This is a genomic window from Aliagarivorans taiwanensis DSM 22990 (genome assembly GCF_000429505.1).
GTDB lineage: Bacteria > Pseudomonadota > Gammaproteobacteria > Enterobacterales > Celerinatantimonadaceae > Aliagarivorans > Aliagarivorans taiwanensis.
Genome location: NZ_AUBZ01000008.1, coordinates 1 through 113,399, shown reverse-complemented (window position 1 = coordinate 113,399; position 113,399 = coordinate 1). Strand labels below are relative to the sequence as shown.

The window sequence follows — 113,399 nt, the reverse complement described above, 5'->3', positions numbered from 1 at the left end:
GATGGCGATGCGGATCTGGCTCGACCCGGTTAAGTTGGCGAACTACGGCCTAACCGCCGCCGAGGTGGTGGATGCGCTGCGCCAGAACAACTACCGCGCTGCGCCGGGGCAGGCCGAGAGCCGCTTTATGGTGTACGACGTGGAAGTGGACACCGACCTGAAAACTCAGGCGCAGTTTGAGCAGCTGATTATCTCGCGCAGCGATGCCGGCTTGGTGCGGCTGCGGGATGTGGCCGAGATGGAGCTGGCGGCGGCGCGGGAAACCGTGATTGCCAAAGCCAGCGGTGACGATTCGATTACCATTGCCATTGACCCGACCCCAACCGCCAACCCGATCAACGTGGCCAAAGGCGTCAAGCAACTGCTGCCGGGCATTGCCGATAACCTGCCGGAAGGGATGACCTTGGAGCCGCTGTACGATGCCACCGAATACATCGAGGCATCGATTAAAGAGGTGTTGATGACCATCGCCGAAGCGGCGGTTATCGTGGTGGTGGTGATCTTCCTGTTTATGGGCAACCTGCGGGCAGTGATTATCCCGGTGATTGCGATTCCGTTGTCGCTGATTGGTGTCTGTCTGGCGATGCAAATGCTGGGGTTCTCGCTCAATCTGCTCACGCTACTGGCGATGGTATTAGCCATCGGGTTAGTGGTTGATGATGCCATTGTGGTGGTGGAAAACGTCGACCGACATATCCGCCAAGGCATGAGCCCGTTTGAAGCGGCCATTGTCGGTACTCGCGAGATTGCCATGCCAGTGATCGCCATGACCATTACGCTGGCGGCGGTGTACGCGCCGATTGCCATGGTGGAGGGGATGACTGGGGTGCTGTTCTCAGAATTTGCCCTAACGTTGGCGGGGGCGGTGTTTGTCTCTGGCTTTGTGGCGCTGACCCTGTCGCCGATGATGTGCTCCAAGCTGCTCAAGAAAAGCGAGCAACCGAAGGGCTTTGAAGAGGCGGTGCACCGCTTCCTAGATAAACTGGATTCGGGCTACGACTACCTGCTGGGCGGTGCTCTCAAGCTACGTGGGGTGATCCTCAGCTTTGGTTTTATCGTGCTGGCGATGCTGCTGCCGCTCAACATGCTGATCCCCAGCGAGCTGGCGCCCACCGAAGAGAAAGGCGCGGTGATGCTGATCGCCAATGGCCCGGCCGGGGCCAACCTAGATTACATGGATCAGCACACTACCGAGATCGGCCGGCGTAGCCTGGAGGTAGAAGATATCGCTCGGGCCTTTACCCTGGCCGGTATCCCCAGCTCAACCCAAGGCCTGGGTTTTATTAGCTCGGTGCCGTGGGAGGAGCAATCCACCAATCAGGCCGAGCAGATCGAAAATCTAACCGCGGCGATCAGCGATATTGCTGGAGTCAGTGCATCCATCTTCCCGCTGCCGGCCTTGCCCGGCTCCGACGGCTTCCCGATGCAGTTTGTGCTGCAGAGTCAGGCCGACTATCGCAGCATGGCCCAGCTCGCCGATCAGCTGATGCAGCGCGCCTGGCAAAGCGGCCTGTTTGTGTTTGTCGACAGCGATACCAAGTTTGAAAGCCCTCGGCTGAACATTCGCGTTAACCGCGATAAAGCCGGTGCTTACGGGGTGAGAATGGCCGATATTGCCACTACTCTGTCGACGCTGATGGGCGATGGCTACGTCAATCACATCAACTACGATGGGCGGGCCTATGAGGTGATCCCGCAGGTACAGCGCAGCTATCGCCTTAGCCCCGAATCGATTGGTCAGTACTATGTAAAAGCCGTCGATGGCAAGCTGGTGCCGCTGGAGAATCTGGTGGATTGGCACCTCGATGCCCAGCCGGCGGCGCTGCTACAGATGAACCAAATCAACGCCATCACCATCAATGCGGTGATTATGCCGGGCCGTTCCTTGGGCGATGCGATTGCCTATATGGAACAGCAAGCGGCGGAACTGTTGCCGGTGGGTTATAGCTTCGACTTCAAAGGCGAGGCGCGTCAGTTCAAGCAAGAAGGGGCGGCGCTCTACACTACCTTTGTGTTGGCGATGGCGATCATCTTTTTGGTACTGGCGGCGCAGTTTGAGAGCCTACGCGACCCCTTGGTGATTATGTTCACGGTCCCCTTGGCGATTTGCGGCGCCTTGCTGATGATGGCCTGGGGCTTTTCCAGCATGAACATTTATACCCAGATCGGTTTGATTACCCTGGTGGGGCTGATTGCCAAACACGGCATCTTGATGTGCGAGGTGGCCAAAGAGCGGCAGATGAATCAAGGTGAAGATCGGCTCACTGCGATCCGTCATGCGGCGCGGGTTCGCTTGCGGGCAGTGCTGATGACTACCATTTCGATGGTGGCGGGTTTGGTGCCGCTGCTGATGGCCAGCGGGCCGGGGGCGGCGGCGCGGTTTGATATCGGGCTGGTGATCTGTGCCGGGCTGTCGATTGGCACCCTATTTACCCTGTTTGTGCTGCCTGTGGTGTATAGCTATCTGGGCTCTAAGCACAAGCCCTTGCCCGAGGTGGGCTACCTCGATGCATTAACGCCGAAAGCCTGATCCTGATGGCTTGGCCTAGGGGCAGTTTTCCCCTAGGCTATAGCCATAATTTCCCCACAATAAGGAACTGCCATGAGTGCGGCCCTTAGCGCAGAGCGCATCCAGCAAATTCTCGAGTTCGATAATGACCAACGCCTTCGCTACCTGGTTAAGCAGGTGGTCGAGCATCAAGAGATGTGGATCCTCTGCGATGAACACGGCTCGGTGATGCTAAACAGCGAAGACGAGGACTGTGTGCCAGTCTGGCCAAACCGCGAGTTTGCCGAGTCTTGGTGCGATGAAGAGTGGCAGGACTGCCATCCCAAGGCGATCCCGCTGAAACAGTGGATGAGCCGCTGGATCCCCGGTCTGGAAGAAGACCAACTGGCGGTGGCAGTGTTCCCCAGCGAGCAGGAAGACGGCGTGGTGCTCTACCCGGAAGAGCTGGAGTACGAACTGCGTCAGCAACAGAAGAAGATGCGCTAAACCGTGTTAAAGATCTCCAATACCGTAGAGCTGGCAGACGACGAAATCGAGCTGCAGGCGATCCGCGCCCAAGGTGCCGGCGGCCAGAACGTTAATAAGGTGAGTTCGGCGATTCATCTGCGTTTTGACGTGGCGGCCTCCTCCTTGCCGGAGTTCTACAAGGAGCGACTGCTGGCATTGAAAGACAAGCGGATGACCAAGGATGGGGTGTTGGTGATCAAGGCGCAGCAATTTCGCACCCAAGAGACGAATCGGGAAGATGCACTTAATCGGCTGCGCGAGCTGATCCAATCGGTGGCGGTGGTGCAGAAAACCCGCAGGGCAACCCGTCCAACCCGCGCTTCCCAGAAACGGCGCCTAGAAGGCAAAACCAAGCGCAGCCAAGTGAAAGCGCTGCGCGGTAAGGTTTACTAGCCACCTAGCGTGAGGCTACTCGGTCTGAAAGTTCTTCAGCTTGGAGTTAAACTCATCCGCCAGCATATGTAGCTGTGAGCTTAGCTGGCTCGACTCTTCCACCTGCTCGGCATTTTGATTGGCCACCTCGGCGATCCGCTCCACCAAGTTAGCAATCTCTCCGGCGACGGTGGTTTGCTCCTTGGCGGCCGAGGCGATCTGTAGGTTCATATCATTGATGCTGCCGATGGCAGTGACAATCTCGCCCAGTAGCCCTTCGGCGGTGGAGACATGATCGACCACTTCGTCGGTCCGCTGTTGGCTTTGCTCCATAGCGCCCACCGCGTTGTTGGCGCCCTCTTGGATCTTCTCGAGGATGTTTTGGATCTCGGTGGTGCTCTGCTGGGTTTTTTGCGCCAGAGTGCGCACCTCGTCGGCCACCACCGCAAAGCCGCGCCCTTGATCGCCAGCGCGCGCTGCTTCAATGGCGGCGTTAAGCGCCAGCAGGTTGGTTTGCTCGGCAATCCCGCGGATCACATCCAATACCGCGCCCACATTGCTGGTATCGCCCGCCAGCTTTTTCACCACCTCACCAGCGCTGGCGATATCTTCCACCTGCTGCTGAATACTCTTGGTCACTTCCTGCATGGCAGCAGAGCCTTGGGCGGCGGTTTGGTCGGTATCGTTGGTGGTCTCGGCAGTGGTGGCGGCGTTTTGCGAGACTTCATCGGCCGAGTGCGACATCTGCTGAATGGCGGTGGCAACCAAGTCGCTGCTCTCGCGCTGCTGGTGGGTGCCGGTGGCGATATCTTCCGACATGCCTTTTAGGCTAGAGGAGGCATCATCCAATTGCGCGCTAGAGTTACGCAGGTCGCTGACTGTGGCTTGCAGGAACTGCTGCAGGGTTTGGGTGGCCTTAGCGAGGCGGCCTAGCTCGTCATCGCGCTTGGACTCCACCTGGATGTTGAGTCGCCCCTTGGCCAAGGTGCTGACATGGTCGATCAGCACATTGAGTGGGCTGATAAACTGGCGATCCATTAATAGCGGGCAGCCAATCAACATGATCAGTGCAACGATTGCGATTACCCAATAGGTGAGGGTGACCGCCGATTCAGCGCGGTTAATCACCGTCGTGACTTGTTCGGTGCTGAGGGCACTGAGCTCCTCACTCAGCTGGTCCATCGCCTTGGACGGAGCTCGGTCGATGCCTTTGACTGCCGCATCGCCGCGCTCGAAGTTAAAGTTGGCGTTCTCGTACTCTTGCTTACCCCGGGCATAGGCCTGGCCCATGGTGCGATGATCGTTGAGAAACTGCTTGGCAATCTGGGCTTGTTGGTTAAAACCGGCGGCGCTGAGGCCTGTCTCAAGCTCGCTGACCAACTGTTGCACCTTCTGTTGCTGGTCCTGGAAGCGCTGCCAGTACTTGCGGTTTTGCTCTGGGTCGTGGCCGCGAAGCAAGACATTCTTCCATTCCTGGACTTGCCGTTTGAACTCGATGTTGGCACGCAGCGCCAGCTGGTTGAGGGCAACCTCTTCCTCGCTCACTTCTTCAAAACGGGCGCTGGCAACATCCAGTTGCACGGCACTGTAAAGTGCGACGCCAGTTAGTGAGAGCAGAGCCAGAAAGAGTAGTAGTAAGACTTTGAAACGTAGGCTGGTAGTGTTTTTTAACATAACAAGGCTTCTTTCGGTTATGCAGTTGATTAACCATAGAAGCCTTATTGCATGACGGCCAGTGAAGGGGGGCCTGTGGCTTAGGATTGTTGGGCTTTTTGTGCCAGCTTACTCAACACTTTGGACACGGCGGCAAAGGCAAAGCTGGCGGTCACATGGGTGACGGCGCCAAAGCCGGAACTGCAGTCCATGCGCATGCTACCGCCGGCATCAGGCTTGGCCATGCAGGTTTCGCCTTCGTTGTCGGGGTAGATCAGCTGCTCGGTGGAGTAAACACAATCGATGCCGAACTTACGTTTGGGGTTTTTCGAGAAGTTATAGAAGCGGCGCAGCTCGTTGCGCACCTTGGCGGCCAGCGGGTCTTGGATGGTCTTGGCCAGGTCGCTGATCTGGATCTGGGTGGGATCGATCTGTCCGCCCGCGCCGCCTACTGTCACCAACTTAATCTTGTTGCGTTTACAGTGTGCAATTAGCGCCGCTTTGGCCTTGACGCTGTCGATGGCATCGATCACGTAGTCGAAGCGCGCGTCCAGATACTCGGCCATGTTGTCGCGGGTAACGAAGTCTTCGATCTCGAAGCACTCGCACTCTGGGTTGATCTGGGCGATCCGCTCGCGCATCACCTCGGTCTTACTCTCGCCCACTGTGTCAGTGAGGGCGTGGATCTGACGGTTGGTGTTGGTGGTACAGATATCGTCTAAATCAATCAGGGTGATCTTACCAATGCCGCTGCGCGCCAGTGCCTCGGCCGCCCACGAGCCCACGCCACCAATACCCACCACACAAACGTGGGCCTGGCTAAAGGCTGCCAATGCTTTATTGCCGTACAAGCGGCCAATGCCACCGAAGCGCTGCTGATAAGAACTCATACTGCCACCGAAGATAAAAAGGGCCGCGATTATAGCAAAGCTGCGCAGCTTTTGAACTGTTCCAGCAATCCCGGGTCTATTGAACGTGTTTACCAACTCTCTCCCCCTGTCACTAGATTCAGAGCGGTGTAATTTAGCGGCGATTGTTGGTATTTTATCCGCAATGCTGCACGTAGCGTGAGTTATTCCGTTTTATCCGGTCTGTATAGAGCGCGCCCGTGTGTTGGTCGATGCCCGGTTAAGCGAAATACGTTTAGCCTTCGTTGTTAAGGTATCGATCACTGTTTTTGCCTCCCTGCTAGATGAAGGATCAACCTGTAGGCGCTGCAACGTTTCTGCGAGGAGACCCTTATGAAGATTTGGATTAGTGCTTTTATGGTGTTGTTGCTGGCCGGTTGTACCGTTAAACCCGCCACCGACTTCGACGCCACTCAAGATTTCAGTCAATACCGAAGCTTTGACTTCTTACCCTTCCCGGAAGGTCAGCCGAAAGGGCTGGATGACCGCCGCCTGGAGAATGCCTTAGGCCAACAACTGCAGTTAAATGGCCTGACCCGAGATGAGCAAGCGCCAGATCTGCTGGTGGCTTACCGCATCGATGAGGCCTTTATCTTGGAAGAGCAAGGGGGCGCTAGCGTTTCCTATGGTGTGGGTTTTGGTTCGCGCCGCAGTGGCGTGGGCATGGTGATGAGCAGCCCGGTGCGCTTGCAAGAGCGCCGCTATGGCAAGCTGGTGGTAGAGCTTATCGACCCGGGCGCCGAGAGCGTGGTGTGGTCATCAATCTCGCAGAGCCAGCTGCGTGAAACCATGAAGCCTGAGGCGCGCGAGCAGTTTATCCAGCGCCAACTGGAGTTGATGTTCGAAGCCTTCCCGCCGCAGTAAGCGGGTTACTCGGGTATATCTACAAAGCAGTGCTTAAGCGCTGCTTTTTTATGCCCTAAACCGTACAATACCTAAAAACCGTTTAGCGAGAGACCTATGTCCCGGCCGGCTAACACCCCCTTGTTTTTCATCGAGTTACTGCGCTGTATTGCGGCCATCGCCGTGGTGGGCATTCATGTGCTGGGCCCTTATCGCCATCAAGTCGGGCTCACCGATTTCCACTACTGGGCCTTTCCGGTGGGGCTGAATGCCATCAGCCGCTGGGCAGTGCCGGTGTTTATATTGATCTCTGGGGCGCTGCTTCTCTCAGACGCCCGCCCGTTTAACTGTCGCCACTATCTGACACGTCGCCTCGGCAAGGTGGTGGTGCCCTTTGTGACCTGGACGCTGATCTACGCCTTTGCCGCCAGCCTGCTGGGCGGACACTGGGATGTAAGCGGCATGCTGAAACTTATCGAGCTCAGCCCCAATCAGCCGGTCTGGTATCACCTATGGTTCTTCTACGATTTTATTCCGCTGTACTTTGTGATCCCGCTGTTAGCGCCACTTTTGAACAAGATGGACGAGCAGCGAGTGCGACTGTTGCTGGCCGCTTGGCTGTGCCTAACGCTGATGCACTGGCTAAAAGTTGATACCCCGCTGCGGCAGAATCTGATTCTCTACTCCGGCTATCTGGTAGCGGGCTGGTATCTGTTTAACCGCGACCAGAAGGACCAGTTGAATCTGTGGAAGATGCTGCTGGGCTTTAGCTTGGGCTGCAACCTGCTGGTGACGCTTTGGCTAGATTGGCGGATGAGCGAATATCAGACGGTGATGATGAGCTACAAGACTCTGAATACCGCGCTGATCGCCTGTTCGCTGTTTGTCTTGGCCAAGTACTATGCCGAGCAGATCCCGCAAGGCTGGCGCAAACCGATTCAGCTGATTTCTAAGTACTCTTTTGGCATCTACCTGTGCCATCCCTTGCTACTAATCCCGGCGCGCGAGCTGGATTTGGGGATCTATCAGTGGTTTGCTCACCCGGCCTTGGCGCTGCTAGTGATGATCCCACTGCTGCTGGCCATCGCGATGCTAGTTAGCGCTTTGCTCAGCCGCAGTCGCTTTACCGCTTGGATGGTGCCTTAAGCTCTGTCACAGAGTTGAATAATCGTTGGTGTAAGTTGTTGATCTAAATCAGCCTAGCTGCCGACTTGTTGGCTACAAACTTGTGTAAATCACGCGCTTGCCTAGCTTTATAGGGAGACTTCGAGCCTTTAAGGAGGGTCTTCGATGTTTAACCCTGCTCAAGTGTTCAGTAGTGATGCCTTGAACACTCCGCTGGCGAGCTGGTGGCAGGCGATCCCAGCCCTGCTCAGCGCCGATGAAAGTGACTATCTGGCCAAGCTCCAGCCCTTTGCGCGCGCCAATCTCTCTGAAAAACCGCTGATAGATAGCGTCGCCCGCCATCTGGTGGAAGCGGTGCGTGCCGACAAACATGCCTTGCACATCCTCGATCAGCTGCTGTTGGAATACAGCCTCGACACCGAGGAAGGGGTGCTGCTGATGTGTCTGGCGGAGTCCTTGTTGCGTATTCCCGACCGGGCCACCGCCGACGCCTTGATCCGCGATAAGCTCAGCAGCGCCAACTGGCAAAGCCATCTTAAACGCGATAAATCGATACTGGTGAACGCCTCCACCTGGGGTCTGATGCTCAGCGGCAAGATTATCGAGTTTGACCACAGTCTATCAGCGGATTCGCGACTGCAACGGTTGCTGGCTTCCACCTCGGAGTCTTTGCTGCGCGGCGCGATCAATCAATCCATGAAGGTGATAGGCCGCCAGTTTGTGCTAGGGGAAACACTGGACCAAGCCATTGCCAATGGCGCGGAGCTGCGCATGCAGGGCTACTGCTTCTCCTACGATATGCTTGGCGAAGCCGCCCTGACCATGGATGATGCCGAGCGTTACCTCAAGTCCTATTTTCGCGCCATTGAGCAGGTGGCCGACACCCAACAAGGCAGTGTATCGATCAAGTTATCGGCACTGTTTCCCCGCTATGAACAGGCCCAGCGCGAGCGGGTGCTGGGGGAGATGTTTGAGCGCATCCTGCCGCTGTGCCAAAAGGCCAAGCTGTTGGAGGTGCCGCTGACCATCGATGCCGAAGAGGTGGACCGGCTGATGCTCTCCATGGAGCTGTTCGAAAAACTCTATCGCCATCTGTCGCTGCAAGGCTGGGGGCAGCTTGGTATGGTGGTGCAGAGCTACCATAAGGCGGCATTGGCGGTACTAGCTTGGTTGGCCGGCTTGGCCCATCAGCAGGGCGATAAGATCCCGGTGCGGCTGGTCAAAGGCGCCTACTGGGATGCCGAGTTAAAACTGGCCCAGCAGCGTGGCCAAGCCTGTTATCCGCTGTTTACCCGCAAGGCGGGCACTGATAGCGCGTATCTGGCTTGTGCGCGGCTGTTGTTATCGCCCCATATCAAGGGGCTACTCTATCCGCAGTTTGCCACCCACAATGCCCACACCATCGCGGCAATCAGCGCCATGGCGCAGCACGACCACTACGAGTACCAACGCCTACATGGCATGGGCGAAGCGCTCTATCGCGCCACCTCAGAGCTGATCGGCAAAACCGTGCGCATCTATGGCCCGGTCGGTAGCCATCGCGAACTATTGCCCTATCTGGTGCGGCGACTGTTGGAAAATGGCGCCAACAGCTCCTTTGTTCATCGCTTGTTCGACAAGCGCTGCCCGGTGGAGCAACTGATTGCCCACCCTTGTACCGTGCTAGAGGCAATGAGCCCGCTGGCTAACCCACATATTCCGCTACCGCCAGATATCTATCAGGGCTATCGACAAAACTCCCAAGGCAGCAACCTAGATGACTCCGCCCAGCTATCGGAGCTGCAGCTGGCGATGGCGCCCTATCTGCGCGATGACTGCCACTGGCAGGGCATATCGCAGCTGGCGGGGGATGAGAGCGAGCATACCTATCTGGAGAACCGGCTGGCCGTGTTCAGCCCCTACCATGTGGAGAAGCAGGTCGGCCAGCTTGGCTTTGCCGATAGCGGCCAAGTTGATGAGGCCCTGTTGCAGGCTGAGCGCTGCCTGCCCGAGTGGCAACAGCTCGACCTGAGCAAGCGGGTTAGCATCTTAAACCGCTTTGCTGAGCTGCTAGAGGCTCACCGCCCTGAGCTGTTAGCACTGTGCCAACGAGAGGCGGGTAAAACCCTGCAAGATAGCATCGATGAGCTGCGTGAGGCGGTGGACTTTCTGCATTACTACGGCAGCTGCGCCCAGCGCGAGCTGATTGGCTACAGCTTTAGCGATCACCTCGGCCTACAGCAAGTGGCCCGCTATCAAGGGCGCGGGGTGTTCGTTTGCATCAGCCCGTGGAACTTCCCGCTGGCCATCTTTGTGGGCCAGATTGCGGCGGCCTTGGTGGCGGGTAATACGGTGATTGCGAAACCGGCTGAGAGTACCAGCTTGTTGGCTGTGCGCGCCGTCGAGCTTTGGTATCAAGCGGGCCTGCCGCGCGCCGCTTTACAGCTGTTGCTGGGGGCGGGTAGCGAGCTTGGACCGCAACTTTGCCGGGCGAACTGTGTGGCAGGGGTGGCCTTTACCGGCTCCACTGCCACGGCCAAGCATCTACAACGCTACCTGGCAGAGCGAGAGGGCCCGCCGCCGGTACTGATTGCCGAGACCGGTGGGATTAACGCGATGATCGTCGATAGCAGCGCGCTGCTTGAGCAGGTGGTGCGCGATGTGCTGCGCTCCGCCTTTGTCTCGGCCGGTCAGCGCTGCTCAGCCCTGCGGGTGGTGGCGGTACAGCAAGAGGTGTTTGAGCCCTTCTGCTTGCTGCTCAGCGGAGCGATGCAGGAGCTGAAGATGGCTAGCCCACTGGAGTATCGCTGTGATGTTGCGCCAGTGATTAGCCAAAGTGCTCAGCAAAAGCTGCTGGATTATATCGACAGCTACCATAGCCAAGGCAAGGTGTTGGCACAGAGCCCTTATTCCAAACAGGCGGAGCTGGGGCACTATGTGGCGGCAACCGCGCTATTGGTGGAGAGCTTCACCGAGGTCAGCGAGGAGCAGTTTGGCCCTATTTTGCACGTACTGCCTTATGAGCGGGATCAGTTAGGCGAGTTAGTGGCGCAGATCAACGACAGCGGTTACGGCCTGACCCTTGGGCTGCATAGCCGCAACATCAGCCACTATCTGGCGCTGGAGCAACAGCTGCATGTGGGCAACTGCTATATCAACCGCGATCAGGTGGGTGCAGTGGTTGGGGTGCAGCCGTTCGGTGGTCATGGCTTGTCGGGCACCGGCCCCAAGGCTGGCGGGCCGCTGTATCTCAAGCGATTCTGCCACTGCGTGGTAAACCCACTGGATGAGGAGGGCTAGCATGGAGCAATTACAATCGCCGATCTGGCTACAGTGGCAACAGCTCGGTGCGCAGCAACGGGTGGCTGCATTGTTGGAGTGGCAGCAGGCGCTGGACTTAGTGCCTGCCCAGTGGCGGCAGTTAGCCGCTTTTCAGTGTCGCCAGATGCTGCGCCTAAGTGCGCTTGAGCAGAGCCTGCCCAGCCCCAGTGGTGAGAGTAACGAGTACTACCTCTCGGGACGGGGCTTGGTGTTCGTATACTCCCCGCAAGACGATGATGATTATCGTTGGTATGTGGCGACCATCGCCGCACTCGCTGCAGGCAATGCGGTGCTGCTAGCGAGTGATTTCTCTGAACTTGATTCGATGCTCGCATCTTTTAGCGAGACCCTGTACCTGCGCCAGCTGCCCGCCGATGGGCTGTTAACCGGCTGTGAATGTATCGACCTGCAGCATCAGTTGGCCTCGCATCAATACGCGGCGCTGTGCTATTACGGCGAGGCAGAGCTGGCGCAAGCGATCCGCTTACAGCTAGCGGAAGGTGATGGCCCGATAATTCCGTTTATCTGCGAGGTACTAGGTGACCCTCAGGCCTCGCTGACCCATCCTGATTTTTTGCTGCAGCTGGTTTGCGAGCGCACCCGCACCACCAATCTCACTGCGATAGGGGGAAATACCGAGTTACTTACGCTGGGCAGCAAGGCTTAATCGAGCTGTAGCTGCTCGTCGATTAAGTCCTGATAGCTGCTATGCAGATTATCCGGCAGCCATTGATATTGCAGCTCGTAGTACTCCGGTGAGCGGCTCAGTTGCTGCAACTCTTGTTGCGCGGCCTGCATAAAGCTGTCGTTCCACTCTCCCTTGCTGCAGGCCAGGTGGCCACTGGTGGGATAGCGCGAGCCCTGAACTTCTAGGTAGGCGATGCGATCTTCCGGGTCTTGAACTTGATTGTGATAGAACACTTCAGAGGGGTAGCCGATCAGCCCAAGCAGGTTGGGGTGTCGGAGTAGTTGGATCTTACTTTCCAGCTGGTATTGCTTTGAGTAGGTGGTCACTCGGCCGCGCGTGTTGGAGGCTTCCGCCAGCAGTTGATCAATGACCGGCGAGTAGATCCGCCCACGCTCGACAAACAGCTTTAAGCCGCCCTGCTCCATGGCTTGTCCAAGGTCAATCTGCCCATTGTCGTTGAGATAAGGGCTAAGTGCTGCCAACTTGCCCTCGCTGACAATCAAGCCGTTACCGAAGGAATAGGTATGGGCCGGGCTGAAATCGAGAAACTGCTCGCGCTCTGGGGTTCGGCGCAGGGTGAAATGGCAGATCGCCTTGCCCGCTCGGGCATCGTTGAAAAAGCGCGAAAACGGCGCTTCGCGCAGTTGAAACTGGAAGCTGTCGGCAAGTGCGTCTCTCACTTGTTGGATGGCAACGTCTATCTGCCCGCTTCCCCGAGTCTCCCCATAGAGAATATTAAACGGGGGGATGTGACTGACATACACCGTCACCTGCTCTTTGGCACTTCCCGGCCAACAGATTAGTAGGCTCACTAACAAACCAAGGCTTTGTAACTTCATAGCGATCTAACATGCTTTAGTTTTCACTCAAGTGTTGCACAGAACATGCATTGCTGCTGTTGGAGGGACGCCCGAGCGTTGACTCTGTGACCTGCCGCATTATTGAGCAGTCTTTCGGTAGCACTTGAGTTTGTGCTATCTTGGCACTTTCCTTTTGTACTTCAGAGGCTTGCTTAAGTTTACTAGCGGCGACCCTGAGGCGAATCGGAAAACACTGCTGCGCCAAAGCCGATAGAGCGCCAAGGCAGCAAACTTAGGTGCAAATGGTCAACAGGCCTTAAAACAGTAGCGGCTAGCTATGCTCAGGGCCTCGTCATCCCCATGCCGGCAGACGCAGGAGTCTTACTCTGCGCCATGCTGCAACAACTGCGATTTCGCGAATGGATGCATCCAATAACAACCGGGCAGGGTGGTAATTGGCCAAGCAAAGCCAGCCAAAGGAGCGGCTAGCACTCAGAGCAATACAACACACAACATAGCAAGTCCCGGCAGGTCAACGCTGGGCATTAGAGGGAATTATGATCGAGAATAGCGGTGCGATCAGCGCCACCTTTATCGCGTACCTGGCCATGATGCTGAGCATCGGGGTTGTCGCGTACCGACGAACCAAATCATCCGCCGACTACTTCCTTGGCGGCCGTAGCCTCGGCCCATGGCCAACCGCGCTGTCTGCCGGCGCCTCCGATATGAGCGGCTGGCTGCTGCTGGGCTTGCCCGGTGCGGCTTTTGCCTCTGGCTTGAGCGCCAGCTGGATCGCCATCGGCCTGTTGGTGGGCACGTGGCTTAACTGGCTGCTTACTGCCAAGCGCCTGCGCACCTACTCCATCGTGGCCGATAATGCGCTGACCCTGCCGGAGTATCTGTCGCGCCGTTTCAACGATAACAGTAAGGCGATTCAGCTGATTTCTGCCTTCTTCATCCTGCTGTTCTTCTTGTTCTACACTAGCTCTGGCTTGGTTGCTGGCGGTAAGTTATTCGAGACCGTATTTGGCTTGAACTACACCACTGCGGTGGTTGTTGGTACCGTGTGCGTAGTGTCCTACACCCTGTTCGGTGGTTTTCTGGCAGTGAGCTGGACCGACTTAATCCAAGGCCTGCTAATGGCGGCTGCGCTGCTACTGGTGCCAATTGCGGCCACCATGATCAACGATTTCAATCTTGTGGCTGATGTAAACGCCACGAACCCCGCGCTAATGAACCTGTTTACCGATGTTGAAGGCACGCCACTTTCGGTAATGGCGACAATCTCGCTACTGGCTTGGGGTCTGGGCTACTTCGGTCAGCCGCATATTCTGGCGCGTTTTAAAGCGATTCGTTGTAATGCCGAGCTACCAACTGCGCGTCGTATCGCGGTGATCTGGACTGGCCTGTCGATGCTGGGCGCCATGGCGGTTGGCCTGGTGGGTATTTTGTATGTGAATGCCCATCATGGCGGCGCGCTAAAAGACGGCGAAACCATCTTTATGCTGCTGGTGAATGCGGTGTTCCATCCGGTGATTGCCGGTATTCTGCTGGCGGCTATCTTGGCGGCGATTATGAGCACCGCTGATTCACAGCTATTGGTATCCTCATCGGCCTTGGCGGAGGATTTCTACAAGCAGGTGATCCGCCCACAAGCCAGCACCAAGGAAGTGGTAATGGTAGGGCGCATTGGCGTGATCGTGATTGCGGTGATCGCCTGTGTACTGGCTCTCACGCCCGATAACACCGTGCTCGGCTTGGTGTCTTACGCCTGGGCAGGCTTTGGTGCCGCCTTTGGTCCTGCCGTTCTACTGAGTGTGTTCTGGAAGGATATGACTCGCAATGGCGCGCTGGCGGGTATCGTGGTTGGCGGTGCTACCGTCGTGATCTGGCCAACCTTGCGTGGCGCGGAAGCATCAATCTTCGACCTGTATGAAATTGTACCCGGGTTTGTGCTAGCCACCGCCGCGATTATCGGCGTGAGCAAGCTGGGCAAGCCAAGCGAAGAGACCACCAAGCAGTTTGCTGCGTTTGAGCAGGCGCTGGTGGATTTGGACTAACTACTTTGTAGTTAGCTTAAATAGTTAGCTAGAAAAACAAAGCCCCTCATTGAGGGGCTTTGTTGTATTCGAGCTCTTATTATCCAGCGTTTTGATCCAGCCATTGCTGGAACTGCGCGGGTGGCAATGCACCACTTAACTGAGCAACCACCTCACCTTGTTTAAACACCATCAAGGTGGGGATGCTGCGAATCGCAAATTGTGCAGCCAGTGCTTGCTGGTGCTCGGTGTTGATCTTTCCGAAGCGCAGCTTGCCTTGGTTTTGCTCGGCGGCCGCGCTGAACACTGGTGAGAACTGCTTACAGGGGCCGCACCATTCGGCCCAGAAATCGACCACAATCGGCTGTTCGCTCTCGGTGAGTGCGGCGAAATTATCCTGAGTGAGGGTAATTGGCGCACCGTCCATTAGCGGTCGCTTGCACTTGCCGCATACCGCATGTTCTTCACGTCGCTCGGTGGCGATTCGGTTTTGTGCTTGGCAGTGGGGGCAGCGGGTGATAAAACTCGTCATAGTTTGGCTCCTTCAATCTGCTTGTAGTGTAGGGAACTGCTTTTCTCAGGCCCAAGCGTTTAAAACAATCCGATTGATAGCTGTGACTAATCGATACCAAATAAGCCCCCGTTGCAAGGACGCGCTGCTGCGCGAAACATGTTGTTTATGGATACTAGCCAGGCCCTGTCTGCCACTTCGATTATCAATACTCTGGATCTTGATGCACTAAGCCCCGGCGGGCACTGCTTCGAGCTGCAGCTACAAACCAATGGCTTGGGGCTGCCGCGCCGTGTGCCGCTGCGGGTATTCAAAGCCCAAGCTGCCGGCCCGAAGCTGTTAATCAGCGCCGGCGTGCATGGCGACGAAACCAACGGGATGCTGACCGCCCACGGCATTGCTCAAGTGTTGAGCGGCAAGTTGCTAATGGGTACGGTGGTGGTGGCGCCTATCATCAACCAAAGCGGTGCGCTGCTGCATCGCCGAGAGAGCTATAGCAGTGACCCCGAGGCGGCCTATCACGATATCAATCGCCTGTTCCCCGGCAGCGCCGCCGGTTGTGGCAACCAACGCTTGGTGGCTGAGCTGTGGCAAAAGCTTTTCTCGCTGGGTTTCGATATGGCCATCGACCTGCACAGCCAAACCCGCAGCTGTAACTATCCACTGTTTGTCTTTGCCGATTACCGGGTGCCGGCCGCGCAGCAAATGGCCAAGCTGATGGGGCCGGATATGCTGCTGGACGATCCCGGCGAGAAAGGGGTGTTGGAAACCGAGATGAATCGCATCGGCGTGCCGTGTATCACCGTGGAGGTGGGCGAGGGCAAGCAGTATCAGCCGCTGCTGATCCAGCGCGCGGTAGAGGGCATTCGGAGGATCTTGGCGGAACACAACATGCAGGAAGGTTTTGACAGCCACGTGCCACCTTGTATCGAAGGCACCAAGCTGTCGACCCATCGCGCAGAGGGAGGCGGCTTTGTGATCCCTTCGGTGCAGCTGCTAGAGCAAGTGGAGGTCGGCCAAGAGCTGGCGGTGCACTATGACGCTTGGGGGCGAGAGCTGCGCCGCTATCAAGCTAAAGTACCGGGCTGGGTGGTGTCGCTCAATACCGATCCTATCCGCGATGCCGGGGCGCTGGTAGTGAAGCTGCTGTGTAAGTAAGAGAGCCAAGTTTTTAAGCTGAAAGTCTTTACTGGTATTATCAGGCTTAGCGTGGGGCCTTAGTCGGCTTGAGTGCAGAGCATAGTGCGTGAGGGTAGGGATGTTTGCAAAGGAAAGCGATCTTCAAGAGTTAGTCCATCAGAACCCCGATTTAATACTCTCAGGCATTCCTGAGATCAGCCCTACATTATGCTGCGATACACCTCAGTTAGTCTCGTTGGGCAGGGAGCTGCCTCTAGCCAGCGGGGCGGTAGATAACTTGTACGTTGATATCAATGGTGTGCTCACATTTGTTGAATGTAAACGCTATTGTGATGGCCGCCTAAAAAGAGAGGTTTATCCTCAGGCGTTAAACTATGCCTCTGATATGCAGAATCAATTTGTTCATTATCAGGGGCAAGAATTCATCTCTGCATTTACCGGGTATCTGCACAAGGCCGGGATTATCTGGGAGGATGTAGTCGGGCGCTTGGCAGACGATAAGTTGTTAAGCGGTAAGCGGCTTGACGATTGGAAACGCCAGTTTTACTCGCGCTTAGAATACAACATAAAAGCAGGCATCTGCCGGGTTGTGATTCTCTGCTCTCCTGCACCAAGCAATAACTTCAACGCCCAAGCAATCCGTAATCTAATGCAGCTAATGTCCTTTTCAGAGCGTACTGCGCGGCAATACGACTTTCTCCTTATGGACTTAAGACAATCAGCGGGGGAGATGATCAGCAAAATCATCTGGCGTAGCTATGCTTACTTACCGCAAATCCCCTTGATTGCTGAAGCAAGCCGAGATAGTTCTGCGTCCGTCGAAGCTATGCGCGCAAGGTTTGATGCATTGGAAGCAGAACAACGGGAGATGCTGGATAGTTTGTTTGAGGAACTGAGCAAAAGAGACATTACAGCGAGAGAGAACACGTTAGGTTTCGCTCTGTATAAGTCGACGTCAATGTATATCCAAATATTCATTAACCCGGATACATGGACGCTGGTCAGGCACCAAATTCACTCCTCGGAATCTACTTATCAGCATATTGAGAGTGGCAAGCTTGAGGGCTTGCTGGGAATACACGATAGCAAAAAAGTGAAAATAGAGAGTAAAAAGTCTTCCCTTTCACCAAAGATGTATCAGGTAACCATTTTCCCCTTTACCTTTGGGGCAGTCTCTAAGTTCGTGGAGGCCGTTGAAATGCTTTCTGTTGATGCAGATTAGTCTGGCAGTTTTGCCTATCAAAGGGCCATAAACTTAAAGCCCCGCAGGTGCGGGGCTTTAATATTCCAAAGATTCAGTTAGCGTTTAGCCACCAACAGCAATCTTCTTCATATCGGTCATGTAGCCACGAAGCTCTGCGCCTACCCACTCAACTGAGTGCTCACGGATGGCTTGGTTAACTTCGATAAGACGCATGTTGTCTACGCCGTTGTCAGCTTCCTCGAAGCCTTTACCGATGTACTCCAGGCTCATGTTGTTCACTTTGTCGCGCAGCAGTGGCACGGCAGCGTGTGAGAACAGGTAGCAGCCGTACTCGGCGGTGTCAGAGATAACCACGTTCATCTCGTACAGGCGCTTACGGGCGATGGTGTTGGCAATCAGCGGAGTCTCGTGCAGTGACTCGTAGTAGGCGCTCTCTTCGATGATGCCGGCAGCCACCATGGTCTCGAAGGCCAACTCTACGCCAGACTTAACCAGCGCTACCAACAGGATGCCTTTGTCGAAGTACTCTTGCTCGGTGATTTCTACGTCAGATACTGGCGCGTTCTCGAAGCCGCTTTGGCCAGTTTCTTCACGCCATTTCAGCAGGTTGGCGTCGCCAGCTGCCCAGTCGGCCATCATGGTGCGCGAGAACTCGCCTTCGATGATGTCGTCCATGTGCTTCTCGAACAGCGGACGCATGGTGTCTTTCAGCTCTTCAGCCAGGTCGAAACACTTGATTTTCGCTGGGTTAGACAGGCGATCCATCATGTTGGTGATACCACCGTGCTTAAGTGCTTCGGTGATGGTTTCCCAACCGAATTGAATCAGTTTTGAGGCGTAACCCGCGTCGATGCCTTCAGCTACCATCTTGTCGTAGGCCAAGATAGCACCGGTTTGCAGTACACCACACAGGATGGTTTGCTCACCCATTAGGTCAGATTTCACTTCGGCAACGAAGGAGCTTTCCAGTACGCCTGCGCGGTCACCGCCGGTGGCAGAGGCGTAAGCCTTAGCGATTTCAAGGCCATCGCCTTTAGGGTCGTTCTCTGGGTGAACCGCAATCAGGGTCGGTACACCAAAGCCACGCTTGTACTCTTCACGTACTTCAGTACCTGGGCACTTAGGTGCAACCATTACCACAGTGATGTCTGGGCGAACCTGCATGCCTTCTTCCACGATGTTGAAACCGTGTGAGTAAGCCAGAGTTGCGCCTTCTTTCATCAGCGGCATAACAGTTTCAACAACGTTGCTGTGCTGCTTGTCTGGAGTCAGGTTAAGAACCATGTCAGCTTCTGGGATTAGCTCTTCATAGGTACCCACTTTAAAGCCGTTGTCGGTCGCTTGAACAAAAGAAGCTCGCTTCTCTTTGATGGCCGCTTCGCGCAGGGCGTAAGAAATGTTCAGGCCAGAGTCACGCATGTTCAGGCCTTGGTTCAGACCTTGTGCGCCACAGCCGACCACGACAATGTTCCAGCCTTTGATGAACTCACAGCCGTTGGCAAATTCGCTGCGATCCATAAAACGGCAGCGACCAAGTTGATCAAGCTTCTGGCGAAGGCTAAGGGTGTTGAAATAGTTGGCCATCATTAACTCCGTGTTGATGCTAATCCAAAAAATGACAGGTTACGTGTTGTGTTTGCGATGTGGGCGGTGGTTGTTGTTAAAGCCCTGCTCTTTATCGAGTCTGTTTTCGCAGTGACCTCACTATACGAGGGGGATTGCATTGCGTAAAATGAATTATTTGCGATAGTGTATTGCAGAAAATGAAATACAACCCAGCTAACAGGGAGTTTTATGGACCAACGTAGCTGCGAACTGTTCTTACACCTAGCCGGCAGCCTGCACTTCAGCAAAACCAGTCAGGCGATGCATGTGAGCCCTTCAACCCTTAGTCGGGTGGTGCAACGCTTGGAAGAGGAATTAGGCGCTGAGCTGCTGTTTCGCGATAAACGCAGCGTAAAGCTGACTCCGGCCGGGCGACGTTTTCGCCGCTTTGCTGAGGACTGGCTGGAGCAGTGGCGGATGCTACAGAGCGATCTGGCCCTGCAAAGCAGCGAGTTGAGCGGCGAGCTTAAGCTGTATTGCTCGGTGACCGCCAGCTACAGCCATCTGCCGGATATTCTCGATAAGTACCGTTTGGTCTGCCCCAATGCTGACATCAAGTTGGTGACCGGCGATGTAGCACTCGCGGTGCAAAAGGTCGAGCAGGGCGAGGTGGATATTGCCTTGGCGGCCCGCCCAGATAGCCTGCCACTGAACATGGCTTTTGCCAGTATTAGCAAGGTGCCGCTGTCGATTATCGCCCCCACTGTAAGCTGCAATGTGCGCCGTTTGCTGGAACAGCGGCCGATCCCCTGGGAGAAGATCCCCTTTATTTTGCCGGAGCACGGCCCAGCCCGCTCGCGCATCGACAACTGGTTTACCCAGATGCGGGTGCAACCCAATGTCTATGCCAAGGTGGTGGGGCATGAGGCCATCGTCAGTATGGTAGCGTTGGGCAGTGGCGTGGGCATTGCCCCGGAAGTGGTGGTGGAGAATAGCCCGGTGCGCGAGCGCATCGAGAGCCTGCAACTGGGTATCGAGATCGTGCCCTTCGACCTTGGGATCTGTATGCTAAGCAAACGGCTGCACGAGCCATTGATGCAGCGTTTTTGGCAGATTGCTTCTCGTAGTTAGACAAGGATGAACCATGACCCCCGCAGTACAACTTCTCAAAAAAGCCAAGGCCGAGTTTGAGCTTCTCGAATATAAAGCCGATCCCAAGCTGGGTAACTTTGGCCAAGCCAGCGCCGAAAAGCTCGGCCTGCCCGAAGCGCAGGTGTTTAAAACCCTGCTCGCCAACGACGATAGCCAACCGCGCAATATGGTGGTGGCGGTAGTCCCGGTGAGCGCCCAGCTCGATCTAAAGAAGCTGGCCAAAGCCGCGGGCATCAAAAAGATGAGTATGTGCGAGCTTAATCTGGCCGAGCGTACCACCGGCTATGTGAAAGGCGGTATCAGCCCGCTTGGGCAAAAGCGACTGCTACCGACCTTTATCGATGACAGCGCCGAGCAGTTTGCTCAGATCTATGTGAGTGCCGGTAAGCGCGGATTGAGTGTTGGGCTTAACGCTCAGCTACTGGCTTCTATTACTAAAGGGCAATTTACTTCGCTAAGCACCAGCGCCTAGACTCAAGCTTATGCGTGTAGTTGTACTTGTTGTTTGCTTGTTCCAGTTTGCGGCGTTCGCTGAACAAGTGGTGTTTTCGACCAGCTCGGTAAAGCCTTGGGGCTACACCGATGAGCGTGGTCAGGCTCAAGGCTTGCTGGTGGACTTCAGTGAGCGAGTCTCTGAGCTTGCCGGTTATGAGCTGGTGAACTCCATCCGCCCCTATCCCCGTGTGATCCGCGATCTTACCGCTGGCTCTGTGGATTTTGCCGTGATGTTTGCCAGCCCCGGGGCCGAGCAGATTGGTGTCGATCTGGGTAAGATCCTTGATTTACAGGTGGTGGCGGTTGCGCTTAAAGGTGCGCTTCCCATTCAAGCGCCAGACGAGCTCAGAGGTAAGCGGGTCGGTGTTATCCGGGGCTCGCGTTATGGCCCGGCCATCGATGACAACCCCCACATCAGCAGGAAAACCTTCATCAGTACAGCACAAGGCCTGGAGATGCTCAAACTTGGTCGTATCGATGTGATGGTGGCCACCGACTACGCCATATTCCACTCGCTTGATGAGCTCGGTTGGGATGGCAGTGAGATTATGCCGGTGTACGTGCTCTCTCGCCCCAGTGCGCATTTGTACTGGTCGCGACAATCCCATCAACAGCAGCAAGCCGATGCGCTGGCTAAGGCCTTGCGACAAATGCGCAGCAGTGGAGAGCTGACTGAGCTGTTCTCACTGCAGCCGACTGTCGCAGTCATTGAGCCTTAGGAAATACTGAGCTGGAAACGCTGCCCTCAGCATGGCTTGAGGGGCATATACAGCTTGGCTACAATGGCGCAAAACAAGGAGACGTAGATGATCAACCCCAACAAAATAGAAGAGATTGCCAAGCAAGTCAGCGAGCTGGTGCCACCGGGCCTGAAAAGCGCGGGCGAAGAGTTCGAACGCAAAGTTAAGCAGGTCGTGCAGGCTAAACTAAGCCAACTAGATGTAGTCAACCGCGAAGACTTCGAAGTGCAAACCCAAGTGCTACTGCGCACGCGCACTAAGCTCGAAGAGCTGGAGAAAAAAGTCGAAGAGCTGGAAGCGCGCTTGGCGGAGAAAGAGTAACCCCGTCTGTCGCCGCTAAACCATTTGCCAGATACGGCTAATTTGTCTGGCAAATCCCCCCATCAACACACTACCCATTCCCCTTCAATTCCTGCTTTGACAGGCTTATCCGGGCTATTTTTCGCTTAATTTACGTTAAAGCTTTTCATCATTGTCAGAATGCCTATTATGTTAGGCCAATTAAAACAATGCGTGGACAACATAGATGAGTGAATGGAGCCCCTCGAGCTGGCGTAGTAAGCCAGTTAAGCAATTGCCCAGCTACCCTGATCAGGCAGCGCTGGAAGCCGTAGAAAAAGAACTTGCTGCACAGCCTCCGCTGGTGTTTGCCGGTGAAGCGCGTGCCCTGCGTGACGACCTGGCCAAGGTTGCCCGTGGCGAAGCCTTTTTGCTGCAAGGCGGTGACTGTGCCGAGAGCTTTGATGAGTTCCAGACCAGTCATATCCGCGACACCTTCAAAGCACTGATGCAGATGGCTGTGGTACTGACCTTTGGTGGTCAGAAGCCGGTAGTGAAAGTGGGCCGTATCGCCGGTCAGTTCGCTAAGCCACGTAGTGCCGATATGGAAGAAGTCGATGGTGTAAGCCTGCCTTCTTACCGTGGCGACATCATCAATGCGATCAACTTTGATGAGAAGAGCCGGGTGCCGGATCCAGAACGTATGCTCAAGGCTTACCATCAGTCCACCTCTACCCAAAACTTGCTGCGTGCTTTTGCTAACGGCGGTTTGGCCGACTTGAATCAGGTTCACAAATGGAACCTGGACTTCATCGCCAAGAGCCCGCTGGGCGAGCGCTATGAGAACATCTCCAACAGCATCGAAGAGGCGCTGGCCTTTATGGCGGCCTGTGGCATCAACACCCAGAATGCCCCGCAGCTGCGTGAGACCACCCTTTACACTTCGCACGAAGCCTTGCTGCTGCCTTACGAGCAGGCGCTGACTCGCAAAGACAGCCTGACTGGCCGTTGGTACGACTGTTCAGCCCACATGCTGTGGATTGGTGACCGTACTCGCCAGCCAGACCACGCTCACATCGAGTTCCTGCGTGGCGTAGAAAACGCGATTGGCCTGAAAGCCGGTCCTACCACCGATCCAGACGAGCTGCTACGTATCATCGACACCATCAACCCAGAGAACGAAGCGGGTCGCTTGAACCTGATTATTCGTATGGGCGCCGACAACGTGGCCGATCACCTGCCTCAGCTGGTGCGTGCGGTTGAGCGTGAAGGCAAGCAAGTGGTGTGGAGCTGTGACCCAATGCACGGCAACACCGTAAAAGCGCCAAACGGCTACAAGACTCGCCGAGTGGATGACATCCTGCGCGAAGTGCAGCAGTTCTTCCAGATCCACAAATCGGAAGGTACCTACGGCGGTGGTGTTCACTTCGAGATGACCGGTCGCAACGTGACCGAGTGTGTCGGTGGCGCCTTCCAGATCACTGAACATGACCTGGCGGCCCGTTACCACACCTACTGTGACCCGCGCCTGAATGCCGACCAAGCCTTGGAGCTGGCCTTCTTGATTGCTGATCACATCAAGGCTGCCCGTTAATCGCTAGTAGCGCCTGATACGAAAAAACCACATCCGAGGATGTGGTTTTTTTATGCCTGTGATTTACCGTAACACTCTCGTTATGCGTTAGCGCAGCCCGCGGCGACTAGTAATACTGGTCGTGGCGGCAATGGTACTGATCGTCGTCGGGGAATAGCTCATTCATGGAGCGGGTGTGAAACTCCCCGGTATGTTGGTCGCGGATAATCGCTAAGCGATTGATCTTGTCGATGCGATCGATCACCGCATAGCCATGGTCATAGATGCAACGCATGCCGGTACGCGCTTTAGTTTGGTCCATGATAGCTTCCTCGTAGACAGTGCCTCACAGACTCATTACGTGGCAGTCGCCAACAGCGATCTACGTCAGCCAGCCGATATAGAACTGAAGTACGATCAGGTTCACGATATCGATAAAGAAGGCCCCCACGATTGGCACCACCATAAAGGCTTGCGGCGACGGCCCATTACGCGCCACCAAGGCGCTCATATTCATTACCGCGGTCGGGGTAGCGCCCAAACCAAAGCCACAATGGCCGCCACTGATGATCGCCGCATCGTAGTTGCTGCCCATAAAACGGAAGGTGACGATGTAGGCAAACACCATCAGCGTGATGGTCTGCACAAACAGGATCAACAGCAGCGGCAGGGCCAAGTCGAAGATCTCCCAAAGCCGCAGGCTCATCAGCGCCATCGACAAAAACAGTGACAGGCTAAGGGTGCCCATGGCATCCAGGCTCTCGCTGTGCAGCTTGTACTTGCCACTGAGCTCCAGTGCATTGGCAATAAACACCCCAATAAACAGACCGTAAACGAAATCGGGCATGCGCAAGGCGCTGATCTGCAGCTGATTGATCGCCTCGCCCACTAACTTGGCCCCGGCCACACAAAACAGCATCACAAACAGGGTTTCACTGAGGCTGGTGGCGGTGACACGCTCCTCTTCTTTACGATCGAAGGTCACCAAGTCGGGATATTGCTCGTGGTGGCGGTGGTCGTTGCCATAGTCAGAGTTCAGCTCGCGTCGGCGCACCAAGCGCTGCCCCACCGGGCCACCAATGATCCCGCCCATCACCAGCCCAAAGGTAGCTGCAGCCATGGCGAGCTCGAGGGTTTGCAGGCCGTAGTCTTCAGCAAAGGTTTGTGCCCAGGCAGCTCCGGTGCCATGGCCGCCGGAGAGCGAGATGGAGCCGGCAATCAAGCCCAGCAGCGGCTCTAGCCCCAGTGCGCTGGCCATACTCACGCCAATGGCGTTCTGCACCACGATAAACAGCATCGCCACTCCGAGGAAGATAAACACCTTGGCACCGCCCTTGGCCAGTAGCTTGTAGTTGGCGGCCAGCCCCACAGTGCTAAAGAACATCAGCATCAGGGTGTCTTGCAGGGGCAGTTGGAAGTTAACCTCAATGCCGAACTGGCGCATCAGCACCACGGCAAAGGCGACCACCAGGCCGCCAATAATCGGTTCGGGGATGTTGTAGCGCTCTAACAGGCTGACCTTGGATGCGATAAATCGCCCCAGAAACAACACTGCAATGGCGACTAAAAACGATTCCAGTTCTGAGAAGGTGTAGCTGTTAGGCATAGGGAAGCTCCGACTAAAAGCGTTCCCTAAGCGTAGTCGGGTTACTCGGCTCTGACAGCGGTGCCGCTAACACTGACCATCAGCATGCCGCCTTGCGCACCCACCGTTTCATAGTCGATATCGATACCGACAATAGCGTTAGCGCCCATATCGGCGGCTTGCTGCTGCATCTCGGAAAAGGCAATCTCGCGCGCCTTAGCCAGTTCTTTCTCGTAGGCACCGGCGCGACCGCCCACGATATCGCGGATCCCGGCAAAGAAGTCTTTAAACACATTGGCACCGAGGATCGCCTCACCGGTGACCACGCCGAAGTGATGCACGATCTGTTTGCCATAAACCTGAGGGGTGGTTGAAAGCTGCATAGGGAACTCCATGTCCAAAGGGGCTTGTTGCTGATAGTAGTCCTGCTGGACACAGTGCTTCAAGACCTAGCTTTAAGCCTTAGTTAGCTTGATACTGATAATGACGAAGCTGCTGATACACCTTGTTGGAGAGATTGCAGGCTGCCAGCTTCATCGCCCAAGACAGGCCATCGGCATACAGCAGGGTGGAGAGCCGGGCCAGTAGCGTGTTAAGAGTTTCGAGCGCGTCATCATGGCGCTCCAGCGCACGTTGAGAATCAGAGATGTTTTGATGGCTCACCACATAGGCAAACAGCACCTCTTCGCTGGTTAGCCGGTCCAGCAGATGGCGCTCGGCCAGCCGGGCCGCCCAACTGTAGTAAGCAAAGGCCCCGCGGTAGATCCCCCGCTGGTAGTAGCCGTTGCCTTCATCGATCAGTGCTTTCCATTGTTCCATAACGGCCTCTGCTTAATTGACTTGTGTAAATGAGAATCGTTACCATTAAAGCGTGGGTTGCAGAAGATTACAAGCGGTTTTTAGGGGGCTGAATCGACCACTTTGATGCGTCAACTACCTCTAAGTGGCTATCAATAAATATTTGATAGATAAAGAAAATTAGATCAGTAAAAGACTGTCAGAGTTTTTACAGCTTTCTGGGATACAAACAGTGAGCGCATTAAAACTATATGATTTATTTATATATTTCATCTTGGAATGATTAATGCATTGCTACGCTTAATATAGAATGTGCTGCGAAAGGACAACAGAAAATGAAACGTTGGTTTATCGCGATAGTCTCAGTGTTGATGGCCTATAGCCAAATTGGCCACGCTAAAGTGATCGGATCCGATGGGTCCTGTGATTTGGGATCCGTCACCCTCGACTCCATCCGAGCGATCTCTTTTGTGGATGGTCTGCCAGCCGATCCTAGCCTTATCGCTCCCCGCAGTTACGACTCCAGTAGTTGCATCGGGAACGAAGGCAATGATGATGGCGCAGCTTATCAGCCGTTTGTCGAAGAGATCGATGGTATCGAGTACTACAACGTGGGTCTGGAAGGTAACGGCTTGTTGAATGGCGGTGGAACTGAGAAGAAGCCGGCATTCTTCGACGGCTCTGAGTTTATCGACCCTGAAGACTATCAAGATTTCGCAGATGACGGCACCTTTACCGACCCAGGCTGGATCCACCTCGCACACTTTAATGGGGCCCTCGAAGCCACCTATGACAGTGTATCGATAGAAGGTGTTGGTAGCCTAAACATCGGTGACCTGTTAACCATTACCATCGATCAATGTACCGATAAAGATGGTGAAACAGACGGTGAGAACGCGATTTGCAACTGGACGCTGACCACTAAGCTGGACATTATTCAAGACGTTCAGGCTATCCTCGGAGAAGCGACCTTCGACCACTTGGCTATCTCGATCAAGGCCGCAAATGGTTTCACCGTTTACGACTTTGACTTCAACGATATCTTTGCTCAAGAGCTGAGTGCCAATCCCGGCAGTACCCTAAACTTCCTGACTCCCTACGAGTTGTCCGGCACTCTATCGACGGCCGATTTAGGGAGAAACGGTTTTGCTGGTATCTCCCACATCAACTTTTGGGCGCGTGACCCCTCGGAGCCTGCTGATGTCAGTGAGCCACGTACCGTGTTGGTGTTCGCTTTGGTGCTATTAGCGCTTGCAGGTTTGAGCCGCCGCATGCAAGCCTAGGGTTAAGCCTCCTAAACTAACTCTAAAGCGGGCACTGCCCGCTTTTTTCTTGCCCGCGCTTTGGGTGGTAGGGGGTTGTAGGTATGGGTTTGTAGAATCTAGGCCCAGTCGATACACTGAGGCCCCAACTTCACAAGCGCCAGATTGATGTACACCCTTCGTCCCTACCAGCGAGATTGCGTTCGCGCCACCATCGACTATTTCCGCAAAAACGATGCGCCGGCCTTGCTCTGTTTGCCCACTGGGGCGGGTAAGAGCTTGGTGATTGCCGAGCTGGCGCGCATTGCGCGTGGGCGTGTGTTAGTGCTTACTCATGTTAAAGAGCTGGTGGAGCAAAACCATGCCAAATACGAGAGCTACGATCTTAGCGCGGGCATCTTCTCAGCAGGTTTAGGGCGCAAAGAGAGTGACGACAAGGTGGTGTTTGCCTCGGTGCAATCGATGGTGAAGAGCCTGGATCGCTTCGCCAAAGAGTTCTCGCTACTGGTGATCGACGAGTGCCACCGGGTGCCGGATGATAAAAACTCCAGCTATCGCCGGGCCATTAGCCATCTGCAGGAGGTCAATCCGCAGCTTAAAATCCTCGGGCTGACAGCCACGCCTTATCGCTTAGGGATGGGTTGGCTCTACCAATACCACACCCGCGGTTTGGTGCGCAGCGAAGACCCGCGCTTTTTTAAAGACTGCATCTTCGAGCTGCCGATTGCCTACCTGCTGGATGAGGGCTTTTTGTGCCCAGCCAAGATCATGGATATGGCGGTGCTGGGCTACGACTTCTCCAGCGTGCATCCCTCTAAAAACGGCTACTTCAAAGACAGCGAACTGAATCGGGTGATTGCCGAGCACAAGCGCGCTACCCCGCAGATTATTCAGCAGGTGGTGGATGTGGCTAGTGATCGCAAAGGGGTGATGATCTTCGCCGCCACCGTAGAACATGCCAAAGAGGTGCTCGGTTACCTGCCCGAAGGTGAAGCGGCGCTGATTATTGGTGATACCCCGTTGGCCGAGCGCGATGCGCTGATCCAATCCTTCAAGCAACAGCAGCTTAAGTACTTGGTGAATGTGTCGGTACTCACCACCGGCTTTGATGCGCCCCATGTGGACTTGATTGCAATCCTGCGCCCCACAGAATCGGTCAGCCTCTATCAGCAGATCGTCGGCCGCGGACTGCGCCTTAGTGACGGCAAGCACGATTGTTTGGTACTGGAGTACGCCGGCAACCACTACGACCTGCATCAGCCAGAGGTGGGCGAGCCCAAGCCCGATTCCAAGGCGGAGATTGTCACCGTTCCCTGCCCGGCCTGCGGCTTCAACAATAACTTTTGGGGCATTCTCGATGACGATGGCTTTTTGGTGGAGCACTACGGCCGCCGCTGTCAGGGCTATCTGGAAGATGATGAAGGTGAGCGCGAAGACTGCGGCTACCGCTTTCGCGCCAAGTTCTGCGATGAGTGCGGCACCGATAACGATATCGCCGCCCGCCGCTGTCACCTGTGCGATGCGGTGATGGTCGACCCAGATAAAAAGCTACGTGAAGCGCTCAAGCTAAAAGACGCGCTGATCTTCCAGTGCCAAGAGATGCGCTTAGAGGCCAGCAAAAACCAATACGGTAAGCCACAGTTACGGGTGACCTATATCGACGCTGGTGGCGCCGAGCTAAAAGAGCATTGGCAGCTCGCCACCAAGCGCCAAAAGCAGGATTTCTTAGCGCGCTTTGTGCCCGCCCATTTGGTGGATCGCCATCGCCCCTTCGATACCGCAGCCCCGAGCAAGGTGGCCAATAGCGCCCACCGTTTTCGCCCCCCGGCGATTATCATCGCCCGCAAGCAGGGGCGCTTTTGGAGTATCCGGCATAAGTTGTTCGAGTTGGATGGACTCAGTGAATCGACCGAACAAGCGCTGAGCGCCGCTGCGCAAGACTAACAAGGGCCGCGATTGCGGCCCTTTTGCGTTAGGTACTGTTCCAACGCAGATTATGCGCCAATCACCCCGCCATCATCACGAGTGACCACCACAATGGTGGAGCGCGGTTTGCTGTCGCCACCCGCAGGATAGTGGGAAGGTTTGCCCTTCTCACCAGGGTGTTGGATGCCAACAAACATGCTGCGTTGGTCATCGCTGAAGGCCAAGCCGGTGATCTCACAGGCAATCGGGCCGGTCATAAAGCGGCGCACTTCACCGGTCATCGGGTCGCCACACAGCATTTGGTTGTTGCCCTGGCCTGCGAAGTTACCCTCGTTGGAGTAGTTGCCGTCGGTTTGGATCCACAGGCGGCCAGCTTTATCGAAGCCGATACCGTCGGGGCTGTTAAACATGTTGTCTTTGTTGATGTTGTCGCTGCCCGCATAGAGGTTGCCTTGGTGCACGGTCGGGTTGCCGGCAATCAGGTAGAGATCCCAGTCAAACTCATGGCTGCTGTGGTCGCCACCGGCCGGTGACCAACGTACGATCTGGCCATAGTGGTTCTCGGAGCGTGGGTTCGGACCGCCCACCGGTTGATTGTCTTTAACGCCGCGGTTTTTGTTGTTAGTTAGGGTGCAAAATACGTACTGGTTGCCCGGATGCACTGCTACCCACTCAGGGCGGTCCATGGTGGTTCCGCCGACCACGGTGGCTGCGCGGCGAGCGTAGATCAGCACCTCGGCCTGATCATTGAAGCCGTTACTCGCATCCAGGCCATTCTTACCAAAGCTCAGCTCGATCCACTCGCCTTTGCCTTTCAGGGCATCGGGCTGCATGGAGAACTTGGCTACATACAGGGTGCCTTCTTCCAGCAAGCTGCGGTTGTTGGCGTTGTCGCCCTCTATGTACTTGCCCTTGGAGACGAACTTGTAGAGGTGTTCGCCACGCTCGTCATCGCCTAAGTAGACCACCGCATGGCCGTCGCCATTGATGGTCATCGCGGCATTTTCATGCTTAAAGCGACCTAACGCGGTGCGCTTGAGCGGGGTAGAGCTTGGGTCCATCGGGTCGATTTCCACCACCCAGCCATGGCGGTGCGGCTCGTTGGGGTGCTTGGCCACATCAAAGCGCTCATCGTGGCTGTGCCACAGGTATTTGCTAGGCTTGGCTTTGATGCCATAGCGGCCGTAATCGTCGTTAAGCTCAACCGCTTGCTCGGTGCCAAAATAGCCGTGGAAGTTCTCTTCGCAGGTCAGGTAGGTACCCCACGGTGTTTGGCCGTTGGCACAGTTGTTAAAGGTGCCCAGTACTTGGGTTCCGCTGGCATCGGCTGCGGTTTTGAGCAGCTCATGGCCGGCGGCCGGGCCAGTGAGCTCCATCTCGGTAAAGGCGGTGATGCGGCGGTTGAGCTTGCCGCCCTTGTCGATTTGCCAGCCATTGCCAGTCCTCGCTAGCTCAACGATGGTGACGCCGTGGGCGGCTTGGGATTTGCGCACTTCGTCGGCGCTCAGTTTCTTGCCATCGTGGGCGAACATCAGGTCGATGTTGATGTACTCGTTGTTCACCGCCAGCACTGCGCGCTCATCGCTAAGCTGGAAGAAGCTCATGCCATCGGTGTTATCACCAAATTGCTGGGCTTGTGCATCTGAGCTCTGGTTGCCGCTCGGGTCAAACTCTGGCGCGCCGTTAAAAATCGGGTCACCCCAAGACATCAGCACTTCAGCCTGGTAGCCCTTTGGCACCACCACCTTATCAGCTGTGGATGCGGGCACTGCGTCGAAACCAATCAGCGGGCTACTGGCGGCTGCAATCGCCTTGGCGACGGGGTTGAGGCTTAGGAAGGCACCAGCACTTAATGCGGCGGTCGCGCCCAGAAAACCACGACGTGATAGTTGGCGATTAATCATCTGGGTAAATTGTGCGTCCTGCTTGTCTTGTTCTGACATTTCTCTCTCCTTGGATCTGATTATTTGCCAGACAAAGCTAACCAGAGTTTATTGCAATTATGTTGCAAAGATGTAGGTGATGAGTGATTTAGACTAATTGCCTATAAGAGGGACTACAGGCGAGGCTTGAGTTAAATATCTGAGCTAACTCGAACAATTGCTGAGTTGCACCCATAATTTCTACGGGAGCATTGATGGAGTGAGTAGTGAAGCAAACCCGAATCTTGGTGGGCATTGGCCTGCTGTTTAATATCATCGCTGCGCTGATTACCAACTTCTATATCGATGAGGCTGGGGCCGAGGCGAATGTCTTGTCTCAGCGACAGCAGCAAAACGACAACCTGATCCGCCAGGTGTGGCTGCAGCTCGACTCGCTGGAACGCAAACGCGAGTTAATTCTTGGCTTGGTCTCGCAGGACTCGCCTCCCCCGGCGTCGGTTGGCCAGCTGATCGAGCAAGACCTGCGCTATTGGACGCCCGATATGCCTGCCGCGGAGATCAAGCTTAGTAACTTATCGGTGTTGAATCAGCATATTCAGGGGATCCAGCTAGAGCTGCGTGAGCGCATCGACAATTACTATCTGGAAAACCTCGACCTGAATGAGCAGATTAACGCACAAATGCTCCATACCTCACGCATCCGTAACTTAGCTTTATTTTTACAGATCATTGGCTTAGCCTTGATTCTGGCACGCGACCTGAGCCGGTCGTAGTGCACCTCTCAATTGAGCCCAAGGACCAAAGACTAAGGAGTAGTTATGGCCGATCCCCACCATCGCCCGCAGATGGATGCCTTCGATAGCCTGAGTGTGTTGCTCTACCGCGGCGCATGGCTCGGTTTGGCGGCCATCTTGCTATATGGATGCTGGCCATTGTTTACGGATGGCCATGCGGTAGTGCCGCTGTGGCTGTTGGTCGCATCGGTGGCGATGCTCGGCGCGCAGTTGCATATCTATCTCAAGCCGGTGCGAGCCGTTTTGCAACTGGCGGCTTGGGGCGCGCTCGCTCTGGCGCTGATCTACTACCGCTGGCATTGGCCCTTGGCGGCCAGTTTAAGTTTGGGGGCCTGTTATGTGGTTGCCGCAGGGCTTAGCTATAAAGAGAGCTTCTGCTTTCAGTTCGGGCCGCTGCGGCTACTGCCGATTGTCTTTGTGGCGGATTGGCTAGCTGCGCAACTCGCCGTGGGAAGGGTTGTCACCCTGCCTGTGTTGGCGCTTGGGGTGAGCTATATCGCCATCGCCAAGTGCCGCCAACCACTGGATTTTGATATCGGTGATAAGAGCAAGTACCAGCATTGACCAGCGGCGAGCTACGGGCTCTTAGCTAGGCGAACACGGTCTTTAGCAAAAACACCACCAAGCCCAGCATCATCACCGCGATCACCCCATCGATAATCCGCTGAGCAGTCGGCCGGCTTAGCACTGGCGCCAGCTTGCTGCCCAGTAGCGAGAGCGAGAAGAACCAAGCGAACGATGCGGTGATCCCGCCCATAACAAAAGCCGGGCGCGCTTCCGGCGTAAGGTTGGCGGCAAAGCTGCCGAGTACCAAAATGGTGTCGATATACACGTGGGGGTTGAGCAGGGTGAAGGCCATACAGGCCAGCAGCACCGCCTTGAACTGCCCTTGGGTGCGAGCGCTGGCAACCTGCGATTGACCACGCCACGCACGTTGCGCGCACTGCCAGCCGTAATAAAGCATGAACAGGCTGCCGCAGATGGTCATGGTGTAGAGCAGCCATGGCTGGCTGGCAAACAGGCGGGCACCGCCCCATACGCCAATGCTCATAAAGATCACATCGGCAAACGAGCAGAAACTGGCAACAAACAGATGATGCTGACGGCGGATCCCTTGGTTAAGCACAAAGGCGTTTTGCATACCAATCGGCATAATCATGCCGGCCATCAGGCCTAAGCCACTCAAATAACTGCTCAATATCATTGCTTGTTTCCTTACTCTTTACTCACGCGTCTTTGTTCACGAGCGATAACTGCGTGTATTCGCCGTCACTATAACCAGCCGCCTTGATTAATTGCAGCTAATAATATTTATTGGTTATTAGGAAAATTAATATGAGTGTTGTCTATGTCTGGGATGAACCTGGAGCTGCTTGACTACAAGCTGCTAAAAGCCCTTGAGGCGGTGCTGCGTCATCAAAGCTTTGAGGCGGCCGCCGTCAGCCTGCACCTAAGCCAAGGGGCGGTGAGTCAGCGCATCAAGCAATTGGAAACGCTATTGGCACAGCCGGTGTTGCTGCGCACCCAGCCGCTAAGACCAACCCCCTTGGGCCAGCAGTTATTGGGGCACTATCAGCGGGTTCGCCAGTTGGAATCGGAGCTGGCGGTGCAGCTTGAGCAGCAGCAAGGCCCACAAACCCTGCCGCTGGCGGTTAATGCCGATAGCCTGGCCACCTGGTTTATTCCCGCCTTACAGCCCTTGCTCGGCGCCGGACGTTTGGTGCTGAATCTGATGGTGGAAGATGAGTCGCGCACCTGGCAGCGAATGCGTAGCGGCGAGGCCATCGCCTGCGTAACCTCGCGGGCAGAAGGTATCGCCGGTAGCGAGGCGCACTTTCTGGGCTACATGGAGTACCTCTGTGTGGCTACCCCAGAGTTTGCCGAGCGCTACTTTGCCCAAGGCGTCAGCGCTGAATCGTTGCGGCTCGCCCCGGCAATGGTATTCGACCAACACGACGACATGCAGCTGCAGTTTCTCTCCCAGCACTTTGACCTGCAGCCCGGCCAGTATCCTTGCCATGTGGTGCGATCCTCGGAGGGTTTTGTGGCGCTTACCGAGGCCAGTGGTGGCTATAGCCTGTGTGCTCGCCCTCAGGTCGAGCAGCAACTCGCGGCGGGAACCTTGGTAGATATTTGCCCCGAGCGGATGGTGCGGGTGCCCTTGTTCTGGCATCACTGGCAATTAGCAGGTAACTTAGTGATTGAAGTTACAGACTATTTACGGGCATACACCCGTCAGGTGCTGTCTCAACAAACGGCAACGGAATAACGCAACACCATCGTAGAAGGAATTCGCCGATGAAAGTGATTATCGCTCCCGACTCTTTTAAAGAAAGCCTCACCGCCATGGAAGTGGCGGACTATATCGAACTGGGTTTTCGTCAGATCTATCCCGATGCCGAATACTGCAAGGTGCCACTGGCCGATGGCGGCGAAGGCACCGTACAAGCACTGGTCGATGCCACTGGCGGTCGGATTATGCCGGTGCTGGCGCAGGGACCTTTGGGTCAATCGGTGGAAGCCTTTTTCGGCATGCTCGGCGATGGCGAAACCGCCGCGATCGAGATGGCCGCTGCATCCGGCCTGCACTTGGTGACTCCCCCCGAGTTACGCGATCCCAGACAAACCTCCAGCTACGGCACCGGTGAGCTTATTAAGGCTGCGCTCGATAGCGGCGCTAAGCGCTTGATTCTCGGCCTTGGCGGCAGTGCCACCAATGACGCAGGCTTAGGCATGCTGAAAGCGCTTGGGGCGAAGTTCTTCGATCAGTTCAACAAGCCGTTAGGAGATGGCGGCGCTGCGTTGATCGATCTAGCGCATATCGATGTGAGTGAGCTGGACCCACGCCTCAAACAAGTGGATATCGAAGTGGCCTGCGATGTAGACAACCCACTGTGTGGTGACAATGGCGCATCGGCGGTATTTGGCCCGCAAAAAGGTGCCTCCCAAGACATGGTCGAGCTACTGGATCGCGCCTTGGGCAACTTTGCCAAGGTGGTCAACACACAGCTGGGGCAAAACGTCGCGCACTTACCCGGTGCCGGTGCGGCAGGCGGTATGGGGGCCGCCTTGGTGGCCTTTATGGGGGCAGAGTTACGCCCCGGCGTGAACATCGTTACCGAAGCGGTGGATCTGGAAAGCAAACTGGAAGGCGCGGACCTGCTGATCACCGGAGAGGGCCGTATCGACAGCCAGACCATTGCCGGCAAAACCCCGTTTGGCGCCGCGCAATTGGCCAAGCAGTTCGACATCCCTGTGATCGCGCTAGCGGGCAGTATGCGCTACGACTACGAAGTAGTGCTCGAGCACGGTATCGATGCGGTGTTCTCGGTGGTACCCGGGCCGTGTAGCTTGGAACATGCGCTAACCCATGCAGAGCAAAACTTAGCGGTGGCGGCACGCAATGTGGCGGCGACCTTGAAGATGGGTGGCGGGTTTTAGCGGACTTAGTAGTTGGGGCGCTGAAGTAAGCGCCCTAGTTACTCGATAAGCTCTATTTTTACTCCTAACGTGTCGGCCACAGCCTCCGCCAACGCCCTGATCCTCTCTCTTTCACACCCTTCTTCTATCAGCAGGTTTCCGCCTTCTCTTAGCGCCATAGACAAGCGATATTCTTTGCTATCGTCTCCGCTAAAGGTGCGGATCTTCACACTCTCGATATCGGAGAACTTGGCGGCCACTTTGCCATTGTGTTCAATGGATTGATTAAAGCGGTTGAAGCGCACGCCTTCGCCATGGATTAGCAATAGCAACAGCCTTCGGGTTTCCTGAATCGTCTGAAATGCTACCAATACACTGACTATGCCGAAGACAATCGCAATCATCTTTTCAGGCTGTTCTTTAATTTGCTCAACCAGACCATCAAGCTGGGTAATTGGCCAGTTATGCCAAGTAATCAATAGAACCACTGTCATAACAAAAGGCGTTACCAATAGTGTTGAGATTAGTTTTGAGAGCAGCGAAACCTTGGACTTTCTTAGAACCAGCTCGGACTTGGTTTGAGAGGTGATCCTCAGCGTATCTGTGTCCTTGCTAATGGTATGTGCGCGAGCAACCGTATCCCGAATAATGTTTTTGCTGGGTTTGGACAACAGCTTATCTTTACAGGTGTTGCAGTAGAGGCTTGCATCCAGTCGCTGGAGCTGCTGCTTGGGGAACTCTTTAAAGCAAGAGGAACATCTCATCGGCTGGACTCTTTAGATGTGCTAGGTGAGTCAGCAATAAGCCTGCGGCGATACCAGCGGTTGACGCGCTGATAGCAAAAACACACCACGATGGGGATCAGTGAGAACCACAGAATAAACTCTGGCAAGATGGTGTATGCCCGATCTGGCTTACTCACCCCATGAATTATCGAGACTAACCATGCGATCACTGACAGCCAGCAGCTAAAGAAGGTGATCACCCAGTAGGGGGCCCACTCACTATCTGCCGGAGTGAGCTTTTTGGCGACAGACCAGCAGACCAGCCCGGGGATCCAGGCATAAAGAATGACGATTGCGCTGAACAGGGCCAGCCCGAAGGGGCCGGGCAAAGAAGGCTCGGCAAGAATAAAGCGGTCTTGCCACATATCTACAGCGACCAACCCGGCAATGGCCAGTTGGATAAGAAGAAAGAGTTTGGTTTTAGCGTGCATCAAAGCGATTGACATCCTTGGTCAATTGGCGAACAGGCCTATCCATCATTGGCCAAACAACACCATATGTGTGTTTAGATAGTGCTTTCAAAACTATCAACAGAAGTGTGTTTGTTCAAACTATCAATGACCTATGTTTGATCTGATGCGTCTGCCACGCAGGCCTCATCATACCGTGATAGTTCCTCCGCAACAGCAAGGCTGATGGATAAGCGTTGGCGCGGATGATAACCTTTTGGTCAATCCTCGGTATTGGCTGCTCCGCTGTTTGCCGTGTTTAGCCGCCGTGAAACCGCGTTGTTGTAGGCCCGTAGTATGAAGTTGATGTCGATAGTTTTTCTGCTGTTTTTCTCTGTGAGTGCCCACGCCTCATGTGTTGTGCTATTGCACGGCCTTGCCCGTACGCCAAGTTCGATGAAGGTGTTGGAAGCAACCTTGCAGGAAGAAGGCTTTACGCCGGTAAACTTGGGTTATCCGTCGCGGGATTACCCCATCGAGCAGCTGGCCGATATGGCCATTGAACCCGCCTTGGCGCAGTGCCCGGATGGTATGACGATCCACTTCGTCACGCATTCCCTTGGCGGTATTCTGCTGCGGCAATATCTAAGTCAACAGCCCATCAACAACTTGGGGCGTGTGGTGATGTTGGGGCCTCCCAATCAAGGTAGCGAGGTGGTCGACAAGCTCGCCGACGTGCCCGGCTTTCGTTTTCTCAATGGTGAGGCTGGATTGCAGCTCGGCACCGGAGAGCTGAGCGTGCCGAATCGCTTGGGTAAAGCCGAGTTTGATCTGGGCATTATCGCCGGCACTAAGAGCATCAATCTGATCTTGTCACAGCTGATCCCAAGCACCGATGATGGCAAGGTATCCATCGAGCGCACCAAGCTTGAGGGGATGAATGATCATATCGAGATGCCGGTTAGCCACCCTTTTCTGATGAAGAACGAAGCTGTGATCAAGCAGGTGGTGCACTACCTGAGAAACGGCAATTTTGAGCAACAACAGCCACCTTCGGCTAAGTCGTGAGTTTTCAGGAGTGTGTAGTCGCAATGAGTGAGTATTTTGATCAGTTAGCCAGCACGTGGGAGCAAAACCCCATGCGCATCGAGAGAGCGTCGGCGACTGCGGAAAAGTTGAGGAAGACACCGATTAGATCTTACCGCCACCTGGTTGATTTTGGCGGCGGCACCGGCCTGTTGAGCTGCCTATTAGCGGATGAGTTTGAACGCGTCACCGTCGTCGATACCTCTCTGGCCATGCTCAAACAGGCTGAGCAAAAAGCACTGGCAAACTCGTGGAGTAATATTGATACATCAACGGCTCTTCCTTCAGAGCCTGCGTCAGCACTGGTATCGCTAATGGCGTTGCATCATGTCAAGGATCTGCAGGGGTTCTTTAGCCAAGCATCCGTTTGCCTCGAGGCTGGTGGAACCTTGATGATTGCCGATCTCTACAAGGAAGATGGCTCGTTTCATCACCATGAGCCCGGCTTTGATGGTCACAATGGCTTTGATATCGAACAGTTGTCAAAGATGCTCACCCAGCATCACTTTACGGTGGAAGGTGAGAGCCAGTATTTTTCGATTACCAAAGAGGGTGCTGATCGTGAGCTACGTGACTACCCCTTGTTCTTTTTGGTGGCAACCAAGAACTAACTCGCGGCGTGATGAATGCCAAGGAGCGGTGATGATTATCAGCAACACCCTGGAACCCGGCGATCTGGGAAGTATCGTTACCCAGCATGGCCTGTTGTATGCCAAAGAGTATGGTTTTGATGCCAGCTTTGAGCCTTATGTGGCAGAACCCCTAGCGCAATTCGCCAAGCGCAGCAGCGAGCGAGAGCGGATTTGGCTGGTAAAACAACAAGGAGTGCTGCTTGGGTGTATTTGCATCTGCGAGAACTCGATGGCTGAGGCCCAGCTGCGTTGGTTCTTTCTCGATCCCATCGCTCGAGGCAAGGGGCTCGGTAAACGGCTGATGGATGAGGCGATCACCTTTTGTGCAGAACATGGCTATGCAAAGGTCATCTTGTGGACGGTGGCAGGCTTAGCGGTATCCAAGTCGCTGTATCTGCGCTACGGTTTTGAGCTTGTCAAAGAGTACCCGTGCGAGCTTTGGGGCAAACCGCTGCTGGAGCAGTGTTACGAGAAGTGCTTGTAGCTCGCAAACGCCTCGCTCGGAGCGAAGCGTTCACGCAGAAAGGCCTTAGCCCAAGCGGCGTCTCAAGCCTAGCAAGCCCAGTGCAAACAATAGCAAGGTGGTGGGTTCAGGCGCCGAAGCCGAACGAGAGTCGGTGGCGAACAGGATGCCGTCGATGGTGAACTCTTCATAAGCGCCTTGTACATCACGGATCTGATCGCCGTGGATAAAGCTAAAGGAAGACACTTCCATTCCACCGAAGCTAAAGCCAATAAAGGGCACATTCAGCACATCGATATTGCCTTCTGAATCCGGTGATAGTCCCAGTAGGTCGCTTAAAATGAACTCCTCGCCATTCACCGCGATGCCGATTTCGGACACGTCTAGCAGGCTGGGCGCTTGGTCATCGTCAGCATCCAGAAAAGTATCAGCTAGGTTATAGATGCCGAAACCAAAGTTGCTGTAACCAAAGCTTAGATTGACGCCATCATGCTCCTCAGGATCCTCGTCATCTTCATTGCCAAAGATGGGGAAGCTGGCGTCCACTTCACCGGAGAACAAACCGTTGCCAAGCACACCCACAGGGGTGGGTTCATCATCGAGTTGATGCCCGCCGCTGAGCTCAACATCGATAACGCCTGCCTGAACATTGCTGCTACCCGATAGCGGATCCCAGAGATTCTCGGGGCCGCTGAAGGTTTCATCGATAATGGTGTAGCCGGCAACGCTGGCTTCCCAAGCGGCTTGGTCGGTGAAAGTTAGCACCACTGCAGAGGCTTGTTGTGCAGTAAACAACAAGGCTGCAGCACTAAGTGATTGAATCAATTAGCGTTGTTTCATAGCTCCCTCTATTTACAAGTTAGTCAATCCGTCGACAGCCCGAGCCACTGCAATATCTAAACCACAGGAAATAATTATTTGTTTATAAAGGTTTTATGTTTGTGCGGTGCTAGCAAAGCACTTGAAAAATAGAGGAAATTGTAAAGAAAGCTGACGGTGCTTGAGGCTGTCGGCGCGCTTAAGATGCAAGCACAAACTCGGTAAAGTGCGTGAGCAGAGCACCGCGATATTTGTCTTTGTGCAGCACCAAGTAATAGTCACGAAATAGCGCTTGTTTAAGCGGCAAGTGTACCACCTGATCGGCCACGCGGCTGGCGCGGAGCGAATGCAACGATAAGCACGAAAGGCCGAGGCCGGCGGCGACGCCGTTGATGATCGCGGTGGTTGCGTTGAACTGATAGCCCTCTTGCCAACTGTTCAGCGCGGGGGCTACGTGTTTGAGGAAGTAGTTGCGGCTACCGGAGCCGGTTTCGCGCAGTAGCCACTGCTGTTGCTCAAGCTCGCTAATATCCAGTGCTGTTGCCGAGGCCAGCGGACAGTCTTTTGGGGCGATAACGCACATCTCATCGCCGCCAAAGCGCTGTGCGATTAGCTGAGGGTCGCTCACTTCACCTTCGGTCAGGCCCACGTCTATCTGAAAATCCAGTAGCTGTTGGCATAACAAGTCGTTGTTGGAGATGCGGATATCCTTGTCCACCAAGCCAGATACTTGGTCAGCGGGGCTAAAGGCCGCCAGCATCGCGGGGAGCAGGTGGTTGCCGATGGTTTGACTGGCGCCAATCTTCAGTTGGCCGGTCAGTGCATTGGGCTGATTTGACAGGCTGGCTAGCAGCTGATGACGCTGCAATAGTTCATCACTCAAAGGCAGTAGCTGGCGGCCCTGTTGATTGAGCTGGAGTCGTTTGTTAACCCGGTCAAACAAGGAATAGCCGAGCTGCTTTTCCAGCTCGCCAAGGGCCAGGCTGACCGCCGCTTTAGAGAGATGCAGCTCAATGGCGGCTTGGCTCAAGGATCCCTGCTGGGCAATCTGGCTAAACACTCGCAGCTGCTTAATGGTGATGGCTGGATTTATCGCTGTCATTTCCTTTGCTCTTCAATAACTCGATCTCTAATTTGTTTAGTTTCTCAAAACAGCTGTAAATAACAATTAAATATATTTAAACATCGAGCGGGCGTATTATGGCGGCTGTAAGAAAGGCGCGTATGCGCCCGTTGGTTAGGCCCGGTGGGTTGCCTCCTTGTTGGTAGATAGTGATGAAGCAGAAAGTCGTATTTGTTGCCGCAGCATTGTTATGTTTGTTCCCGTTTATCTCCTCTGCGTCAGCATTGGTGATGGGCTTTAGCTTGGCGACGCTTGGGCTGGTGCCAGCAAATCTCGAGCTGACGCGCTGGACCAAAAAACTGCTGGCTTATTCGATTGTCGGTTTGGGCTTTGGCATCAACGTTCAGCAGGCCTTAGCGGTGACCAGTGATGGACTGGGCCTGATTGTTACCAGCATTGTGGCTACGCTGGCGCTAGGTATGGGGCTGGCGCGGCTACTCAATTTAGAGATCACCACCTCTTATCTTATCTCGGCGGGTACCGCCATCTGCGGCGGCAGTGCCATCGCAGCTGTCGCACCGGCGATTAAGGCCAAGGATCAGCAGATAGCCATGGCGCTAGCCACGGTGTTTATGCTCAACTCTGTTGCCTTGTTTGTGTTCCCGGTGATTGGCCATGCGCTGCAATTGGACCAAACCACCTTTGGTACCTGGGCGGCGATTGCCATCCACGACACCTCCTCGGTGGTGGGCGCGGCATCGGCCTATGGCGAGCAGGCACTGATTACCGCCACCACCTTAAAGCTGTCGCGGGCGCTGTGGATTGTGCCAGTGGCCTTGGTCAGTGCGCTGCTGTTTCGAAGTGGCAGCCGCAAAATTGTCATTCCCTACTTTATCTTGTTTTACTGCGCCGCCATCTTGCTGAGCGACACGCTGCCGCAGTTCCAGCTTGCCTACGATTGGGTGTTTAGTCTGGCCAAGCAAGCCTTAGTGCTATGTCTGTTCTTGATTGGCTCGAGTATCTCACTGGAGAAGGTGAAGGCCTCGGGTGCTAAGGCCTTAGTGTTTGGCGTGATCCTATGGTTGGCGATATCCAGTGCGACCTTGGCTTGGTTACTCTTGGCGTAGTAGCTGCTTAGTTTCCTGCAGGTTCCCTGCGTAATGTGGACGCTTGCCAGCATTTATTCGCTTGATTATGATTACTGTTTTTATATACAGTGATTGCCATGCGTTTATACATTGCAGAAAAGCCTAGCCTGGGGCGCGCCATCGCGGCAGTGCTGCCCAAGCCACAAAAAAAACACGAAGGCTATATCGAGCTGGCGAACGGCGATTGCGTGACTTGGTGTATCGGCCATCTGCTGGAGCTGGCCGAGCCCGAGCAGTATGACGAGCGCTTCAAACAGTGGCGCTTGGATACCCTGCCAATCGTGCCCGAGCAGTGGCAGTGGCGCCCCAAGCGGCAAACCTCCAAGCAGCTTACGGTGATCAAAAAGCTCGCCAAGCAAGCCTCTCAGCTGGTGCACGCCGGCGACCCCGACCGCGAAGGGCAGCTGTTGGTGGATTTGGTGATTGAACACTGTCGCCTGCCCAAGGCCAAGATGGCCAGCATTCAGCGGCTGCTGATTAGCGACCTTAACCCGCCTGCGGTGCGCAAGGCGCTGGACAAGCTACGCGGCAATGGCGAGTTCACCGCCTTGTCGGACTCGGCCCGTACCCGCAGCCATGCCGATTGGCTGTATGGCATTAACCTGACCCGAGCCTACAGCGTGCGTGGTCGTCAGCAGGGCTACCCGGGCGTGCTGTCGGTCGGAAGGGTGCAAACCCCGCTGCTTGGCCTTGTGGTAAGGCGCGATCTGGAGATCGCCAACTTCGTTGCCAAGCCCTACTATCAAGTGCGTGCCGAGCTGCTTACCGAACATGGCGAGCGCTTCTCGGCAATGTGGCAGCCCTCCGAGGCCTGCCTGCCCTACCAAGATGAAGACGGGCGGGTACTGCTGCGCAAACTGGCCGAGCATGTGGCGCGCAAGATCACCCAGCAAAACGCGCTGGTGGATAAACTAGAGGCCAAAGACAAGCAGCAGGCACCGCCGCTGCCTTATAACCTCTCCAGCCTGCAGATCGATGCCGCCAAGCGCTTTGGCATGAGCGCCAAACAGGTTTTAGAGGTAGCGCAAAGCCTGTATGAGCGCCATACCCTGATCACCTATCCGCGCTCGGATAGCCGCCATCTTCCTCGCCAGCAACATGCCGCGGCGCCCAAGGTCGTGGCGGCGCTGGCCAACAACCATCCTGCGCTCGGTGAGTTCGCCGCTAAGGCCGATACCAGCCTAAAATCCAAGGCCTGGAACGATGCTAAGGTGGACGCCCACCATGCGATTATCCCCACCGAAAAGCAGCTGGCCTCGGCCAAGTTGAGTGATGCCGAGCAGAAGATCTACGGGCTGATCGCCCGCCAGTACTTGGCTCAGTTTTATCCCCACTATCGCTACCGTGAGGTGCGCGCGGAGATCCGCATCGAAGAGGGGTTGTTTTTAGCCAAGGCACGACAAGATTTAGCCTTAGGCTGGAAGGTGTTGTTCCAGCGTGAAGGCGCAACCGACAAGCAGCAAAGCTCTGAACAACAAAGCGGTGAGCAGCAAAGCCGCCTGCCCGCGCTTAGCCAAGGTCAGCAGCTGTTGTGCGAGCAAGGCGTGGTTGAAGATAAACTGACCCAGCCGCCTAAGCCGTTTAGCGATGCGACCTTACTTGCGGCGATGACCGGGATCGCCCGTTTTGTGCAATCTAAAGAGCTGAAAAAGGTACTCAAAGACACCGATGGTTTGGGCACCGAGGCGACCCGCGCCGGCATTATCGAGCTGTTATTTAAGCGTGGCTTTTTGCAGCGCCAGGGTAAGCAGATCCATGCCTCCGAGGCCGGGAAGGCCTTGATTGGTGCATTGCCCGAGGCCTGTAGCCTGCCGGATATGACCGCCTTGTGGGAGCAGCAGCTGGAGGCGATAGCGAGCGCCCAGCATCAAAGTGGCGCGTTTATGACAGACCTCAAGCAGCAGTTGCAAAGCTTGCTGCAGCAGCCAGTGTCTGCGGCGGCGTTTAGCGGCCTAACAGCGCCGAGCAAGCCGCGCTGGAGCAAAGGTTCGCGAAAAGGCTCCGCTAAAGGTACTAGCCGTAGTGGCGGGAAGCGGCGTTCAACGGGCTCTCGTAGCGCCGGGGCGCGCAGCAAGGCGACCAGCTAAGCGCCTAGCTGGCCGCAAACTGCCGCCGATAGTGGCTGGGAGAGATCCCTAGCTGCTTGCGAAAATGATGGCGTAGGGTAATGGCGTTATCGAAGCCACTTAGCTGGGCGACCTTATCGATAGCAAACGCCTCACTCTCCAAGATCTGCTTGGCCAGCTGTAAGCGCTGCTGAGTCAGCCACTGTTGTGGGCTTAGCTTAAAGCTGCTGCGAAACTTGCGATCAAAGGTGCGCCGCGACATGGCAGCCTTGGCTGCCAGGCTGTCGATATCCAAGGGCTCGTGCAAGTGCTCAATCGCCCAATCTAAGGCTTGGGCGAAGTGATTGGGGTGGGCCAATATGGGCGTTTCTACAAACTGACTTTGCCCGCCATCGCGCTGGGCCGATACCACCAAACGCCTTGCCACTTGGTTGGCGATGGCATAGCCATAGTCTTCACGGATCAACGCCAGACCGAGGTCGATAGCTGCAGCGCTGCCCGCCGAGCAGGCTACGTTGCCATGGCGAACATACAACACATCATCCACATAGCTGACCTTGGGAAAGCGCCGCTGAAATAGTTCGGCATAACGCCAGTGGGTGGTTGCGCGCTGGCCGTCTAGCACGCCCAGCTCGCCCAGTAAGAATGCCCCGGAGCAAAAGGAGACCAGCCGGCAGCCACGCTGGTGGGCGTGCAATAGCTCTGAGTACAATAGCTCTGAGCGTAGTGGCTCGCCGAGCGTCGGATTCGTGGTTGTCCAGCTGGGGATCACTACCATCTCATAATCACTCAGGCTCGTCACCGTTTGCGCCTGCAGGGTCAAGCCGCCAAGGCTGGCGATGGGTGTATCCTCAAAGCTGACCATGTCACACCGATACCACTGCTCAAACTCCGGCCGGGGTAGGGCGAACAGCTCACTGGCGCAGGCCATCTCGAACAGGGCGACATTGGGGTGGCAGAGTATTGCAACGCGCATAGGCATTCCTTTTCTAAGCACTATGGTTTAAACGCTATATTTTAAACGCGATGGCTGGATATTATCGATAGTTGACTGTAAAGCCAATTTCGCAAAGGCTCAACTTGGTGGAGACTGGATTGGTACTCGCGAGGTAAACGCTCGAATAGTTAACACGTGCAAAACCACAAAAGGAGATTTGATGATGAGTTCCGCCGTTAGCCGTATCCCCGCCGCCAGCCCCGAGCAAGCGTTGGCCCACTTCCAGGCCCTGCAGCAGTTTGAAACCGACTGCTGGGATGTCCACCATGCCCTCAGCAACCAACGCCACGACTTTGTGCTGCTGGATGTGCGCGCCGAATCGGCCTTCAATGAAGGGCATATTGCCGGCGCAGTGAGCTTTCCCTACGCCAAGTTGAATCAAGCGAACCTGGCGGACTATCCCCAAGACACGCTGTTTGTGGTCTATTGCGCCGGGCCACACTGTAATGCCACCGAGAAGGCGGCGATCCGCTTGGCTAAGCTTGAGCGCCCGGTGAAGAAGATGATTGGCGGCGTATGTGGCTGGCTGGACGAAGGCTTTGAGTTGGCATCGGGTAGTGAAGGCTAGTCTGCCGCGTAAGGTTTTTCCGGGAAATCACAGAGACAATCACCACTAACTTCAGCCCTTGCCGGAGCTTTGCCTGCAAGGGCTTGCTGAGCTGGCGGTAACTACTGAGTTTTCGTTGGCGTTTCAAACAGCTACAGCGATCAATTTACCTGCAGAACTAAGTGTTTATACTGATGCTTTGACTAAATATTCAACAGCTTAAGGACGAGTTATCGATGAAGCCGCTCTATCCACCTGCCAACCCCAACTTTTCTTCTGGCCCCTGCGCTAAGCGCCCGGGCTACGATGTGGCCAAGCTTAAATTGGACACCTTGGGGCGCTCCCACCGCAGCAGCCTTGGCAAGGCAACCCTAAAAGAAGCCATCGAGCTGACCCGGGAGATTTTGCAGATCCCCAGCGATTATCGCATCGGCATTGTGCCTGCCTCCGACACGGGTGCGATGGAGATGGCTATGTGGTCGCTATTGGGCGAGCGCCCGGTGGACGTGTTCTCCTGGGAGAGCTTTGGCGCCGGCTGGCTGACCGATATCACCAAGCAGCTCAAGCTGGATGGCGTGACCAGCTACAGCGCCGACTATGGCCAGCTGCCCGATCTTAGCCAGTACAACGGTGCTAACGATTGCATCTTTACCTGGAACGGCACCACCTCCGGCGTTTGTGTACCCGATGGTGAGTGGATCGCCGATGACCGTGCAGGCCTGACCATCTGCGATGCGACCTCGGCGGTGTTTGCGATGGCGATGCCTTGGCAGAAGCTGGATGTGACCACCTTTAGCTGGCAGAAGGTGCTCGGCGGCGAAGGTGCCCACGGCATCATTATCCTCAGCCCCAAAGCGGTGGCGCGTCTGGAAAGCTATACCCCAGCCTGGCCACTGCCGAAGATCTTCCGTTTAACCAAAGGCGGCAAGCTGATTGAAGGGATCTTTGAGGGCGCCACCATCAATACTCCGTCGATGCTGTGTGTTGCAGATTACATCGATGCGCTGCGTTGGGTGGAATCACTGGGTGGCTTGGAGGCCTGTATCGCCAAGTCGAAAAGTAATCTGGTGGTGCTGGAAAACTTTGTGGCCCAGCATGACTGGATTGATTTTCTGGCCAGCGACGCGGCTTGCCGCTCTAACACCAGCGTGTGCTTGAGCCTGTCGCTGGAGGCTGCGCAGGTGAAACAGATGATCAAGCTGCTCGATAGTGAAGGCGTGGCCTATGACATCGGCGCCTACCGGGATGCGCCTTCGGGGCTGCGGATTTGGTGTGGCGCGACGGTGGAGAGCCAAGACCTAGAGGCCTTGGTGCCATGGCTCAACTGGGCCTACCACCAAGTGGCATAAAAAAGGATTTTGTTTTGGGCAGCGTTTACGTTGCCCTTTTTATTTCAGGGAGAAAGATAACGATGAGAAACATCCGTACCTACAACAACATATCCCCTGTCGGACTGGCCCGCTTTCCTCAAGACGACTATCTGCTGTCGGCGGATATCGGCAACCCCGACGCCTTGATGCTGCGCAGCCAGAACCTGCATCAGGAGGACTTTCCCGAATCAGTTAAAGCCATCGCTCGCTGCGGCGCTGGGGTGAACAATATCCCGGTGGATCAGTGTACCCATCAGGGCATCGTGGTGTTTAACACCCCCGGTGCCAATGCCAATGCGGTCAAAGAGCTGGTGCTCACCGGTATGTTGATGAGCGCCCGTAAGGTTGCTCAAGGCTTGGAATTTGTCGCGGGCTTAGATGGTCAATCCGGAGCCGATGATTTTAACAAGCTGGTGGAGCGCGAGAAGAAACGCTTTGTCGGTGGCGAGCTGAATGGCAAAACCTTAGGCGTGGTGGGCCTCGGTGCGATTGGTGCCAGTGTCGCTCATGCTGCGTTGAACTTGGGCATGCGGGTGATTGGTTATGATCCGGTGCTGAGTGTCGATGCAGCCTGGCGTTTGTCTTCGCAGATTGAGAAGGCAGAGAACCTGGCCTCGCTGCTAAGTCGCTGTGATTACGTCAGCCTGCACGTGCCGGCCAATGCGCACACCAAAGGGCTGATCAACGCCGAGATGCTGGCCAATATTCAGATGGGAGCGACCCTGCTCAATTTTGCCCGTGGCTCGATTGTGGAAGAAGACGCACTGTTGAGCGCCTTGGCTGAAGAGCGCCTGTCGACTTATGTGTGTGACTTCCCCTCGCCGACTCTGCTGGGCCAATCGCGGGTGCTGCTGCTGCCGCACCTTGGCGCGAGTACCCAAGAGGCCGAGCAAAACTGTGCGCGCATGGCCGCTGAGCAGCTGATCGATTTTCTGGAGAACGGCAATATCCGCAACTCGGTGAACTTCCCAGATATCTATCTAGAGCGCAGTGGTGGCCACCGCATCGCCTTTGCTAACGACAATGTTCCGAATGTACTGAGTCAGGTACTGGCCAAGCTGTCGGCCTTGGATATCAACGTGCTGGATATGCTCAACAAGAGCCGTGGCGATATTGCCTATACCATTTTGGATGTGGCCGATGAGCCGGGCGAGCACGTGCTCAATGAGATTGCCAGTATCGACCATGTGTTTCATGTTAGCCGTTTCTAACGCGATACTGCCGCAATAAAAAAGGGCCTGCACATGCAGGCCCTTTTTAGCTCGATTGCCTACAGGGTAAAGATAAACTGTGCGCTGAGGGCGTAGTGATCGTCTTTGCCCACTTGGCCGCTGAGATCGAGACCAAATTTACCCCAAGGGGTAAAGCCAAAGCCAGCAGTGAGCAAGTCGCTGCCGGAGCTGGTGATGCTATAGGCGTAGCCCACCCGAACTTGCGCCCACTTGGCTTCTACCTCGGCACCCAAGCGCGCGTATTGCAGCTTGTAATCATACTCTTTGAAGTACTGGCGCTTGTTCAGGTCGATGTCGAAGGCCATCTGGTACCAGTCGCCGGTAAACGCTGCCGCAGCGGTAAACTCTGGCTTCACTTGGAAGGTGGCTTGGCTACTCTGACTGACATTGGTTTTAAGCTCGCGCGAGACTAAGTTGCGGCCTACTAAACCCAAGCTCACCCCATTGTCGAAGTGGTAGGCAGTACCTAGGTCGATGTTAAAGCCGCTCTTTTCCAGACGATCATCGATGTCGAAGTCATCGTCTTCGTAGCTGTCGACGGTCGCTTTGTAGTTCAGCGAGTAGAGGCGTTGATACTTGGGAGAGGCGCCCACCTGCCAGATGCCGCCACTGGTTTCAAAGCTTTTTGCCAGGCTCAGGCCGATGTCCAGGGTACCGCCTCCGATGGCTTGAGCGAATGAGTTTAGGTCTTCAAAATTTGGGTCGTCGAGGTCCAGGTCGTCCTCATCGACAATGGTCTTACCAAGGCTGATCCCGTTTGCCTTGGTGAAGAAGTTGGTGCTGACCAAAGAATTGGGAATCGCTATCACTAGGCCAAAGGTGGCCTCAGCATTGACCTCGTTGCCATCGAGCTTGCGCAGTGCGTTACGCCATTGCTCCAGCTCTTGCTCGCTGGGGTTGCTGCTGAGGCTATCGTTGATGCCCTGGAAATCCTCCAGCTCATCAATCATATCGTCGCCATCGTGGATACGTGCCGCTAGGGTGGGCAGCAGCATACCAAAGCCATCTTCGCTGCTGTGATTCGCGGCAAGCGCCGGATTGTGCAGGCTGGCACTGATGTAGTTGGCCGAGGCCACGCCGGTGCCGCCTATGGCTATGCTGCGGCTATCTGCTAGCGTCGATGCGCCCGCTTGCCCTGCCAGGGCCAATGCAATTAGAACACTGAGTTTTTTCATTTTCTTCCTAGTCCTCATCCATGATAAACCCGCTCAGATCGAGCGGGCACCTTGATATTACTTAGGAGTGAAACGAGCGCCCAGTTTTTTTTAGACTGCGTTGCTGACGTGTAGCGATTGCTTGGTCGGCGTTTGGCGAAAGCGTCGGACTTCTTTTAATAAGAAATAGGCGATCACCAATCCCAGTAGTAGGTTGGACAGCGGCACGGTCATCCATACCCCGGCGACACCCAATACGCGGGGTAGCAGCAACAGCAGCGGGATCTGCACCAGCATATTGCTGATCGATATCATGGTGGCCTGACGCCCTTTGTTGACCGCCATATAGTAGACCGAGGCGAGGAAGATAAAGCCGTCGAGGGCCAAGCCTAGTATATGGATGCGGATCCCCGGGATACTGGCTGCCAGCAGCTGTGGGTCGTCATCGACAAACAAGCCGATGGCCTGCTCGGGGAAGAGGTTCAGCACGAGAGTGAAAGCCAATCCGCTGACGATGATGGTGGCCAAGGCCAGGTTAAAGGTCTGGCTGATCCGCGGGTACTGGCCTGCGCCAAAGTAGTAGCTGACCGGCGGCTGCAGGCCGTTAGCGATCCCTTGGCTAAACAGGTAGTAGAGGGTGGCCAGATAGCCGACGATGGCAAAGGCGCCAACATCCACAGTATCGCCAACCTGCATAAACATGGCATTGTGCAGTGCGATAATAAAACCAAAATAGCAGTACATCAGTAAGTTAGAAGTACCCAAGCCGGTTAGCTTTACTGCGTGGTCGGTGACAAATCGCAATTCGTTCCACTTCAAACGAAGCTTGGCATAGCGACTAAAAAAGTAGCCCAGTCCCAAGATACAGACCACACCTTGGGCTGCTGTTGTTGCCAATGCCGCCCCGCGCAAGCCCCAGTCAAACACGCCGATAAACAGGTAGTCGAGCAAGATATTCAGTACTGCGCCAAGGCCTATCAAGGAGGTGGATATTCTCGGGCTATCATCGTTACTCACCAGCAGGGGGAGAGCAGAGGAAACCACTGTGATTCCAGCTGCCCAAATGAACACCTGTATGTAACTTTGAGCATGCGCCAGCGCGTCTCCTGCTGCGCCCTGGACTTGTAGTAGCGAGTCGCCAAATAGCCATAACAGCAGGGTACAAGCAAGCGAGTAGAGCAACGAAAGAATCAGGCCGGTGGAGAGTATTTGCCGGGCTTTCCCTTCGTCTTGCTCACCCCGGGCGATGGACTGCAGGCTGCCAGCGCCCATGCCAACCAATAGGCCAACTCCGATAATCACACAGATCAGTGGCCATGCCAGGTTGATCCCTGCCAGGCCTTCCATCCCGATAAACTGACCAACAAAGATCCCATCGATAATCTGATACAGCCCGCTGATCAGCATGGCCATTACCGAAGGAATCGCATAGCGCCAAAAGGTGCGGGCTACGCTGGTTTGGATAGGGGATGTGTCGCTCATGGGTTTACCTCTGTCATCATCCGGGCATTATCGGCATAATTCAGATGGAATAAAGTTATTAAGTATCCGCAAAGCAGATAGTTTGGGGGGTGGATGAACTGGGATCTTGAACAGCTTAGAGCGTTTGTCGCTGCCGCCGATAAGGGCTCGTTTTCTGCCGCTGCTCGCCACCTTGGCAAGGCGCAGTCGCGGGTTAGTACGGCGGTGGCTAACTTGGAACTCGACCTTGGAGTGGAGTTGTTTGATCGCTCCCGGCGCCTGCCGGTGCTAACCCATGCGGGCGCCGAGTTGCTGGAAGATGCGCGGCTGTTGCTCAATCAAAGTCAGCGATTGCAAGCCAGAGCAGGAGAGTATTCTCAAGGCAGTGAGATTAGCCTGCAACTGGCCGTTGATGAGTCAATGATGATCACTTTGCAGCGGGAGTTTTTTCAAGACTTTGCTAGTCAGTTTCCACGCCTCAAACTTACGCTGATCAATGGTAGTCAGTCGGACATTACCCAATGGGTAAGCCGGCGGGAAGCCGATCTGGGCCTGACGTTTTACCCGAAAAGATGGTATGCGAAAGACGAACAGGACAGCCTGCAATACAGCTTGCTATCACAGTTTCGTCAGTGTTTGATTGTGGCGAAATCCCATCAGCTTGCTCAGATCGACAAACTCGGCTTGGAGCACTTGCAGAGCTATCGGCAGTTGGTAATCTGCGATCAGCAGGGTAAATCAGGGGAGCAGATCGTCTCCAGCGACCATTGGTTTATCGACAGTTATTACTCGATCATCGAGTTGGTGGTAGCTGGTTTAGGTTGGGCTATCGTACCGGAGCATCTGGCAGAGTCGGAGTGGTATCAGGCAGAGATGCAGCGTATGCCAGCCGACAGCTTGGGGACGAGTATGCTGACGGAAGTTGCTTTGGTAAAAAGGCGTGATCGTGGAAAAGGGCCGGCGATAGATTGGTTTTATCAACATGCCGCTAAGCTATTTAATCGCGACAACTAAAAAAGGCCACGGATGTGGCCTTTTTGCTGACAGTGCTGAGGTTTACAGCACTGGTGGGTATACGTAGCTGGCGCCCAGACCCAGAGGGAAGCCCAGTGCCCAGTAGCCCAGTAGGAACAGGGTCCAGAAGATGGCTAGCGCAATCGAGTAAGGCAGCATGGTCGCAACCAGGGTACCGATACCGGCGTTTTTCGCGTACTTCTGACAGTACACCACTACTAGTGGGAAGTAAGGCATCAGCGGGGTGATGATGTTCGAGCTTGAATCACCTACACGGTAAGCCGCTTGTACCAAGTCTGGAGAGATGTTCATCTGCATCAGCATCGGTACCAGTACTGGCGAAATCAGCGCCCATTTGGCAGAGGCTGAACCTACGAACAGGTTTACCAGAACAACCAGAATAATCATGCCTACGATGGTGGCTGGTGCTGGCATGCCAACCGCTTCCAGGAAGTTAGCGCCTTTCATCGCCATCAATACGCCGATGTTTGACTGGCCGAAGGCCCATACAAACAGCGAGCAGAAGAACGCCATAACGATGTAGTGGCCCATGGTTTCCATGGTCTTAGACATCGCAGCTACTACGTCGTTGGAGTTCTTGAAGCTACCGTTCAGGTAGCCAAACACAACACCCGGAATCACGAAGAAGATGAAGATAAGCGGTACGATGATCTGCATCATCGGCGCAGCGAAGCTAGTCAGTGAACGAACTTCTTCGAACACGATCTCGCCGCTTGGCAGTACCACTTCAACCAGCTCGGCTGGAGCGCGCAGTACCGACTCTTGAGGTAGGGCGATAGCAACCAAGGCACCAATCAGGGCAAGCATGATGCAGCCAGCAACACGGAAAGCGAAGCTTTCGCGGCTTGAGGTGGTTTGCAGATCGTTGTCGATCTCTAGGTCATCGGCCAGCGGGCTGTTCTTGCGCAGACGTGGCTCAACGATTTTATCGGTGATGTACCAAATGGTGGCAACGATAGGCAGACAAGAAGCCGATGCGAAGAACCAGTTGTTCAGCGGGTTGATCTTCATGTCTGCGTTGTATAGCTGAGCTGAGCTCTCGGTGAAGCTCTGTAGCAGCGGGTCCAGACCTGAAGGAATGAAGTTGGCACAGAAACCGCCCGATACACCAGCGAACGCCGCGGTGATACCAGCGATTGGGTGACGACCTACCGCGTGGAAGATAACGCCAGCTAGTGGAATCACCACAACGTAACCGGCGTCAGTCGCAACACTCGAGATAACACCAATCAGTACCACTGCTGGGGTAATCATTTTCTTCGGAGTGAACTTCAGCATCGCTTTTAGCGCGGCATTAATAAAGCCTGAACGCTCAGCAACACCTACACCCAGTACCGCTACCAGTACCACACCTAGCGGTGCGAAGCCGGTGAAGATTCTCACCATGTCGGTCATCAGCTTGACCAACCAATCTGCGCTCAACAGGTTGTTGATAACGATGGTTTCGCCACTGCGTGGGTCAATCTCAGCAAAGCTGAACTGAGCCATGATCATGGAGAAGATGCCGACAACAAATAGCAGTCCCAAAAACAGTATGGCTGGATCTGGCAATTTGTTACCAACACGTTCAATCGTGTCTAGGAAGCGTGCGATCCCACCCTTAGGTTGGGCAGCGTCGCTGGCGGTGGTTGAAGTCATAGGTACCTCTGGTTATCCCTAAGTTGTTGCATTTATTTGGTATTTAACCGCCATCCCTAGCTTTATATTTGTCTTTTCTCTGCTTCCTTGAGAGTAGACAGTCCAAAAGTTTCACTAAACTGCGCAAAGGCAGTGAATAAATCTGGCGTCATTTTGCCACAAACCCTGCTTTAGTATCAGCGCGGGCTGGCTGGCAAATAAACAAATGTAATCTATCTGTCGTTTTTAATACGCCGAATTCGTGAGTTGCTGCGCAAACTAACAGTCGATGTTTATTGGGCTGATCGTGCATAATACGTGGGATTGCTGCGCTCTCTTACTCGTATTTGTCCGCGTAAGGCAAGAGTTTTTCACATTAATATTTTTCATGTTATCTGATAACATTTTTTTATTTCTACAGCTTAAACTGCGCCCTGGCCTGCTACTGAAAAGCTTAACAACTGAGTTTCTATGCCCCAAAGCCCACATCATAATCATCGCCTCGACTGGGCGCGCGCAATCGCGTTGCTGGCCGTAGTCGTCATTCACACCAAGCCCTTTATGAGCAGCTTGTTGATTAACCAGCAGCCGTGGATCGGCATGCTGATGAATCAGCTGGCGCGCTTTGCGGTACCGCTGTTTTTTGTGATCGCTGGTTACTTGATTCAACCAAGGTTAGTACAAAGTACCGCAATCACCTTGCGCAGTTATAGCCGACCCTTGCTCAGGATGTGGGGGCTGTGGACGCTGCTTTATCTGTTACTGCCGTTTAACCTGAAAACGCTTGGCAGCGAGGGCTACTTGGTCGAACGAAGCAACTACTGGCGACACTTGGCCAGCGCGCCGCTAGACAGTTTACTGGAGGGCGGTATGGTGCATCTATGGTACATACCAGGGCTACTGTGTGCGCTTGGCTTAACCGCGTTGCTGGTTAACCGAGGATGGCTGCGTTGGCTATTGCCTATGTCCTTGGCGCTGTATCTACTCGGCTTACTGGCGGGCAGTTATCAATCACTCAGCGGCATCGATCTGGGTATCACCACCCGCAATGGTCCGTTTTTCTCTTGGTTGATGTTCGCGCTCGGCTTTGAAGCGCGTCGCCGTCGCTGGCAACTGTCACCCTATACGGCAATGGCGATGATGTTGATTGGTATGAACATCCACATCTTTGAGGGGCTGGCGCTCAGTCACTTCGACGTGGACTTTATCAGTCATGACTTTTTGTTCGGTACGCCGCTGTGGGGCATGGGGCTTTTTATGCTGCTGAATGCTCTGCCAGATACCGATAAACGCCTGCCATTTAAACTGAGCAGTGAAGATGTGCTGGGTATCTATCTGTGCCATATGCTGGTGCTTATCTATCTATTTAATCTGGCCGGCATGCTCGAGCTTTCTCCGCTGCTGCGAGATGTGCTGATCACGCCGTTGACCTGCGTAATTTCGTGGTTGTGGGTGCGTGGAATCAAGCTGACGCCTCTGCAACTATTGGTTACTCGCCAAACCGCGTAGGTTATTTAAATTTAATAAAATTAAAGCGATAGCTCTGCTTGTCATAAAAATGTAAATAGCACTACCTAGTCTAGGCGAGTCAACTCAACGCTAAACACACAAGGATGTGAATCATGATGGCTCGCTCTGCCCGCCTGGCCCTGCTTGGCGCCTTTAATCTCTCTGTAGTTGCTTGCGCAACCCATACCGCCAACGAAACGGTTGTGTCCACCGGGATCGAAGCCCAGCTTGCTCAGCTGGGGATCCAATGTGCCAGCGTCGAGCGCGCGGCCACCACTGAGTTTAGTTCGCTCAAGCTTGAGTTGGTGGGACGCCACATATCGAGCAATGACTTTGACACCTCTTCCGCGGAAATCGTCAGCTACGATGGCTGCAGCGATCAGCTGTACGTGGTGAACGCCGAAGACAAGAGTGTCGATGTACTCAGCTTCGACGCGCAAGGAGCCCCTGCTTTCAGTGCGCGTCTGGACTTGGAACAAGCCGCTGAGATGGCCGGCGTGAAGATCGGTGCCGCCAATAGCGTGGTGGCGAAAAACGGTTTGGTGGCGGTGGCCATTGAAAACAAGGTGAAGCAACTGGACGGGATTATCGCCCTGTATCGCTCGGATGACCTGAGCTTGTTGGCAACCTTCCCGGCAGGAGCGCTGCCCGACATGGTAACCATGAGCGAGGATAGCCGTTATCTGGTGGTGGCCAACGAAGGAGAGCCAAGTGATGACTATCTGATTGACCCAGAAGGCAGCGTGACCTTGATTGATCTGGCCAGCGGTATCACCTCAGACAGTGCCAGCGTCACCCAGATTAACTTCCATGCTTTTAACGATGACGGTGAACGTGCCGGCGAGCTAAATGGCGCGCGTACGCCGCGCCCCCATGGGGCAAGCGTTGCTCAAGACCTTGAGCCTGAGTACGTCGCCCTGACAGACGATGGCAAGAAAGCCGTGATCAGCTTGCAGGAAAACAATGCCATTGCGGTGGTGGATATTGCCAGCGCCTCGGTAGACGGTATCTTCGGTCTGGGTACCAAAAGCTGGGCGCCAGTGGCTGACGGCGGTCAAGGCTATCAGCTCGACGCGACCAACAAAGATGACAAGTTCCATCGCGAGAGCTACCCGCAGCTCGTCGGCTACTACATGCCCGATGCTATCGCCAGTTTCAGTGTTGACGGTGAGCGTTATGTGGTGACCGCGAACGAGGGTGATGGCCGTGAGTATGTGTTTGAGACCACCCAAATGCACTGCGAGCAAGCCGGCTTCAAATGGGATGGCGATGAATACCAGAGCGGCGGTGAAGACGAAGACGCTCAGGCCTACCGCGAAGCGCTCGACGATTGCATCTCGTACACCGATGAGACCCGCGCCTACAAGCTTAAGGTCGACCCTACCCATCCGTTGATGGATGAGAGCCGCTACGGCAAGAAGGGCACCATTGGCAACAAGAAAGCCATTGGTCGCATTAAGGTAGTTGCTGATGACAAGGTCATTGCCGCCGATCAGGATGTGATCACCTTTGGCGCGCGCTCGTTCAGTATCTTCCGCCTTGACGGCGAGCAGGTATTCGACAGCGGTGACCAGCTATCGACCATGGCTAACAGCGACCAACACTGGAATGCCAGCAACGACAGCCAAGTGAGCGATGATCGCAGCGACGACAAAGGGATTGAGCCAGAAGCGGTGACTATCGCCTTGATTGCCGATAAGCCCATCGCCTTTATTGGCTTGGAGCGTCAAGGTGGTGTTGCGGTGTACGACCTGAGTGACCCAAGCATTCCCCGCTACCTGGACTTCCACAACAACCGTAACTTTGCAGAGCCGGTGTGCAGCGAAGTGGATGAAGATGGAGAGTGTGATAACGACCAGTACAACCCTGCTGCGGGCGACCTTGGCCCTGAGTCGATCGCCTACTTTAGCCGCCTTGGTCAGCACTTTATTGCGGTTGGCAATGAAGTCTCTGGCACCACTTCGGTATACCGCTTGAACCTTCAATAAGCCACTGTTTCTTGGGTAGCGTTAGCTACCCAAGACTCAATGAGATCTACATCCCACTTTTTTGCAACGATTGGCAGAATCTTCATGAAACAGTTTCATGAACTTACTAAAAACCTGACTATTGTCTGAGGTCAGACATTTTCTCATCCCGCTCTACATAAGGCTGCGGTACATTTGAAACTGTTTTCACGTGTGTTGGCCTACAGCTTACCTTGCCCGGATCGGGTTTCACCAAACAGTGATGCAAACCGAAGCAATAGCTCATTTAATGAGCGGCAACGAGCTGATAATAAGCCCGCACAGTATAATTCTAATAGAACGCTATCAAACCTATGACGACTGTGACTGATAAGAAAAAGCTACGTCCTACTATTTACGATGTAGCCAAGTTGGCCGAGGTATCGGCCAGTACCGTTTCACGGTTTTTGAACCGCACCACCTTTATCTCTGAGGCGAAACGGGTCCGTATTGAAAAGGCGATTGCCGAGCTGTCCTACAAGCCGCAATACAGCAACAGTGATGGCAGAGGTGGCCGCAGCATGACGGTCGGCTTACTCGTGCAAGATGCTGACAGCCCCTATTCCAATGAGGTGGTGTTGGGCATTGAGCGTGAGCTAAACGCTAAGGGCTATTCGGCACTGATTATCTCAGGTCACTGGGACAACAAAACCGAATACCACTCCATGGGGATCCTCAGCAAGCATGGCGTTGATGGGATCATCGTGGTCAATGGCAGCCTTAATCCCAACCAATTCCGTGAGTTCTCTGGACCGATTCCGGTGGTGAGCCTGGGCCAGTTGGTGCAAGGTGAGCAGCTGCACGCCATCAAGCTGGAGAACAGCGTCGGCGCCTATATGGCGACCAACCACCTGATCCAGCAAGGCCATCGTCAGATTGTCCATATGATGGGCATGGTGGCCCATCATGACGCGCAGCAACGCTTGGAAGGTTACAAGAAAGCCCTGCGCGATGCCGGTATTCCCTATCGGGATGAGTTTGTTATCTATGGCGAGTTCAATTCGGCGGCATCAGAAAAAGCGATGCTGCAGTTCTTAGATAAGAAGCTACGCTTCTCTGCAGTGTTCGCCGCCAATGATCAGAGTGCCTACGGCGTGGTTCAAGCTCTACACAGACGCAAGCTTAAGGTGCCCGAGAACATCTCGGTGATTGGCTTCGACGACTTGGATGTGTCGCGTTACTTTGTACCACCGCTGACCACGATTCGCCAGCCGCTACTGCAAACCGGTGCGGCAGTGGCGCAAGCCATGCTATCGATGCTGAGTGGTGGTGAGTTTGACTATCGGATCCCACCGATCGAGCTGATCGTGCGTGAATCTACCCGGGTGATACAACCGGGCTAAGCCATACCCAAAAACAAGGGGCGTGATCCGCCCCTTTTTACTGCCTACCACATCTTACTACCTGCCATGTCGCGCCTAGTCGTAAGGACAAGGGCAATCAACGGCGAGCTCTTCCAGATCATTAATCTTGGGAATGTTTTGCTCATTCAAACCAAATTTCAGAGCAAGCACCGAGGCAAATATCTGCCAGTGGCGTAGCTGAGCTTGATTACCCGTCTTCCCAACGCTGTCTTCTAACAGTGGGGTTAAGCTTATCGCGGCGTGGGCCCAGCTAAGCATCATCCACTTAAGCTCTTTAAGCTGAAACTCGGCCAACAAGCCCTGTTTCTGGGTGTCGATAAACAATGACTCCATCTGCTCGTGGATCCGCCGGTCATCATTAAACAGGTGATCTAGCATCTCTCCTTGTTGACTAACTGCATCCTTAAGCAACTGCAGTGGGCGAGGGTCTGACAACAGCCCTGCCATCATCCTAATCAGCAACTGATACAAGCGCTCAGGCGCAGGAAGCTGCGCATCGATCTCATCGAGGATCTGGTAGATGTAGTCGCGAAAGTGCTCATGCATATGATCGCTTACCTGCTTCCAGATGTTGAGCTTGCTACCAAAGTGGTGGCGCAACAGGCTATGGGAAACCCCCGCTCGCTCCCCAATGGCCCGCAATGAGACCGCGCTGTAGCCCTGCTCACTGAACAGGTTTAGGGCCTCCCGCAGAATGGTTAGCCGGGTTTGTTCTGCGCTGGCGGCGCTCTGTCGACCGACCTTTTTCACCTTCTTCCCCTTACATTGTGCTGCCAACAGATGGCGACAAACTATAGTTTGATGATATCAATAAAACATACTATACAATTGGAAAGTATAGCTTGATGGTGCAACGGTCATCAAATATACTGCACGTCTGTATAGTATACGCCTGAATTATCCGGCTGACCAACTCAGCCCCACGACGGAGCGGTATTACCCCATGTTACATCTATCCAAACGAATGATGAGCCTGACTGGTGTCGGCTTGGTATCGCTCGTTTCTGCCTGCATGCTGTTTGGCAAAAATGCCTATTCAGAGACAGAAACGTCGGTTACCGCTGTGACACCAGTGAAGCTGATGAAAGTGCCCGACACCTTAACCAGTGACAGCTTCCATTTTGTGGCGCAGGTTGAGGCCAATGACCGCGCCCAACTGGCCTTTCAGGTGCCCGGTGAGATCCAATCATTGCCGGTAAGAATGGGCCAAAATGTGGCGCAGGGCGAGCAGATAGCCAACCTGGACCCCAACGATTACCAGTTATCGCTGGAAGCGCGTCAGGCTGAGTATGACTTGGCCAAAGCTCAGCTTGCCCGAGCCCAGCAGTTGTCAGAGCGGCGCTTGGTGAGTGAAGACATGTATGACCAAGCCCGCACCAGCTTTACGGCGGCCGAGGCTAATCTGGAAAAAGCTAAAACCCAGTTGAGCTATACCAAGATTACAGCGCCGTTCGATGGCGTGGTGTCGCTAAGCTTTGCCAAGCAACATCAGTTTGTGGGGGCCAATCAGCCAGTGGTCACGGTAGTGGGTCGTAATACCTTCGACATCAGCTTCAGCCTACCGGTAAGTGTGACCAAACGCTTGCCGGTAGAAAGCCTGCGCGACGCCTCCTATTGGGTGACTGTGGCAAACTTTGCCGGTACCGAGCTGGCTGCTGAATTTGAAGAGATCTCCACCCAGCCCGATCCTGACACCAACTCCTACAACATCACCTTGTCGGTTGAACGACCTGAGCATTTGAACTTCTTGCCGGGCATGGCGGCAAGCGTGTCGGTGCGGGGTGAGGAGTATAAAAGTAACTGGCGTCTGCCAACCGGTTCGATAGTGCGTCGAGATGGGCAGCAGGTGGCTGTGTTCCAATACGACCCGATTGCGAAAGTGGTCAACGAGGTGATTGTGACCCTTGATGAGAGTGGCGAAGTACTGGGCGGCCTCAAGGCCGGTGAGCAGATTGTTCAGGTTGGCGCTAATCGTCTGACCCCCGGGCAGCATGTTCGTCCACTGGTACGAGAGGGAGGCATCTAATGCGTAAATGGCAACAAGCAAGTATCGCGATGGCGGTGTTGAGTATTGTCGGTTGTGAGCGTGGCGGGCTTCCTGAAGGCCTGCCTACCTTGCAGGTATCAACCGTGGAAGTGGGGGCGGTCGAGAGTTCGCAGTATCGCCAGTTTAACGGGGTGACCGAAGCGGCCGAGCTGACGCCATTGGCATTTCGCTTAGAAGGCGAGATCAGCCGCATCTTGGTGCGTGCCGGAGACATTGTTGAAAAAGGCCAGTTACTCGCCGAGTTGGACAACCGCACCCTGAGTCAGCAACTGGCCGATAGCAAGGCGCAGTTCGAGTTGGCATCGCGTCAGTTGAGTCGGGCCCAAGGGCTGGTTGAGCAAAAGCTTCTGTCACCGGCGGAGTTTGATGAGCTTAAGGCAAACAAGAGCCTGACCGAGGTGAACTACAAGTTGGCGCAGGCCCAGCTGGAGTACTCAAAGCTGTATGCCCCGTTTAGTGGTGAGATTGCCGAGGTGCCTAAAGAGGCCTTCGAGAGCACCTCGCCCGGTGAAACGGTGTTAAGCCTTTATCAGCACCAACAAGTGCATGTGCGCCTGCAGCTGCCCAACTCAGTAATGGCACAGATCGACCCTGATGCGCCCGAAGTTAGCTACCAGCCTTCAGCAACCTTTGGCAACCTCCAGCAAAGTTTCCCGGTGAGTTACTACAAGCACAGTGCCGAGCCGGCCCAAGCCAGCCAGAGCTTTGAGCTGTGGCTGGCAATGCCGCAAATCAGCCCGCCAGTGCTGCCGGGCACCGAGGTCCAGGTATTGGTGGACATGGCCGCGGCCGGTCTGAGCTCAGAAGTGGGCTACTTAGCGCCGCTAACGGCCTTGCAGCCGGGTAATGCGCCGGGTGAGTTTTATGCTTGGAAGGTGGTGAATGGCCAGGCCCAGCAAGTACAAGTTGAGGTGGGTGAAGTAGTGAGCCACGGCGCCTTGGTTACCCAAGGCCTCACTGAGGGCGACCAACTCATCACCAGTAGCCTCAGCCGCTTACGATCCGATATGGCAGTCGTCGTTGAACAACAGGAGCAAGCCCAGTGACCATTGCAGAGTATTCAATTCGAAACAAAGTCATCTCCTGGCTGTTCTTGGTGATCTTGGCGGTGGGCGGCTCGGTGTCGTTTTTCGAGCTAGGGCGTTTGGAAGACCCAGCCTTTACCCTTAAAGATGCCATGGTTATTGCCACCTACCCGGGGGCGACGACGCAGGAGGTAGAAGAAGAGCTGACTTATCCACTGGAGAAGGCGATTCGTCAGTTGCCCTATATCGATAAGATCACCTCCACCTCGTCGGCGGGGATGACCCAGATTATGGTGAGCATGCAGATGACCTACGGGCCAGATGAGCTGCCACAGATCTGGGATGAGTTGCGCCGCAAGGTCAATGACCTTGAGCCGAGCCTACCGCCGGGTGTTAATCCGGTGCAGGTGATGGACGATTTCGGTGATGTGTTTGGCGTGATGCTGATGGTCTCCGGCGAGAACTACAGCATGGTCGAGCTGCGTCGCTACGTCGACCAACTGGTGCGCGAGTTAGAGTTGGTCGACGGTGTCGGTAAGGTCAGCGTGGCCGGTGAGCAGCAAGAGCTGCTATATGTGGAAACCTCGCTGCAACGTTTGGCTGCGCTTAATCTCGATTTTTCCGTGGTGGCTGGTCTACTTAACCAACAAAACAGTGTCGAACAAGCCGGCTACATGACCATCAATGGTGAGCGACTGGCGCTGCGCCCTAATGGTGAGCTGAACTCGGTTGAAACCCTGGAAAACCTGATTATCCACGGCAGCGACACCGGCAACCTGATCCGCCTGAAGGATGTCGCCACGGTGACCCGCGGATTGGTGGAAGTGCCGAGCAACCTGATCAACTTCGATGGTGCGCCTGCGCTTAACCTAGCAATCTCCTTTGCCTCCGGGGTGAACGTAGTCGATGTCGGCAAGGCGGTCACCCAGCGCTTGGCTGAGCTCGATGGCATTAAGCCCGCCGGTGTTGAGATCAATACCTTCTACAACCAAGGTGAAGAGGTAGAGAAGTCGGTAAATGGCTTTGTGATGAGCCTTGCTCAAGCGGTAGGCATCGTGATCGTGGTGCTACTGTTCACTATGGGGATGCGCAGCGGGCTGATTATCGGTGCGGTGTTGTTACTGACCGTGCTCGGCGCGTTCATCTTAATGAGCATCTACGACATTGAGCTACAACGGATCTCATTGGGTGCCCTAATCATTGCCTTGGGGATGCTGGTTGATAATGCCATTGTGGTGGTCGAGGGTATTCTCGTTGGCATGAAACGCGGGCGTACCAAGGTGCAGGCCGCAGTGGATATCGTGCAGCAGACCAAGTGGCCACTACTGGGGGCAACGGTGATTGCCATTGCGGCGTTTGCGCCGATTGGTTTGTCAGCTGACGCGACCGGTGAGTTTATGGGCTCGCTGTTCTGGGTGCTGTGTTTCTCGCTGTTCCTAAGCTGGATCACCGCAATCACGTTAACCCCCTTCTTGTGTGAGTTATTACTCCCTAAAGACCAAGCTGCGAGTGATAGCAGTGAGCCAGAAGAGGACCCTTACAAGGGCCTGTTGTTCGTGGTGTTTGGCGGCATGCTGCGTTTTTGCTTGCGCTTCCGTTGGCTGACGGTGATTGCCATGGTGGCAATGTTGTTCGCTTCGTTGGTCGGATTTGGCATGGTCAAGAACACCTTCTTCCCGCCTTCCAATACGCCGATCTTCTTTATTGACTTGTGGATGCCTGAAGGGACGGATATTCGTACCACTTATAAGCAAGTGCAAGAGGTTGAGGCTTTCATCCTGGATGATGAGCGGGTTGAGTTTGTCAGCTCCAGTACCGGTCAGGGGATCCAGCGTTTTGCGCTGACCTATGCGCCTGAGAAAAGCTATGCCGCCTTTGCTCAGCTTCAGGTTCGGGTGAGCTCTCGCGACGAAATGCTGCAAATGATGCGCGATCTGGAAGGGCAGCTTGCCAGCAACTTCCCGCATCCAACCTTCCAGTTCCGTTTTCTGGAGATTGGCCCATCGCCATCGTCTAAGATTGAGGCGCGCTTGAGTGGCGCAGATCCACAAGTTCTTCGCCGCTTAGCTAGTGAGGTTGAGGATATCCTGTCTGCCGATCCGGGGGCGCGCAATATTCGTCATGACTGGCGTGACCGCACCAAGGAGCTACAGCCGGTATTTAACGAGTCTCAGGCTCGCCGATTGGGTATCTCTAAAGCCGAGCTATCACAGAACTTGCAGTTCGCCTTCAGTGGTCAGTCGATCGGCCTGTTCCGTGACGGTACCGAGATGTTGCCGATTGTGGCGCGTCTGCCAGAAGAGGAGCGCGTCGACTTCTCGACCGTGCAAAACCTGAAGATCTGGAGCCCGGTGGTGCAACGCTATGTGCCCATCGAGCAAGTGGTGGACAAGGTTGACTTGGTGTGGACCGAGCCACTTATCCAGCGCCAAGACCGTAAGCGTACTCTGACCGTGATGGCCGACCATGACATCTTGGGTAACGAAACCGCAGCGTCGCTGTTTGCCAGGGTGCGCCCAGAGATCGAAGCCATTGATTTCCCACCGGGCTATGAGTTGGAATGGGGCGGTGAGTACGAGTCAACCAATGACGCGCAGAGTGCACTGTTTGCATCCTTGCCGATGGGCTACCTGTTTATGTTCATCATTACGGTGTTCCTGTTTAACGCCATTCGTAAGCCTTTGGTGATCTGGGCGACAGTACCGCTATCGGTTATCGGGGTGGTAGTCGGCTTGTTGGTCACTGACTCAGCCTTCAGCTTTACCGCACTGCTGGGTCTGCTGAGTCTGACCGGGATGATCCTGAAAAACGGTATCGTACTGATGGATCAGATCAACGTGGAGCTGGACTCGGGCAAGCATCCGTATTCGGCGGTGTACGACAGTGCTATCAGTAGGGTGAGGCCGGTGAGTATGGCGGCGGCTACCACCATCTTGGGGATGATCCCGCTGTTTGCCGACCCCTTCTTCGGCTCGATGGCGGTAACCATTATGTTCGGTCTGGGCTTTGCCACCGTATTGACCTTGATTGTGGTGCCGGTGCTATACGCATTGATGCATAAGGTGCCGACTAGCGCTGATGCTTAAGCGGTCATAGCAACGAAAAAAGGCGAGCTCAATGCTCGCCTTTTTGCTATCTGGAACTTAGTTACCAGCGGGCTTATTGAACCTGCTGGACCAAGGCGGAGATACCGGCGTCGGCAAAGCGTTCCGCTTCGGCCATTTCCAATACCTGCTCTTGGCTGTACTGCTCACCGTCGTAAACCACCACGATGCTGGTATCGCCTGATTGCAGGAAGTTGGTCTCACCGTACTCGGTGTAGCGGGTGGCGCCGATGCTGATCAGCGCTTGCTCTGGGTGCTCTGCTTTGGCCATCAACGCCGCGATGTTCTCGGTTGGGCCAACGTCTTGTTGGTTGTTGATGCGATCAACAATCCAATCGAGCAGGCGCTGGTGGAAGTAGCTGTAGCCAACCACTGGGCTGTCTTCACCGTAGCGAGCAAGTTTGCCATCACGCTTGTGGAAGCTGGCGATGCGGTAGCTATCTAGGGTGCCACCGGCTTGCAGGTGGTCCAGCTCATGAAGTTGCGCGGAGATACCCTTGGTTTGGCTACCCCAGTTTTTCTTCTCGCTGATCTTCTTGGCGTTAGGCTTGCGGATCGAGCAGTCGTTGTATGCAGCAAACTTGCGTGGGTGCAGGGCAATCACTTGCTCGCCTTGGTACTCGATGTCGCACAGCAGCGCTACTTCTGGCTCGATCTGCAGGTTATCGGCATCGTTTGGCGGCACGATGGCGCTGTCACACAGCGGGTAGGTCGCCAGAAAGCCAGCTTGCTCGCTGGGTACGTAGAACGGGAAGATCGCTTTAGGTTGGATCGCTTCTTGTACTTCTACCTGCAGGAAGTCTTTCGCTTCGCCAGCTTGCTCCAGGTGGCCTGCAAAGTTGCCCGCCACACCGAAGCCAATCACGTGTTTGTACGGCATAATTCACTCGGATTGTTGAAAATTAAGCCGCTAATCCTAGCAGAAGCGCTTTGTTAGACAAAGAGAACTGAGCAGGAAAGCTCAATGATGGCTGACGTAGCCGAGAACTTGTTGGATTTCAGGGAGTTTTTCATCGATCCACGCCGCGTTAATAGCCCCCCAGTCATCCACTTGGTAATAGCCATTTTTGTTGGCGCCGACGAAGCGCACCTTCACATCCAGATCCGCTAGCGCCTTGATGGTGTCCTGAGCGGTACGCCGTGGCATCCCAGTGGCAGCCATAATTGCAGGCACGGTGTTGTGTCCCTGTTCGATCAGGCGAGCGACCAGCAGGCGTCGGTAATAGGAGGTCTTGGTTTTACTTGCTTCGTTCATCCATGCACATTCGCAGCATACAGTGCTGCAAATCTACCAAAATTTAGCCAATCTTGGAGGCGTTACAGTGCGGTTTTATGAGTAAGGGCACAAAAATTTAACATCGTTACTAATTTTTATAACCTCTAAAGCACCATTAACTATTTGTTTTGCAGCCACAAACTCTTCCTATGCTCAGGTTAGTGCGCGATATATAAAATCGCGATGGCTTTGGAGGTATTCGATATCTGTTAGGTAAGCCAGGTGATGGCCATCATCGAGATCGCTTTGAAACTGCTGGTCTCCGCGTTTCGCCTGGCTTTGCATAAATCCCACCAAGGCATTCAAGCGTTCGAACATCTCGTTGACTAACAGCTTGCGCTGGTGATTAGCCAAGCCGTAGGCATCGCAGAATAGTTTCGCTCGCTGCGCTTGTTGCTCGAGCCCTCCGAGCTTGTCATCGGCTTTGGTTTTAAACGGTGCCCAGCAATACACCGCGTAGGCGACATCCCACAAGCACGGGCCGGGGTGGGCGCAATCAAAGTCGAACACGCCGACAACCAGGCCACCTTGTAGTGCCACATTGTAGGGCGCAAAGTCGCCATGACAGATCACCTCCGCAGGTGCTCTAGGCGCTAGCATCCATGGCATCTCTTGAGTGGCGGTTTGCTCGATAAACAAGGCGCTGCAGTCGTGCAGCTTACGTAGCATTCGCGCTGCTGATGTAAGTGCTAACTCACTGGCTATTGGCCCTTGCAGCGGGTAATCGTAGCTACTTCCTGCAACAAAGCTCAGTTGCTCGAACTGCTCATCGGTGGCAAGCAGACGTGGGCAGTGGCGAAAGCCGTGTTGGTGCAGATGGGCCAACACGCGATGCACCGAATGCGACCATGGCTGCAGTGGGCGACGCACCGCATCGCCATGCTTGATAATCTCGCGGCCGCTGCCTTGTTTGAGTATTTCCAATAGCTAGCCTTGCGGGTGCGCCAAGAAAAACTGATAAGCCGGGTTGCTGCTCTCATCGCGATAGGCAAAGCCTAGCTGGCTAAGGTGGCGGTCGAAATCGGCAATCTGCTGGTCATCCACCTCAAAACCAGCCATCACTCGGCCGTAGGCGGCACCGTGATTGCGGTAATGGAATAGAGTGATGTTCCAGCGATTGCCCAGGGTGCGCAGAAACTTAAGCAGCGCACCGGGGTGTTCGGGGAACTCAAAGCTAAACAGCTTCTCCTGCAGCGGTTTGGCTGGGCGGCCTCCCACCATATAGCGCACATGCTGCTTGGCCAGTTCGTCATCGCTGAGATCGGCCACCACATAGTCATGCTCGCGTAGCCGTTCTAACAGCGGAGGCAGCTCTTGGGCGCGATCGGCAAAGCGGATGCCGACAAAGATATTGGCGCGGCTGTTGTCGGCATAGCGGTAGTTAAACTCGGTGATTGCGCGACCGCCCAAGTGCTGTACAAATTCCAGGTAAGCCCCTTGGCGCTCAGGAATGGTGACTGCCAGTACCGCTTCTTTCTGCTCGCCGATCTCGGTGCGTTCAGACACATAGCGCAGGTTGTGAAAGTTAACATTTGCACCAGAGAGGACGCAGGCCAAGCGTGTATCGGTAAGTTTATGCTCACTTACGTAGGCTTTTAGGCCAGCTAATGCCAGCGCGCCGGAAGGCTCGGCAATGGCGCGGGTATCTTCAAAGATGTCTTTGAGCGCAGCGCAGATCTGATCGGAGTTCACCGTGATAACGCCATCGAGATAGCGCTGACACAAACGGAAGGTCTCCGAGCCAATCAGTTTCACCGCAACGCCATCGGCGAACAGGCCAACTCGCTCCAGTGGCGTGGGCTTGCCCGCCTCCAACGCCGCTTTTAAACAGGCTGAATCTTCCGCTTCGACCCCGATAACCTTCACATGGGGCATCAGCTGCTTGATATAGACCGCCACGCCAGCGGCGATGCCGCCGCCGCCCACTGGTACAAACACCGCATCTAGGTGGGCATCTTGTTCCAGCAGCTCTTTGCCGATGGTGCCTTGGCCAGCAATCACATCCACATCATCAAAGGGCGGGATACGGGTGTAGCCGTGTAGCTCGCTCAGTTGCTGACTGTGGCCGCTCGCCTCATCAAAGCTGTCGCCATGCAGGATCACCTCGGCGCCATGGGCGCGTACCGAGCTGACCTTGATATCTGGGGTGGTGGTGGGCATGACGATAACGGCTTTGATGCCCAGCTGCTTAGCGGAGATAGCGACGCCTTGGGCATGGTTACCGGCCGATGCTGCAATCACCCCGCGCTGCTTTTGCATCTCGCTAAGTTGCGCCAGCTTATTGTAGGCGCCACGCAGCTTAAAGGAGTGCACGATCTGCTGATCTTCACGCTTGAGCAATACCTGGTTGCCCAGTCTGGCCGAGAGTTTGGACATCGCTTGCAGCGGCGTTACTCTGGCAACCTCATACACCGGCGACAGCAGAATACGGCGCAGATAATCAGCGCTGCTGGGGCACATGGGTGATAGCTTGGCGTCAGCTTGCTCTGGCTGTTTGGGATCTTGTGTTTGGGACATCTGTACTCCAAAACCGGGTAATGCACGGTACTCATTTTTACGCTTTAGACACAAAGGGCAGACCGAAGTCTGCCCTTGTTGAGTGGCGCGGTTTACAGTTTGCTTTTGTCGCGCACCGCACCTTTATCGGCGCTGGTGGCGAAGTGGGCGTACATTTTCAGCGAAGTGCTTACCTCGCGCACGCGATTGACCGGCTGCCAAGCTTTCTCGCCACGCGCTTCCATGGCGCTACGGCGCTCGGCCAATACCGCGTCATCGACCAGTAGCTCAATGCGACGTTTCGGGATGTCGATATCGATGATGTCGCCGTTCTCCACCAAGGCTACGGTGCCGCCGCTGGCCGCTTCCGGTGAGATATGACCAATCGACAGACCCGAGGTACCGCCAGAGAAGCGGCCGTCGGTGATAAGCGCACACTTCTTACCCAGTCCCATGGATTTCAGGTAAGAGGTGGGGTAGAGCATCTCTTGCATGCCCGGTCCACCTTTCGGACCTTCATAGCGGATTAGCACCACTTCACCGGCTTGTACGGTGCCATCGAGGATGCCGGCTACTGCGTCGTCTTGGCTCTCGAAGATGCGGGCTGGGCCTTTAAACACCAGGTTCTCATCGTCCACACCGGCGGTTTTCACTATACAGCCATCGGCGGCTAGATTGCCGCTCAATACGGCCAGACCACCCTCTTCGCTAAAGGCGTTCTCATAGGAGCGGATACAGCCACCTGCGCGGTCATCATCCAAGGTGTCCCAACGGCAGTCTTGGCTGAAGGCTTGGGTGGTACGAATACCGGCAGGACCGGCGCGGTAGAACTCTTTAACCGCTTCATCCTGGGTTTGCATAATGTCGTACTTGGCTAGGGTGTCGGCCAGGGTTTCACCCAGTACGTTGGTCACGTTGCGGTTGAGCTTACCGGCGCGATCCAGCTCGCCAAGGATACCCATGATGCCACCGGCGCGGTGCACATCTTCCATATGATAGAGGTTGGTCGACGGGGCCACTTTACATAGCTGAGGCACCCGGCGGCTCAGCTCGTCCATGTGGTCCATGTTGTAGTCGACTCCAGCTTCTTGAGCCGCAGCCAGTAGGTGCAGCACAGTATTGGTGGAACCGCCCATGGCGATATCCAGCGTCATCGCATTTTCGAAGGCTTCGAAGCTGGCGATGGCGCGCGGCAGTACGCTCTCGTCGTCCTGCTCGTAGTAGCGCTTACACAGATCAACGATGCGGCTACCGGCAGTTTTAAACAGCTTCTCACGGTCGGCGTGGGTGGCCAGTAGTGAGCCGTTACCCGGCTGGCTCAGGCCAAGCGCTTCGGTCAAACAGTTCATTGAGTTGGCGGTAAACATGCCCGAGCACGAACCACAGGTTGGGCAGGCGCTGCGCTCTACTGCTTCGCTGTCTTCATCGCTGACGTTCTTGTCGGCGCCCATCACCATGGCGTCTACCAGGTCGAGCTTGATGATCTGATCGCTCAGCTTGGTTTTACCCGCTTCCATGGGGCCGCCTGAAACGAAGATGGCTGGGATGTTCAGGCGCATTGCTGCCATCAGCATTCCCGGGGTGATCTTGTCACAGTTGGAGATACACACCATGGCGTCGGCGCAGTGGGCGTTGACCATGTACTCTACCGAGTCGGCGATTAAGTCACGCGAAGGCAGGCTGTAGAGCATGCCGCCGTGGCCCATGGCAATGCCGTCATCCACGGCGATGGTGTTGAATTCTTTGGCTACGCCGCCGGCTTCTTCAATCGAGCGGGCGACCAACTGGCCGAGATCTTTGAGGTGCACGTGGCCGGGCACGAATTGGGTAAATGAGTTCACCACCGCAATGATCGGTTTGCCGAAGTCGCCCTCTTTGGTGCCTGTGGCACGCCAGAGCGCTCGGGCGCCCGCCATATTGCGTCCTTCAGTGGTGGTTGCACTTCGCAGTTTAGGCATTGCCTTTCTCCATTAAGCTGTGTTTGTCCGTCTACGCCTTCGCCGAGGCTGCGCTGTGGGTGGCGTTGAGTTCGACCTGTTGCACGTCGACCAGCTTTTCCAGCTGAGAACGCAGCAAGTGAATCGGCCGTTCACTGCTCACCCGCAGAGCGATATGTTGTTGTTGCTCATAGCCACTGCCGTGTTGGCTGAGTTCCATGGATTGTACTCGAAAACCCCGGTGACGTGTTACGCGAAGTACCCGTTCAAATAATTCATCCTGTCCGCGGGCGGTGAGCGAGAGACTGTATTCCATTAGCATTGCTCCAACATGTTGTGATTTGCCGCGTTAGGTGGCACCAACGGCCAGACGTTTTCTTCGGCATCAATGAGTACGTGTAATAAATAGGGGCCATCGGCGCTGAGCATTCGCTCCAGTGCAGGCGCTACTTGTTCTTTTTTGACAATGGTTTCGCCGGGAATATTAAAGGCGGCGGCCATAGCCACGAAATCGGGGTTGTCGTCGAGGATGGTTTCGCTGTGGCGGCCATCGAAGAACAGCGACTGCCACTGACGCACCATGCCCAAGCGGTTGTTATCCAGCAGTACCATCTTTAGCGGTAGTTGGGCACGCTTGATGGAGGTGAGCTCCTGCACATTCATCATAAAGGAGCCGTCGCCGGAGACGCATACCACGGTATCGTCGGGGCGGGCAAACTGCGCGCCTACCGCTGCCGGCAGACCAAAGCCCATGGTGCCAAGTCCGGCGCTGCTTAGGTGATTCTCAGGGGCATCGAATTCCATGTGCTGGGCTACCCACATCTGGTGCTGGCCTACATCGCAGGTGACTACCGAGTCCTGATTCAGACTGTCGCTCATTTGCTTAAGTAGCAGCGGTGCGTAGATCGCGTCCCCTGGGTGGTCGTAGCGCCAAGCATTTTGCTGCTTAAGTGCTGCTGTATGCTTGCGCCAAGGGCCAATGGCCAGCTCGGTGGCCAGCAGTGGCAGGGTGGTTTTCAGCGGGCTGGACAAGCTAACATCCGGCGCGCGGCGTTTGCCAAACTCACTGGCGTCGATATCGAGGTGGATAACCTTGGCGTGGGGGGCGAACTCATCCAGCTTGCCGGTTACCCGGTCATCGAAGCGGGCGCCAATCACCATCAACAGGTCACACTCTTGAACACTGAGGTTGGCGGCTTTGGTGCCGTGCATGCCCAACATGCCCAGGTGGGAGGGACTGTTGGAAGACACGGCACCAATGCCTTTAAGGGTGGTGACGCTGGGCATGCCGGTCACCGCTAAGAATTCGCGCAGCTCGTTAACTGCATCGGCCATGCCTACGCCGCCACCGATGTAGGCCATTGGCTTATGAGCGCCCAGTAGCAACTGACGGGCACTATCGAGTAGCTCTTGGCTGGGGATAGCAAAGTCAGGCGCACTGGCTAAATAAGGGTGAGATTCCAGGATCTCCGCTAGCTGAATATTCTTTGGCACATCAATCAACACCGGGCCGGGGCGACCAGAGGTGGCGATATCAAAGGCCTTGGCGATGGTGTGTTTGAGCTCTGCTGGGTCATTGACCAAGAAGCTGTGTTTGGTGACTGAGAGGGACATGCCTAGTACGTCGACTTCTTGAAAGGCGTCGGTGCCGATGGCGTCTTGGGCCACTTGCCCGGTAATGGCAACTAACGGGATCGAATCGAGCATGGCTTCGGCCAAGCCGGTGACCAAGTTGGTGGCGCCGGGGCCGGAGGTAGCGATACATACGCCCGGTGCAGCCGATTTGCTGGCTCGCGCATAGCCCACTGCGGCCATGGCGGCACCTTGTTCATGACGGCATAGCAGGTGCTCGACTCCGCCATCGTACAAGGCGTCGTACAAGGGCATGATTGCCCCGCCCGGATAGCCAAACACCTGAGTCACACCTTGCTGCCTGAGTGCCTCAACAATGATCTGTGCGCCGTTCATATTCTTTGATCCCTAAACTCTTGTCCTAAAAAACGAAAAACCCCCGGACCTTGCGGTGCGGGGGTAATCTTTGCTCGATGCTTTTATGCTTGCAGCAAGGCTCCCCCGCGTGAGTCAATAATGACCACCAGGACTAGCACTAGAATGACGGCTGCAGTTGTAAACATCGAAGATCCCTTAATCAATCTGCCATAACAAGTATCACAGTGATTTATTCGAGGCAAGGGGGAGAATGTTGCGGAAAGTTCTGCTGATGGAGCGAATAATAAACAATGAGCAGTCAAAGCGATTGCTGAATTTTTCTTATGCAGTATAAAAGGGTGTGGTCTCGCCTTGATGCCGAAGAAATTGCTGTAAAACCCGTAGAATTCACTATCGAAATTAATTTGAAATTAACTGGTTTCTTGGCGGCTTGTGCGCTGGATGCTTTGTGACGCGCTGTGGCTTTGCAATACTGGGCGAAGCCCAAATGAAGTGAGCATGCGATGACTGAGAAAGAAAAAATGTTAAGTGGTGAGGCCTATCAGGCCTTTGACGGTGAGTTGGTCGAAGAGCGCAAGCAGGCCAAGATGCTGTGCTATGAGTTTAACCAGATGCCACCGGATGAAGACCTGCGCTCAGACGTACTCGCCGACCTGCTACCCAACAGCCTCGACCCCTGGATTGAAGCGCCGTTCTACTGCGATTACGGCTACAACATCGTGACCGGCAAGAACTTCTATGCCAACCATGGTTGTATCATCCTCGATTGCGCCGAGGTGAAGATTGGCGATGACGTGCTATTGGCCCCCGGTGTGCAGATCTCCACGGCAACCCATCCACTGAATGCGCGAGAGCGCACCGAAGGCTGGGAGTATGCCAAGGCGATCACCATTGGCGATCGGGTATGGATTGGTATGGGCGCGCAAATACTACCGGGCGTCACTATCGGCGACGATGCGGTCATAGCCGCTGGTGCGGTGGTTAGCCGCGATGTACCAGCTGGCATGGTGGTTGGTGGCGTGCCCGCTAAGGTGATTAAAGCCTGCGACTAGCGCGTGGCAGGCACCCAATAAATAAGTGAGACACTGTTGCAAGATATTATCGACATAGGCTGGGGGCAGCTGGCGCTTTTCTCCCTGATCCTGTTGATTCCTGTGGGGATCGATTGGGCGTTTAAGTTAGGCCTTCTGGCTGAAAGTGCTGTTTCTATCGCGCGAATGATGGTGCAGTTGGCGCTGGTTGGCCTCTATCTCGAGTTCTTGTTTGAGCTAAATAGTGTGTGGGTCAACCTTGCTTGGCTAGCCGTGATGTTGGTGATCGGTAGCCGCGCCATCAGCCGCAAGGCAAAGTTGCGCAGCTGGCGAGTGAGTGTGCCGGTGTTTTGCGGCTTAAGCTTGGGCGCACTACCGCTGGTGGGGCTGATGCTGTTCGGCTTGCTGCAACCTTCTCCTTGGCACCATGCCCAGTATTTGATCCCGCTGGCGGGGATGTTGTTGGGCAATAGCCTCAGCGCCAACATCGTGGCGCTACAACACTTGTTCGGCGCTTTTGAGCAGCGTGAGCTGGAATACCACGGTGCACTCTCGTTGGGAGCGGCTCCCGGCTATGCCTGTTTCCCCTTTGCGCAAGCGGCGATGCGTCAGTCGTTTGCGCCGATCTTAGCGTCGATGAGCGCAACCGGTTTGGTTACCCTGCCGGGCATGATGACCGGACAGATCCTTGGCGGGACCTCACCACTGCTTGCGATTAAATACCAGCTAGTAATTATGCTGGCAATCTTTGTCATGTTGTTCGTGTCGGTGGCGGTTTGCTTGAGCTTGAGTGTACGCAGCCTGCTTAACGACAGCGGCCGCTTGCTAGTACAGCGCGACGCCTAAGACTTCCCTATCAATCTGATTGAAAATAGCCATTTCTCTCGATGGATGCACCCAACTATAGTTAAGGGGTAAGCGACAGTCAGGAGAGACACGATGCAGGACCTAAGTGTTAAACAATATATGCGCCGCCAGTTTCTGAGCTTCACGCCAGAGACCAGCATCAGCGACATCAGCCATGCGTTGGTGGAAAGCGGCCAACTCGGCGCCCCAGTGGTCAATCAGCACAAACAGTTGGTGGGCTGGGTATCAGAGCGCGATTGCTTGGTGCAGATGCTGCAAGCCGGTTATTACTGCGATCAGACCGCATTAGCCAAAGATTTGATGAAGCCCGAGGTGCTGAGCGTTTCGCCACAGACCAGCATTCTTGATCTAGCCAGACAGATGACCGACGACAAACCGAAGGTCTATCCGGTGGTAGAAAACCAGCGCATCATTGGTTTGATCGATCGCAGCATGGTGCTGAAGGTGCTTGATCAACAGCAACAGCAGTGCTTTAAACATCAAGCTTAGATCAAGGCGCTCACGGGGAAGCAATCGCTAACCCGAGCGCTGTTGTAGAAATAATACTCAAGGCTTGAGGGGAAGAGCCGATAAAGCTTGTGCGTGGCAGCAATGACTGGCGTTACCGATAGGACAGCAACCTGGTTGCTGGGTAACACGGCCAATACTTGCAACGCGGCAAGCTCGAGATGCAGCGAGCGACGTACGAGTCGACCCTGTCAGCGGCAACTGGCAGGGTCGAGGCCGACAATCAACACAGTTTGGGAGTATGTGGATGACCGTCAGCAAGCGAAGCTTAACAACCAATCGCAACAATATCAATGACTTAGCTAATAGCGCCCTATGTGCTTTGCGCTCCGGCCAAAGCGTTATCGCCCGGCATTACTGGGAAGCCGCAAAGTCTCAACTACAACTCAGTCAACGCAACCCTCGCCATAGCAAGTAGCTCAGAGTTCTACCCCACTGCCATTTTGGCTTAATGTTCACGCCCTCTCTCAACTACTATTATTTTAGTTGTCAATTGCGAGGGTGGATAATGAGCTTAGCGTTGGTGGGTACGCGCGGTTTGCTCGGCATGGAGGCGCAGGCGGTCACGGTTGAGGTGCACCTCTCCGCCGGTTTACCTGCTTTTAATATCGTTGGACTACCTGAGGCCTCGGTCCGAGAGGCGAAGGACCGCGTGCGTAGTGCGCTGATTAACAGTGGCTTTGAGTTTCCTTCCAAAAGAATCACCGTGAGTTTGGCGCCGGCCGATCTGCCGAAAAGCGGTGGCCGTTATGACTTGCCCATTGCCCTCGGGATCCTTTCCGCATCCGGCGGACTACCCGGTGTCGATCTGTCAAAGGATTGCTATGTGGGCGAGCTGGCACTATCGGGGGAGCTAAGAGGGGTGGAGGGCGTGATCGCTACCGCCCTAGCTGCGCGTGAGCAGCAGCAACACTTGTACTTAGCTATGGGCGATGCCTGCCAAGCGGCACGTATCAAAGCGCTGGATGTGGTGGGTAGCGAGTCTTTGGCGCAGCTAACCGCGATGCTCAATGGCCAGCAGCAGCTAAGCGTGATCCCACCGCAAGTAGCTCTGGAGGAGCTGCCCGAGCAGCTGCCGGATCTTCAGGAGGTGTTGGGGCAGCCGCTGGCCAAGCGGGCGCTGGAGTTGGCCGCTATTGGGCGCCATAATCTCCTGTTTCTGGGGCCTCCCGGCACTGGAAAAACCATGCTCGCCAGCCGTTTGCCTGGGATCTTACCGCCGCTCGATGAACTGCAGGCGGTGGAGGCGGCGGCCATTGCCTCGGTGGCGAACCTGCCAAGAGAAGATGGCCAGTGGTATCTGCCGCCGTTTCGCAGCCCCCATCACAGTGCCTCGATGGTAGCGCTGGTCGGAGGCGGCTCGGTGCCCAAGCCCGGTGAGATCAGTTTGGCGCACAATGGCGTGCTGTTTCTCGACGAACTGCCAGAGTTTCCCCGCTCAGTGTTAGATGCACTGCGCCAGCCTTTGGAGGCCGGTGAGGTTAATATTTCGCGGGCCGCGCGTCAGGTGAGCTTTCCGGCGCGCTTTCAGTTGATTGCCGCAATGAATCCTTCGCCGTGTGGCCATTACCAAGGGGCGCAGATGCGCAGCAACCCTGATCAGATCCTCAAATATCTGCAGCGCCTCTCCGGGCCATTTCTTGATCGCTTCGATTTAAGTATCGAGGTCAGCCCCCTACCTCAAGGTAGTCTGTCAAAGAGTGGTGATGGTGAGAGCAGCGTTGAGGTGCGAGAGCGGGTGATGGCGGCGCGAGCACGCCAACTGCAACGACAAGGCAAGCTAAACAGCGAGCTAAGTGGCCGAGAGCTGTCCCAATACGCCCGCTTGGATATCGAGGATGCGCGCTTTTTGGAGCAGAGTATTCATCAGCTGGGCTTGTCGACCCGGGCGTTCCATCGTATTTGGCGGTTGGCGAGAAGTATTGCTGATGGTCAGGACTTGGCCGATATTAAGCGGGTGCATCTCAGTGAGGCCTTGAGCTATCGAGCGATGGAGCGTTTGCTGGCGAAGTTGGCGGCCTAAGCCGCCGGTATAGCTTACGTGAGTAGCCCTGCCAGGCGGGCTTGGGTGAAGGCGGCGATGGTTTTGGCATCGGCAACATCACCTTGTTTGACGGCCTGCTCAAACTGCTCGATATCCATCTCTATCACTTCGATAAACTCATCCTCGTCGCACTCGCCTTGTTTAAAACTCAGGTCGTGGGCGGCGAAGATATGTTGCACCTCGTCGCAGAAGCCAACGGCGGGGTAGAGCTTGCCGATTAACTGCCATTTGTCGGCGCTTAGGTTGGCTTCTTCTTGGAGTTCGCGTTGCGCACAGTGCAGCGGCGAAGCCTCGTTTTCCTCGAGAGTGCCGGCGGGGAACTCGACTACCCAGGCGTCAACGGCTGGCCGATACTGGCGCACTAACACCAGTTTCCCTTCGTCACTAATTGGGACGATCACCACCGCACCCGGGTGATGGATGTACTTTACAGTTTGACGCTGGCGGTCAGGAAACACCCGTTGGGTACGGTGTAGCTCTAGTCGGCTCCAGCTATGTTCAATATGGGTCTTAAAGTCGTTGCTATCGGCCATTCAGGCCCCCCTCTATGTGGTTCGCGGCTCTCGCAATCTTAGCCTAGACTGTTGTCTAAATTGGATTTTCTGTATAGTCCTGTGATTTCAACACAGTTATTACTACGGGTTCTCTGGCTTGGCCGTTCACCCGTTTATCGATGTTAAGGAGCCGCAGTGTTCAATTTGACTCGCTTACTTCGTCCCAAAGCCACCTCCCAGTCGCTGGCCGCGCTAGATCTTGGTAGTAACAGCTTCCACCTGATCATCGCCGATTGGCAAGATGGTGAATTGAAGGTGCGCGACAAGGTCAAGGAGATGGTCCGTCTTGGTTGGGGCTTACAAGAAGATGGCTCCCTAGACAGTGCGGCGGTTAATCGTGCATTGGGCTGTTTGGAGCGCTTCGGCGAGCGGCTGCGCGAGTTTGAGCCCGGCAGTGTGCGGATCGTCGGCACCAAGACCCTGCGTAGCGTGAGCAACTCGGACCGCTTTTTAGCCGAGGCAGAGCGCCGCTTAGGCCACCCGATTGAGATTATCTCTGGTGAAGAAGAGGCGCGCCTAATCTATTTGGGTGTGGCTCACTACTTAGCACCGACCAAAGGCCGCCGCATGGTGGTGGACATCGGTGGTGGCAGTACCGAAGTTTGTCTGGGCGATGGTATGGACCTGTGCCTGAAAGAGAGCCTGGATATGGGCTGTGTGTCTATCACCAAGAAGTTTTTCCGTAGCGGTAAAGTTACCGAAAAGCGCCTCAAAGCCGCCAGCACCTATTGCTCCCAGCAACTGGTAGCGATCGCCGACGACGTGGTCGATATGAAATGGCAGGAGTGTTTAGGTGCATCGGGAACCATTAAAGCGGTGGCCAAGGTGTGCCGTGAAAATGGCTTTAGTGATGGCACTATCGACCTGAAGAGTCTGGATAAGATTGTCGAGATCTATCGTCAGGCAGGCAATAGCGATGTCAGCATTGAAGGGCTGTCAAAGGAGCGCCAACCGGTATTCCTAGGCGGGGTGATCACCCTACTATCGCTGTTCGGTAGTCTACACATCGAGCAGATGCATGCTGCCGAGTGGGCGCTACGCGAAGGCCTGCTCTATGAGCTGAAAGGCCGTTTAGAGCATACCGATATTCGTCCAACGAGTGTGATTCGCCTAGCCGAGCGTTATCGCTGTGATAAGGTGTTCAGTGGTCGGGTTGCTAAGACCTGCTCGAACCTGCTAGCTCAAGTCGCCGAGACCTGGGAGCTGGATGAAGCGGAAACCGGGCAGCTGCTACATTGGGCTTCCCAGCTGTTCTTGGTAGGACTGGAGATTACTCACAGCGAGTACCAAAAACACGGCGCCTACATCGTTCGCCATGTTGACTTGGCAGGTTTTTCCCGGGAAGAGCAACAGCAGTTAGCGGCCTTGGTATTGGCCCACCGCAAGCGCATTCCACAGCAAGACTTCCCAATGGACAACTTGGAACTGCTAAAAGCCTGCGTATTACTGCGACTGGCCGTTATCTTCAATCGCGCTAAGCGTAAACAAGCCGCTCCAGATCTTGAGTTGCGTGCGGCCGGGGAGCACATCAGCTTGCTGGTGGAGAAGCAGTGGCTACAGGAAAATCCCTTAACTAAAGCGGACTTAGAGAGCGAGCGCCGTTATATGCGACACATTGGCTATCGCCTCAATGTGATTACGGTTTAATCGATTTGACGATCTAGTGCGATGTTTGGCCATGTGTTATGCTTATTTAGTAGCCAAATTGATTTGGCGCACAACAGGTAAATAGGTAATAACAATGGCCATCAATTCTATTAATAATACATCTTCACCGGCCGACTTTTATGCTCAACAGGCACAGAAGCGACGGGAAGAGCAAAGCGAGCAGTTGGCATCTGGCACCCGCATTACTACTGCAGCTATCGACCCAGCTGGTTTGCAGATTGCTAACCGCCTTACCTCTCAGGTCAACGAGGCGGAAGCCTACGGGCGCATCTACCAAAACCAAGTCTCACTAAACAACATTGCATCTGCCGAGCTGCAAGGCACCACTGAAGCGCTGCAAGCGAATCAAACCTTGGCGATTCAGGCGGGCAACGGCATCTACAACGCCGACGACTTAGCTGCCCTGCAAGCCCAAGCGGATGCAAACACTGCCACCATCCCTAACGCTGGCGATCTAGGCGTTGATGGTGTGGATATCACCGACCCGGGTGCGGGCGATGCATTTACTCAAGCCCAGCGCACTACCGATGCGGCGAATGCCCAGCTGGGTGCTGAGTCGAATGCTGCTGAGTCAGCCTACCGCTCGACCCAAGCTGCGTTGGAAGCGCAAAGCGCAGCTCGCTCGCGGATTCTCGATACCAACTATGCATTGGCCAGCTCTCAACAAGCTCAAAACGATGTGTTGTTCCAGACCTCGGTGCAGAGTATTCGTGGTCAGCAAGAGTATGCACGCAGCGTAGACCGCCTCTTATAGAGCGTGCATTCCATCCCAGATACAGGCAGCTTTCGAGCTGCCTTTTTATTTGCCGAGAGTTTGGTTAAGATGCGCCGCAATTTTTGCTGTTGTTGAGGAATACCGATGGACGCGTTGTCTGCCGGCGTGATGCTGTTTTTAATCATGGACCCACTGGGTAACTTGCCGGTGGTGATGTCGATGCTCAAGCATCTTGAGCCGAAGCGTCGTCGAATCGTGCTTATCCGCGAGCTGATTGTGGCTTTGGCGGTGATGTTTAGCTTCCTGTTTGCCGGTGAGCATATCCTTGGCTTCCTTAATCTGCGCCAAGAAGCGGTAGGTATCGCTGGTGGTCTGATCCTGTTCTTGATTGCCCTGAAGATGATCTTTCCACAACCTGGCGGTGTGGCGGGCTTAGCGGCGGGTGAGGAGCCGTTCTTGGTGCCGCTGGCGATCCCGATGATTGCTGGGCCTTCGGTATTGGCATCACTGATGCTGCTGGCCAATCAAGATGCTGAACGCATGACCGATTGGTCGCTGGCGCTGCTGGCTGCTTGGGCGATCACCGTGTGTATCCTGATGCTCAACGAGCTGTTGATGAAGCTATTGGGTGAGCGCGGTCTAAAAGCGCTGGAGCGCCTGATGGGCATGCTATTGATTATGCTGGCGGTACAGATGCTGATGGATGGCATTGCCAACTATCTGATGTCGGTGGCCAGTTAAGCCCGATTGAAAGCGCCTAGTACAGGCGCTTTTTTATTGCCTTACTGTCGCTGCTGGGCGCGTTTATGCAGCTCCCACATGGCAAAGAAACCAAACAGTAGAATGCGCCAGCCATCGCCGGGGCGGTATACCCCACTTTGCTGAAGGTTGGCTTTAAGTGCGAGCAATTGCACCGCGTGAAGTATCAACATGATCACGCCAAAGCCGAGCACCAACCAGTTGTAGGGCGGGGTGAATAGCAGCGGCGCAAATAAAAATACCAACCAGATTAACGCCATCAATCCTTTGCCAACGGTAATCATAGGAACTCCTTAAGCGTGTTCGATGTGATAGAGGTTGTAGCTCACCTGCCCGGCTTGCTTGGACTTTATCTTCTCCCAGCCGCTTGGTAGGTTTGGTTCGGCCGCTGAGCTCTCCTGTTCTAGATACACCAAGGCATCGTCAGCCAGCCAGTTGTTGGCGACCAGCAAGTCGATACATTGCTGGACCAGTTGCTGGTGGAACGGCGGATCGATAAACACCACATCATAGGCGTGCTCAGGCTCTTTACGCAGCAGTTGCAGGGTATCGGCCACTTCCAGCTTGGCTTGGGTTGCATCCACTTGCAGCAGCGCCAAGTTGTCTTTGAGTTGCTGAGCGGCTCGCTGGTCACGTTCGACCAAGGTGACATGTTCGGCGTAGCGTGAAAGGGCCTCGAAGCCTAGCCCGCCACTGCCAGCAAAGGCATCCAGGCAGCGAGCGCCACGAATGTCCATCGCCAGCCAGTTAAACAGCGTCTCTTTTACCCGATCGGTGGTGGGGCGCAGGCCTTCGCCATCGAGCACTTTTAGCTTGCGACCACGCCACTGCCCGGCAATGATACGAATACTACCGCTGCGGGTGTTGCCGCCACGGGCGGAAGACTTTGGGCTTTTTTGGGGAGAACGACGTGGCATGACTAAAGCTCGTTGAAATCTGTGATAAAATCGCTGCAATTTTGCGGATTGTAGCAGTCCGATAAGCAAAGCAGAAATTCCAAAAGATAGGTAAATGCCAATGGCAAAGAAAAAGGGGCTATTTTCCTGGTTTAGTCGTGGAAAGTCCGACAGTGAGCAGCAAGCGGAAGAACAGGTTGCAGCGCCAGAGCTTGAGGCTGAAGCAAGCCAACCCGACGTAGAGCAAAGCAACGAGAGTGAGCTTGCAAGCGCAGCTGTTACCGAGAACACTGCTGCAGAGCCAGAGCCAGAGCCAGAGCCAGAGCCAGAGCCAGAGCCAGAGCCAGAGCCAGAGCCAGAGCCAGAGCCAGAGCCAGAGCCACAAGCCAAGCCGGAAGCGCCGAAGATGGGCCTGTTTGCCCGACTAAAAGCAGGGCTTAAGCGCACCCGCGAGAACCTTGGCTGGGGCTTCTTCTCGCTGTTCAAAGGCAAGCAAATCGACGATGAGCTGTTTGAAGAGCTGGAGGAGCAACTGCTATTGGCCGATGTGGGCATCGACACCACGCTGAAGATTATCGACAACCTGACTGAACAGGCCGACCGCCGTCAGCTCAAAGATGGTGAGGCGCTCTACGAGCAGCTTAAGCTGCAGATGGGCGAGCTGTTACAAAAAGTGGAAGCGCCACTGCAACCGGAAACCGATGGGCCGTTTGTGATCCTGATGGTTGGGGTGAATGGCGTAGGTAAAACCACCACCATCGGTAAGTTGGCCAAGAAATACCAAAGTCAGGGTAAGAGCGTGATGCTGGCCGCTGGCGATACCTTCCGTGCTGCTGCGGTTGAGCAGCTGCAGGTATGGGGCGAGCGTAACGACATCTCGGTGGTTGCTCAGCACACCGGTGCCGATAGCGCCTCGGTGATCTTCGATGCCTTCCAAGCCGCCAAAGCGCGCAACGTGGATGTGTTGATTGCCGATACCGCTGGCCGCTTGCAGAACAAGGCCCACCTGATGGATGAGCTGAAGAAGATTGTTCGGGTGATGAAGAAGCTAGACGATGCGGCGCCGCACGAGGTGATGCTAACCATCGATGCCAGCACCGGTCAGAACGCCATCTCTCAAGCCAAGATCTTCAACGAAGCAGTGGGCCTGACTGGCCTGTCGTTAACCAAGCTCGATGGCACCGCCAAAGGCGGGGTGATCTTTGCCTTGGCCGATCAGTTTGAGTTGCCGATCCGCTACATCGGTGTCGGGGAAGGTATCGATGATCTGCGTGAGTTTGAGGCTCAACCATTTGTGGATGCGCTCTTCAGCCAAGAATAATAATCGACAAGGATTGCGGCGATGATTCGCTTTGAGCAGGTAAGCAAGGTTTATCCCGGCAGCAAACAGGCGCTGCAAAAGGTGTCGTTTCACCTTGAGCAGGGCCAGATGGCGTTCCTGACCGGACACTCCGGAGCAGGAAAAAGTACCCTGCTGAAGTTGATCACCGCCATGGAGCGTCCGTCGGCGGGTCAGGTATGGGTGGCAGGGCAAGATATCTCGCGCCTGCCGCGGACTAAAGTGCCAGCACTACGCCGCCAGATGGGCGTGATCTTCCAAGACCATAAGCTGCTGATGGACCGCAGCGTGTTCGACAACGTGGCGCTGCCATTGGTGATTGAAGGCTATGCGATGAGCGATATCCGTCGCCGGGTCTCAGCCGCTCTCGATAAAGTCGGCCTGCTTGAGAAGGCCACTGCCTTGCCGATTGCGCTATCGGGCGGTGAGCAGCAGCGGGTGGGGATCGCCCGCGCGGTGGTCAACAAGCCCGCTATTTTGATTGCCGATGAGCCCACCGGTAACCTCGACCCAATGTTGTCGCTGGAGATCTTCAAACTGTTCGAAGAGTTTAACCGGGTCGGCGTGGCGGTACTGATTGCCAGCCACGACTTGAGTCTGATTGCCAAGCTTCATCATCAACGATTCGTACTTAACCAAGGCCTACTGTCCTGTGAGCAAGGAGCGGCAGATGCAGACTAATCGAGCCAAGGTCGCCTGGCCTGTTCGTTTTGCCATGTACTGGGTGCGCCACGTGCAGCAGTGTATCTCTAGCCTTGGCGAGTTATGGCGTACACCGGGCAGTTCGCTGTTGACCATGGCGGTGCTAGGGGTATGCCTGTCGCTGCCAGCCAGTTTTTATCTGGCCATGAAGAACCTCTCCAGCCTGACCGCCTATTGGCAGAGCGAGACGCAGCTGACCGTTTATCTCAGTCAAAACATCGACCAGCTACAGTTGCAAGCGATGCAAAAGCAACTGGAGCTACGCGACGAAGTCGCCAGCCTGAGTCATATCTCCAAGGAACAGGGGCTGGCGGAGTTCGAGCAAAGCAGTGGCTTTGATGATGTGTTGGCCCTACTGCCCTACAATCCCCTACCGGATGTATTAGTGCTGCAGCTTAACGAGGCATACCGTAATGCCGAGGCCGCCAAGCGTTTGCAGCAGGAGCTACGCGGCATGGATCAGATCGAGCGGGTCAGCCTGGATGTGGAGTGGCTCAGTCGCCTTAACAGCCTAAGCAATATGGCCAGTCAAATGGCTAGCCTGTTGGTGCTGTTGCTGTTGGCGGCGGTGGTGCTGATCGTCTCCAATACCCTGCGATTGGGTATTTTGAGTCGGCGCAGCGAGATCGAGGTGATGAAGCTGGTGGGTGCCACGGACGGCTTTATTCGCCGTCCGTTCCTGTATATCGGTTTTTGGTATGGGGTAATTGGTGGTCTGTTGGCGTGGGTGCTGTGTAACGTGTTGCTGCTCTGGTCTGAGTTCGCATTGCAGCAGCTTGGAATTCTTTACCAATATCAGGTCCAGCTACTGGGCTTGGACATCAATGAGTTTGTTGGCCTGATGGTCATGGCGTGTGGCATGAGCTTGTTGGCCTCGTGGTTCTCGGTGCAACGTCATATTAAAGAGATCGAGCCCAGCTAAACTGGGCTCTGTGCCGTTAAAGTCCAATCATCCTGTTTAAAAGCCTGCTGATGTAGGTGGCTACAGGTCACAGCCTTTAGTCTTGTGCCAGTTTTCTCATCCAGCGGCCGCTTTGCCAGCGTCGCCAGTTGACCTGGCCGCGCAGCGTTTCGTCGAGCAGCGCGACACTGAGCACTCCATACAAGCCAAAGTCGGTGTAGCTGGCAACCACGTAGGCCAGTGGCGCCGAGATAAGCCAGGTCACGCCAATCGCGGTGGCGGTCACAAACACTGCATCGCCGCAGCCCCGCAGCACGTTCCCTGCAATAATGTTCACCGCGCGCATCGGCTCTTGAAAGGTGTGGATCAAACACACCCCAAGGCCCATGGTCAGAATGGCTTGCTCTTGGGTAAATAGGCCCAGCAACCAACGATGCAGCAGCAGGATCACCAGTACCATGCCTATCACAATCCCCAGCGCCCAGCGGATCCCTTGCACCATCTGCTGGCGGCACTCCTCAAAGCGTCCAGCCCCGGCGAGCTGGGTGATCAGCATGGTATTGGCCACACCAATGGACACTAAAAACATGATGCAGTAGCTATAGATGTTCAGGGTATAGACCCGCGCAGCAATGGCGTGTTCGCCAAAGCCAACCACCAACACACTGAGCACCATCATAAAGCTCTGGAAGGAGAAAGGCTCCAAAGACGATGGTACGGCGATACGAAGGATGGGCTTAAGGCTCAGTGCTGGCTGGCGCAATGCAGCCATCAGTGGCAGGCGCACCTTTATCACCAGCAGCAGCGCCAGCAGGTTGAGCACAAGGGCCAGGCTCCAGGCTACAATGCTCACCAAAGCAACGCCTTGTACGCCCATTGGCTCGACGCCGAACCAGCCAAATACCACAATCGAATTACCGACGATTTTTACTAAAAACATTAACGCGACTGACAGGGTGTTCCATTGGGCTTGGCCATAGCTGTTGCACATATTACCGAGCATCATCCTAAAGCCCATCAAGCCAACCCCGGAGCCGGCAATGACTAGGTAGCTTCCTGCAATGGTGGCCATCTCCTCTGGCAGCCCCATCCAGTGGCCGATATCGCCAGCTTGGAACCAGAAGAAGCAACCGGCCAGCAGCGAGGTCATCATGCCGATGATCACCAAGCCGGCCAGCATCAGATTGGCGCGTGGATAATTCTTTTTTCCCATGTACTGAGAGGCCAGGCTGGCACCCGCAATGCCAGTGGCAGAGAACAAGGTGATGGCCATGGCAAACCATGGCGTAACCGCGCCTACCGCGGCAGCAGCCTGATCGGAGATCCGGCTTAGGTAGAGCGCATCGATAACCGGGACCGACATATTCAGTACATATTCACCGAGCAGCGGCAGGGCCATACCGAACAACCCTTTTTCCAGGGTGCGGCTTGTTGGAGATTGGGACATGAAGAAACAGCTGGGACAGAGTGATAATTGGCCGGGATTCTACGCCTCACAAGGGCCCTTGTCCTGTTGCCAAAACCAATAATCTGCTTACTTTTTTTACAGTCGCAATTTTATGTTGAGAGGTCACGTTTTTGCCAGACTCATGAAAGTAAAGTCGCTTCTTTCATGAGCCTGTTTTATTTAGGTGTTGCGCTTATTTTATGAGTTCAAGGGGCTAGTCGAGGCTGATCTCAATCCTGCCCTTGGTTTCACGTACCGGATAGACGGGCACCGAGATCGCTTGATCATCCAGACACTGCCCGGTCTGCAGACTAAAGCGCTGCTTATAGAGTGGCGAGGCCACCAACAGCTCGCCCTTGCTATCGCCAATCAAGCCGCGCGATAGCGAATGGGTCTTGCTGAACGGGCAGTAGTTGCTGATGGCATACAGCTGGTCGTTTTTACTCTCCCAGAACACCGCGATCTGTTTGCCGTCCACCAGGGCACATACACCGGTGTTTGGGCTGAGGATGCTTTTATCGCAGATGTCGAACCATTTACTTGCTTGCATATTCTTCTCCTAACGCACTTCTACGATGTCGATGCGACGTTCATCTTCGGTTGCCGGGCGGCGCTGGCCACGCTCGCGCACATACTGTAGCTGCGGGTCGCTGCCATCGGCGTTAACAAACTGGCGGAAACGCTGCAGTTTCTTGTCGTCGCTAAGGGTGGTCTTCCATTCACACTGGTAGTTCTCGACGACTCGACTCATGTCGGCTTCCAGTTCATCACAGAGATTCAGGCTGTCTTCGATCACCACTTGTTTGAGGTAGTCCAGCCCACCTTCCAGGTTTTCCATCCACACCGAGGTACGCTGTAGGCGATCGGCGGTGCGCACATAGAACATCAGGATCCGGTCGATGTAGCGCATCAGGGTTACATCATCCAGGTCGCTGGCAAACAAGTCGGCATGGCGGGGACGCATACCGCCGTTACCACAAACATAAAGCGCCCAGCCTGCGTCGGTGGCGATTACGCCGATATCTTTGCTCTGTGCTTCGGCGCACTCGCGAGTACAGCCTGACACGGCAAACTTGAGCTTGTGCGGCGAGCGCAGCCCCTTGTAGCGGTTCTCCAGCAAAATCGCCATGCCGACGCTGTCTTGCACCCCGTAGCGACACCAGGTAGAGCCCACACAGGACTTCACAGTACGTACCGATTTGCCGTAGGCGTGGCCGGTTTCAAAGCCAGCATCACAGAGCTTTTGCCAAATCAGTGGCAGCTCGTGCAGTTGGGCTCCAAACAAATCGATACGTTGACCGCCGGTGATCTTGGTATAGAGGTCGAACTCCTTGGCGACTTCGGCGATCACCATCAGCATATCTGGGGTAATCTCACCGCCAGCAATCCGCGGTACCACCGAGTAGGTGCCGTCTTTTTGCATGTTACCGAGGAAGATGTCGTTGGTGTCCTGCAGGCCAATGTGCTCATCTTCCAACACATAGTCGTTCCAGAATGATGCCAGAATCGAACCGACCGCAGGCTTACAAATCTCACAGCCATGGCCGCTACCGCATTCTTTTAGTAGCTGCTCGAAGCTGCGGATCTGCTTGACCTTGACGATGTCGGCCAGCTCTTGGCGCGAGTAATCGAAGTGCTCACAAATGGCCGAGCTGACTTCCACACCCAGTTTCTCCAGCTCGCTGTTAAGGACCTGATTGGCAAGGGCTGAGCAGCCGCCACAGCCGGTTGCGGCGCCAGTACAGCTTTTGATATCGGCCATGGTGGTGGCGCCATCTTTAACGGCTTGGGCGATCTGGCCCTTGGTCACGTCGTAGCAAGAACAGATCTGGGCGGTATCGGGCAGCGCTTCAACGCCCATACCGGCCGAGGCCGCGCCTTCTTCGGTGGACGGTACCAGCAGGTACTCAGGGGCAACCGGTAGCGTCATATCGTTGAGGTAGAGCTGTAGCCACGCGCCGTAGTCACTGGCATCGCCCACCAAGATCGCCCCCAGCAGCTTGTCGCCGGCGGCATTGGTCACCACCTTCTTATAAACCTGCTTGGCTTCGTCGCACAGGCTGTAGCTGAGCGCGCCTTCGGTTTGGGCATGGGCATCGCCGATACTGGCCACATCGACACCCATCAGTTTCAGTTTGGTGCTCATGTCAGCGCCTTGGAAGCTGGCTGCGGCATCGCCGCTGAGGTGGGCGCTGGCCACTTTGGCCATGCTGTAGCCGGGAGCTACGAGACCGAAGATCTTGCCATCCCACAGCGCGCATTCACCCACTGCGTAGATATCTGGGTCTGAGGTCTGGCACTGGTCGTTAATTGCGATACCGCCACGTGGGCCGATCGCCAGCTCGCAGTCGCGAGCCAGTTTATCCTGTGGACGGATACCGGCGCTGAATAGGATCATATCGGTTTCCAGCACACTGCCATCGGCAAACTTCATCAGGTAGCGAGTGTCTTCACCGGGCTCAATGGCTTGGGTGTTCTTATCGGTGTGGACATGGACTCCGAGCTCTTCAATCTTGCTACGCAGGATATCGCCGCCACTTTGATCGATCTGCACCGCCATCAAGCGTGGGGCAAACTCCACAACATGGGTTTGCAGGCCGAGATCTTTAAGCGCCTTAGCGGCTTCTAGGCCTAGCAGGCCGCCACCGATAACCACGCCAACCTTGCTTTGCTTGGCGCTGGCTTTCATCGCTTCGAGATCTTCGATGGTGCGATAGACCAAGATGTGCTGCTTGGCCGCCTCGTCATCCGGGCGAGGGATCGGCGGTACAAAGGGGGTAGACCCCGTGGCCAGTACCAGCTTGTCGTAGCTTTCAGTACGGCCCTGAGCGGTGGTAATCGTTTTAGCGCTACGGTCGATGCTGGCGACCCGGTCATTGACGAAGTACTCGACGCCTTTCTCGTCGTAGTAGGACTCGGAGGTCATCATCAAGTCATCAACGGTGGCACCGCTGAAGTAGCTGGAGAGTTGAACCCGGTCATAGGCCAGGCGCGGCTCTTCACTGAAGGTGGTCAGTTGGAATGATTCGCTTTGCGTTAAGGCTTCATCAATAAAGCGGTGACCCACCATACCGTTGCCAACAACAATAATCCTTTGCATATCTCTCTCCTATTCTCCCACTGCCATTGGCCGTGGTGTCATCTGTTCTATCCAGTTAAGTTGCTCTCGCAAGGCGACGACCTGACCAATGATGATCAGGGTGGGGCTTTCTAGCTGATGATGGTCGGCCTGCTCGGTGAGTTCGCTCAAGGTGGTAGTAACCACCCGTTGATCGCTGTGACAGCCCTTTTCCACCAACGCGGCAGGGGTATCTGCTGCCAGGCCATGGGCGGCCAGTTGGCTGCTGATTTCGTTTAGCGCGCTCAGTCCCATGTAGAACACCAAGGTGTGATCTACGTTCGCAAGCTGCGTCCAGTTAAGGTCGAGCTTGCCGTCTTTTAGGTGGCCGGTAACAAAGGTGCAGCCGCGTGACAGGCCCCGGTGAGTCAGCGGGATGCCGGCATAGCTGCTACAGCCTGCTGCAGCGGTAATACCGGGGATCACTTGGCTGGCGATGCCAGCGGCTTGCAGTTCCATCAGCTCTTCGCTGCCGCGACCGAAGATAAAGGGGTCACCGCCTTTTAATCGGCAGATGTGCAACCCCCGCTGTGCTTGCTCCACCATAAATTGGTTGAGTTGCTCTTGGGGCACGCAGTGATTGTGTTTGGCTTTGCCCACGTAAATGGCGCGGGTCTTTTGCGGGATCAGGCTTAGGATCTCGTCACCGACCAAGCGGTCGTAAAGGATCAAATCGGCACTTTCGATACTGCGTAAGGCTTTTAGCGTCAGCAGCTCCGGATCGCCCGGACCGGCTCCCACCAGATCAACCCGACCCGCAGTCCCTGCGTGTTTAGGCTGAGTTAATTGGCTTAATGTTTTTATGTTCATCGAATACTCTCCATGCTCGCTTTTGGCGACGCAAGCATGGTGCCAGCGTATTTCACTGTTAACTGCTTTAAAGTAAATGGTTAATATTCTATGGTTTATGGGGTTTTTTGGTTTGAAGCTTAACTGCAACATCTTTACTACTTAAGAGATAAGTTGCACCTAAATGATCAACATACGCACCTTGGCAGTGCTAAAAGTGTGAACTATCTTGCAAATAAATCGTCTTAATCTCGGTCTGTAAATTTGTGAAAACGGGCTTGAGTTTCGCGGTGTTTGAGTTTAGATCTTGTACGACTCTATGGTATTATCGCCAGTCCGCAACAAATAAGAGGTTGTTATGGAGCAAACTAACGTGTCAATGGCTTTAGTCCCTCTGGGCAGTATTGAAGCGTACATCCAATCGGTCAATCAGATCGAGATGCTTAGCGCTGAGCGGGAAAAAGAATTGGCAACTCGTTTATTCGAGGACGGTGACCTGACGGCTGCCCGTGAGTTGGTAATGTCTCACCTGCGCTTTGTCGCGCATGTAGCAAAGAATTATTCTGGCTATGGTCTGCCAACCGCGGACCTTATCCAAGAAGGCAACGTTGGCTTGATGAAGGCGGTAAAGCGCTTTGATCCGAACGTTGGCGTGCGTCTGGTGTCTTTCGCGGTTCACTGGATCAAAGCGGAGATCCACGAGTACGTACTGCGCAACTGGCGTGTGGTGAAGATTGCCACCACCAAGGCACAGCGTAAACTGTTCTTTAACCTGCGCAAATCGAAGAAGCGTCTGGGCTGGTTTAAGAGCGAAGAAGTCGACATGGTTGCCCAAGAGCTAGGGGTAACGGCCAAAGATGTGCTGGAAATGGAGTCGCGCATGGCGGCCCAAGACCAAGCCTTCGATCTCAGCGCCGATGATGAAGAGCGCGAGGGCCAATTCGCACCGGTTCACTACCTAGAAGACAAGAGCTCTGATGTTGCAGAGTATGTTGAGAAAGAGAACTGGGAAGTGAATGCCGCTAATCGCCTGCGTAGCGCCTTAGCCACTTTGGATGAGCGCAGCACCCACATCGTCCAGCGCCGTTGGCTGGATGAAGACAAGGCGACCTTGCAAGAGCTTGCTGACCAGTATCAGGTATCGGCTGAGCGGATCCGCCAGCTAGAGAAGAACGCCATGAAAAAGCTCAAGTCAGCAATGGCTTAGGCCCGTTCTTAATAACAGAAACCTCGCTTAGCGAGGTTTTTTTATAGCTGTTTTTTGCTACCCTTAGGCTAAATTCTCAGCAGCACGCGTCGCCATGGAAAGCCCCTTAGACTTCTCTAAAGTCAATTTCATTGTAGATAACGAAGGTCACAAGACTGCCGCCATCCTCCCCTACGAGCTTTACCAGCAGCTTATGGCACTTAAATCCTTGATTGCCGCGCCCGATGAAGCAGTCGAGACTCAAGCCGAGTTTGAGTTTGCGGTGAAGCAGGCGGTGGCGTTTGGTTATCCAGTGGGAGCAAAACACAAACCAAACTTTGTGGTCACCAAGGGCTCTACCGCGAATATCAGCGATGCCGACTCATTGCGCCCAGCCGTTCAGGCCTTACGTGATCAACTGATTCAAGAACATGTGCTGTGTCATGAAGGCGATGTGCTGCAGTTTATGCGTGATTACCAGTTCTCCAGTCCCAGCGCTGCTGCCTGTATGATCGCCGGCAACGCCCGCAGTGGTCTGGATGCTTGGGTTGACCGTTGGGGTAAGAGCCTAAAGGTTAGAGGCTACGGCAAGAAACGCTAAAAAAAGAGCGCCATTGAGGCGCTCTTTTTGGTTGTTTGATTCGTCCTAATTAAGCTTTGCTTAAGAAAGCATACTCAGCGCTGGCACCGATTCGAGCGATAGCGCTTCAGCCACCTCTTCGCAGGTTAGCTTACCGTGCATCACATTCAAGCCATTGCGCAGGTGCTCATCGTCTAGCAACGCTTGGCGGTAGCCTTTGTTGGCCAGGGTGATGATATACGGCAGGGTAGCGTTGTTGAGTGCCATGGTGGAGGTGCGCGCCACACCGCCGGGCATATTCGCCACACAGTAGTGCACCACATCGTCGACGATGTAGATTGGGTCTTGGTGGGTGGTGGCCTTAGAGGTTTCCGCGCAGCCGCCTTGGTCGATGGCGACATCGACAATTGCCGAGCCGGCTTTCATCTTACTCACCAGCTCACGGGTGATCAGCTTAGGCGCAGCAGCCCCTGGCAGCAGCACCCCGCCGATCACCAGATCTGCCTCGGTCACATGCTGCTCGATACTGGCAGCGGTCGAGTAGACGGTCTTCAACTGGCCGCGATACTGGGCGTCGAGTTGCTTCAACACATCAAGGTTGCGATCCAGAATGGTCACATCAGCGCCCATACCGACCGCCATCTGCGCGGCATTACGGCCAACTACGCCGCCGCCAATGATGACTACCTTGGCTGGCTCTACTCCGGGAACGCCGCCGAGTAGCACACCGCGGCCGCTATGGGACTTCTCCAAGGCCATTGCGCCGGCTTGAATCGACATGCGCCCGGCCACTTCCGACATGGGGGCCAACAGTGGCAGACCACCTTGTGGGCTGGTGACAGTTTCGTAGGCGATGCAGACGGCACCAGAGTTGATTAGGTCTTCGGTTTGCGCTGGATCGGGCGCCAAGTGTAGATAGGTGAATAGCAGCTGGTCTTCGCGCAACATGGCGCGCTCCACCGCTTGAGGTTCCTTGACCTTGACGATCATCTCCGCTTCAGCAAACACCTGTTTGGCATCGGCCGCGATACGTGCACCAGCATCGATATAGTCTTGATCACTGAAGCCAATCCCCAGACCTGCATTGGTCTCTACCACTATCTGATGACCGTGCTTGCTCAGCTCGTTCACACTCGCCGGTGTCATCCCTACCCGGTACTCGTGATTTTTTATCTCTTTAGGAACACCAATCAGCATAGTCATTACCTCCTGTTAATGGTCTGCTTGCCAACGAAAATGTTGAGTTCAAGCTTTAACCATAGGGTAACGTGTGGCGAATGCAAATTCTGAGCAGCAGATAACACTGTGTTGTTTTTGTCTTGTCAGAGCGATATGTTGTGACTTACCACGAATACAAAAGGAAGTGACGAGCAAAGCCATGAATGCGCAGCAAAATTTTCTACAAGCAGTCTTAGACGATATCGATCTATTCAACCAGCAAGATCCAAATATTCAGTTAGATGAACAGGGTGATTCCCTGCCCAAAGAGCTTTTATATGGTCAACGTATGAGCGCCATGCTGGAGCAGTTTGGCGGTGATGAGTTAGCGCTGCAGATCGCTGCGCGCGCCCAACACATTGGCCGTTGGTTAAGCCCACGTAGTGACTACCCCGAGGGCAAGAAAGGCTACCTGCAATGGCGTAAGGACCTCGGCAGCAAGCACGCTCAGTTGTGCTGCGAGATCCTCGACAAGCATGGTGCGGACGGTGAGTTACAACAGCAGGTGACTAAGCTACTCACTAAGCATGGGATCAAACGCGACCCGCTGGTTCAGGCGCTGGAAGACGTGATCTGTTTGGTGTTCTTGCGCTACTACTTCGAAGAGTTTGCCGCTAAGCATGACGACGACAAGGTAGTCGATATTGTGCGCAAGACTTGGGCGAAGATGTCGGAGCGCGGTCAGCAGCATGCCTTGACCTTGCCGCTTAGTGAATCATCACTGGCACTGGTGCAGAAGGCGTTGAATATTTCGTAAATCCGCTCTCAAAAAACATAAGCTCATGCTATAGTTCGCGCCGTCAATTTTTAATCAGCGTGTCGAACAAGGCGAATTTATGAAAAGAGATCTGGCGTTTCGTTTTTCTCGAGTGACCGAAGCGGCGGCTTTGGCAGGTTACAAGTGGCTGGGCCGTGGTGATAAAAACCTGGCGGACGAGGCTGCGGTTGAAGCGATGCGGATCATGCTGAACGAGATGGATATCGACGGCGAGATTGTGATTGGTGAAGGTGAGATCGACCAAGCACCAATGCTGTACATCGGTGAGCAGGTGGGTATTGGCGGTGAGCCGGTCGACATCGCCGTTGACCCGATTGAAGGCACGCGTATGACCGCGATGGGCCAGAATAACGCCATTGCGGTACTGGCTGTAGCAGAAAAAGGTGCCTTCCTGCGCGCCCCCGATATGTACATGGAAAAGTTGGTAGTTGGCCCGGCAGCTAAAGGCGCCATCGACCTAAACCTGACCATCGAAGAGAACCTGCAGCGCGTGTCGGAAGCGCTGAACAAGCCACTCAACGAGCTGACCGTGATCACCTTGGCCAAGCCGCGCCACGACGATGTGATTTCTCACATGCAGCAAATGGGTGTGCGCGTATTCGCCATTCCAGATGGTGATGTAGCGGCATCGGTGCTGACCTGTATGCCATTTAGCGAAGTCGACATGATGTACTGCGTGGGTGGCGCGCCGGAAGGTGTGGTATCAGCAGCCGTTATTCGTGCGCTAGGCGGTGAGATGCAAGGGCGTCTGTTGCCTCGCGAACAGGTGAAAGGCGATACCGAAGACAACCGTATCATCGGTGCTTACGAGGTGAAGCGCTGCAACGAGCAGGGCATTGAAGTGAACCAAGTGCTGAGCATGGATGAGATGGCGAAGAACGATAACGTTATCTTCTCCGCCACCGGTATCACTAAGGGTGACCTGCTGGAAGGGGTGCGCCGCGAAGGTAACATCGCGACCACCGAAACCCTGTTGGTACGTGGCCGTACCCGCACCATTCGTAAGATTGAGTCGACCCACTACCTGGATCGTAAGAACCCGGAGCTAAAGGAACTGATCCTTTAGGTTACACGCGAAATAGCTGATGGGCGGCCAGGCCCAGGTGTTGATAAAACCCCTTGGCCGCTTCATCGCTGACCTCAGGAAAGACTACTCCCTCCAGCCCTTGGGCTGCGCTCCACTGCAATAGCTGCTGAAACATAAACAAGCCGACACCACGACGGCGGGTAGCATCGCGCACGGCGAACTGCTCGACAGTGAGCTGTTGTTGGTTGACAGCGGCAACTGCATAGCCGACATGACGCTCGTTAAATGTTGCAGTAAACAGTTGCTGGGACTCGATAAGCGCCGATAACCGATCGCGCTTGAGTGAGTGTTCTATTTTGCTAAGGTCGCTCAGCAGTTGGTCGCTGAGCTGAGTTTGCTGTTGGAATGACAGACGCATGGCAGGCCTAAGATACTTTGGCTAGCGGCTCGGTCCCCAGCTGACTAAAATCGATTTTATGCCACTCACTCAGATACTGGCGCAGTTCATCGCAGCTCTCTTGGATGCTCGATTTTAAATCGGCATTAAGATAACTCTGATCTTTGCTAATAAGCGAGTCGATGGTATAAGCCAGGTCGTAAACCAGAGGCGCTAGGTCATACATGTTATTGGGAGTGATTTTCCGCTTGTGAGCGGGTTGCTGCTGACGACGTTGCCAGGTGCGGTAACTGATCAGGAATAGCTGGATCAGGCGTTTCGACTCATTGCAGTTAAGGCAGCTTTGATCGAGCCACCACGGAGCCTGGCGCTTAAAAAAGCGAATACAATCTGTCACAACAGTGTTGACAAAGGTGTCATCAACAAAGCTGGGAATAGCTTGTATTTTCATTCAGTTACAGTAAAGCCATACGCGTCGAACATAATCATCCAGACTACACAGAAACGATGACAAAACCAACCTCAAAACACGCAGAATTTAGTTGCCGATTGGGCTGCGGAGCCTGCTGTATCGCGCCTTCTATCAGCTCTGCTATTCCCGGCATGCCCAATGGCAAACCCTCCGGCACTCGTTGTATTCAGCTCGACGACAACAACTTATGTAAGCTGTTTGGCAAGCCAGAGCGGCCCAAGGTGTGTCTGCAGTTTAAGGCCTGTCCATCGGTATGCGGCGACAACCAGGCCGATGCGCTGGAGAATATCTACTATCTGGAGCGTTTGACTTAGCGGCGCGCCAGCCACTGGTTCGGGTTGAGGGTGTTGCCGTGATGGCGTAGCTGGAAGAATAGCGAGTTTGTGGGTTGGCCACCGGTGTTGCCGGCATGGGCGATGGTATCGCCGGGTTTCACCCGCTCGCCCACCTCGCGGGTCAGGCTCTGGTTATAGCCATATAGGCTTAAGTACTCATCGCCGTGGTCCAGCACGATTACCAGCCCATAGCCGCGTAGCCAGTCGGCAAATACCACGTTCCCTTCAGCCACCGCTTTCACCGCAGTCCCGGGGTGAGAGTCGATCACCATGCCCTGCCAGCGGGTTTGGCCGCGATTGGGTGAGTTATAGCTGTGCAATACCCGCCCTTTTATTGGCCAAGGGAGCTTACCCTTGGACTTGGCCAAGCCATCGAGTGGCGCGCTACTGCGCTCCAACTCGCGCTGCTGAGCTTCGACCTCTTGGGTGATGATATTTTTCAGGTGCTGTTGGGCTATTTGCAGTTGCTCGATCTGCGCCTCTTCGCCTGAGAGTGCTTCGCGCAGCTTTGCCAAGCGCTGTTTGCGTTGTTCTTGCTGTTTAGCCAGTTGCTGTTGCTGCTGCTTTTGCTGCTGTTGCTGGCTCACTAGCTCTTCGCGGTTGCGCTCCAGCTCATCGCTGAGCTCGGCCAGTTGTAGCTGACTTTCACGCAATGCCTCCATCGCCTCAGCGCGGGCTTTCGACAGGTAGTGGTAGTAGCTGAGCATGCGTTCCAAATCGCTACCTTGCTGCTGGTTGAGCAGCATCTTTAGGTAGTCGCTGTGGCCCTGTTGGTAGGCGCCTTGGATCTGCTCGGCTAGGCGCTGTTGCTGCTCACTTAATTGAGCCTGTAGCTGTTGCTGTTGTTGCTCAAGCTCGCTTTGGCGCTGCCCGAGTTGTGACAGTAGGTTGTTGGTTTGGCGCAGTTGGCTGCTGCTGTTGGCAATCGCCACTTCCTGCTTTTTGAGATCTTGCTGAAGCTGCTCGATGTTTTGCTTTTGGCTGGCCGCTTGGGATTGGCGCTGGGCCAGTTGGGCCTCGACTTCGTCGAGCTGCTGTTGGTTGTCGGCTGCGCTAGGGGCGCTGAGCAATAGCAAAACGCCAGCAAAAATGCTGGCGTTCAGACTAAAGCTGCGACGCGTTGCGGCGCAGCGTATGGACGTCAATAACGGCGCGATCATGCGGCCATTATTTCAGATCCATCAAAGGCTTGCCAGTCATCTCAGCAGGGATTTCCATACCCATCAGAGTCAACATGGTAGGCGCGATATCGCTCAGGCGACCGCCTTCTACTGGAGTCGCTTCGCGGCCGTAGTAGATAAATGGTACTGGCAGGTTGGTGTGCGCGGTGTGAATGCCACCGGTAGCAGGATCAACCATTTGCTCAGCGTTACCGTGGTCAGCAGTAATCAGACACTCACCGCCCACTTTATCCAGTGCTTCGATAACACGACCGATGCTGTGGTCTACGGCTTCACAAGCCTTAACCGCTGCGTCGTATACGCCGGTGTGGCCAACCATGTCGCCATTCGGGTAGTTACAGATGATCACGTCAAACTTACCGCTTTCAATCGCTGCAACCATCTTGTCGGTCAGCTCTTCAGAGCTCATCTCTGGCTGTAGGTCGTAGGTAGCAACCTTCGGAGAGGCGATCAGTTCACGCTCTTCACCTTTGAAGGCGTCTTCTTTACCGCCGTTGAAGAAGAAGGTTACGTGAGCGTATTTCTCGGTTTCAGAGATACGCAGCTGAGTTTTGCCTTCTTTCTCTAGCCACTCACCCAGAGTGTTGACCAGATCTGCAGGTGGGAACGCGCTAACAGCGTCGATGTCGGCCGCGTACTGGGTCAACATAATGAAGTTGCACTTTGGCTCTTGAGCACGGGCAAAGCCAGTGAAGTCGCTATCTACAAAGCTGCGGGTGATCTCACGGGCACGGTCGGCACGGAAGTTCATGAACAGTACCGCGTCACCGTCTTGGATGGCAGCGGCTTCGTCACCGATTACCGAGGCTTTCACGAATTCATCGTTCTCGTCGCGCGCGTATGCAGCGTTCAGAGCGTCGGTGGCAGTGGCGTAGTTATCGTAGGCAGACTTGCCTTCGGTTAGCAGCTCGTAAGCTTCTTGAACACGTTCCCAACGGTTGTCACGGTCCATCGCGTAGTAACGACCTACCAATGACGCGATGCGGCCTTTGCCCAGCTCGGCGAACTTCGCATCGAACTTGTCGATGGTGCCTTGAGCGCTGCGTGGTGGGGTATCGCGGCCGTCCAGGAAGCCGTGTACGTAGATCTTGTCAGCGCCTTGCTTAGCGGCCAGGTCAACGGCTGCCAGCATGTGGTCTTCGTGGCTGTGTACGCCGCCTGGAGAGAACAGACCCATAATGTGTACAGCTTTGCCAGCTGCTACGGCTTTATCTACTGCGCCAACCAGTGCTTCGTTGGTGAAGAAGTCGCCGTCTTCAATCGACTTGGCAATGCGGGTCAGGTCTTGGTACACGATGCGGCCAGCGCCGATGTTTACGTGACCAACTTCTGAGTTACCCATTTGACCGTCTGGCAGGCCCACATCAAGACCAGAGCCTGAGATCAGGGTGCTTGCTGCTTCGTCCCATAGTTTATCTAGTACAGGGGTGTTGGCATTAGCTACCGCGTTGTTGGCTGAGTCTTGACGATGACCCCAGCCATCCATGATGACTAGTGCCAAAGGTTTTTTGCTTACAGACATTGTGAGTCCTCGTTCTTAAGGCTTGAGTTTCCGGTTTAATAGACGAAATTTTACTACATTATTTCTCGGAGTCACCTGATTGAACGCAAACCAGCAAAAATAATAATCGGCTTAGTGCCGTGAATAATGTCCGCTTGGCCGCAAATCCCGCGGCGCTGGCTGCTGTTATTCTGTTCCCCCAAGTGTATACTCACGCGGCATCAGAGAAATAAATGTTCATTAGGGACTCATAGAATTATGCAACAAGTTATCGAGTTTGCTGCGAACCACCCAATCATGTCATTGGGCTGGGTTGGTCTGTTTGGCGCTGTGGTTTACAGCTTTATCCAACCTATGCTGTCGAAGGTCAAAACCATTGGCCACCACGAAGCCACTATGCTGATCAACAAACAAGACGCAGTGGTCGTTGACGTTCGCACCAAAGACGAAGTGAAAACTGGCAAAATTGCTGGTTCAGTTCACATTCCTCAGAAACAAATTCAGGCAAGTGACTTTAAAAACATTGAAAAGTACAAAGCCAGCCCCATTATTGTTGTCTGTGAAACAGGGATGCGCTCCGGCGCGGCAGGTGCTGCTCTAGCCAAAGCGGGCTTTGAGCTGGTATACAGCTTGCGCGGCGGTATGGCGGATTGGAGATCATCCAACCTTCCTGTAACAAAAACTAAGTAATCTTTGTGCCGCCGCCCAATATGCAGTGGCGGCGACCGTAAATTTATAAATTAAAGGGTTTTCCTATGGCTGAAGCAGCAGCAGGCGCACAACAGGTTGAATTCGCCATTCAGCGTATCTACACCAAAGACATCTCTTTCGAGACTCCAAACACTCCAGCAGTATTCCAAACCGAGTGGAAGCCTGAAGTTAAGGTTGATCTGGACACCAAAAACACTCAGCTGGCTGAGAATGTGTATGAAGTGGTTCTGACCCTGACTGTTACCGCTAAACTGGGTGAGCAAACTGCTTTCCTATGTGAAGTTCACCAAGCGGGTATCTTCACTCTGGGCAACATGCCTGAGCCACAACTGGCCCACGCGCTGCACTCTTACTGCCCGAACATCCTGTTCCCTTACGCTCGTGAAGCGGTTTCTGGTCTGGTTAACCGTGGTTCTTTCCCACAAATCAACCTGGCTCCAGTAAACTTCGACGCGCTGTTCGCTAACTACGTACAGCAGAAGCAAGCTGAAGCAAAAGCCGCTGAAGAGAAGGCTGACGCTTAATGACTAAGGCGCGGATGACCGTGCTGGGTGCCGGCTCTTACGGCACCGCGCTGGCCATTGCCATTGCCCGCAATGGTCACCCTACAGTGATGTGGGGCCATGAGCAGCCGCATGTTGACGCGCTGGCTCGCGACCGGGAGAACGTTGAGTTTCTACCCGGAGCACCCTTTCCAGAAAGTCTTGAAATGGAAGGCGACCTTGAAAAAGCGATTGCCGCCAGTCACGACATTCTAGTGGTGGTGCCGAGCTTCGCCTTCGCCGCTGTGCTCAAGCAGATCAAGCCGCTGCTAACGCCTCAACATCGAGTTTCTTGGGCCACTAAAGGCCTGGAAGCCGATACTGGACGCCTGCTCTCGCAAGTGGCCGAAGAGGTGTTAGACCCGCAAACCTCGATTGCGGTAATCTCCGGTCCAACCTTCGCTAAAGAGCTCGCGGTGGGGCTACCTACTGCCATTTCAGTGTCTTCATCAGACGATGATTTTGCCCGCTTTTTGGCGCAGACCATGCACTGTGAACGTAGCTTCCGCATCTATACCAACAACGACATCATCGGTGTTCAGTTGGGTGGCGCGGTGAAAAACGTTATCGCCATTGGTGCTGGCTTGGCTGATGGTCTGGGCTTTGGTGCCAATGCGCGTACTGCGTTGATTACCCGTGGCTTGCGCGAGATGGAGCGACTGGGTCAGGCCTTGGGCGCTGATCAAGCTACCTTCCGCGGCATGGCCGGCTTGGGCGATCTGGTGCTGACTTGTACCGACAACCAGAGCCGTAACCGTCGCTTTGGCTTGGCCTTGGGTCAAGGCAGCAGCGTGGAGCAAGCGGAGCAGTCGATCGGTCAGGTGGTCGAAGGCTATCGCAACACCAAAGAGGTGCAGGCCTTGGCCAAGCGCTGTGGTGTGGAGATGCCTATTGTCGAGCAGATCTTCCAAGTGCTCTATCAGGACAAACCGGCCAAGCTGGCCGCGATGGACCTGTTGGCTCGCGAGCAACGCGACGAATAGCGCCTAAGCAAGTAACAGATACTAAAAAGCCACTCTATAAGAGTGGCTTTTTTATAGGCGCGGAAAGCGTGTTCGCTTAGTAGTAGGAGTGCTCGCCCGCTTGGTGCTCGGTAATATCGCGCACGCCGGTCAGCTCACCCGGGAACATTTCCAGCAGCTGCTTCTCGATACCTTCTTTGAGGGTCACATCGACCATCGAGCAGCCATTACAACCGCCGCCGAACTGCAGTACCACAACACCTTCATCGGTCAGCTCCAGCACGGTAACGTTGCCGCCGTGGGCCGCCAGGTTAGGGTTAACCTGTGATTGAATCACGTACTCAACGCGTTCGATCAGCGGCGCGTCGTCGTCGACCTTACGCATCTTAGCGTTAGGCGCTTTCAAGGTTAGCTGCGAGCCAACCTTGTCGGTGACGAAGTCGATCTCAGCGTCTTCCAAGAACGGTGCGCTGGCGGTGTCGATCATCGCATCAAAGCCGTTGAAGGGCACCTTGATATCGTCTTGATCGATAGAATCGGGTGGGCAGTAAGATACACCACACTCGGCATTAGCGGTGCCGGGGTTTACCACGAATACGCGGATCTGGGTACCTTCAGGCTGTTGCTCCAAGAGTTTGGCAAAGTGTTCCTGAGCTGTCTCAGAGATGGTGATCATATTTACCTCTAATACCTGAGTAGTTTACTTGGGTTTAATTGTACTGGTTTTGCCAGAGCAGGGCTAGCGAAGATTATTTAGGGGTACGGGCGATGGCCCATACCTCAACGCGCTGCAGGCCGGCCTGCTTGAGCTGCTGTGCTAATACGTCTGCAGTGCTGCAAGTGGTCACCACGTCATCGATCAGGATTACGAATTCCGGTAGGTCGCCTTTAAGTAAGCGGAAGCTGCTGCCCAATGCGCGGCGGCGGGCGCGCGCCGAGAGCTTCACTTGGGCCTTGCCAAGACGGTGACGGCGAAACAGGCTGCGCAGTGGTCGTTTGTGGTAGCGGCTAAGTTCGCGGGCCAGCAGCTCACTTTGGTTAAAGCCGCGTCGCCACTGTTTCCACCAATGCTGCGGTACGAAGGTGAACTCAACATGCTCACTTGAAAGGTACTGAGCGCAGTGCTGCCACAACAAGTGGGCAAGCGGTCGAGCCAAATGTTGCTGCCCGCTGTATTTGAAGCGTTTGATCAGTGTATCCAAGGGCCACTGGTAATCGCCCAGTACCCGCACCTTGTCGAAGTGGCGCGGGTGGCGTTGGCACTCGCCACAGATACCCGCTGTGCCCATCGGGATGGCGCAGCACTCGCAGCGCGCCTGTATCTCCGGCTCTAGCAGTTTCAGACAGCTATAACATATCCCTGCCAAGAGCTGCGCTGAGGCCTCATCCATAGGCTGATGGCAAACGCTGCAGCGCAGCGCCGTCTGTAGATGGTGATTCAAACTCAGCCTGAGGCTAGGTAACATAGTTGTTTTCTCCTCTAGCATGCAGTGTAGATGACGGCGTTACATAGTGAAGTACAAGGAAGCGGGCCCGACTTAGTGTTGCTCCACGGGTGGGGCATGAACGGGGCGATTTGGCACAGTGTGGAAGCGCGTTTGGCCGAACATTATCGGATCCATATCGTGGACCTGCCGGGCTTTGGCCACAGCCCATGGGATTGTTCACTCAGTCACCTCAGTGACATCGCACAGCAGGTGCGTAATGTGGTGCCAGAGCATGCAGTATGGATGGGCTGGTCGCTCGGTGGGTTGGTGGCCAAGCAAGCCTGTCTGGATTTCGGGTCGCAGATCCGTGCCCTTATCACCGTAGCCAGCAGCGCTCATTTTGTGGCGAAAGAGAACTGGCCGGGCATAAAGCCTGAAGTGCTGAAGGGCTTCTCGGCTGGGCTACAGGCGGACTTCTCGAAAACGCTACGGCAGTTTTTAGCGATTCAGGCGATGGGCAGCGCCAATGCCAAGCAAGATATTAAGTTACTGCGCCAGCAGTTGGAGAGCCGCCCACAACCTCAGCTACAAGCTTTGGAGCTGGGGTTGAGTCTATTGCAGGAAAGTGACCTGCGCGCCCGCCTCTCCGAGATTGTGGTACCGTGGCTGCAGATCTTTGGCCACAGCGACAGTCTGGTCCCACGGCAAGCCCGCGAATCCCATGGCGCGCTGCATGGCAATATCGAGCAGTGCGTCCTGCGTGGCTCCTCCCACGCCCCCTTTGTGAGCGAACCTGAGCAGTTCTGCGCAGAGGTACATACCTTCCTCAGTCGGGTACTGGTGTAAAAATAAACACCTTGCTAGAATTAAAGGTCGGTAGGTTATTTTTCTGGAGGGCTTATGCGGGTTGATGCGGGAAGCAGTGGCTTTCAAATCATCCAGAAAGCCAGTCAAACGGTCACCCAATCAGCGCAGAATCTCGCTGAAGTGGCGGCTGGGCGCGAGCCTCAGCAAGGCGAAGTGGTTAAGTCTTTGGTAGATATGACCCAAGCCGAGCTCTACGCCAAGGCAGGTGCTAAGGTCATCCAGACCGAATCCGCCATGATGGGCAGCATACTGGATATCGAAGCCTGATGAACATTAACGTCACCTTACCCAATGTGTTTCCGAACACCCTGCAGGTGCCCACCGAGTCTGCTCGGCGCGACAACCTGCAACGGGAGGTGATTGCCCAGCCCAAAGAAAGCCAAGCCTACAACCGCGAGCGTGAGGTAGGCTCCGATCAAGACCGCTCCAAGCCCCGTCAGGTCCTGCAACACACCCAACAAGATGGCCAGCACGAACGGATTAATCCGCGCGAGCAGGAGCAGCGTCAGGCTCAAGATCGCCAACAAGGCGAGCAACGTGGTGAACAGCAGGGCCAGCAAGAGCAACAGGGTCAGCAGCGCCAGCAAGGCCAGCAGCAAGGCTTTAGCGATGCCGAGCAGCAGAAACTCGCCGAGCTAAAAGCCCGCGATCGCGAGGTGCGCACCCACGAGCAGCAACACCAAGCGGTGGGTGGTCAGTATGCCAGTGCACCGAGCTACGAGTTTGAGCGTGGCCCCGATGGTAAGCAGTATGCGGTAGGTGGCGAGGTCAGCATCAGCACCTCCGAGATCCCCAACGATCCCGAAGCAACTATTGCCAAGATGCAGCAGGTGGAGCGTGCAGCGCTTGCTCCCGCCCAGCCATCCAGTCAAGACCGCCAAGTAGCGGCTCAGGCCCGCGGTACCCAGATTGAAGCGCGCCAAGAGCTGCAAGCTATGCAGCGTGAGGAGCAAGCTGAGCAGCTACAGCACTCACAAGCGCCGCGCCTGTTCCCCTCCGACGAGCAACCGTCTACATTGGTTCCAGGATCGCAGCCGAGCGATGTCAGTGGCCTGCAGCCAGATGAGAAGCAGCGAGTGTTAGCCGGAGAGTTACGCCAGCGCTATCCAGACCTCAGTGAGCAGATGCAGCAACGCCAGCAAAGTATCTCCCAGCGTTATCAAAGCACCGGGCAGTTCCGCCCAGAGAGTATCCTCTCCCTGAGCGCTTAGTGCTTACCCTTGCCTATTTTCTTTTCGCGTTAGCAAAGGCATCGGCAAAGGCCGAGTTGAGCTGAGCCGGTTTGTTGCCGCCTGAGCGCTGGCCTTGATGGCGACTGGCCCCACCATTTGGCTTGTTGCTGCGACGTGGCTGGGCGCTGGCATTACTGCCGCCGCTTTGCACTTCGTCGTCCATTCGCATACTCAGGCCGATACGCTTGCGCGGCACGTCCACTTCCATCACCTTGACCTTAACCACATCGCCGGCCTTCACCACTTGGTGTGGATCCTTGACGAACTGATGCGACAGGGCCGAGATATGAACCAGACCATCTTGGTGAACGCCGATATCTACAAAGGCACCGAAGTTGGTGACATTGGTGACCACACCTTCTAAACGCATCCCGGGTTTGAGGTCTTTTAGGGTTTCTACCCCGTCCTTAAACTCGGCGGTGGTGAACTCAGGGCGCGGGTCGCGGCCGGGCTTTTTCAGCTCGCTGATGATGTCTTTGACCGTCGGCAGACCGAAGTTGTCATCGGTGAACTGCTGGGGATCGAGCTTGTTCAGCACGCTGTCGTTGGCCACTAGTTGCTGGATGTCCAGCTGGCAGTGCGAGGCAATCGCCTTGACCACAGGGTAGGCCTCAGGGTGCACCGCCGAGCCATCGAGAGCATTGTTGCCGCCATTGATTCGCAAAAAACCGGCGCTTTGCTCAAAGGCTTTCGGACCAAGGCGCGCTACCTTTTTGATCTGGCTGCGGTTGGCAAAGGCACCATTCTCGTCGCGGTAGGCCACGATATTGTCGGCGATGGTTTGATTCAGGCCAGCCACCCGGCTAAGCAGCGGCGCGGAGGCGGTATTCAGATCCACCCCTACGGCGTTTACACAGTCTTCCACCACGGTATCCAGCTGTTGGCTTAGCTGAGTCTGGCTAACATCGTGCTGGTACTGGCCAACACCGATGGATTTAGGGTCGATCTTCACCAGCTCGGCTAGCGGATCTTGCAGGCGGCGGGCAATCGACACTGCACCGCGTATGCTTACGTCCAGATCCGGGAATTCTTTGGCGGCCAGCTCCGAGGCGGAGTAGACCGAGGCGCCGGCTTCGCTGACCATCAGCTTTTTCAGCTTAGGGATCTGCAGCAGTGCCAGTAGCTCTTTGGCAAGCTTATCGGTCTCCCGAGAGGCGGTGCCGTTGCCGATGCTGATCAGCTCTACATCGTGGCGTTTCACCAGCTCGGCGAGGGTCGCCAAACTGGCTTGCCATTGGTTTTTCGGTGCGTGCGGGTAAATGGTGGCCATATCAACCAGCTTACCGGTGGCATCGACCACTGCGACTTTCACCCCGGTACGCAGGCCCGGATCGAGCCCCATGGTGGCCTTGGTTCCTGCCGGTGCGGCCATCAGCAGATCGTTAAGGTTGCGCGAGAATACATCGATAGCGGCGGTTTCGGCGCGCTCGCGTAGTGCGTTTAGTAGCTCGGTCTCCAGCGAGAGCTTGAGCTTCACTCGCCAGGTCCATTGCACTACGCTGGCCAGCCAGGCATCGGCGGGGCGTTGCTGTTGGCGGATCCCGGTGTGCTCGGCAATCAGGTATTCCGCCGGGTGAGAAGCGCCTTCTTCGCCGATCACCAGGTTAAGCTGTAATACGCCCTCGTTGCGGCCGCGTAGCAGGGCTAACGCGCGGTGCGATGGCACCTTGCTTAGCGCTTCGCGATACTCGAAGTAGTCCTGAAACTTCTGGCCGTTTTGCTCTTGTCCGGGGACCACGCTGCTTTGAAGCTCACCGTCGCGATTGAGCAAGGCGCGTAAGCCTGCCAGCAAGCCGGCATCCATGGCAAAGCGCTCCATCAGGATAAACTTGGCGCCGTCGAGGCAGGCCTTGCTGTCGGCAAATCCGGCATCGGCATCGATAAACGACTGGGCTTCGCTTTCCGGGTCAAGCTCTGGCTGTTCAAACAGGCGATCCGCCAACGGCTCTAAGCCAGCCTCAATGGCGATCTGCCCCTTGGTACGGCGCTTAGGCTTATAGGGAAGGTACAGGTCTTCCAGCTCGGTCTTGCTTTCGCAGTCGCTGATTTGCTTGCGCAGCGCGTCGCTGAGCTTGCCTTGTTCATCGATGGATTTGAGGATGGTCTCACGGCGCGCCTGTAGTTCGCGCAGGTAGCTGAGGCGTTGCTCCAGCTTACGCAGCTGGGTGTCATCCAAGCCGCCGGTCACCTCTTTACGGTAACGGGCAACAAAGGGAACGGTCGCGCCTTCATCAAGCAGCTGGGTCGCTGCGGTGACTTGTTGGGCCTTGGCGCCGATCTCCTCGGCGATGATCTTGGCGATGTCTTGCATGATGCTTATCTGTCTAAACCCTTCACTGGGCGGGGCATCTATCATAGTGGCTTTGCCCGGCGCTGCAAGCCTGCTGCTTGGCTCTTGTTGTGTGCTTACACAAAAACTTCACCTAGTGACGAATAACTTGTGATAGCGTTTTCCCTTCAAAAGTCTGTCATTCGGCCTAAGTCATCCACCAGAAATCGGGGTTCTACGGGTAATTGCCGCGTACTTATAAAATTATCTGTGGCTATATTGATCTTTTGGGGTAAACGTTTACACTTTGCGATAGTGATCACAGCGGCGAGCTTAGGTAGGCTGATAGAATTGGCCTCAATACTAGGGTACAGAGCCCTTAGAGGTCGTAGTTTTTGACCTTACTAATTAACAGGAGTGGACTGTGAAAGTTCTGGTAACGGGTGGAATGGGCTATATCGGTAGCCACACATGTATTCAAATGATTGAAGCCGGCATGCAGCCGATCATCGTGGACAACCTGTGCAACAGTAAAGCGACCGTGCTGGCGCGCGTCGAAAAGCTGAGTGGCGTGCAGCCGCTGTTCTATCAGGGCGATATCCGTGACCGCGAGTTGCTCAAGCGCATCTTCAGCGAACACGACATCGACTCGGTGATCCACTTTGCCGGTTTGAAGGCGGTGGGTGAATCAGTGGCCAAGCCGCTGGAGTACTATGACAACAACGTGCACGGCTCCTTGGTACTGGCGGAAGTGATGCGTGATGCGGGCGTGAAAAGCATCGTATTCTCCTCTTCGGCCACCGTTTATGGCGACCCAGAAGAGATCCCGATTAAAGAGACCACCGCAGTGGGCGCAACCACCAACCCTTACGGCCGTAGTAAGTACATGGTGGAAGAGTGCTTCCGCGATATGCAGCACGCTGACCCCGAGTGGAGCGTGACCTTGCTGCGCTACTTTAACCCGGTTGGCTCGCACCCATCGGGCGATTTGGGCGAAGACCCACAAGGCATTCCTAACAACCTGATGCCGTTTATCGCCCAGGTAGCGGTAGGTCGCCGTGAGCAGCTATCTGTGTTCGGTGACGATTACCCAACCGTAGATGGTACCGGTGTACGCGATTACATCCACGTGATGGACCTGGCCGATGGCCACGTTGCAGCCCTGAAAGCCGTAGGCGCCAAACAAGGCCTGCACATCTACAACCTGGGGACCGGCCAAGGCAGCAGTGTACTGCAGATGGTAGAGGCCTTTGCTCAGGCCAGTGGCCAGCCGATCCCTTATCAAATTTGTCCGCGCCGCCCCGGTGATATCGCCGAGTGCTGGGCAGACCCAAGTAAAGCTGAAGCCGATCTCGGTTGGAAGGCTACCCGCAGCGTTGCGGATATGGCCGCCGATACCTGGCGTTGGCAATCCAATAACCCTCAAGGCTATCCCGATAGCGAAGACTAGTTTTAGGTAGAAGTATGTCATTAGATACAGAGTTCGATGCGACAGAACATCCGCATCGCCGATACAACCCGCTTACCGGGCAATATGTACTGGTGTCTCCGCACCGGGCCAAGCGCCCATGGCAGGGGCAGGATGAAGCGCCAGAAGAGTCAGAAGCTAAGTCCTACGATAGCGAGTGTTTCCTGTGTGCAGGTAACACCCGGGTATCTGGTGACGTAAACCCAGACTACAAAGGCACCTTTGTTTTCACTAACGACTTTGCTGCCCTGCAGCAAGATACCCCAGACGTGCCAGAGAGTGGTGACCCGCTGTTTCGCGCTGAAAGTGCCCGCGGCCTGAGCCGGGTGCTGTGTTTCTCTGAAGATCACAGCCGCACCCTGCCAGAGCTGAGCGTACCCGCGATCCGTGGTGTTGTTGATACCTGGGACGAGCAAGTCTCTGAGCTGGGTAAAGACTACCTATGGGTACAGGCGTTTGAGAACAAAGGCGCGATGATGGGCTGTTCGCAGCCGCATCCGCATGGCCAGATCTGGGCCAACAGCTTCTTGCCAAACGAGATTGCCCGTAAAGACGTATTGCTGCGTGAATACTACGAGCAAAACCAGCGTAACCTGCTGGAAGACTACGTTGCTCGCGAGATGGAAGACGGTGCCCGCACCGTGGTGGAGACCGAACACTGGCTGGCAGTGGTACCGTACTGGGCGGCTTGGCCGTTCGAAACCATGCTGCTGCCCAAAGCCACCGCGCGCCGTTTTGAAGACCTGAGCGAAGCGCAGCGCGACGACTTAGCGCTGGCACTGAAAAAGCTGACCTCACGCTACGACAACCTATTTAAGTGTTCATTCCCATACTCTATGGGCTGGCACTATGCGCCGTTCTTCAAAGATGGCGAAGGCATTGAACACTGGCAGCTGCATGCCTTGTTCTACCCACCGCTACTGCGCTCAGCCAGCGTACGTAAGTTTATGGTGGGCTACGAGATGTTGGCAGAAAGCCAGCGTGACCTCACCCCAGAACAAGCTGCTGATCGCCTGCGTGCGGTTAGCGATGTGCATTACAAAGAGCAATAGGTTGTATCATGAGCAAGCAACAACAACTGGTTAACGCTGTATCCAGCAGCTTCGAAAAAGCGTTCAGCTATGCCCCAGCCAGCCTGATCCAGGCGCCGGGCCGAGTCAACCTGATCGGTGAGCACACTGACTACAACGACGGCTTTGTACTGCCTTGTGCCATTGACTATCAAGCGGTCGTTGCGGCTAGCCGCCGTGATGACAAGGTGGTGCGTGTTGTATCAGTGGATTACGACGACGCCCAAGACGAGTTCCGTCTTGATCAAGAGATTGAGTTTGTCGAAGGCAAGATGTGGGCAAACTACATCCGCGGTGTGGTGAAGTGTCTGTTGGCCCGCGGCTACCAATTCGCTGGTGCCGATATCTCGGTGAGCGGTAACGTGCCACAGGGCGCAGGCCTGAGCTCGTCGGCAGCCCTGGAAGTGGTGATCGGTCAAACCTTCAAGACCTTGTATAACCTGAGCATCAGCCAGCAAGAGATTGCCCTTAACGGCCAGCAGGCTGAGAACGAGTTTGTGGGCTGTAACTGCGGCATCATGGATCAACTGATCTCAGCCGAAGGTAAGCAAGACCATGCCCTGCTGATCGACTGCCGCAGCTTGGAAACTCGCCCGGTAGCGATGCCTACCGATCTGGCGGTGATGATCATCAACTCCAACAAGAAGCGCGGCTTGGTAGACAGCGAGTACAACACTCGCCGTGAGCAGTGTGAAGAAGCGGCCCGCTACTTCAAGGTGAAAGCGCTGCGTGATGTGACCCTCGAGCAGTTGGAAGCCGCCAAGTCAGAGATCTCTGAGCTGGTGTACAAGCGTGCTCGCCACGTTATCACCGAGAACACCCGCACTGAGCAAGCCGCCGATGCGCTGGCCAAGGGTGACAAGGTTGTGATGGCGCGTCTGATGGCTGAGTCGCACGCATCGATGCGCGATGACTTTGAGATCACCGTTAGCGAAATCGACACCTTGGTAGAGATCGTCAAAGAAGTGGCCGGCGAAGATGGCGGCGTGCGCATGACCGGCGGCGGCTTTGGTGGCTGCGTGGTATCGCTACTGCCACTGGATAAAGTCGAAGCTGCGCAGCAGGCTATCGAGCAACACTATTTTGCTAAGACTGGCTTGAAAGCCGACATCTACGTCTGTCAGGCCAAAGACGGTGCTGGCGAAATCTAAAGCCTTGGGAGCTATACCCCAATCCGAGGGCCTGTTTATCTTTTGTATTCGAATTTTGTTCAATTTAAACGGCATCTGAGCGAGGGGTGAGCGACGCAGCATAGTCGCTCTATGTCAGAAGCGAAGGACGCTGCGCAGATGCCGTATAAATGAACCCAAAGGGCAGTGTTTATAGGCCAATCATTCAGCGTCAAAGCCTGTTTATGTAGATGGCTACACGGCACAGCCTTTTCCTTGCCTGATTGGCCTATAAAGCGCTGCAAAAACGAATACGAAAGTTACACAGGCCCTATTTAGCAATCCTAGTTGTTTACGCTACCCACCTTGGGTAGCGTTTTTTTTGTTACCATGGCGGCGTTACTGTAACCGAGGGATCCCCATGTATTTTGTTTGTTCAGATATTCACGGCGACGCTGCGGCGCTTAAGCTAGCCCTTGAGCGCTTCGACCAAAGCGGTGCGCGTTATCTGTTGAGTCTGGGAGATTTGCTCAACCACGGCCCGCGTAATCCCTTGCCCGAGCACTATCGGCCTCTGGAATGTGCCGAGATGCTTAACCGCTATCGTAAGCAGATCATTGCTGTGCGCGGCAACTGCGACAGCGAGGTGGATCAAGCGCTGTGTGAGTTTCCGATACTCAGTGAGTACAACCAGCTGCTAGTGGGAGAGCGCCGCCTGTTCTGTTGTCACGGTCACACCTATAAAGCCGATAAGCTGCCACCGCTGAGCGAGGGGGATGTGTTTGCCTCGGGCCACACCCATGTGCCAGTGGCAGAAAAACAGCAGTCGCTGTACCTGTTCAATCCCGGTTCTATCTCGATGCCGCGCCAGCAATGGGCCGCCAGCTATGGGCTGATAGATGAGCAGGGTATGCGCGTTTGTAGCTTGGAGGATGGCAGCGAGTTGCTGTCCTGCGCCTTTTAGTTTTAGGGCGATAGCTTGGAGGAAATAAAAAGGGCGCCACTGGGCGCCCTTATCGATCAACGTCGCGCTTAGAACGCGTAGATCAGGTTAATACCGCCGCCGCTCTCTTCACGCTTGCCAGCGCCAAGGTCGTTCAGGTTGTAGCGGTTAAGTTCGATAGAGGCAATCAGGCCATTGGCAATGGCGTATGACAGACCACCGGCTACGATGTCGCGGTTACCGTGGGCATTCACACGGGTATCATCGAAATCAATGCTCGAGTAGTAGAAGAACGGACGCAGGCCGTTGCTCATGTTGTACTCAACCCAGATATCCCAGGCATCAGCATCGGCCCACTCGCCGTGACCGAAGTTGTACAGGTCGGCTTGGTGGATCTTATCCCCCATGGTGTAGGCACCGGCCACACGCAGGCCTGCTAGCTGGTATTCACCGGCGAAGGTTAGAGCGCGCTGCTTGTCACCGTCTTTCAAACCATTCGGATCTGTTCCATCAACACGAACTTTGTTTTCAACAAATGCAACGCCTGCACTTAAACCGAAGCTGCTGTCATAGCTCAGTGACGCACCAAAGTTATTCTTGCGTCGAGTTGTGTGGCTCTCTCGCTCGTGTGTACCGTCAGCAGCGAAACCATAGTGAGCAGCAATGTTGAAGTCTGCCACGCTCATGCGGTAGGCCATCAGGTTGTCACCACGACCAGTTGCGGCGAATGCACCATCAGCACCTTCTGAATAAATAGGTGTTGCATCTGGATCGATGAGAATCATGTTGTCCATGTAACGGGCAACGTCGTGGTAGGCTGACCACTGCTTACCGAAGCTCAGGCGGCCCAGCTCTTCGTGGCTGGCTTCAACAAAGGCCAAGCGGTTACGGAAGTTGCTGCTGGACGAGTTTGGTGAGTTAGAGAACTGATCCCACTCAAATTTACCACTTAGCACCCAGTTATCATCCATTTGGCGGTGTGCTGCCAGGTTTAAAATGCTACGGTTCAGGCTTAGCTGAGTGTCATCGTGGTAAAACTGGTTGTGTGCGTCCAACACAAGTACGCCGCCCAGTTCTAGGGTGTTTTGCTCGTCTTGATAGAGGACTTGTGCGTGCGCTTGGCTAGCCAGTACTGCGCCGGCAGCCACTGCAGAAAGTGCGTTAAGTTTCATGTTACTTAGTTCTTTATCTTGGTTTGTGGATGTGTTGCGGAGTTGTATTCTGATATTAAGCCATATATCCAACAATAAAACTACATAGTGGTTATATTTTAGTTGTAAGTGATGTCTAAATCACTTTTGTTCGAGCAACATCCGGTCCGTGCCTCTGGCGGCACGGTAGAGAGAAACACATAAGAGAGAGTGATTAATGCGTACGTCGATCGTGACCCGCGAGGGCTTTGAGCGGCTCAAACAAGAGCTAGACTGGCTGTGGAAAGAGGAACGTCCCGAGGTAACCAAGAAAGTGGCCTGGGCGGCCAGCCTTGGCGACCGCAGTGAGAACGCCGATTATCAATATAACAAGAAGCGCCTGCGCGAGATTGACCGCCGGGTGCGTTACCTGCGCAAGACACTGGAGAAGGTCAAGGTGGTCGACTACTCACCGGTGCAGGAAGGTAAGGTGTTCTTCGGTGCCTGGGTTGATATCGAAAACGAGCAGGGCGAGCAGCGCAGCTTTAGGATTGTTGGCTACGATGAGATATTTGGACGCAACGACTACATCTCGGTGGACTCGCCGATGGCGCGTGCGCTGCTGCAAAAAGAAGTGGATGATGAAGTGATCGTACGCACCCCGGAAGGCGAGAAAGAGTGGTGGGTCGTCGCGATCAGTTATAAGCGGGAGCAGTGATGCTCTGTTTATGAATTATTTTCAAGTTGGCCTAGCTGCAACTTAAATTTCGTTGACAATAAAAAGGCGGTTCCGCATATTTGGATGTATGGACGTCTATATGTCTTGTAAGACGCGTGCGGTAAATGGAGAAAGCAATGGGATATGCACAACACATCGAGTCACTAAACCAAAACCTCAGTGAGCTGGGGAACGACATCAATGTCTCTTTTGAGTTTTTTCCGCCTACCACTGAGTCCATGGAAAACACCCTGTGGAATTCGATTGAACGCCTGCAAACCCTGCAGCCTTCGTTTGTTTCGGTCACCTATGGCGCTAACTCAGGGACTCGTGACCGCACCCACAACGTTATCAAGCAGATCAAAGAGCGCACCGGCCTGAATGCGGCCCCTCACCTGACCTGTATCGACTCCACGCCAGACGAGCTCAAGCAGATCGCTCAAGACTACTGGGACAATGGCATTCGCAACATTGTAGCGCTGCGTGGCGACCTGCCAGACGGTGCCGCTAAGCCTGATATGTATGCCAATGATTTGGTCAGCCTGCTTAAGGGCGTGGCGGATTTCGATATCTCAGTGGCTGCCTACCCCGAAGTGCACCCAGAGGCGAAAAGTGCCCAGGCTGACCTGTTGGCGCTAAAACGTAAGATGGATGCGGGCGCGAACCGGGCGATTACCCAGTTCTTCTTCGATGTTGAGAGCTACCTGCGTTTTCGCGACCGCTGTGCGGCGATTGGCATTGAAGGTGAGATTGTGCCGGGGATCTTGCCGGTATCTAACTACAAGACCCTGCTCAAGTTCTCCTCGTTTGCTAACGTGAAGATCCCCAACTGGATGCATCAGCAGTTCCAAGGTCTGGACGATGACCAAACCACCCGCAACCTGGTGGGCGCTAGCATCGCCATCGATCAGGTGAAGGTGCTATCGCGCGAAGGGGTGAAGGATTTCCACTTCTATACCCTAAACCGCGCCGAGCTGAGCTATGCCATTTGCCACACTTTGGGTGTGCGTCCGCAAACTGCATAAGCCTCGCCGCCTAAGCCTCGCAAATTACTAAAAAGCCGCCTGTTGGGGTAATGCCAGTCAGTTAAGCTGACTGGCATTTCTTTTTAATTGGATACTTGGTGGGTTTCCGCCTGACTTCTCGAGGGTAAACTCTATCAGGCCGAGACGCCGGGAGCGTAAGCATTCGCAGTGTTTCCAGTAGTGCTGCATAGTGCTTGGGCAAGTTGCCGGGGCTACTCATTGGCAACCTGGCTAGGAAGGTGGTCACGTGCCACAAGCAGTGGCTAAAGCTTAGCCTCGTTGGCG

The 113,399-nt window shown here is 55.0% G+C and carries 106 protein-coding genes (1 of these 106 running past the window's edge); 63 read left to right on the top strand and 43 right to left on the bottom strand.

The features are described 5' to 3' along the window. The 3 genes from G462_RS22020 to arfB form a co-directional block, all read left to right on the top strand. A protein-coding gene (locus G462_RS22020; protein WP_342664474.1) for an efflux RND transporter permease subunit crosses the window boundary here: on the top strand, positions 1-2,530 show its 3' portion. 542 nt of this gene lie to the left of the window's left edge; 2,530 of the gene's 3,072 nt are visible here — the last part of the coding sequence; its start codon lies off the left edge, out of view; its stop codon occupies positions 2,528-2,530. Between the two features lie 72 nt (positions 2,531-2,602). Continuing rightward, positions 2,603-2,995 (top strand): DUF2750 domain-containing protein, encoded by a 393-nt coding sequence (locus G462_RS0107480; RefSeq protein ID WP_026958449.1) that lies wholly within the window; start codon positions 2,603-2,605, stop codon positions 2,993-2,995. Between the two features lie 3 nt (positions 2,996-2,998). After that, the gene (arfB, locus tag G462_RS0107475) at positions 2,999-3,409 is read left to right on the top strand and encodes an alternative ribosome rescue aminoacyl-tRNA hydrolase ArfB (protein ID WP_026958448.1); all 411 of its coding nucleotides are present in this window, start codon (positions 2,999-3,001) and stop codon (positions 3,407-3,409) included. A gap of 15 nt (positions 3,410-3,424) precedes the next feature. On the opposite strand, the gene G462_RS0107470 is transcribed toward arfB, so the two are convergent. Together G462_RS0107470 and tcdA are read right to left on the bottom strand one after the other, a co-directional pair. Further along, positions 3,425-5,062, bottom strand: coding sequence for a methyl-accepting chemotaxis protein (locus G462_RS0107470; RefSeq protein WP_026958447.1), 1,638 nt, complete (start codon positions 5,060-5,062; stop codon positions 3,425-3,427). Positions 5,063-5,142: 80 nt separating this feature from the next. Beyond that, positions 5,143-5,931, bottom strand: a complete 789-nt coding sequence (tcdA, locus tag G462_RS0107465) for a tRNA cyclic N6-threonylcarbamoyladenosine(37) synthase TcdA (protein WP_035477114.1) — start codon at positions 5,929-5,931, stop codon at positions 5,143-5,145. A 351-nt stretch (positions 5,932-6,282) separates the two neighbouring features. On the opposite strand from tcdA, the gene G462_RS0107460 reads away from it, so the two are divergent. The 4 genes from G462_RS0107460 to G462_RS0107445 all read left to right on the top strand — a co-directional run bounded on the left by G462_RS0107460 (position 6,283) and on the right by G462_RS0107445 (position 11,884). Beyond that, complete coding sequence (locus tag G462_RS0107460; RefSeq protein ID WP_026958445.1) at positions 6,283-6,813, top strand: DUF4136 domain-containing protein; 531 nt, start codon at positions 6,283-6,285, stop codon at positions 6,811-6,813. 96 nt (positions 6,814-6,909) lie between these two features. After that, positions 6,910-7,938: an acyltransferase gene (locus tag G462_RS0107455; protein WP_026958444.1), complete on the top strand. Its 1,029-nt coding sequence runs from the start codon at positions 6,910-6,912 to the stop codon at positions 7,936-7,938. Between the two features lie 144 nt (positions 7,939-8,082). Further along, entirely contained in the window at positions 8,083-11,196 is a 3,114-nt protein-coding gene (putA, locus tag G462_RS0107450) for a bifunctional proline dehydrogenase/L-glutamate gamma-semialdehyde dehydrogenase PutA (RefSeq protein WP_026958443.1), read from the top strand. 1 nt (position 11,197) lies between these two features. After that, complete coding sequence (locus tag G462_RS0107445) at positions 11,198-11,884, top strand: hypothetical protein (protein ID WP_026958442.1); 687 nt, start codon at positions 11,198-11,200, stop codon at positions 11,882-11,884. Here the strand turns inward: G462_RS0107445 and G462_RS0107440 are convergent. Continuing rightward, on the bottom strand, positions 11,881-12,744 hold the full coding sequence (locus tag G462_RS0107440) for a transporter substrate-binding domain-containing protein (RefSeq protein WP_026958441.1): 864 nt from the start codon (positions 12,742-12,744) through the stop codon (positions 11,881-11,883). The two genes, G462_RS0107445 and G462_RS0107440, sit on opposite strands and share 4 nt — an antisense overlap. 518 nt (positions 12,745-13,262) lie before the next feature. Between G462_RS0107440 and putP the strand changes: the two genes are divergently transcribed. Further along, positions 13,263-14,765: a sodium/proline symporter PutP gene (putP, locus tag G462_RS0107435; RefSeq protein WP_026958440.1), complete on the top strand. Its 1,503-nt coding sequence runs from the start codon at positions 13,263-13,265 to the stop codon at positions 14,763-14,765. 79 nt (positions 14,766-14,844) lie between these two features. Here the strand turns inward: putP and trxC are convergent, their stop codons facing one another. After that, positions 14,845-15,276, bottom strand: a complete 432-nt coding sequence (gene trxC, locus G462_RS0107430) for a thioredoxin TrxC (protein ID WP_026958439.1) — start codon at positions 15,274-15,276, stop codon at positions 14,845-14,847. A 147-nt stretch (positions 15,277-15,423) separates the two neighbouring features. Here trxC and G462_RS0107425 point away from each other — a divergent pair, with 147 nt between their 5' ends. Both G462_RS0107425 and G462_RS0107420 read left to right on the top strand, forming a co-directional pair. Further along, positions 15,424-16,413 carry a succinylglutamate desuccinylase/aspartoacylase family protein gene (locus G462_RS0107425; protein ID WP_035477136.1) on the top strand — a complete coding sequence of 330 codons (990 nt, stop codon included), beginning with the start codon at positions 15,424-15,426 and terminating at the stop codon, positions 16,411-16,413. A gap of 100 nt (positions 16,414-16,513) precedes the next feature. Further along, positions 16,514-17,617: a PDDEXK family nuclease gene (locus tag G462_RS0107420; RefSeq protein WP_026958437.1), complete on the top strand. Its 1,104-nt coding sequence runs from the start codon at positions 16,514-16,516 to the stop codon at positions 17,615-17,617. 84 nt (positions 17,618-17,701) lie between these two features. Here the strand turns inward: G462_RS0107420 and ilvC are convergent, their stop codons facing one another. Further along, complete coding sequence (ilvC, locus tag G462_RS0107415) at positions 17,702-19,183, bottom strand: ketol-acid reductoisomerase (RefSeq protein WP_026958436.1); 1,482 nt, start codon at positions 19,181-19,183, stop codon at positions 17,702-17,704. 210 nt (positions 19,184-19,393) lie between these two features. Here ilvC and ilvY point away from each other — a divergent pair, with 210 nt between their 5' ends. The 5 genes from ilvY (at position 19,394) to G462_RS0107390 (ending at position 23,404) form a co-directional block, all read left to right on the top strand. Further along, on the top strand, positions 19,394-20,275 hold the full coding sequence (ilvY, locus tag G462_RS0107410; RefSeq protein ID WP_026958435.1) for an HTH-type transcriptional activator IlvY: 882 nt from the start codon (positions 19,394-19,396) through the stop codon (positions 20,273-20,275). 13 nt (positions 20,276-20,288) lie between these two features. Next, complete coding sequence (gene ybaK, locus G462_RS0107405; protein ID WP_026958434.1) at positions 20,289-20,768, top strand: Cys-tRNA(Pro) deacylase; 480 nt, start codon at positions 20,289-20,291, stop codon at positions 20,766-20,768. Between the two features lie 10 nt (positions 20,769-20,778). Continuing rightward, positions 20,779-21,510 (top strand): substrate-binding periplasmic protein, encoded by a 732-nt coding sequence (locus tag G462_RS0107400; protein WP_026958433.1) that lies wholly within the window; start codon positions 20,779-20,781, stop codon positions 21,508-21,510. Between the two features lie 87 nt (positions 21,511-21,597). After that, positions 21,598-21,852 (top strand): ubiquinone biosynthesis accessory factor UbiK, encoded by a 255-nt coding sequence (gene ubiK, locus G462_RS0107395; protein ID WP_026958432.1) that lies wholly within the window; start codon positions 21,598-21,600, stop codon positions 21,850-21,852. Between the two features lie 205 nt (positions 21,853-22,057). Further along, complete coding sequence (locus G462_RS0107390) at positions 22,058-23,404, top strand: class II 3-deoxy-7-phosphoheptulonate synthase (RefSeq protein ID WP_026958431.1); 1,347 nt, start codon at positions 22,058-22,060, stop codon at positions 23,402-23,404. A gap of 106 nt (positions 23,405-23,510) precedes the next feature. On the opposite strand, the gene G462_RS0107385 is transcribed toward G462_RS0107390, so the two are convergent. The 4 genes from G462_RS0107385 to G462_RS0107370 form a co-directional block, all read right to left on the bottom strand. Beyond that, positions 23,511-23,705, bottom strand: coding sequence for a hypothetical protein (locus tag G462_RS0107385; RefSeq protein ID WP_026958430.1), 195 nt, complete (start codon positions 23,703-23,705; stop codon positions 23,511-23,513). A 60-nt stretch (positions 23,706-23,765) separates the two neighbouring features. Then, positions 23,766-24,989 (bottom strand): sodium/glutamate symporter, encoded by a 1,224-nt coding sequence (gene gltS, locus G462_RS0107380; RefSeq protein WP_026958429.1) that lies wholly within the window; start codon positions 24,987-24,989, stop codon positions 23,766-23,768. A gap of 41 nt (positions 24,990-25,030) precedes the next feature. Further along, positions 25,031-25,351, bottom strand: a complete 321-nt coding sequence (locus tag G462_RS0107375; protein ID WP_026958428.1) for a heavy metal-binding domain-containing protein — start codon at positions 25,349-25,351, stop codon at positions 25,031-25,033. Positions 25,352-25,430: 79 nt separating this feature from the next. Next, complete coding sequence (locus tag G462_RS0107370) at positions 25,431-25,787, bottom strand: hypothetical protein (RefSeq protein WP_026958427.1); 357 nt, start codon at positions 25,785-25,787, stop codon at positions 25,431-25,433. 314 nt (positions 25,788-26,101) lie between these two features. Between G462_RS0107370 and G462_RS0107365 the strand changes: the two genes are divergently transcribed. Together G462_RS0107365 and radD are read left to right on the top strand one after the other, a co-directional pair. Next, positions 26,102-27,049, top strand: a complete 948-nt coding sequence (locus G462_RS0107365) for a hypothetical protein (protein WP_026958426.1) — start codon at positions 26,102-26,104, stop codon at positions 27,047-27,049. Between the two features lie 144 nt (positions 27,050-27,193). Then, positions 27,194-28,972 (top strand): DNA repair helicase RadD, encoded by a 1,779-nt coding sequence (radD, locus tag G462_RS0107360; protein ID WP_245579541.1) that lies wholly within the window; start codon positions 27,194-27,196, stop codon positions 28,970-28,972. 50 nt (positions 28,973-29,022) lie between these two features. Here the strand turns inward: radD and G462_RS0107355 are convergent, their stop codons facing one another. Next, positions 29,023-30,897, bottom strand: a complete 1,875-nt coding sequence (locus tag G462_RS0107355; protein ID WP_026958424.1) for a PhoX family protein — start codon at positions 30,895-30,897, stop codon at positions 29,023-29,025. 206 nt (positions 30,898-31,103) lie between these two features. On the opposite strand from G462_RS0107355, the gene G462_RS0107350 reads away from it, so the two are divergent. Next, positions 31,104-31,610 carry a hypothetical protein gene (locus G462_RS0107350; protein WP_035477112.1) on the top strand — a complete coding sequence of 169 codons (507 nt, stop codon included), beginning with the start codon at positions 31,104-31,106 and terminating at the stop codon, positions 31,608-31,610. Between the two features lie 45 nt (positions 31,611-31,655). Beyond that, positions 31,656-32,195 (top strand): DUF2301 domain-containing membrane protein, encoded by a 540-nt coding sequence (locus tag G462_RS0107345; RefSeq protein ID WP_026958422.1) that lies wholly within the window; start codon positions 31,656-31,658, stop codon positions 32,193-32,195. Positions 32,196-32,220: 25 nt separating this feature from the next. Here the strand turns inward: G462_RS0107345 and G462_RS0107340 are convergent, their stop codons facing one another. Beyond that, positions 32,221-32,835: a LysE/ArgO family amino acid transporter gene (locus G462_RS0107340; RefSeq protein WP_051326598.1), complete on the bottom strand. Its 615-nt coding sequence runs from the start codon at positions 32,833-32,835 to the stop codon at positions 32,221-32,223. A gap of 144 nt (positions 32,836-32,979) precedes the next feature. On the opposite strand from G462_RS0107340, the gene G462_RS0107335 reads away from it, so the two are divergent. After that, the gene (locus tag G462_RS0107335; RefSeq protein WP_245579540.1) at positions 32,980-33,900 is read left to right on the top strand and encodes a LysR family transcriptional regulator ArgP; all 921 of its coding nucleotides are present in this window, start codon (positions 32,980-32,982) and stop codon (positions 33,898-33,900) included. A gap of 29 nt (positions 33,901-33,929) precedes the next feature. Further along, positions 33,930-35,072, top strand: coding sequence for a glycerate kinase (locus G462_RS0107330; protein WP_026958419.1), 1,143 nt, complete (start codon positions 33,930-33,932; stop codon positions 35,070-35,072). A gap of 38 nt (positions 35,073-35,110) precedes the next feature. Here G462_RS0107330 and G462_RS0107325 read toward each other — a convergent pair whose 3' ends face one another. Both G462_RS0107325 and G462_RS0107320 read right to left on the bottom strand, forming a co-directional pair. Next, complete coding sequence (locus tag G462_RS0107325; protein ID WP_157378571.1) at positions 35,111-35,722, bottom strand: hypothetical protein; 612 nt, start codon at positions 35,720-35,722, stop codon at positions 35,111-35,113. 89 nt (positions 35,723-35,811) lie between these two features. Further along, positions 35,812-36,267, bottom strand: coding sequence for a hypothetical protein (locus G462_RS0107320; protein WP_026958417.1), 456 nt, complete (start codon positions 36,265-36,267; stop codon positions 35,812-35,814). Between the two features lie 324 nt (positions 36,268-36,591). Here G462_RS0107320 and G462_RS0107315 point away from each other — a divergent pair, with 324 nt between their 5' ends. From G462_RS0107315 to G462_RS0107305, 3 genes are read left to right on the top strand one after another with little or no spacing between them, the layout of a single operon-like run. Next, on the top strand, positions 36,592-37,293 hold the full coding sequence (locus G462_RS0107315; protein ID WP_245579539.1) for an esterase/lipase family protein: 702 nt from the start codon (positions 36,592-36,594) through the stop codon (positions 37,291-37,293). A gap of 23 nt (positions 37,294-37,316) precedes the next feature. Then, positions 37,317-37,922 carry a class I SAM-dependent DNA methyltransferase gene (locus G462_RS0107310; protein WP_026958415.1) on the top strand — a complete coding sequence of 202 codons (606 nt, stop codon included), beginning with the start codon at positions 37,317-37,319 and terminating at the stop codon, positions 37,920-37,922. 31 nt (positions 37,923-37,953) lie between these two features. Continuing rightward, on the top strand, positions 37,954-38,427 hold the full coding sequence (locus G462_RS0107305; protein ID WP_026958414.1) for a GNAT family N-acetyltransferase: 474 nt from the start codon (positions 37,954-37,956) through the stop codon (positions 38,425-38,427). A 45-nt stretch (positions 38,428-38,472) separates the two neighbouring features. On the opposite strand, the gene G462_RS0107300 is transcribed toward G462_RS0107305, so the two are convergent. Both G462_RS0107300 and G462_RS0107295 read right to left on the bottom strand, forming a co-directional pair. Then, entirely contained in the window at positions 38,473-39,231 is a 759-nt protein-coding gene (locus G462_RS0107300) for a PEP-CTERM sorting domain-containing protein (protein WP_026958413.1), read from the bottom strand. Positions 39,232-39,424: 193 nt separating this feature from the next. Then, positions 39,425-40,327: a LysR substrate-binding domain-containing protein gene (locus tag G462_RS0107295; RefSeq protein ID WP_026958412.1), complete on the bottom strand. Its 903-nt coding sequence runs from the start codon at positions 40,325-40,327 to the stop codon at positions 39,425-39,427. A gap of 173 nt (positions 40,328-40,500) precedes the next feature. On the opposite strand from G462_RS0107295, the gene G462_RS0107290 reads away from it, so the two are divergent. Together G462_RS0107290 and G462_RS22015 are read left to right on the top strand one after the other, a co-directional pair. Continuing rightward, positions 40,501-41,415 (top strand): YeiH family protein, encoded by a 915-nt coding sequence (locus tag G462_RS0107290; protein WP_035477110.1) that lies wholly within the window; start codon positions 40,501-40,503, stop codon positions 41,413-41,415. A gap of 98 nt (positions 41,416-41,513) precedes the next feature. Next, positions 41,514-43,523, top strand: coding sequence for a DNA topoisomerase III (locus G462_RS22015; RefSeq protein WP_035477107.1), 2,010 nt, complete (start codon positions 41,514-41,516; stop codon positions 43,521-43,523). Positions 43,524-43,527: 4 nt separating this feature from the next. On the opposite strand, the gene G462_RS0107280 is transcribed toward G462_RS22015, so the two are convergent. Then, entirely contained in the window at positions 43,528-44,478 is a 951-nt protein-coding gene (locus G462_RS0107280; protein ID WP_211234194.1) for a helix-turn-helix domain-containing protein, read from the bottom strand. Positions 44,479-44,659: 181 nt separating this feature from the next. On the opposite strand from G462_RS0107280, the gene G462_RS0107275 reads away from it, so the two are divergent. The 3 genes from G462_RS0107275 (at position 44,660) to G462_RS0107265 (ending at position 47,627) form a co-directional block, all read left to right on the top strand. Then, positions 44,660-45,067: a rhodanese-like domain-containing protein gene (locus tag G462_RS0107275; RefSeq protein WP_245579538.1), complete on the top strand. Its 408-nt coding sequence runs from the start codon at positions 44,660-44,662 to the stop codon at positions 45,065-45,067. A gap of 215 nt (positions 45,068-45,282) precedes the next feature. After that, positions 45,283-46,395: a phosphoserine transaminase gene (locus tag G462_RS0107270; RefSeq protein ID WP_026958408.1), complete on the top strand. Its 1,113-nt coding sequence runs from the start codon at positions 45,283-45,285 to the stop codon at positions 46,393-46,395. A gap of 62 nt (positions 46,396-46,457) precedes the next feature. After that, positions 46,458-47,627, top strand: coding sequence for a 3-phosphoglycerate dehydrogenase family protein (locus tag G462_RS0107265; RefSeq protein ID WP_026958407.1), 1,170 nt, complete (start codon positions 46,458-46,460; stop codon positions 47,625-47,627). 59 nt (positions 47,628-47,686) lie between these two features. Here G462_RS0107265 and traF read toward each other — a convergent pair whose 3' ends face one another. Beyond that, positions 47,687-48,823: a conjugal transfer protein TraF gene (gene traF, locus G462_RS0107260; protein ID WP_051326597.1), complete on the bottom strand. Its 1,137-nt coding sequence runs from the start codon at positions 48,821-48,823 to the stop codon at positions 47,687-47,689. 90 nt (positions 48,824-48,913) lie between these two features. Beyond that, positions 48,914-50,284 carry an MATE family efflux transporter gene (locus tag G462_RS0107255; RefSeq protein WP_035477105.1) on the bottom strand — a complete coding sequence of 457 codons (1,371 nt, stop codon included), beginning with the start codon at positions 50,282-50,284 and terminating at the stop codon, positions 48,914-48,916. A 93-nt stretch (positions 50,285-50,377) separates the two neighbouring features. On the opposite strand from G462_RS0107255, the gene G462_RS0107250 reads away from it, so the two are divergent. Further along, positions 50,378-51,277 (top strand): LysR family transcriptional regulator, encoded by a 900-nt coding sequence (locus G462_RS0107250; protein WP_026958404.1) that lies wholly within the window; start codon positions 50,378-50,380, stop codon positions 51,275-51,277. 42 nt (positions 51,278-51,319) lie between these two features. On the opposite strand, the gene G462_RS0107245 is transcribed toward G462_RS0107250, so the two are convergent. Then, entirely contained in the window at positions 51,320-52,936 is a 1,617-nt protein-coding gene (locus G462_RS0107245) for an AbgT family transporter (RefSeq protein WP_026958403.1), read from the bottom strand. Positions 52,937-53,386: 450 nt separating this feature from the next. On the opposite strand from G462_RS0107245, the gene G462_RS0107240 reads away from it, so the two are divergent. From G462_RS0107240 to G462_RS0107230, 3 genes are all read left to right on the top strand, one after another. Beyond that, a complete protein-coding gene (locus G462_RS0107240) occupies positions 53,387-54,424 on the top strand; it encodes an acyltransferase (RefSeq protein ID WP_026958402.1) in 1,038 nt (345 codons plus the stop codon). A 113-nt stretch (positions 54,425-54,537) separates the two neighbouring features. After that, positions 54,538-56,412: a choice-of-anchor I family protein gene (locus tag G462_RS0107235; RefSeq protein ID WP_026958401.1), complete on the top strand. Its 1,875-nt coding sequence runs from the start codon at positions 54,538-54,540 to the stop codon at positions 56,410-56,412. A 332-nt stretch (positions 56,413-56,744) separates the two neighbouring features. Beyond that, positions 56,745-57,773 (top strand): LacI family DNA-binding transcriptional regulator, encoded by a 1,029-nt coding sequence (locus G462_RS0107230; RefSeq protein WP_035477103.1) that lies wholly within the window; start codon positions 56,745-56,747, stop codon positions 57,771-57,773. 75 nt (positions 57,774-57,848) lie between these two features. On the opposite strand, the gene G462_RS22010 is transcribed toward G462_RS0107230, so the two are convergent. Further along, positions 57,849-58,544 carry a TetR/AcrR family transcriptional regulator gene (locus tag G462_RS22010; protein WP_051326596.1) on the bottom strand — a complete coding sequence of 232 codons (696 nt, stop codon included), beginning with the start codon at positions 58,542-58,544 and terminating at the stop codon, positions 57,849-57,851. 193 nt (positions 58,545-58,737) lie between these two features. Between G462_RS22010 and G462_RS0107220 the strand changes: the two genes are divergently transcribed. The 3 genes from G462_RS0107220 to G462_RS0107210 are packed head-to-tail and all read left to right on the top strand — an operon-like array spanning position 58,738 to position 63,952. Further along, a complete protein-coding gene (locus tag G462_RS0107220) occupies positions 58,738-59,820 on the top strand; it encodes an efflux RND transporter periplasmic adaptor subunit (protein ID WP_026958399.1) in 1,083 nt (360 codons plus the stop codon). Beyond that, positions 59,820-60,887, top strand: coding sequence for an efflux RND transporter periplasmic adaptor subunit (locus G462_RS0107215; protein ID WP_026958398.1), 1,068 nt, complete (start codon positions 59,820-59,822; stop codon positions 60,885-60,887). Before G462_RS0107220 ends, G462_RS0107215 begins: the two co-directional genes overlap by 1 nt. Then, the gene (locus G462_RS0107210; RefSeq protein ID WP_026958397.1) at positions 60,884-63,952 is read left to right on the top strand and encodes an efflux RND transporter permease subunit; all 3,069 of its coding nucleotides are present in this window, start codon (positions 60,884-60,886) and stop codon (positions 63,950-63,952) included. Before G462_RS0107215 ends, G462_RS0107210 begins: the two co-directional genes overlap by 4 nt. 73 nt (positions 63,953-64,025) lie before the next feature. Here the strand turns inward: G462_RS0107210 and G462_RS0107205 are convergent, their stop codons facing one another. From G462_RS0107205 to ilvG, 7 genes are all read right to left on the bottom strand, one after another. After that, entirely contained in the window at positions 64,026-64,850 is an 825-nt protein-coding gene (locus tag G462_RS0107205) for a DUF5718 family protein (RefSeq protein ID WP_026958396.1), read from the bottom strand. A gap of 81 nt (positions 64,851-64,931) precedes the next feature. Further along, a complete protein-coding gene (locus G462_RS0107200) occupies positions 64,932-65,225 on the bottom strand; it encodes a helix-turn-helix domain-containing protein (protein WP_026958395.1) in 294 nt (97 codons plus the stop codon). Between the two features lie 174 nt (positions 65,226-65,399). Continuing rightward, a complete protein-coding gene (locus G462_RS0107195; RefSeq protein WP_026958394.1) occupies positions 65,400-66,170 on the bottom strand; it encodes an aminoglycoside phosphotransferase family protein in 771 nt (256 codons plus the stop codon). A 3-nt stretch (positions 66,171-66,173) separates the two neighbouring features. Beyond that, entirely contained in the window at positions 66,174-67,706 is a 1,533-nt protein-coding gene (gene ilvA, locus G462_RS0107190) for a threonine ammonia-lyase, biosynthetic (RefSeq protein WP_026958393.1), read from the bottom strand. A gap of 149 nt (positions 67,707-67,855) precedes the next feature. After that, positions 67,856-69,700 carry a dihydroxy-acid dehydratase gene (gene ilvD / locus G462_RS0107185; protein WP_026958392.1) on the bottom strand — a complete coding sequence of 615 codons (1,845 nt, stop codon included), beginning with the start codon at positions 69,698-69,700 and terminating at the stop codon, positions 67,856-67,858. Positions 69,701-69,731: 31 nt separating this feature from the next. Next, positions 69,732-69,995 (bottom strand): acetolactate synthase 2 small subunit, encoded by a 264-nt coding sequence (ilvM, locus tag G462_RS0107180; protein ID WP_026958391.1) that lies wholly within the window; start codon positions 69,993-69,995, stop codon positions 69,732-69,734. Further along, positions 69,995-71,647 (bottom strand): acetolactate synthase 2 catalytic subunit, encoded by a 1,653-nt coding sequence (gene ilvG / locus G462_RS0107175; protein ID WP_026958390.1) that lies wholly within the window; start codon positions 71,645-71,647, stop codon positions 69,995-69,997. Before ilvG ends, ilvM begins: the two co-directional genes overlap by 1 nt. 485 nt (positions 71,648-72,132) lie before the next feature. Between ilvG and G462_RS0107170 the strand changes: the two genes are divergently transcribed. The 4 genes from G462_RS0107170 (at position 72,133) to G462_RS0107150 (ending at position 76,057) form a co-directional block, all read left to right on the top strand. Beyond that, positions 72,133-72,681 carry a sugar O-acetyltransferase gene (locus G462_RS0107170; RefSeq protein WP_026958389.1) on the top strand — a complete coding sequence of 183 codons (549 nt, stop codon included), beginning with the start codon at positions 72,133-72,135 and terminating at the stop codon, positions 72,679-72,681. A 36-nt stretch (positions 72,682-72,717) separates the two neighbouring features. Next, the gene (locus G462_RS0107165; protein ID WP_026958388.1) at positions 72,718-73,506 is read left to right on the top strand and encodes an ABC transporter permease; all 789 of its coding nucleotides are present in this window, start codon (positions 72,718-72,720) and stop codon (positions 73,504-73,506) included. 93 nt (positions 73,507-73,599) lie between these two features. Continuing rightward, a complete protein-coding gene (locus G462_RS0107160) occupies positions 73,600-74,016 on the top strand; it encodes a CBS domain-containing protein (RefSeq protein WP_026958387.1) in 417 nt (138 codons plus the stop codon). Between the two features lie 526 nt (positions 74,017-74,542). Next, positions 74,543-76,057: a YifB family Mg chelatase-like AAA ATPase gene (locus tag G462_RS0107150; RefSeq protein ID WP_026958386.1), complete on the top strand. Its 1,515-nt coding sequence runs from the start codon at positions 74,543-74,545 to the stop codon at positions 76,055-76,057. Positions 76,058-76,071: 14 nt separating this feature from the next. On the opposite strand, the gene G462_RS0107145 is transcribed toward G462_RS0107150, so the two are convergent. Further along, complete coding sequence (locus G462_RS0107145; RefSeq protein WP_084404969.1) at positions 76,072-76,611, bottom strand: NUDIX hydrolase; 540 nt, start codon at positions 76,609-76,611, stop codon at positions 76,072-76,074. A gap of 156 nt (positions 76,612-76,767) precedes the next feature. Between G462_RS0107145 and G462_RS0107140 the strand changes: the two genes are divergently transcribed. From G462_RS0107140 to G462_RS0107130, 3 genes are all read left to right on the top strand, one after another. Continuing rightward, on the top strand, positions 76,768-78,279 hold the full coding sequence (locus tag G462_RS0107140) for a Ppx/GppA phosphatase family protein (protein ID WP_026958384.1): 1,512 nt from the start codon (positions 76,768-76,770) through the stop codon (positions 78,277-78,279). A 94-nt stretch (positions 78,280-78,373) separates the two neighbouring features. Beyond that, on the top strand, positions 78,374-79,054 hold the full coding sequence (locus tag G462_RS0107135) for a flagellin (RefSeq protein ID WP_026958383.1): 681 nt from the start codon (positions 78,374-78,376) through the stop codon (positions 79,052-79,054). A gap of 105 nt (positions 79,055-79,159) precedes the next feature. After that, entirely contained in the window at positions 79,160-79,756 is a 597-nt protein-coding gene (locus G462_RS0107130; RefSeq protein WP_026958382.1) for a YhgN family NAAT transporter, read from the top strand. Positions 79,757-79,797: 41 nt separating this feature from the next. Here the strand turns inward: G462_RS0107130 and G462_RS0107125 are convergent, their stop codons facing one another. Together G462_RS0107125 and rsmD are read right to left on the bottom strand one after the other, a co-directional pair. Then, entirely contained in the window at positions 79,798-80,058 is a 261-nt protein-coding gene (locus G462_RS0107125) for a DUF1145 domain-containing protein (protein WP_026958381.1), read from the bottom strand. A gap of 9 nt (positions 80,059-80,067) precedes the next feature. Continuing rightward, the gene (gene rsmD / locus G462_RS0107120; RefSeq protein WP_026958380.1) at positions 80,068-80,691 is read right to left on the bottom strand and encodes a 16S rRNA (guanine(966)-N(2))-methyltransferase RsmD; all 624 of its coding nucleotides are present in this window, start codon (positions 80,689-80,691) and stop codon (positions 80,068-80,070) included. A gap of 94 nt (positions 80,692-80,785) precedes the next feature. Here rsmD and ftsY point away from each other — a divergent pair, with 94 nt between their 5' ends. From ftsY to ftsX, 3 genes are read left to right on the top strand one after another with little or no spacing between them, the layout of a single operon-like run. Then, positions 80,786-81,991 carry a signal recognition particle-docking protein FtsY gene (gene ftsY / locus G462_RS0107115; RefSeq protein WP_026958379.1) on the top strand — a complete coding sequence of 402 codons (1,206 nt, stop codon included), beginning with the start codon at positions 80,786-80,788 and terminating at the stop codon, positions 81,989-81,991. A gap of 21 nt (positions 81,992-82,012) precedes the next feature. Further along, entirely contained in the window at positions 82,013-82,690 is a 678-nt protein-coding gene (gene ftsE, locus G462_RS0107110; protein ID WP_026958378.1) for a cell division ATP-binding protein FtsE, read from the top strand. Then, on the top strand, positions 82,680-83,633 hold the full coding sequence (gene ftsX / locus G462_RS0107105; RefSeq protein ID WP_026958377.1) for a permease-like cell division protein FtsX: 954 nt from the start codon (positions 82,680-82,682) through the stop codon (positions 83,631-83,633). Before ftsE ends, ftsX begins: the two co-directional genes overlap by 11 nt. A gap of 76 nt (positions 83,634-83,709) precedes the next feature. Here ftsX and G462_RS0107100 read toward each other — a convergent pair whose 3' ends face one another. The 4 genes from G462_RS0107100 to cobA form a co-directional block, all read right to left on the bottom strand. Beyond that, the gene (locus G462_RS0107100) at positions 83,710-85,059 is read right to left on the bottom strand and encodes an MATE family efflux transporter (RefSeq protein ID WP_084404968.1); all 1,350 of its coding nucleotides are present in this window, start codon (positions 85,057-85,059) and stop codon (positions 83,710-83,712) included. A 214-nt stretch (positions 85,060-85,273) separates the two neighbouring features. Beyond that, positions 85,274-85,609, bottom strand: coding sequence for a nitrite reductase small subunit NirD (nirD, locus tag G462_RS0107095; RefSeq protein WP_026958375.1), 336 nt, complete (start codon positions 85,607-85,609; stop codon positions 85,274-85,276). Between the two features lie 9 nt (positions 85,610-85,618). Continuing rightward, entirely contained in the window at positions 85,619-88,159 is a 2,541-nt protein-coding gene (gene nirB, locus G462_RS0107090; RefSeq protein WP_026958374.1) for a nitrite reductase large subunit NirB, read from the bottom strand. A 9-nt stretch (positions 88,160-88,168) separates the two neighbouring features. Next, positions 88,169-88,987, bottom strand: coding sequence for a uroporphyrinogen-III C-methyltransferase (gene cobA, locus G462_RS0107085; protein WP_026958373.1), 819 nt, complete (start codon positions 88,985-88,987; stop codon positions 88,169-88,171). 337 nt (positions 88,988-89,324) lie between these two features. Here cobA and rpoH point away from each other — a divergent pair, with 337 nt between their 5' ends. Continuing rightward, a complete protein-coding gene (gene rpoH, locus G462_RS0107080) occupies positions 89,325-90,173 on the top strand; it encodes an RNA polymerase sigma factor RpoH (RefSeq protein ID WP_035477091.1) in 849 nt (282 codons plus the stop codon). A 94-nt stretch (positions 90,174-90,267) separates the two neighbouring features. After that, on the top strand, positions 90,268-90,753 hold the full coding sequence (locus tag G462_RS0107075; RefSeq protein ID WP_026958371.1) for a DUF4357 domain-containing protein: 486 nt from the start codon (positions 90,268-90,270) through the stop codon (positions 90,751-90,753). Between the two features lie 60 nt (positions 90,754-90,813). On the opposite strand, the gene ald is transcribed toward G462_RS0107075, so the two are convergent. Next, complete coding sequence (gene ald, locus G462_RS0107070; protein ID WP_026958370.1) at positions 90,814-91,929, bottom strand: alanine dehydrogenase; 1,116 nt, start codon at positions 91,927-91,929, stop codon at positions 90,814-90,816. A gap of 181 nt (positions 91,930-92,110) precedes the next feature. Between ald and G462_RS0107065 the strand changes: the two genes are divergently transcribed. Next, on the top strand, positions 92,111-92,707 hold the full coding sequence (locus tag G462_RS0107065) for a DUF4202 domain-containing protein (protein ID WP_026958369.1): 597 nt from the start codon (positions 92,111-92,113) through the stop codon (positions 92,705-92,707). A 79-nt stretch (positions 92,708-92,786) separates the two neighbouring features. Beyond that, complete coding sequence (gene glpX / locus G462_RS0107060) at positions 92,787-93,794, top strand: class II fructose-bisphosphatase (RefSeq protein WP_026958368.1); 1,008 nt, start codon at positions 92,787-92,789, stop codon at positions 93,792-93,794. A gap of 1 nt (position 93,795) precedes the next feature. Here the strand turns inward: glpX and G462_RS22005 are convergent, their stop codons facing one another. Then, positions 93,796-94,173, bottom strand: a complete 378-nt coding sequence (locus tag G462_RS22005) for an acetyl-CoA sensor PanZ family protein (protein ID WP_051326595.1) — start codon at positions 94,171-94,173, stop codon at positions 93,796-93,798. A gap of 7 nt (positions 94,174-94,180) precedes the next feature. Then, positions 94,181-94,603, bottom strand: coding sequence for a hypothetical protein (locus tag G462_RS0107050; protein ID WP_026958367.1), 423 nt, complete (start codon positions 94,601-94,603; stop codon positions 94,181-94,183). Positions 94,604-94,659: 56 nt separating this feature from the next. Here G462_RS0107050 and G462_RS0107045 point away from each other — a divergent pair, with 56 nt between their 5' ends. Further along, positions 94,660-94,938, top strand: coding sequence for a YkgJ family cysteine cluster protein (locus G462_RS0107045; protein ID WP_051326594.1), 279 nt, complete (start codon positions 94,660-94,662; stop codon positions 94,936-94,938). On the opposite strand, the gene G462_RS0107040 is transcribed toward G462_RS0107045, so the two are convergent. Then, positions 94,935-96,119 (bottom strand): murein hydrolase activator EnvC family protein, encoded by a 1,185-nt coding sequence (locus G462_RS0107040; RefSeq protein ID WP_051326593.1) that lies wholly within the window; start codon positions 96,117-96,119, stop codon positions 94,935-94,937. The two genes, G462_RS0107045 and G462_RS0107040, sit on opposite strands and share 4 nt — an antisense overlap. 7 nt (positions 96,120-96,126) lie before the next feature. Further along, the gene (gene gpmM, locus G462_RS0107035) at positions 96,127-97,662 is read right to left on the bottom strand and encodes a 2,3-bisphosphoglycerate-independent phosphoglycerate mutase (RefSeq protein ID WP_026958364.1); all 1,536 of its coding nucleotides are present in this window, start codon (positions 97,660-97,662) and stop codon (positions 96,127-96,129) included. A 237-nt stretch (positions 97,663-97,899) separates the two neighbouring features. Between gpmM and G462_RS0107030 the strand changes: the two genes are divergently transcribed. The 3 genes from G462_RS0107030 (at position 97,900) to gpsA (ending at position 99,877) form a co-directional block, all read left to right on the top strand. After that, the gene (locus tag G462_RS0107030) at positions 97,900-98,331 is read left to right on the top strand and encodes a rhodanese-like domain-containing protein (RefSeq protein ID WP_026958363.1); all 432 of its coding nucleotides are present in this window, start codon (positions 97,900-97,902) and stop codon (positions 98,329-98,331) included. Positions 98,332-98,396: 65 nt separating this feature from the next. Then, a complete protein-coding gene (gene secB, locus G462_RS0107025) occupies positions 98,397-98,876 on the top strand; it encodes a protein-export chaperone SecB (RefSeq protein ID WP_026958362.1) in 480 nt (159 codons plus the stop codon). Next, a complete protein-coding gene (gene gpsA, locus G462_RS0107020) occupies positions 98,876-99,877 on the top strand; it encodes an NAD(P)H-dependent glycerol-3-phosphate dehydrogenase (RefSeq protein WP_035477088.1) in 1,002 nt (333 codons plus the stop codon). Before secB ends, gpsA begins: the two co-directional genes overlap by 1 nt. A gap of 76 nt (positions 99,878-99,953) precedes the next feature. On the opposite strand, the gene nfuA is transcribed toward gpsA, so the two are convergent. Both nfuA and G462_RS0107010 read right to left on the bottom strand, forming a co-directional pair. Beyond that, positions 99,954-100,532, bottom strand: a complete 579-nt coding sequence (nfuA, locus tag G462_RS0107015) for a Fe-S biogenesis protein NfuA (protein WP_026958360.1) — start codon at positions 100,530-100,532, stop codon at positions 99,954-99,956. Between the two features lie 73 nt (positions 100,533-100,605). After that, a complete protein-coding gene (locus G462_RS0107010; protein ID WP_157378570.1) occupies positions 100,606-101,322 on the bottom strand; it encodes a ComFC family protein in 717 nt (238 codons plus the stop codon). A gap of 30 nt (positions 101,323-101,352) precedes the next feature. On the opposite strand from G462_RS0107010, the gene bioH reads away from it, so the two are divergent. The 3 genes from bioH to G462_RS0106995 are packed head-to-tail and all read left to right on the top strand — an operon-like array spanning position 101,353 to position 103,361. After that, positions 101,353-102,129 carry a pimeloyl-ACP methyl ester esterase BioH gene (gene bioH / locus G462_RS0107005; protein ID WP_026958358.1) on the top strand — a complete coding sequence of 259 codons (777 nt, stop codon included), beginning with the start codon at positions 101,353-101,355 and terminating at the stop codon, positions 102,127-102,129. A gap of 54 nt (positions 102,130-102,183) precedes the next feature. Next, on the top strand, positions 102,184-102,417 hold the full coding sequence (locus G462_RS0107000) for a hypothetical protein (protein ID WP_026958357.1): 234 nt from the start codon (positions 102,184-102,186) through the stop codon (positions 102,415-102,417). Then, positions 102,417-103,361, top strand: a complete 945-nt coding sequence (locus G462_RS0106995; protein WP_026958356.1) for a putative metalloprotease CJM1_0395 family protein — start codon at positions 102,417-102,419, stop codon at positions 103,359-103,361. The genes G462_RS0107000 and G462_RS0106995 overlap by 1 nt, the downstream gene beginning before the upstream one ends. 13 nt (positions 103,362-103,374) lie before the next feature. Here G462_RS0106995 and G462_RS0106990 read toward each other — a convergent pair whose 3' ends face one another. After that, complete coding sequence (locus G462_RS0106990; RefSeq protein ID WP_026958355.1) at positions 103,375-105,693, bottom strand: Tex family protein; 2,319 nt, start codon at positions 105,691-105,693, stop codon at positions 103,375-103,377. 382 nt (positions 105,694-106,075) lie between these two features. On the opposite strand from G462_RS0106990, the gene galE reads away from it, so the two are divergent. The 4 genes from galE to yfcE all read left to right on the top strand — a co-directional run bounded on the left by galE (position 106,076) and on the right by yfcE (position 110,262). Beyond that, positions 106,076-107,101: a UDP-glucose 4-epimerase GalE gene (gene galE / locus G462_RS0106985; RefSeq protein WP_026958354.1), complete on the top strand. Its 1,026-nt coding sequence runs from the start codon at positions 106,076-106,078 to the stop codon at positions 107,099-107,101. 14 nt (positions 107,102-107,115) lie between these two features. Next, positions 107,116-108,171, top strand: coding sequence for a UDP-glucose--hexose-1-phosphate uridylyltransferase (locus G462_RS0106980; RefSeq protein WP_026958353.1), 1,056 nt, complete (start codon positions 107,116-107,118; stop codon positions 108,169-108,171). Between the two features lie 8 nt (positions 108,172-108,179). Further along, positions 108,180-109,340: a galactokinase gene (gene galK, locus G462_RS0106975; RefSeq protein WP_035477085.1), complete on the top strand. Its 1,161-nt coding sequence runs from the start codon at positions 108,180-108,182 to the stop codon at positions 109,338-109,340. 379 nt (positions 109,341-109,719) lie between these two features. After that, positions 109,720-110,262 carry a phosphodiesterase gene (yfcE, locus tag G462_RS0106970; RefSeq protein ID WP_157378569.1) on the top strand — a complete coding sequence of 181 codons (543 nt, stop codon included), beginning with the start codon at positions 109,720-109,722 and terminating at the stop codon, positions 110,260-110,262. 68 nt (positions 110,263-110,330) lie between these two features. Here yfcE and G462_RS0106965 read toward each other — a convergent pair whose 3' ends face one another. Beyond that, complete coding sequence (locus G462_RS0106965) at positions 110,331-111,413, bottom strand: porin (protein WP_026958350.1); 1,083 nt, start codon at positions 111,411-111,413, stop codon at positions 110,331-110,333. Between the two features lie 196 nt (positions 111,414-111,609). Between G462_RS0106965 and greB the strand changes: the two genes are divergently transcribed. Then, entirely contained in the window at positions 111,610-112,089 is a 480-nt protein-coding gene (greB, locus tag G462_RS0106960) for a transcription elongation factor GreB (RefSeq protein WP_026958349.1), read from the top strand. Between the two features lie 137 nt (positions 112,090-112,226). Continuing rightward, entirely contained in the window at positions 112,227-113,114 is an 888-nt protein-coding gene (gene metF, locus G462_RS0106955; RefSeq protein WP_026958348.1) for a methylenetetrahydrofolate reductase, read from the top strand. The last annotated feature ends 285 nt before the right edge of the window (positions 113,115-113,399 follow it).

Bases quoted from the DNA above. Each gene is read 5' to 3' on its own strand.
- G462_RS0107480 (WP_026958449.1), top strand. From the start codon at position 2,603: ATGAGTGCGGCCCTTAGCGCAGAGCGCATCCAGCAAATTCTCGAGTTC.
- G462_RS0107470 (WP_026958447.1), bottom strand. From the start codon at position 5,062: ATGTTAAAAAACACTACCAGCCTACGTTTCAAAGTCTTACTACTACTC.
- tcdA (WP_035477114.1), bottom strand. From the start codon at position 5,931: ATGAGTTCTTATCAGCAGCGCTTCGGTGGCATTGGCCGCTTGTACGGC.
- G462_RS0107460 (WP_026958445.1), top strand. From the start codon at position 6,283: ATGAAGATTTGGATTAGTGCTTTTATGGTGTTGTTGCTGGCCGGTTGT.
- G462_RS0107455 (WP_026958444.1), top strand. From the start codon at position 6,910: ATGTCCCGGCCGGCTAACACCCCCTTGTTTTTCATCGAGTTACTGCGC.
- putA (WP_026958443.1), top strand. From the start codon at position 8,083: ATGTTTAACCCTGCTCAAGTGTTCAGTAGTGATGCCTTGAACACTCCG.
- G462_RS0107445 (WP_026958442.1), top strand. From the start codon at position 11,198: ATGGAGCAATTACAATCGCCGATCTGGCTACAGTGGCAACAGCTCGGT.
- G462_RS0107440 (WP_026958441.1), bottom strand. From the start codon at position 12,744: ATGAAGTTACAAAGCCTTGGTTTGTTAGTGAGCCTACTAATCTGTTGG.
- putP (WP_026958440.1), top strand. From the start codon at position 13,263: ATGATCGAGAATAGCGGTGCGATCAGCGCCACCTTTATCGCGTACCTG.
- trxC (WP_026958439.1), bottom strand. From the start codon at position 15,276: ATGACGAGTTTTATCACCCGCTGCCCCCACTGCCAAGCACAAAACCGA.
- G462_RS0107425 (WP_035477136.1), top strand. From the start codon at position 15,424: ATGGATACTAGCCAGGCCCTGTCTGCCACTTCGATTATCAATACTCTG.
- G462_RS0107420 (WP_026958437.1), top strand. From the start codon at position 16,514: ATGTTTGCAAAGGAAAGCGATCTTCAAGAGTTAGTCCATCAGAACCCC.
- ilvC (WP_026958436.1), bottom strand. From the start codon at position 19,183: ATGGCCAACTATTTCAACACCCTTAGCCTTCGCCAGAAGCTTGATCAA.
- ilvY (WP_026958435.1), top strand. From the start codon at position 19,394: ATGGACCAACGTAGCTGCGAACTGTTCTTACACCTAGCCGGCAGCCTG.
- ybaK (WP_026958434.1), top strand. From the start codon at position 20,289: ATGACCCCCGCAGTACAACTTCTCAAAAAAGCCAAGGCCGAGTTTGAG.
- G462_RS0107400 (WP_026958433.1), top strand. From the start codon at position 20,779: ATGCGTGTAGTTGTACTTGTTGTTTGCTTGTTCCAGTTTGCGGCGTTC.
- ubiK (WP_026958432.1), top strand. From the start codon at position 21,598: ATGATCAACCCCAACAAAATAGAAGAGATTGCCAAGCAAGTCAGCGAG.
- G462_RS0107390 (WP_026958431.1), top strand. From the start codon at position 22,058: ATGAGTGAATGGAGCCCCTCGAGCTGGCGTAGTAAGCCAGTTAAGCAA.
- G462_RS0107385 (WP_026958430.1), bottom strand. From the start codon at position 23,705: ATGGACCAAACTAAAGCGCGTACCGGCATGCGTTGCATCTATGACCAT.
- gltS (WP_026958429.1), bottom strand. From the start codon at position 24,989: ATGCCTAACAGCTACACCTTCTCAGAACTGGAATCGTTTTTAGTCGCC.
- G462_RS0107375 (WP_026958428.1), bottom strand. From the start codon at position 25,351: ATGCAGCTTTCAACCACCCCTCAGGTTTATGGCAAACAGATCGTGCAT.
- G462_RS0107370 (WP_026958427.1), bottom strand. From the start codon at position 25,787: ATGGAACAATGGAAAGCACTGATCGATGAAGGCAACGGCTACTACCAG.
- G462_RS0107365 (WP_026958426.1), top strand. From the start codon at position 26,102: ATGAAACGTTGGTTTATCGCGATAGTCTCAGTGTTGATGGCCTATAGC.
- G462_RS0107355 (WP_026958424.1), bottom strand. From the start codon at position 30,897: ATGTCAGAACAAGACAAGCAGGACGCACAATTTACCCAGATGATTAAT.
- G462_RS0107345 (WP_026958422.1), top strand. From the start codon at position 31,656: ATGGCCGATCCCCACCATCGCCCGCAGATGGATGCCTTCGATAGCCTG.
- G462_RS0107340 (WP_051326598.1), bottom strand. From the start codon at position 32,835: ATGATATTGAGCAGTTATTTGAGTGGCTTAGGCCTGATGGCCGGCATG.
- G462_RS0107335 (WP_245579540.1), top strand. From the start codon at position 32,980: ATGTCTGGGATGAACCTGGAGCTGCTTGACTACAAGCTGCTAAAAGCC.
- G462_RS0107330 (WP_026958419.1), top strand. From the start codon at position 33,930: ATGAAAGTGATTATCGCTCCCGACTCTTTTAAAGAAAGCCTCACCGCC.
- G462_RS0107320 (WP_026958417.1), bottom strand. From the start codon at position 36,267: ATGCACGCTAAAACCAAACTCTTTCTTCTTATCCAACTGGCCATTGCC.
- G462_RS0107315 (WP_245579539.1), top strand. From the start codon at position 36,592: ATGTCGATAGTTTTTCTGCTGTTTTTCTCTGTGAGTGCCCACGCCTCA.
- G462_RS0107310 (WP_026958415.1), top strand. From the start codon at position 37,317: ATGAGTGAGTATTTTGATCAGTTAGCCAGCACGTGGGAGCAAAACCCC.
- G462_RS0107305 (WP_026958414.1), top strand. From the start codon at position 37,954: ATGATTATCAGCAACACCCTGGAACCCGGCGATCTGGGAAGTATCGTT.
- G462_RS0107295 (WP_026958412.1), bottom strand. From the start codon at position 40,327: ATGACAGCGATAAATCCAGCCATCACCATTAAGCAGCTGCGAGTGTTT.
- G462_RS0107290 (WP_035477110.1), top strand. From the start codon at position 40,501: ATGAAGCAGAAAGTCGTATTTGTTGCCGCAGCATTGTTATGTTTGTTC.
- G462_RS22015 (WP_035477107.1), top strand. From the start codon at position 41,514: ATGCGTTTATACATTGCAGAAAAGCCTAGCCTGGGGCGCGCCATCGCG.
- G462_RS0107280 (WP_211234194.1), bottom strand. From the start codon at position 44,478: ATGCGCGTTGCAATACTCTGCCACCCCAATGTCGCCCTGTTCGAGATG.
- G462_RS0107275 (WP_245579538.1), top strand. From the start codon at position 44,660: ATGATGAGTTCCGCCGTTAGCCGTATCCCCGCCGCCAGCCCCGAGCAA.
- G462_RS0107270 (WP_026958408.1), top strand. From the start codon at position 45,283: ATGAAGCCGCTCTATCCACCTGCCAACCCCAACTTTTCTTCTGGCCCC.
- G462_RS0107265 (WP_026958407.1), top strand. From the start codon at position 46,458: ATGAGAAACATCCGTACCTACAACAACATATCCCCTGTCGGACTGGCC.
- traF (WP_051326597.1), bottom strand. From the start codon at position 48,823: ATGAAAAAACTCAGTGTTCTAATTGCATTGGCCCTGGCAGGGCAAGCG.
- G462_RS0107255 (WP_035477105.1), bottom strand. From the start codon at position 50,284: ATGAGCGACACATCCCCTATCCAAACCAGCGTAGCCCGCACCTTTTGG.
- G462_RS0107250 (WP_026958404.1), top strand. From the start codon at position 50,378: ATGAACTGGGATCTTGAACAGCTTAGAGCGTTTGTCGCTGCCGCCGAT.
- G462_RS0107245 (WP_026958403.1), bottom strand. From the start codon at position 52,936: ATGACTTCAACCACCGCCAGCGACGCTGCCCAACCTAAGGGTGGGATC.
- G462_RS0107240 (WP_026958402.1), top strand. From the start codon at position 53,387: ATGCCCCAAAGCCCACATCATAATCATCGCCTCGACTGGGCGCGCGCA.
- G462_RS0107235 (WP_026958401.1), top strand. From the start codon at position 54,538: ATGATGGCTCGCTCTGCCCGCCTGGCCCTGCTTGGCGCCTTTAATCTC.
- G462_RS0107230 (WP_035477103.1), top strand. From the start codon at position 56,745: ATGACGACTGTGACTGATAAGAAAAAGCTACGTCCTACTATTTACGAT.
- G462_RS0107220 (WP_026958399.1), top strand. From the start codon at position 58,738: ATGTTACATCTATCCAAACGAATGATGAGCCTGACTGGTGTCGGCTTG.
- G462_RS0107215 (WP_026958398.1), top strand. From the start codon at position 59,820: ATGCGTAAATGGCAACAAGCAAGTATCGCGATGGCGGTGTTGAGTATT.
- G462_RS0107205 (WP_026958396.1), bottom strand. From the start codon at position 64,850: ATGCCGTACAAACACGTGATTGGCTTCGGTGTGGCGGGCAACTTTGCA.
- G462_RS0107200 (WP_026958395.1), bottom strand. From the start codon at position 65,225: ATGAACGAAGCAAGTAAAACCAAGACCTCCTATTACCGACGCCTGCTG.
- ilvA (WP_026958393.1), bottom strand. From the start codon at position 67,706: ATGTGCCCCAGCAGCGCTGATTATCTGCGCCGTATTCTGCTGTCGCCG.
- ilvD (WP_026958392.1), bottom strand. From the start codon at position 69,700: ATGCCTAAACTGCGAAGTGCAACCACCACTGAAGGACGCAATATGGCG.
- ilvM (WP_026958391.1), bottom strand. From the start codon at position 69,995: ATGGAATACAGTCTCTCGCTCACCGCCCGCGGACAGGATGAATTATTT.
- ilvG (WP_026958390.1), bottom strand. From the start codon at position 71,647: ATGAACGGCGCACAGATCATTGTTGAGGCACTCAGGCAGCAAGGTGTG.
- G462_RS0107170 (WP_026958389.1), top strand. From the start codon at position 72,133: ATGACTGAGAAAGAAAAAATGTTAAGTGGTGAGGCCTATCAGGCCTTT.
- G462_RS0107160 (WP_026958387.1), top strand. From the start codon at position 73,600: ATGCAGGACCTAAGTGTTAAACAATATATGCGCCGCCAGTTTCTGAGC.
- G462_RS0107150 (WP_026958386.1), top strand. From the start codon at position 74,543: ATGAGCTTAGCGTTGGTGGGTACGCGCGGTTTGCTCGGCATGGAGGCG.
- G462_RS0107145 (WP_084404969.1), bottom strand. From the start codon at position 76,611: ATGGCCGATAGCAACGACTTTAAGACCCATATTGAACATAGCTGGAGC.
- G462_RS0107135 (WP_026958383.1), top strand. From the start codon at position 78,374: ATGGCCATCAATTCTATTAATAATACATCTTCACCGGCCGACTTTTAT.
- G462_RS0107130 (WP_026958382.1), top strand. From the start codon at position 79,160: ATGGACGCGTTGTCTGCCGGCGTGATGCTGTTTTTAATCATGGACCCA.
- G462_RS0107125 (WP_026958381.1), bottom strand. From the start codon at position 80,058: ATGATTACCGTTGGCAAAGGATTGATGGCGTTAATCTGGTTGGTATTT.
- rsmD (WP_026958380.1), bottom strand. From the start codon at position 80,691: ATGCCACGTCGTTCTCCCCAAAAAAGCCCAAAGTCTTCCGCCCGTGGC.
- ftsY (WP_026958379.1), top strand. From the start codon at position 80,786: ATGCCAATGGCAAAGAAAAAGGGGCTATTTTCCTGGTTTAGTCGTGGA.
- ftsE (WP_026958378.1), top strand. From the start codon at position 82,013: ATGATTCGCTTTGAGCAGGTAAGCAAGGTTTATCCCGGCAGCAAACAG.
- ftsX (WP_026958377.1), top strand. From the start codon at position 82,680: ATGCAGACTAATCGAGCCAAGGTCGCCTGGCCTGTTCGTTTTGCCATG.
- G462_RS0107100 (WP_084404968.1), bottom strand. From the start codon at position 85,059: ATGTCCCAATCTCCAACAAGCCGCACCCTGGAAAAAGGGTTGTTCGGT.
- nirD (WP_026958375.1), bottom strand. From the start codon at position 85,609: ATGCAAGCAAGTAAATGGTTCGACATCTGCGATAAAAGCATCCTCAGC.
- nirB (WP_026958374.1), bottom strand. From the start codon at position 88,159: ATGCAAAGGATTATTGTTGTTGGCAACGGTATGGTGGGTCACCGCTTT.
- cobA (WP_026958373.1), bottom strand. From the start codon at position 88,987: ATGAACATAAAAACATTAAGCCAATTAACTCAGCCTAAACACGCAGGG.
- rpoH (WP_035477091.1), top strand. From the start codon at position 89,325: ATGGAGCAAACTAACGTGTCAATGGCTTTAGTCCCTCTGGGCAGTATT.
- G462_RS0107075 (WP_026958371.1), top strand. From the start codon at position 90,268: ATGGAAAGCCCCTTAGACTTCTCTAAAGTCAATTTCATTGTAGATAAC.
- ald (WP_026958370.1), bottom strand. From the start codon at position 91,929: ATGCTGATTGGTGTTCCTAAAGAGATAAAAAATCACGAGTACCGGGTA.
- G462_RS0107065 (WP_026958369.1), top strand. From the start codon at position 92,111: ATGAATGCGCAGCAAAATTTTCTACAAGCAGTCTTAGACGATATCGAT.
- glpX (WP_026958368.1), top strand. From the start codon at position 92,787: ATGAAAAGAGATCTGGCGTTTCGTTTTTCTCGAGTGACCGAAGCGGCG.
- G462_RS22005 (WP_051326595.1), bottom strand. From the start codon at position 94,173: ATGCGTCTGTCATTCCAACAGCAAACTCAGCTCAGCGACCAACTGCTG.
- G462_RS0107050 (WP_026958367.1), bottom strand. From the start codon at position 94,603: ATGAAAATACAAGCTATTCCCAGCTTTGTTGATGACACCTTTGTCAAC.
- G462_RS0107045 (WP_051326594.1), top strand. From the start codon at position 94,660: ATGACAAAACCAACCTCAAAACACGCAGAATTTAGTTGCCGATTGGGC.
- G462_RS0107040 (WP_051326593.1), bottom strand. From the start codon at position 96,119: ATGATCGCGCCGTTATTGACGTCCATACGCTGCGCCGCAACGCGTCGC.
- gpmM (WP_026958364.1), bottom strand. From the start codon at position 97,662: ATGTCTGTAAGCAAAAAACCTTTGGCACTAGTCATCATGGATGGCTGG.
- G462_RS0107030 (WP_026958363.1), top strand. From the start codon at position 97,900: ATGCAACAAGTTATCGAGTTTGCTGCGAACCACCCAATCATGTCATTG.
- secB (WP_026958362.1), top strand. From the start codon at position 98,397: ATGGCTGAAGCAGCAGCAGGCGCACAACAGGTTGAATTCGCCATTCAG.
- gpsA (WP_035477088.1), top strand. From the start codon at position 98,876: ATGACTAAGGCGCGGATGACCGTGCTGGGTGCCGGCTCTTACGGCACC.
- nfuA (WP_026958360.1), bottom strand. From the start codon at position 100,532: ATGATCACCATCTCTGAGACAGCTCAGGAACACTTTGCCAAACTCTTG.
- G462_RS0107010 (WP_157378570.1), bottom strand. From the start codon at position 101,322: ATGTTACCTAGCCTCAGGCTGAGTTTGAATCACCATCTACAGACGGCG.
- bioH (WP_026958358.1), top strand. From the start codon at position 101,353: ATGACGGCGTTACATAGTGAAGTACAAGGAAGCGGGCCCGACTTAGTG.
- G462_RS0107000 (WP_026958357.1), top strand. From the start codon at position 102,184: ATGCGGGTTGATGCGGGAAGCAGTGGCTTTCAAATCATCCAGAAAGCC.
- G462_RS0106995 (WP_026958356.1), top strand. From the start codon at position 102,417: ATGAACATTAACGTCACCTTACCCAATGTGTTTCCGAACACCCTGCAG.
- G462_RS0106990 (WP_026958355.1), bottom strand. From the start codon at position 105,693: ATGCAAGACATCGCCAAGATCATCGCCGAGGAGATCGGCGCCAAGGCC.
- G462_RS0106980 (WP_026958353.1), top strand. From the start codon at position 107,116: ATGTCATTAGATACAGAGTTCGATGCGACAGAACATCCGCATCGCCGA.
- galK (WP_035477085.1), top strand. From the start codon at position 108,180: ATGAGCAAGCAACAACAACTGGTTAACGCTGTATCCAGCAGCTTCGAA.
- yfcE (WP_157378569.1), top strand. From the start codon at position 109,720: ATGTATTTTGTTTGTTCAGATATTCACGGCGACGCTGCGGCGCTTAAG.
- G462_RS0106965 (WP_026958350.1), bottom strand. From the start codon at position 111,413: ATGAAACTTAACGCACTTTCTGCAGTGGCTGCCGGCGCAGTACTGGCT.
- greB (WP_026958349.1), top strand. From the start codon at position 111,610: ATGCGTACGTCGATCGTGACCCGCGAGGGCTTTGAGCGGCTCAAACAA.
- metF (WP_026958348.1), top strand. From the start codon at position 112,227: ATGGGATATGCACAACACATCGAGTCACTAAACCAAAACCTCAGTGAG.